This window comes from Thalassolituus sp. ST750PaO-4, from assembly GCF_020320405.1.
GTDB lineage: Bacteria > Pseudomonadota > Gammaproteobacteria > Pseudomonadales > Oceanobacteraceae > Venatoribacter > Venatoribacter alkanivorans.
Map to the genome: position 1 here is coordinate 492,139 of NZ_JABVCB010000005.1, position 115,343 is coordinate 607,481.

The 115,343-nt window shown below is 54.2% G+C and carries 105 protein-coding genes, 1 tRNA gene, 1 other RNA gene and 1 riboswitch (1 of these 108 running past the window's edge); of the genes, 55 read left to right on the forward strand and 52 right to left on the reverse strand.

The window, feature by feature from the left end; genetic code table 11:
* Positions 1 to 624 precede the first annotated feature (624 nt).
* Entirely contained in the window at positions 625 to 2,487 is a 1,863-nt protein-coding gene (locus HUF18_RS04675; protein WP_225691310.1) for a choice-of-anchor I family protein, read from the reverse strand.
* Positions 2,488 to 2,707: 220 nt separating this feature from the next.
* Between HUF18_RS04675 and HUF18_RS04680 the strand changes: the two genes are divergently transcribed.
* From HUF18_RS04680 to HUF18_RS04690, 3 genes are read left to right on the forward strand one after another with little or no spacing between them, the layout of a single operon-like run.
* On the forward strand, positions 2,708 to 3,172 hold the full coding sequence (locus HUF18_RS04680; protein ID WP_225691311.1) for a hypothetical protein: 465 nt from the start codon (positions 2,708 to 2,710) through the stop codon (positions 3,170 to 3,172).
* A 9-nt stretch (positions 3,173 to 3,181) separates the two neighbouring features.
* Positions 3,182 to 4,240, forward strand: coding sequence for a hypothetical protein (locus HUF18_RS04685; protein WP_225691312.1), 1,059 nt, complete (start codon positions 3,182 to 3,184; stop codon positions 4,238 to 4,240).
* 2 nt (positions 4,241 to 4,242) lie between these two features.
* Entirely contained in the window at positions 4,243 to 4,725 is a 483-nt protein-coding gene (locus HUF18_RS04690; protein WP_225691313.1) for a hypothetical protein, read from the forward strand.
* Between the two features lie 132 nt (positions 4,726 to 4,857).
* Here the strand turns inward: HUF18_RS04690 and dsbD are convergent, their stop codons facing one another.
* Positions 4,858 to 6,588, reverse strand: coding sequence for a protein-disulfide reductase DsbD (dsbD, locus tag HUF18_RS04695; protein ID WP_225691314.1), 1,731 nt, complete (start codon positions 6,586 to 6,588; stop codon positions 4,858 to 4,860).
* A gap of 144 nt (positions 6,589 to 6,732) precedes the next feature.
* On the opposite strand from dsbD, the gene HUF18_RS04700 reads away from it, so the two are divergent.
* From HUF18_RS04700 to HUF18_RS04725, 6 genes are read left to right on the forward strand one after another with little or no spacing between them, the layout of a single operon-like run.
* Positions 6,733 to 7,170 carry a TlpA disulfide reductase family protein gene (locus HUF18_RS04700; protein WP_225691315.1) on the forward strand — a complete coding sequence of 146 codons (438 nt, stop codon included), beginning with the start codon at positions 6,733 to 6,735 and terminating at the stop codon, positions 7,168 to 7,170.
* Positions 7,170 to 7,382 carry a DUF4266 domain-containing protein gene (locus HUF18_RS04705; protein WP_225691316.1) on the forward strand — a complete coding sequence of 71 codons (213 nt, stop codon included), beginning with the start codon at positions 7,170 to 7,172 and terminating at the stop codon, positions 7,380 to 7,382. The genes HUF18_RS04700 and HUF18_RS04705 overlap by 1 nt, the downstream gene beginning before the upstream one ends.
* A complete protein-coding gene (locus tag HUF18_RS04710; RefSeq protein ID WP_225691317.1) occupies positions 7,373 to 8,734 on the forward strand; it encodes a DUF3570 domain-containing protein in 1,362 nt (453 codons plus the stop codon). Before HUF18_RS04705 ends, HUF18_RS04710 begins: the two co-directional genes overlap by 10 nt.
* 21 nt (positions 8,735 to 8,755) lie before the next feature.
* Positions 8,756 to 9,640 (forward strand): FAD:protein FMN transferase, encoded by an 885-nt coding sequence (locus tag HUF18_RS04715; protein ID WP_225691318.1) that lies wholly within the window; start codon positions 8,756 to 8,758, stop codon positions 9,638 to 9,640.
* Positions 9,640 to 10,308 carry a response regulator gene (locus HUF18_RS04720; RefSeq protein ID WP_225691319.1) on the forward strand — a complete coding sequence of 223 codons (669 nt, stop codon included), beginning with the start codon at positions 9,640 to 9,642 and terminating at the stop codon, positions 10,306 to 10,308. Before HUF18_RS04715 ends, HUF18_RS04720 begins: the two co-directional genes overlap by 1 nt.
* On the forward strand, positions 10,305 to 11,684 hold the full coding sequence (locus tag HUF18_RS04725) for an ATP-binding protein (RefSeq protein ID WP_225691320.1): 1,380 nt from the start codon (positions 10,305 to 10,307) through the stop codon (positions 11,682 to 11,684). Before HUF18_RS04720 ends, HUF18_RS04725 begins: the two co-directional genes overlap by 4 nt.
* Positions 11,685 to 11,772: 88 nt before the next feature.
* Here the strand turns inward: HUF18_RS04725 and HUF18_RS04730 are convergent, their stop codons facing one another.
* Positions 11,773 to 12,495 carry a YebC/PmpR family DNA-binding transcriptional regulator gene (locus HUF18_RS04730; protein ID WP_145467257.1) on the reverse strand — a complete coding sequence of 241 codons (723 nt, stop codon included), beginning with the start codon at positions 12,493 to 12,495 and terminating at the stop codon, positions 11,773 to 11,775.
* Positions 12,496 to 12,797: 302 nt separating this feature from the next.
* On the opposite strand from HUF18_RS04730, the gene HUF18_RS04735 reads away from it, so the two are divergent.
* Both HUF18_RS04735 and HUF18_RS04740 read left to right on the forward strand, forming a co-directional pair.
* The gene (locus tag HUF18_RS04735; RefSeq protein ID WP_225691321.1) at positions 12,798 to 13,940 is read left to right on the forward strand and encodes a helix-turn-helix domain-containing protein; all 1,143 of its coding nucleotides are present in this window, start codon (positions 12,798 to 12,800) and stop codon (positions 13,938 to 13,940) included.
* On the forward strand, positions 13,937 to 14,437 hold the full coding sequence (locus HUF18_RS04740) for a DUF4411 family protein (RefSeq protein ID WP_225691322.1): 501 nt from the start codon (positions 13,937 to 13,939) through the stop codon (positions 14,435 to 14,437). The genes HUF18_RS04735 and HUF18_RS04740 overlap by 4 nt, the downstream gene beginning before the upstream one ends.
* A 98-nt stretch (positions 14,438 to 14,535) precedes the next feature.
* Here HUF18_RS04740 and HUF18_RS04745 read toward each other — a convergent pair whose 3' ends face one another.
* Positions 14,536 to 15,087: a gamma carbonic anhydrase family protein gene (locus HUF18_RS04745; RefSeq protein WP_225691323.1), complete on the reverse strand. Its 552-nt coding sequence runs from the start codon at positions 15,085 to 15,087 to the stop codon at positions 14,536 to 14,538.
* 122 nt (positions 15,088 to 15,209) lie between these two features.
* Between HUF18_RS04745 and prlC the strand changes: the two genes are divergently transcribed.
* The 5 genes from prlC (at position 15,210) to HUF18_RS04770 (ending at position 21,354) form a co-directional block, all read left to right on the forward strand.
* Positions 15,210 to 17,297, forward strand: coding sequence for an oligopeptidase A (prlC, locus tag HUF18_RS04750; RefSeq protein WP_225691324.1), 2,088 nt, complete (start codon positions 15,210 to 15,212; stop codon positions 17,295 to 17,297).
* Positions 17,297 to 17,608, forward strand: a complete 312-nt coding sequence (locus HUF18_RS04755; protein ID WP_225691325.1) for a YheV family putative zinc ribbon protein — start codon at positions 17,297 to 17,299, stop codon at positions 17,606 to 17,608. Before prlC ends, HUF18_RS04755 begins: the two co-directional genes overlap by 1 nt.
* 333 nt (positions 17,609 to 17,941) lie before the next feature.
* Positions 17,942 to 19,666 carry a hypothetical protein gene (locus HUF18_RS04760; protein WP_225691326.1) on the forward strand — a complete coding sequence of 575 codons (1,725 nt, stop codon included), beginning with the start codon at positions 17,942 to 17,944 and terminating at the stop codon, positions 19,664 to 19,666.
* Between the two features lie 32 nt (positions 19,667 to 19,698).
* The gene (locus HUF18_RS04765; RefSeq protein ID WP_145467245.1) at positions 19,699 to 20,304 is read left to right on the forward strand and encodes a penicillin-binding protein activator LpoB; all 606 of its coding nucleotides are present in this window, start codon (positions 19,699 to 19,701) and stop codon (positions 20,302 to 20,304) included.
* Positions 20,305 to 20,313: 9 nt separating this feature from the next.
* A complete protein-coding gene (locus tag HUF18_RS04770; protein WP_225691327.1) occupies positions 20,314 to 21,354 on the forward strand; it encodes an LPP20 family lipoprotein in 1,041 nt (346 codons plus the stop codon).
* Positions 21,355 to 21,545: 191 nt separating this feature from the next.
* Here the strand turns inward: HUF18_RS04770 and argH are convergent, their stop codons facing one another.
* Positions 21,546 to 22,946 carry an argininosuccinate lyase gene (argH, locus tag HUF18_RS04775; protein WP_225691328.1) on the reverse strand — a complete coding sequence of 467 codons (1,401 nt, stop codon included), beginning with the start codon at positions 22,944 to 22,946 and terminating at the stop codon, positions 21,546 to 21,548.
* 158 nt (positions 22,947 to 23,104) lie between these two features.
* On the opposite strand from argH, the gene HUF18_RS04780 reads away from it, so the two are divergent.
* From HUF18_RS04780 to HUF18_RS04805, 6 genes are all read left to right on the forward strand, one after another.
* Positions 23,105 to 24,208, forward strand: coding sequence for a sensor histidine kinase (locus tag HUF18_RS04780; protein WP_145467227.1), 1,104 nt, complete (start codon positions 23,105 to 23,107; stop codon positions 24,206 to 24,208).
* Entirely contained in the window at positions 24,205 to 24,960 is a 756-nt protein-coding gene (locus HUF18_RS04785) for a LytR/AlgR family response regulator transcription factor (RefSeq protein ID WP_145467225.1), read from the forward strand. Before HUF18_RS04780 ends, HUF18_RS04785 begins: the two co-directional genes overlap by 4 nt.
* 121 nt (positions 24,961 to 25,081) lie before the next feature.
* Positions 25,082 to 26,023, forward strand: coding sequence for a hydroxymethylbilane synthase (hemC, locus tag HUF18_RS04790; protein WP_225691329.1), 942 nt, complete (start codon positions 25,082 to 25,084; stop codon positions 26,021 to 26,023).
* A 5-nt stretch (positions 26,024 to 26,028) separates the two neighbouring features.
* Entirely contained in the window at positions 26,029 to 26,799 is a 771-nt protein-coding gene (locus tag HUF18_RS04795) for a uroporphyrinogen-III synthase (protein WP_225691330.1), read from the forward strand.
* An 83-nt stretch (positions 26,800 to 26,882) separates the two neighbouring features.
* Positions 26,883 to 28,028: a uroporphyrinogen-III C-methyltransferase gene (locus tag HUF18_RS04800; protein ID WP_225691331.1), complete on the forward strand. Its 1,146-nt coding sequence runs from the start codon at positions 26,883 to 26,885 to the stop codon at positions 28,026 to 28,028.
* Positions 28,025 to 29,215 (forward strand): heme biosynthesis HemY N-terminal domain-containing protein, encoded by a 1,191-nt coding sequence (locus HUF18_RS04805; protein ID WP_225691332.1) that lies wholly within the window; start codon positions 28,025 to 28,027, stop codon positions 29,213 to 29,215. Before HUF18_RS04800 ends, HUF18_RS04805 begins: the two co-directional genes overlap by 4 nt.
* A 47-nt stretch (positions 29,216 to 29,262) precedes the next feature.
* Here HUF18_RS04805 and HUF18_RS04810 read toward each other — a convergent pair whose 3' ends face one another.
* Both HUF18_RS04810 and HUF18_RS04815 read right to left on the reverse strand, forming a co-directional pair.
* Complete coding sequence (locus HUF18_RS04810) at positions 29,263 to 30,537, reverse strand: substrate-binding protein (RefSeq protein WP_225691333.1); 1,275 nt, start codon at positions 30,535 to 30,537, stop codon at positions 29,263 to 29,265.
* Between the two features lie 135 nt (positions 30,538 to 30,672).
* Complete coding sequence (locus tag HUF18_RS04815) at positions 30,673 to 31,530, reverse strand: MBL fold metallo-hydrolase (protein ID WP_225691334.1); 858 nt, start codon at positions 31,528 to 31,530, stop codon at positions 30,673 to 30,675.
* Between the two features lie 107 nt (positions 31,531 to 31,637).
* Here HUF18_RS04815 and HUF18_RS04820 point away from each other — a divergent pair, with 107 nt between their 5' ends.
* Positions 31,638 to 32,546 (forward strand): LysR family transcriptional regulator, encoded by a 909-nt coding sequence (locus tag HUF18_RS04820; protein ID WP_145467213.1) that lies wholly within the window; start codon positions 31,638 to 31,640, stop codon positions 32,544 to 32,546.
* Between the two features lie 21 nt (positions 32,547 to 32,567).
* Here the strand turns inward: HUF18_RS04820 and HUF18_RS04825 are convergent, their stop codons facing one another.
* From HUF18_RS04825 to ubiD, 3 genes are read right to left on the reverse strand one after another with little or no spacing between them, the layout of a single operon-like run.
* Entirely contained in the window at positions 32,568 to 33,395 is an 828-nt protein-coding gene (locus tag HUF18_RS04825; RefSeq protein WP_145467211.1) for a mechanosensitive ion channel family protein, read from the reverse strand.
* A 38-nt stretch (positions 33,396 to 33,433) separates the two neighbouring features.
* Positions 33,434 to 34,474 carry a 2Fe-2S iron-sulfur cluster-binding protein gene (locus HUF18_RS04830; RefSeq protein WP_225691335.1) on the reverse strand — a complete coding sequence of 347 codons (1,041 nt, stop codon included), beginning with the start codon at positions 34,472 to 34,474 and terminating at the stop codon, positions 33,434 to 33,436.
* The gene (ubiD, locus tag HUF18_RS04835; RefSeq protein WP_225691336.1) at positions 34,471 to 35,934 is read right to left on the reverse strand and encodes a 4-hydroxy-3-polyprenylbenzoate decarboxylase; all 1,464 of its coding nucleotides are present in this window, start codon (positions 35,932 to 35,934) and stop codon (positions 34,471 to 34,473) included. Before ubiD ends, HUF18_RS04830 begins: the two co-directional genes overlap by 4 nt.
* Positions 35,935 to 36,046: 112 nt before the next feature.
* On the opposite strand from ubiD, the gene HUF18_RS04840 reads away from it, so the two are divergent.
* From HUF18_RS04840 to HUF18_RS04850, 3 genes are all read left to right on the forward strand, one after another.
* Complete coding sequence (locus HUF18_RS04840; RefSeq protein ID WP_225691337.1) at positions 36,047 to 36,439, forward strand: DUF423 domain-containing protein; 393 nt, start codon at positions 36,047 to 36,049, stop codon at positions 36,437 to 36,439.
* Positions 36,440 to 36,457: 18 nt separating this feature from the next.
* A complete protein-coding gene (trmB, locus tag HUF18_RS04845) occupies positions 36,458 to 37,183 on the forward strand; it encodes a tRNA (guanosine(46)-N7)-methyltransferase TrmB (protein WP_225691338.1) in 726 nt (241 codons plus the stop codon).
* A 97-nt stretch (positions 37,184 to 37,280) separates the two neighbouring features.
* A complete protein-coding gene (locus HUF18_RS04850; RefSeq protein ID WP_225691339.1) occupies positions 37,281 to 37,574 on the forward strand; it encodes a PA4642 family protein in 294 nt (97 codons plus the stop codon).
* A gap of 11 nt (positions 37,575 to 37,585) precedes the next feature.
* Here the strand turns inward: HUF18_RS04850 and HUF18_RS04855 are convergent, their stop codons facing one another.
* Positions 37,586 to 38,107, reverse strand: coding sequence for a hypothetical protein (locus tag HUF18_RS04855; RefSeq protein ID WP_225691340.1), 522 nt, complete (start codon positions 38,105 to 38,107; stop codon positions 37,586 to 37,588).
* A gap of 180 nt (positions 38,108 to 38,287) precedes the next feature.
* On the reverse strand, positions 38,288 to 39,922 hold the full coding sequence (locus HUF18_RS04860; protein WP_225691341.1) for a hypothetical protein: 1,635 nt from the start codon (positions 39,920 to 39,922) through the stop codon (positions 38,288 to 38,290).
* Positions 39,923 to 40,131: 209 nt separating this feature from the next.
* Here HUF18_RS04860 and HUF18_RS04865 point away from each other — a divergent pair, with 209 nt between their 5' ends.
* From HUF18_RS04865 to HUF18_RS04880, 4 genes are all read left to right on the forward strand, one after another.
* Positions 40,132 to 40,986: a hypothetical protein gene (locus tag HUF18_RS04865; RefSeq protein ID WP_225691342.1), complete on the forward strand. Its 855-nt coding sequence runs from the start codon at positions 40,132 to 40,134 to the stop codon at positions 40,984 to 40,986.
* Between the two features lie 112 nt (positions 40,987 to 41,098).
* Positions 41,099 to 41,509 (forward strand): Cu(I)-responsive transcriptional regulator, encoded by a 411-nt coding sequence (gene cueR, locus HUF18_RS04870; protein ID WP_225691343.1) that lies wholly within the window; start codon positions 41,099 to 41,101, stop codon positions 41,507 to 41,509.
* 58 nt (positions 41,510 to 41,567) lie between these two features.
* A complete protein-coding gene (locus tag HUF18_RS04875) occupies positions 41,568 to 44,066 on the forward strand; it encodes a heavy metal translocating P-type ATPase (protein ID WP_225691344.1) in 2,499 nt (832 codons plus the stop codon).
* A 209-nt stretch (positions 44,067 to 44,275) separates the two neighbouring features.
* A complete protein-coding gene (locus tag HUF18_RS04880) occupies positions 44,276 to 45,115 on the forward strand; it encodes a hypothetical protein (RefSeq protein WP_225691345.1) in 840 nt (279 codons plus the stop codon).
* Positions 45,116 to 45,230: 115 nt separating this feature from the next.
* Here the strand turns inward: HUF18_RS04880 and HUF18_RS04885 are convergent, their stop codons facing one another.
* Positions 45,231 to 47,135, reverse strand: coding sequence for an ATP-binding cassette domain-containing protein (locus HUF18_RS04885; protein ID WP_225691346.1), 1,905 nt, complete (start codon positions 47,133 to 47,135; stop codon positions 45,231 to 45,233).
* A gap of 26 nt (positions 47,136 to 47,161) precedes the next feature.
* Between HUF18_RS04885 and HUF18_RS04890 the strand changes: the two genes are divergently transcribed.
* Positions 47,162 to 47,677, forward strand: a complete 516-nt coding sequence (locus HUF18_RS04890; RefSeq protein ID WP_225691347.1) for a TIGR02444 family protein — start codon at positions 47,162 to 47,164, stop codon at positions 47,675 to 47,677.
* 28 nt (positions 47,678 to 47,705) lie between these two features.
* On the opposite strand, the gene HUF18_RS04895 is transcribed toward HUF18_RS04890, so the two are convergent.
* Together HUF18_RS04895 and HUF18_RS04900 are read right to left on the reverse strand one after the other, a co-directional pair.
* Positions 47,706 to 48,806, reverse strand: coding sequence for a hypothetical protein (locus tag HUF18_RS04895; protein WP_225691348.1), 1,101 nt, complete (start codon positions 48,804 to 48,806; stop codon positions 47,706 to 47,708).
* Between the two features lie 78 nt (positions 48,807 to 48,884).
* Positions 48,885 to 49,634 carry a ParA family protein gene (locus HUF18_RS04900; protein WP_225691349.1) on the reverse strand — a complete coding sequence of 250 codons (750 nt, stop codon included), beginning with the start codon at positions 49,632 to 49,634 and terminating at the stop codon, positions 48,885 to 48,887.
* Positions 49,635 to 49,787: 153 nt separating this feature from the next.
* Between HUF18_RS04900 and HUF18_RS04905 the strand changes: the two genes are divergently transcribed.
* On the forward strand, positions 49,788 to 50,228 hold the full coding sequence (locus tag HUF18_RS04905) for a DUF4124 domain-containing protein (RefSeq protein WP_225691350.1): 441 nt from the start codon (positions 49,788 to 49,790) through the stop codon (positions 50,226 to 50,228).
* Positions 50,229 to 50,258: 30 nt separating this feature from the next.
* Here the strand turns inward: HUF18_RS04905 and HUF18_RS04910 are convergent, their stop codons facing one another.
* The 3 genes from HUF18_RS04910 to HUF18_RS04920 all read right to left on the reverse strand — a co-directional run bounded on the left by HUF18_RS04910 (position 50,259) and on the right by HUF18_RS04920 (position 52,496).
* Positions 50,259 to 51,227, reverse strand: a complete 969-nt coding sequence (locus HUF18_RS04910) for a WD40 repeat domain-containing protein (RefSeq protein ID WP_225691351.1) — start codon at positions 51,225 to 51,227, stop codon at positions 50,259 to 50,261.
* Between the two features lie 101 nt (positions 51,228 to 51,328).
* Positions 51,329 to 51,802 (reverse strand): sigma D regulator, encoded by a 474-nt coding sequence (gene rsd / locus HUF18_RS04915; RefSeq protein ID WP_225691352.1) that lies wholly within the window; start codon positions 51,800 to 51,802, stop codon positions 51,329 to 51,331.
* Positions 51,803 to 51,965: 163 nt separating this feature from the next.
* Positions 51,966 to 52,496 carry a disulfide bond formation protein B gene (locus HUF18_RS04920; RefSeq protein WP_145467177.1) on the reverse strand — a complete coding sequence of 177 codons (531 nt, stop codon included), beginning with the start codon at positions 52,494 to 52,496 and terminating at the stop codon, positions 51,966 to 51,968.
* Positions 52,497 to 52,661: 165 nt separating this feature from the next.
* Between HUF18_RS04920 and HUF18_RS04925 the strand changes: the two genes are divergently transcribed.
* Entirely contained in the window at positions 52,662 to 53,099 is a 438-nt protein-coding gene (locus HUF18_RS04925; protein ID WP_225691353.1) for a flagellar basal body-associated FliL family protein, read from the forward strand.
* A gap of 97 nt (positions 53,100 to 53,196) precedes the next feature.
* Here the strand turns inward: HUF18_RS04925 and gshA are convergent, their stop codons facing one another.
* From gshA to HUF18_RS04945, 4 genes are all read right to left on the reverse strand, one after another.
* Positions 53,197 to 54,765, reverse strand: a complete 1,569-nt coding sequence (gene gshA / locus HUF18_RS04930) for a glutamate--cysteine ligase (protein WP_225691354.1) — start codon at positions 54,763 to 54,765, stop codon at positions 53,197 to 53,199.
* Positions 54,766 to 54,926: 161 nt separating this feature from the next.
* On the reverse strand, positions 54,927 to 57,263 hold the full coding sequence (locus tag HUF18_RS04935) for a Tex family protein (protein WP_145467171.1): 2,337 nt from the start codon (positions 57,261 to 57,263) through the stop codon (positions 54,927 to 54,929).
* 88 nt (positions 57,264 to 57,351) lie between these two features.
* Complete coding sequence (locus HUF18_RS04940; protein ID WP_225691355.1) at positions 57,352 to 58,863, reverse strand: SPFH domain-containing protein; 1,512 nt, start codon at positions 58,861 to 58,863, stop codon at positions 57,352 to 57,354.
* Between the two features lie 159 nt (positions 58,864 to 59,022).
* A complete protein-coding gene (locus HUF18_RS04945) occupies positions 59,023 to 60,606 on the reverse strand; it encodes a hypothetical protein (protein ID WP_225691356.1) in 1,584 nt (527 codons plus the stop codon).
* A 276-nt stretch (positions 60,607 to 60,882) separates the two neighbouring features.
* Between HUF18_RS04945 and HUF18_RS04950 the strand changes: the two genes are divergently transcribed.
* On the forward strand, positions 60,883 to 62,025 hold the full coding sequence (locus HUF18_RS04950; RefSeq protein WP_225691357.1) for a helix-turn-helix transcriptional regulator: 1,143 nt from the start codon (positions 60,883 to 60,885) through the stop codon (positions 62,023 to 62,025).
* A 48-nt stretch (positions 62,026 to 62,073) separates the two neighbouring features.
* Here the strand turns inward: HUF18_RS04950 and HUF18_RS04955 are convergent, their stop codons facing one another.
* From HUF18_RS04955 to yrfG, 5 genes are all read right to left on the reverse strand, one after another.
* Complete coding sequence (locus HUF18_RS04955) at positions 62,074 to 62,940, reverse strand: hypothetical protein (protein WP_225691358.1); 867 nt, start codon at positions 62,938 to 62,940, stop codon at positions 62,074 to 62,076.
* 142 nt (positions 62,941 to 63,082) lie between these two features.
* Positions 63,083 to 64,621, reverse strand: coding sequence for a phosphoenolpyruvate carboxykinase (locus tag HUF18_RS04960; RefSeq protein ID WP_145467165.1), 1,539 nt, complete (start codon positions 64,619 to 64,621; stop codon positions 63,083 to 63,085).
* A gap of 210 nt (positions 64,622 to 64,831) precedes the next feature.
* Complete coding sequence (gene hslO, locus HUF18_RS04965; protein ID WP_225691359.1) at positions 64,832 to 65,689, reverse strand: Hsp33 family molecular chaperone HslO; 858 nt, start codon at positions 65,687 to 65,689, stop codon at positions 64,832 to 64,834.
* 1 nt (position 65,690) lies between these two features.
* Entirely contained in the window at positions 65,691 to 66,089 is a 399-nt protein-coding gene (gene hslR, locus HUF18_RS04970) for a ribosome-associated heat shock protein Hsp15 (protein ID WP_145467161.1), read from the reverse strand.
* 3 nt (positions 66,090 to 66,092) lie between these two features.
* Positions 66,093 to 66,749, reverse strand: coding sequence for a GMP/IMP nucleotidase (gene yrfG / locus HUF18_RS04975; RefSeq protein WP_225691360.1), 657 nt, complete (start codon positions 66,747 to 66,749; stop codon positions 66,093 to 66,095).
* Positions 66,750 to 66,793: 44 nt separating this feature from the next.
* Between yrfG and nudE the strand changes: the two genes are divergently transcribed.
* Complete coding sequence (gene nudE / locus HUF18_RS04980; protein WP_225691361.1) at positions 66,794 to 67,360, forward strand: ADP compounds hydrolase NudE; 567 nt, start codon at positions 66,794 to 66,796, stop codon at positions 67,358 to 67,360.
* Between the two features lie 7 nt (positions 67,361 to 67,367).
* Here nudE and HUF18_RS04985 read toward each other — a convergent pair whose 3' ends face one another.
* From HUF18_RS04985 to HUF18_RS05000, 4 genes are all read right to left on the reverse strand, one after another.
* Positions 67,368 to 69,812 carry a PAS domain-containing hybrid sensor histidine kinase/response regulator gene (locus HUF18_RS04985; RefSeq protein ID WP_225691362.1) on the reverse strand — a complete coding sequence of 815 codons (2,445 nt, stop codon included), beginning with the start codon at positions 69,810 to 69,812 and terminating at the stop codon, positions 67,368 to 67,370.
* A gap of 43 nt (positions 69,813 to 69,855) precedes the next feature.
* Positions 69,856 to 70,539 (reverse strand): LrgB family protein, encoded by a 684-nt coding sequence (locus tag HUF18_RS04990; protein ID WP_145467153.1) that lies wholly within the window; start codon positions 70,537 to 70,539, stop codon positions 69,856 to 69,858.
* Positions 70,536 to 70,874 carry a CidA/LrgA family protein gene (locus HUF18_RS04995; RefSeq protein ID WP_225691363.1) on the reverse strand — a complete coding sequence of 113 codons (339 nt, stop codon included), beginning with the start codon at positions 70,872 to 70,874 and terminating at the stop codon, positions 70,536 to 70,538. The genes HUF18_RS04990 and HUF18_RS04995 overlap by 4 nt, the downstream gene beginning before the upstream one ends.
* A gap of 19 nt (positions 70,875 to 70,893) precedes the next feature.
* Positions 70,894 to 70,978, reverse strand: a tRNA-Leu gene (locus HUF18_RS05000).
* A gap of 115 nt (positions 70,979 to 71,093) precedes the next feature.
* Between HUF18_RS05000 and HUF18_RS05005 the strand changes: the two genes are divergently transcribed.
* The 4 genes from HUF18_RS05005 (at position 71,094) to HUF18_RS05020 (ending at position 75,670) form a co-directional block, all read left to right on the forward strand.
* Positions 71,094 to 72,110, forward strand: coding sequence for an AI-2E family transporter (locus tag HUF18_RS05005; protein ID WP_225691364.1), 1,017 nt, complete (start codon positions 71,094 to 71,096; stop codon positions 72,108 to 72,110).
* Positions 72,111 to 72,201: 91 nt separating this feature from the next.
* On the forward strand, positions 72,202 to 72,900 hold the full coding sequence (locus HUF18_RS05010) for a response regulator (RefSeq protein ID WP_145467147.1): 699 nt from the start codon (positions 72,202 to 72,204) through the stop codon (positions 72,898 to 72,900).
* A 27-nt stretch (positions 72,901 to 72,927) separates the two neighbouring features.
* A complete protein-coding gene (locus HUF18_RS05015; protein ID WP_225691365.1) occupies positions 72,928 to 74,259 on the forward strand; it encodes a HAMP domain-containing sensor histidine kinase in 1,332 nt (443 codons plus the stop codon).
* Between the two features lie 148 nt (positions 74,260 to 74,407).
* The gene (locus tag HUF18_RS05020) at positions 74,408 to 75,670 is read left to right on the forward strand and encodes a malic enzyme-like NAD(P)-binding protein (protein WP_145467143.1); all 1,263 of its coding nucleotides are present in this window, start codon (positions 74,408 to 74,410) and stop codon (positions 75,668 to 75,670) included.
* Positions 75,671 to 75,744: 74 nt separating this feature from the next.
* Here HUF18_RS05020 and HUF18_RS05025 read toward each other — a convergent pair whose 3' ends face one another.
* Both HUF18_RS05025 and typA read right to left on the reverse strand, forming a co-directional pair.
* The gene (locus HUF18_RS05025; protein WP_225691366.1) at positions 75,745 to 76,575 is read right to left on the reverse strand and encodes a substrate-binding periplasmic protein; all 831 of its coding nucleotides are present in this window, start codon (positions 76,573 to 76,575) and stop codon (positions 75,745 to 75,747) included.
* Between the two features lie 90 nt (positions 76,576 to 76,665).
* Positions 76,666 to 78,477 carry a translational GTPase TypA gene (gene typA / locus HUF18_RS05030; RefSeq protein WP_145467138.1) on the reverse strand — a complete coding sequence of 604 codons (1,812 nt, stop codon included), beginning with the start codon at positions 78,475 to 78,477 and terminating at the stop codon, positions 76,666 to 76,668.
* Between the two features lie 428 nt (positions 78,478 to 78,905).
* Between typA and glnA the strand changes: the two genes are divergently transcribed.
* The 3 genes from glnA to HUF18_RS05045 all read left to right on the forward strand — a co-directional run bounded on the left by glnA (position 78,906) and on the right by HUF18_RS05045 (position 82,024).
* Positions 78,906 to 80,312, forward strand: a complete 1,407-nt coding sequence (gene glnA, locus HUF18_RS05035; protein ID WP_145467136.1) for a glutamate--ammonia ligase — start codon at positions 78,906 to 78,908, stop codon at positions 80,310 to 80,312.
* A 168-nt stretch (positions 80,313 to 80,480) separates the two neighbouring features.
* Positions 80,481 to 81,452, forward strand: coding sequence for an alpha/beta hydrolase (locus HUF18_RS05040; protein ID WP_186435805.1), 972 nt, complete (start codon positions 80,481 to 80,483; stop codon positions 81,450 to 81,452).
* Positions 81,453 to 81,553: 101 nt separating this feature from the next.
* Positions 81,554 to 82,024, forward strand: a complete 471-nt coding sequence (locus HUF18_RS05045; RefSeq protein ID WP_225691367.1) for an ester cyclase — start codon at positions 81,554 to 81,556, stop codon at positions 82,022 to 82,024.
* A gap of 1 nt (position 82,025) precedes the next feature.
* Here the strand turns inward: HUF18_RS05045 and HUF18_RS05050 are convergent, their stop codons facing one another.
* Together HUF18_RS05050 and HUF18_RS05055 are read right to left on the reverse strand one after the other, a co-directional pair.
* Complete coding sequence (locus HUF18_RS05050; RefSeq protein ID WP_225691368.1) at positions 82,026 to 82,304, reverse strand: CDGSH iron-sulfur domain-containing protein; 279 nt, start codon at positions 82,302 to 82,304, stop codon at positions 82,026 to 82,028.
* Entirely contained in the window at positions 82,297 to 82,776 is a 480-nt protein-coding gene (locus HUF18_RS05055; protein ID WP_225691369.1) for an EVE domain-containing protein, read from the reverse strand. The genes HUF18_RS05050 and HUF18_RS05055 overlap by 8 nt, the downstream gene beginning before the upstream one ends.
* Positions 82,777 to 82,920: 144 nt before the next feature.
* Here HUF18_RS05055 and HUF18_RS19595 point away from each other — a divergent pair, with 144 nt between their 5' ends.
* A complete protein-coding gene (locus tag HUF18_RS19595) occupies positions 82,921 to 83,046 on the forward strand; it encodes a hypothetical protein (protein ID WP_255449004.1) in 126 nt (41 codons plus the stop codon).
* A 16-nt stretch (positions 83,047 to 83,062) separates the two neighbouring features.
* Here HUF18_RS19595 and HUF18_RS05060 read toward each other — a convergent pair whose 3' ends face one another.
* The 4 genes from HUF18_RS05060 to HUF18_RS05075 form a co-directional block, all read right to left on the reverse strand.
* Positions 83,063 to 83,656 (reverse strand): 5-formyltetrahydrofolate cyclo-ligase, encoded by a 594-nt coding sequence (locus tag HUF18_RS05060; RefSeq protein ID WP_225691370.1) that lies wholly within the window; start codon positions 83,654 to 83,656, stop codon positions 83,063 to 83,065.
* Positions 83,657 to 83,680: 24 nt separating this feature from the next.
* Positions 83,681 to 83,860: non-coding RNA, 6S RNA (gene ssrS / locus HUF18_RS05065), on the reverse strand.
* A 65-nt stretch (positions 83,861 to 83,925) separates the two neighbouring features.
* Positions 83,926 to 84,240 carry a cell division protein ZapA gene (locus HUF18_RS05070; RefSeq protein ID WP_145467124.1) on the reverse strand — a complete coding sequence of 105 codons (315 nt, stop codon included), beginning with the start codon at positions 84,238 to 84,240 and terminating at the stop codon, positions 83,926 to 83,928.
* A complete protein-coding gene (locus HUF18_RS05075; RefSeq protein ID WP_186435802.1) occupies positions 84,233 to 84,445 on the reverse strand; it encodes a TIGR02449 family protein in 213 nt (70 codons plus the stop codon). Before HUF18_RS05075 ends, HUF18_RS05070 begins: the two co-directional genes overlap by 8 nt.
* 169 nt (positions 84,446 to 84,614) lie before the next feature.
* Here HUF18_RS05075 and HUF18_RS05080 point away from each other — a divergent pair, with 169 nt between their 5' ends.
* Genes HUF18_RS05080 through HUF18_RS05095 form a run of 4 tightly spaced genes read left to right on the forward strand, consistent with a single transcriptional unit; the run spans position 84,615 to position 88,971 of the window.
* A complete protein-coding gene (locus tag HUF18_RS05080) occupies positions 84,615 to 85,166 on the forward strand; it encodes a UPF0149 family protein (protein WP_186435801.1) in 552 nt (183 codons plus the stop codon).
* Positions 85,167 to 85,190: 24 nt separating this feature from the next.
* Entirely contained in the window at positions 85,191 to 86,504 is a 1,314-nt protein-coding gene (gene pepP / locus HUF18_RS05085) for a Xaa-Pro aminopeptidase (protein ID WP_222428495.1), read from the forward strand.
* An 8-nt stretch (positions 86,505 to 86,512) separates the two neighbouring features.
* Positions 86,513 to 87,766: a 2-octaprenyl-6-methoxyphenyl hydroxylase gene (gene ubiH / locus HUF18_RS05090; RefSeq protein WP_225691371.1), complete on the forward strand. Its 1,254-nt coding sequence runs from the start codon at positions 86,513 to 86,515 to the stop codon at positions 87,764 to 87,766.
* Complete coding sequence (locus HUF18_RS05095; protein ID WP_225691372.1) at positions 87,763 to 88,971, forward strand: UbiH/UbiF/VisC/COQ6 family ubiquinone biosynthesis hydroxylase; 1,209 nt, start codon at positions 87,763 to 87,765, stop codon at positions 88,969 to 88,971. The genes ubiH and HUF18_RS05095 overlap by 4 nt, the downstream gene beginning before the upstream one ends.
* Positions 88,972 to 89,039: 68 nt before the next feature.
* Here HUF18_RS05095 and htpX read toward each other — a convergent pair whose 3' ends face one another.
* A complete protein-coding gene (gene htpX / locus HUF18_RS05100) occupies positions 89,040 to 89,927 on the reverse strand; it encodes a protease HtpX (RefSeq protein WP_225691373.1) in 888 nt (295 codons plus the stop codon).
* Between the two features lie 261 nt (positions 89,928 to 90,188).
* Between htpX and HUF18_RS05105 the strand changes: the two genes are divergently transcribed.
* From HUF18_RS05105 to HUF18_RS05125, 5 genes are all read left to right on the forward strand, one after another.
* On the forward strand, positions 90,189 to 91,835 hold the full coding sequence (locus tag HUF18_RS05105; protein WP_225691374.1) for a hypothetical protein: 1,647 nt from the start codon (positions 90,189 to 90,191) through the stop codon (positions 91,833 to 91,835).
* Positions 91,836 to 91,911: 76 nt separating this feature from the next.
* A riboswitch (TPP riboswitch) is annotated at positions 91,912 to 92,039 on the forward strand.
* 101 nt (positions 92,040 to 92,140) lie between these two features.
* The gene (locus tag HUF18_RS05110; protein WP_225691375.1) at positions 92,141 to 94,255 is read left to right on the forward strand and encodes a TonB-dependent receptor; all 2,115 of its coding nucleotides are present in this window, start codon (positions 92,141 to 92,143) and stop codon (positions 94,253 to 94,255) included.
* A gap of 48 nt (positions 94,256 to 94,303) precedes the next feature.
* Positions 94,304 to 94,570: a YkoF family thiamine/hydroxymethylpyrimidine-binding protein gene (locus HUF18_RS05115; protein ID WP_145467106.1), complete on the forward strand. Its 267-nt coding sequence runs from the start codon at positions 94,304 to 94,306 to the stop codon at positions 94,568 to 94,570.
* Positions 94,571 to 94,596: 26 nt separating this feature from the next.
* Positions 94,597 to 95,298 (forward strand): nicotinamide riboside transporter PnuC, encoded by a 702-nt coding sequence (gene pnuC, locus HUF18_RS05120; RefSeq protein ID WP_225691376.1) that lies wholly within the window; start codon positions 94,597 to 94,599, stop codon positions 95,296 to 95,298.
* A 19-nt stretch (positions 95,299 to 95,317) separates the two neighbouring features.
* Positions 95,318 to 96,175 (forward strand): choline/ethanolamine kinase family protein, encoded by an 858-nt coding sequence (locus HUF18_RS05125; protein ID WP_225691377.1) that lies wholly within the window; start codon positions 95,318 to 95,320, stop codon positions 96,173 to 96,175.
* Positions 96,176 to 96,219: 44 nt separating this feature from the next.
* On the opposite strand, the gene HUF18_RS05130 is transcribed toward HUF18_RS05125, so the two are convergent.
* From HUF18_RS05130 to HUF18_RS05145, 4 genes are all read right to left on the reverse strand, one after another.
* Positions 96,220 to 97,878 (reverse strand): acetolactate synthase large subunit, encoded by a 1,659-nt coding sequence (locus HUF18_RS05130; RefSeq protein ID WP_225691378.1) that lies wholly within the window; start codon positions 97,876 to 97,878, stop codon positions 96,220 to 96,222.
* A 28-nt stretch (positions 97,879 to 97,906) separates the two neighbouring features.
* Positions 97,907 to 99,523, reverse strand: a complete 1,617-nt coding sequence (locus HUF18_RS05135) for an FAD-dependent oxidoreductase (protein WP_225691379.1) — start codon at positions 99,521 to 99,523, stop codon at positions 97,907 to 97,909.
* 235 nt (positions 99,524 to 99,758) lie between these two features.
* The gene (locus HUF18_RS05140) at positions 99,759 to 100,736 is read right to left on the reverse strand and encodes a homoserine kinase (RefSeq protein ID WP_225691380.1); all 978 of its coding nucleotides are present in this window, start codon (positions 100,734 to 100,736) and stop codon (positions 99,759 to 99,761) included.
* Between the two features lie 139 nt (positions 100,737 to 100,875).
* Positions 100,876 to 101,160, reverse strand: a complete 285-nt coding sequence (locus HUF18_RS05145; protein ID WP_145467093.1) for a DUF2782 domain-containing protein — start codon at positions 101,158 to 101,160, stop codon at positions 100,876 to 100,878.
* Positions 101,161 to 101,246: 86 nt separating this feature from the next.
* Between HUF18_RS05145 and polA the strand changes: the two genes are divergently transcribed.
* Positions 101,247 to 104,036: a DNA polymerase I gene (gene polA / locus HUF18_RS05150; protein ID WP_225691381.1), complete on the forward strand. Its 2,790-nt coding sequence runs from the start codon at positions 101,247 to 101,249 to the stop codon at positions 104,034 to 104,036.
* A 149-nt stretch (positions 104,037 to 104,185) separates the two neighbouring features.
* On the forward strand, positions 104,186 to 104,692 hold the full coding sequence (locus tag HUF18_RS05155) for an REP-associated tyrosine transposase (RefSeq protein ID WP_225691382.1): 507 nt from the start codon (positions 104,186 to 104,188) through the stop codon (positions 104,690 to 104,692).
* Between the two features lie 231 nt (positions 104,693 to 104,923).
* On the opposite strand, the gene HUF18_RS05160 is transcribed toward HUF18_RS05155, so the two are convergent.
* Positions 104,924 to 105,976, reverse strand: coding sequence for an SMP-30/gluconolactonase/LRE family protein (locus HUF18_RS05160; protein WP_225691383.1), 1,053 nt, complete (start codon positions 105,974 to 105,976; stop codon positions 104,924 to 104,926).
* A gap of 238 nt (positions 105,977 to 106,214) precedes the next feature.
* Between HUF18_RS05160 and gdhA the strand changes: the two genes are divergently transcribed.
* Complete coding sequence (gene gdhA, locus HUF18_RS05165; protein ID WP_225691384.1) at positions 106,215 to 107,558, forward strand: NADP-specific glutamate dehydrogenase; 1,344 nt, start codon at positions 106,215 to 106,217, stop codon at positions 107,556 to 107,558.
* Between the two features lie 115 nt (positions 107,559 to 107,673).
* Here gdhA and HUF18_RS05170 read toward each other — a convergent pair whose 3' ends face one another.
* From HUF18_RS05170 to HUF18_RS05200, 7 genes are all read right to left on the reverse strand, one after another.
* Positions 107,674 to 107,994, reverse strand: a complete 321-nt coding sequence (locus HUF18_RS05170) for a hypothetical protein (RefSeq protein WP_225691385.1) — start codon at positions 107,992 to 107,994, stop codon at positions 107,674 to 107,676.
* A 29-nt stretch (positions 107,995 to 108,023) separates the two neighbouring features.
* Entirely contained in the window at positions 108,024 to 111,515 is a 3,492-nt protein-coding gene (locus HUF18_RS05175; protein ID WP_225691386.1) for a class I SAM-dependent DNA methyltransferase, read from the reverse strand.
* 185 nt (positions 111,516 to 111,700) lie between these two features.
* Positions 111,701 to 112,471 carry an SDR family oxidoreductase gene (locus HUF18_RS05180; RefSeq protein WP_225691387.1) on the reverse strand — a complete coding sequence of 257 codons (771 nt, stop codon included), beginning with the start codon at positions 112,469 to 112,471 and terminating at the stop codon, positions 111,701 to 111,703.
* A 23-nt stretch (positions 112,472 to 112,494) separates the two neighbouring features.
* Complete coding sequence (locus tag HUF18_RS05185) at positions 112,495 to 113,187, reverse strand: histidine phosphatase family protein (RefSeq protein WP_145467081.1); 693 nt, start codon at positions 113,185 to 113,187, stop codon at positions 112,495 to 112,497.
* The gene (locus HUF18_RS05190) at positions 113,187 to 114,284 is read right to left on the reverse strand and encodes a phosphotransferase family protein (RefSeq protein WP_225691388.1); all 1,098 of its coding nucleotides are present in this window, start codon (positions 114,282 to 114,284) and stop codon (positions 113,187 to 113,189) included. The genes HUF18_RS05185 and HUF18_RS05190 overlap by 1 nt, the downstream gene beginning before the upstream one ends.
* Position 114,285: 1 nt before the next feature.
* Positions 114,286 to 115,122 carry an SDR family oxidoreductase gene (locus HUF18_RS05195; protein WP_145467077.1) on the reverse strand — a complete coding sequence of 279 codons (837 nt, stop codon included), beginning with the start codon at positions 115,120 to 115,122 and terminating at the stop codon, positions 114,286 to 114,288.
* Between the two features lie 139 nt (positions 115,123 to 115,261).
* Positions 115,262 to 115,343, reverse strand: the final stretch of a protein-coding gene (locus HUF18_RS05200) for an acyl-CoA dehydrogenase family protein (protein WP_225691389.1). 1,142 nt of this gene lie beyond the right edge of the window; the window shows 82 of its 1,224 coding nt (coding positions 1,143-1,224); the start codon falls outside the window, past its right edge — the gene reads right to left on this strand; the stop codon is at positions 115,262 to 115,264.

A 115,343-nucleotide genomic window follows, 5' to 3' on the forward strand; every position in this document is an offset into this window, starting at 1 on the left:
CTTATCCCCTTGCCGGCGGGCCGACCCCAGCTTCGCGCTTTCTGGGCCGTATTCCTTGAAACCTTGATATTTACTGGCCGCGCGGCTCATCGGCCATCCATGGCCGGAGCCACTTGTCCGCATCCCTGCGGACAGGCCAGACATCTCAGCGGTTTCTGCGGCGGCCCCAGAGGCGCAGAAAACCATCACCGCAATGCCGCTTTTCAGAGCAAACAGATGATCTGAAATTTCATGTCGTGAACGCTTCTTCCGTTGAAATACGGCTGAGCGGATTACTAAAACCGGCGATCGTACGGCGCCAGTCAACCAGGTGATTCTGCGGCCTTCAGAGCAAAACCCTGCCCCGGAACGATACAAATGCTTGGTGTTTTAAAGCGTCGTTCCGGGGCGAATTGTTTTGCGTGCCGCATAATCATTGCCGTTGGCTGGATGAAGCCGGACGCGCCGAAAAGAGAGGATCGTAAGGAGATACCTCTCCTTGCAGGGGGCCAGGGGCTTGCCCCGGAAAGGCGTGTCAGATTAAAAAACAGTAGCCGATGAATGTTGCGGTTTGGAGTGACACAATGTCACTCCAAACTGTGGGCCAGCAGTGGCGCCGGAGCGCGGTTTTTATTAATGCAGCCGTTACAGTGCAGTACTGCTGAAATTCAGCTGATACACACTGGTTGTTCCACTCACTTCATTACCCACGGCAATAAAATGCTTACCGGCACGGCTGAAGTAGTCGATAGACTCAGGGCCTAAATCGCCGGCGGCGCTGTTGTAGGTATCGTTATCGCATTCGCCATCGCCATTTACTTCGGTACAGACCGGTGCAGTAAAATCACGGTTATTCAGATAGCTCTGGAATACCGGGGCCTGCGGGTTGCTGATGTCATACACCATGATGCCGCCCTGACGCTCCAGACCCACGAACGCAAAAATGCGGCCGTTAATACTGGCCACTTCGATGGCTTCCGGCTCGGTGCCTTTGTCATCGCTGCGGTTGTCGGCGGTTTCTGCGGTTAAATTCACTTCGTTGTCGGCATTAAAATTATCCGGCTCAACGGCAAACACACGCTTGGCAATATCGTCGCCACTGTCGAATACCAGTTCCGCATTGCTGTTCCAGATGGAAAACGAACGCGCGCCGTAAGCGTATAGAGTGTCACCTGCGCCGATACTCTCACGGTCGTTAATCAATTTAAGACGCTTCAGCTGGTCGTTATCATCAAGCGCAGCTTTTAACGGATGGGCATCATCGACGATATCAAACAGATCGCCACCGCGGGCTTCGTCGACATGAGAAATACAGTCATCGCTTTCGTTGGCGTATTTCACAGCATCCGCGTCGACAGAACCAACAGAATAATCGTCGCCATCCCAGAGATGATTTGCTGCATCACAGTTCTGTTGCGTGGTGGAATAAATATATTCACGTCCGTCGCCTTCGTTGGCGGAGACAATATAGGTTTCGTTATTCAGTTCAAAGCTGGCAATGGTGTCCGGCATATACAGACCAGCCAGTTGCTCGTAGCTGGCAAACTGACCTGCCATACCGTCTTTATTGGAAGGGTCCAGTTGATTTCTGGATTCTGTATTCCACGACTTTTCTCCCAGCGCTTTAATGCTGTCTACGCGGGCATTGGCCACATCTATAATGGCCATGGCGTTATTTTCCTGCAGCGCAACCCAGGCTTTGCTGCCGTCGCTGTTCAGGGCCAGATATTCCGGTTCCAGATCCTGTGCCACGCTGGTACCGGCCGGGCCGGAAATACGCACGCCGGCGGGTAATTCAGCAGCCCGGCTGCCACCGTTATTAAAATCGGTAAACAGCACTTGCTGTACCACGGCTTTATCGGCGCTGAAGCCTTTATTTAAATCGACAATGGTGACCGACCCCTGAGGGTCATTTTTATAATCACCGCTTGGTTCGCCTTCGTTGGCGCTCAGAATATAACGGCCATCGGCTGACAGGGTGACCATATCCGGCAGGCTGCCGGCAGGGTAAGTTGCCAGCAGGCTCAGATCGTCAGAACGGTACAGCGCAATCAGACCGGCATCCTGTTTTACTTTGGCTTCAATGGCGACGGCGACCAAACCATTTTTGGCTGAGACGCTGTTGGCGGCACCAATTTCAATACCTGCGGCAGTGGCTGCAGAGGCCAGATTGATACTGCCTTTTTTCGTCGGTGCGCTGTTGGTTTGCGCCAGCGATAACACATCGATGGTCGCGTCTTTGGCGTTCACCACATAAAGCTGATCAGAACAGCTGTCATAGCTGACAATTTCTGCCGAGCTGGTGGCAAAGTCATTACCGGATTCATAGCTGTCGATCAGGGTCAGTTGCAGAGTCCCGGTTGCGCTGGACGCAGCGGCTTTTTCTACGCTGGCGCATTGAATACCCAGCTCAGCCAGTGGGCTTTTATTACTGTTTTTATTGTCATCGCCACCACAGGCGGCCAGCAGGGCCGTGCTTACCGCAACAGCCAGAAACTTTGGGTTCATAGTATCTCCGCTTAAAGTTGATTCATTTTATTGGCGCAGAGGATGGGACGGATTTATTACAGACATGTGACGATTTGATCAGAGAAATACATATCCGGGTAATCTGCTGCTGACAGGCCAGCGTAAAAAAATCAGGGCATTACAAGCCACAATCGTTCTGGTGTGACTGGATCGTCTTAAAATGAGACGGTATATTCGCGGAAAAATCCGGGGACATTTTATGAAGCCACTTATACCAGTGTTCGCCAGTCTGATATTGGCAGGCTGTGCCGATACTTATCCTGACATTACCAATAACAGCAGCGGTGTTCCTGACCCTGATCCCGCATCCAATGATACGTTTTTCAATGCGGATTATATGGACGATGGTGATACCGGAACCCTGGGGCCGGATGACCGGCAGGATTATTACCGCTTGGCAGGCAGTCGTTTTGAGTCCAGCTATAACGGTACGCTGACCATCAGCCTGACCAATATGAACGGTAATGCTGATCTGGAAGTATTTGACCATAACCTGAACCTGCTCAGCTGGTCGCGCACGGAAGGAACAGCTGATGAAGTGGTGACTCTCTGGTATGACGCCAGTCGTAATACCGATCCTGACAGCCGTGGTCTGCACATGGTTAAGGTCAGCTCGGTGGATGGTAATAATATGAACTACACCCTGCGTATCAGTTTTAATTAAGGAGTCGTCATGATCAGAATTTCTCTGGCAGTGGCGGCTCTGACCGCAACCTGTGCTGTTACGGCGCAAACGCAATACGGTGATTATCGCGATTTATCCTACACCTCTTATACTCTGCGCCAGACCGCCTGGTCGCCGGATCAGTACGTGGGGGATCTGAAAGATTTGGTGGAATTCGGTGATGCATTAGCCCATGTGGTGGAATTCCGCTCGCCGCGTAACAACGCATTCAGCTTTGATCTGGCAGCCGCTGTACGCACCAATGCCGATGGTGAAACCGAGCTGGAATCTTTTGTCGGTGCGGTAGAAGCCGGCGGTGTATTTTTCCGTCTGGAAAACAGCAGCGCTGAAGGTTATATCCACCCGCAAGACAGCGATACCCGGTTTAATGGCCAGTACATTATTGGTGAGCGTAAATTCGATGCCGAATATACCCAGTTAAATATCGGTACCGAGGTAGAAGGTAATATGGGCGCGCGCTGGGGGCTTGGTTATATCGAAGTCAGTCAACCGGCGCAAATCAGCCTGTATACCGCCCGTTCTGGCGGCGGCTATACCGACCGGGCCAACTATCCGGATGCATTGGTTGACCCGGAATACACCACGCGTCTGATTGGCCTGTGGTTTGATGTCGATAACCTGCAGGCAGCGATGCACGACCAAAGCGGCTTTGCCCTCAGCCTGTCTGAAAGTGGTGGCTGGCGTTACGGCCCGGGTCTGACCATGGATGTGACCGTTGGTCTTATGACCGGCCAAAGCAGTGCCAACCTTGAACGGGTTGTAAAAGATAATTACGGCCTGAATCTGGAATACGAAGAGCCGGTCGGCATGGGCTGGTCGATCAGTTATAAGCTGGAATACATCGTCGCTTACCGCATGCCGGGCAGTAATATCGGGGTGTCGTTCGGCGTTGAAGGTCGTGCACTGCAACAGTTCTTCACCACCGAAGATCTTACCGGGGCCGCCAACAGCGTGGATTCCAATTACGAAGCGGTTGGCCAGTTTGGTATCGGTGATAACACCGTATTCCACTACGGCCCCTTTGTACGACTGGCGTGGGAGATTTAAGTATGGCAACTCTGAAGCCCGTTATTTTACCGTTACTGGCCCTGACACTGGCTGGATGTATTGGCGAAAATGCCTCATTTGAACAGATTAAAGCAACGGCAACTGAACCGGCTAATCACAGCCAGAGCAGTGCTAACCGTTTTATAACTCCGGCGAGTGAAAACGGTACCGCCAGCAGTGGCGTGCTCGGGACGTTGGAAGCGGGAGAAGAAGATTACTACTACGTAGACGTAGATTACTTTGACAGTGGTGACCATGAGTTCCGTTTAACCGGGCTGACCGACGATCTGGATATGACAGTTACCGACTGGGACGGAATGGAATATAGCTCTGCAGGTTCCGGCACGGGTGATGAAGTTGTCACCTCGGTCAGCACCAACGGATTAGGATTTTTCAGCGATAAAAAACGCATCGTTGTAAAAATCAGCGGCAAGACACCAACCTCAACCAGCCGTTTCCGTTTGGAGATGCGTACTACCGACTAAAACCTGAGCTGTAGCCCAGGTATAAAAAACGCCGCTGTGATTTCCCGCAGCGGCGTTTTTTTAGTGTCACATTTTTCTATTAATAGTTAAAAAACAATTTTTCACTATTACTCTACTACTGTCATTTTTAGATTAAGGCCGTTTCAGCCAACTCAGTAATTCGCTCTGCGAAGGTAAACCCTGTAAAGCTGGCCCCATGCTTTCGCCGTGCTGAAAGCGCAGCAGTGCAGGCGGGCCGAAAACTTGCCAGTTGGCCAGAAGATTCAGTTGTTCGCGCCGGCTGGCGCTGATATCGAATTGCACTATGTCATAGCTTTTCAGAAAAGGCTGCAGGCTGCGTTCTTTCAACAGCTCATCCATTTCCCGGCAACTTGTGCACCAATCGGCGGCAATGTCGATGAGTACAGGCTGTACAGATGCTGAGATTATAGCCTCCAGTTGCGCTACAGATTCCACCCGTCGCACTTCTGCCACAGGTTCTCGGGTGGTCACTTCCAGCGCACCGGAGCGCAGTGGGTACATGAGCGAAGTATTTCCCAGGGCAGCTCCGCTGATCCACAGAATACCAAACAGTGCAGAGATAAGAGCCAGCGTTCGGGTAAAGCGTTCGCGTGAAGTATGTGGCGACTCCAGAAGACCCAGATAAACAGCGCAGCCCAATGCCAACATGCCTGCCAGCGCCAGTGTAGCAGGAGCAGGAATAATACGGCTCAGCAGGCCCAGGGCCACAGCAAGCAGACCGACACCAAAGGCCGATTTAATCACCAGCATCCAATTACCGGCCTTCGGCATTAGGCGCCCACCACTTAATCCTATGAGTAGCAACGGTGCGCCCATACCTATACCAAGGGCAAACAGGGCTCCGCCACCAGTGATAATGTCGCCTGTACTACTCAGATAAATTAATGCACCGGCTAATGGTGCTGACACACAGGGCGACACCACTAAGGCAGCAAAAAAACCCATCAGGAAGGTACTCAGAAGACGCCCGCCCTGTTGGCGGGACTGCATATCGTTCAGCCGGTTACGCATAGCGGTCGGCAGTTGTAACTCAAACAGCCCGAACATCGGCAGGGCGAGCACGACAAATAAAATAGCAGCCAATGAAATTACGATCGGCTTTTGAGTGAAGGCGGCCATATTTACACGGGCACCGAAAGCAGCGACCAGCATTCCGATCAAGGCATAGGAGCAGGCCATGCCCACCACATATGACAGAGCAAGAGTGAAACCGTTACGTGCAGACATCTGGTCAGTTCTTTGTCCGGCAATAATGCTCGACAGGATGGGAATCATAGGAAAAACGCAGGGCGTCAGTGACAAACCGATACCCAGTCCGAGGAAACTGAGCAAAATCCACCACAGGCTTGCTCCGCCCAAATCAGGGACGTCTGCACCGGTATCCGATACTTTTTCTGATCCGGGTATCGCCGCTTGCAGAGCCAGTGTCTGTGGCGGATAGCACAGACCATGTTCAGAGCAGCCCTGATAACTCAGGCTTACATCTGCTTTGCCAGCATCACGGATCCGTAGATCCAGTTGTTTATGGAAAACCTGCACTTCACCAAAGTTTTTATCTTGTTTGGTTTCGGCTTTTTGTAATGCGCTCAGACTGGCATCAACGGCCCCTTCACCGATAAGAGAAAGACGCTGCTTATACAGGTAATAGCCCGGTGCAATGCTGAAGTGCACAGCAAAGCCACTATCTGCAGCACGTACATCTGCGCGGAAGGCTTCAGCCACTGGTAAAAACTCATTGTCTTCATCACTCAGCGCCGACATGTCTGGCAGATCCAGAGCCATTAGTGTTTGGCTGACCAATAAAATCATCCAGGCCATCAATAGTTTTAAGTGGTTGTTCATGCTCGTTCCTGAGTGCTGACAAAGGGAATGTTGCCAGCATGAACACCAGTAATTAACGCCACCTTAAGCATATAAGTGGTTTTCTTAAGATTGCCTTAAGACTTGGCGGTTAGGGTGTAAGAAGTGAAAACCGGGGGGGAGTTTATGCAACGTATGTGGATAGCACTGGCAGCACTGTGCTTGTCAATAAATGCAATGGCAGGCGAACTTGATTTCGACCAGCTTAAAGGCAAGGTGGTGTATGTCGATTTTTGGGCCTCCTGGTGTGGGCCCTGCCGCAGTTCTTTCCCATGGATGGAGGATATGCATAAAAAATACGCCGCTCAGGGACTGGAGATTGTGGCGATCAACCTCGACCAGGAACCTGAACTGGCGCAGAAATTTCTGCAGGAATATCCGGCTACCTTCCGGATCGAATACGACAGCGAAGGTGAGATTGCTGAACAATTCAAGGTAGAGACTATGCCTACCAGTTTCCTGATCGACCGCAGTGGCAAAGCGCGAATCAAGCACAAAGGTTTTCATGTCAATAAAGTGCAGGGGTACGAGCAGGAAATTCAGCAACTTCTGGGAGAATCCTGATGCGTTGCAAATGCATTATTGCCGCCCTCGCATTACTCAGTCTGAGCGCCTGTAGCACCGTCAAGCCCTGGGAGCGTGATTTACTGGCCAAGCCACATATGGCACTGGATGCCGATCCGCTGCAAACCGCTTTTGATGATCATATTTATTTCAGTAAAGAAGCCAGTTCCGGCGGCCGTGGTTTTGGTGGTGGAGGTTGCGGATGCAATTAAAAGACAAACAATTGGGTAAGCGTCTTGCTCTGGCCACCGGTGCGCTGCTGGGTGGTGTGCAAGCCCAGGCTGGCGACAGCGACTGGCTGGTTTCATCAGCAGTGCTGGTGTACAGCGAATCTGATGATCGCGTGCAGGCCGTAGAGCCTGTGCTTAACCTGCGTCGCGATTTTAATGATGAAAGCAGTCTCAATCTGCGCGTGGTGTACGATGCGCTGACCGGTTCCTCGCCCAACGGTGCAATGGCGGCGAATATTGCACAGACCTTTACTTCAGCTTCTGCGGCCGCACGTTTGGCTGGAGCTGATGAAGACGAACAGAACCAATATGAAGGGCGTGGCAGTTATACCATTGCCCCCGGCGATCTGCCGCTCGACTCTTCGTTTGAGGATACACGCACTACCTTGTCATTGGGGTGGAGTAAGCCTTTGAACAGTGGCTATACCCTGAATTTGGGCGGTGCCTATTCCAGCGAAGGTGACTTCACTTCCATGAGTGTTAACGGTGCGATTGCCCGTGACTTCAATAATAAGGCCACGACCTTGTCGCTGGGTCTGAATCTGGAGTCCGATACCAGCACGCCAAATGGCGGTGTGCCAGCGGCGCTGAGTACCTATGCTCAGCGTTCGACCGCAGGTACGGAAGACACCAAACAGGTTGTTGATCTGATGCTGGGCGTCACGCAGGTGATTAACCGTCGCTGGCTGATGCAGTTCAACTTTGGCTTGAGCGAGTCATCTGGCTATCACAATGATCCGTATAAAATCCTTACCGTGGCCGATAGCGGCAACCTGATAACCGATCCGTACGACAATGAAAATTATCTCTACCTGATGGAAAGCCGCCCGGAAGACCGGCAGAAAATCAGCCTGTTCTGGCAAAACAAAGTAGCCGTCGGTGCAGATGATGCCATCGACGTTGGCTATCGCTACATGACCGACGATTGGGGGGTGAATTCGCATACACTGGACCTCACCTATCACTGGGCTCTGACGGAACATTTGTATCTGGAACCGCACTATCGTTATTACACTCAGACGGCCGCGAATTTTTGGCTGCCTTTTCTTGCGACGGGCGAAGATGTCACCGTCACAGGTTCAGATGTTACTGCCTTGGTGGATAGTGCTTCCTCTGACCCACGTCTGGCAGCCTTCAGCGCCAACACTCTGGGGCTGAAAGTAGGTGTTCCTCTGCGTAAGGATGAGGAAATGTCGCTGCGTCTGGAATACTATCAACAGCAGGACGAGAACAGTCTGAAAGACGTGGCCGCCGGTTCCAATCTGGATGGTCAGTCGCAGTTTGCTGAGCTGTCGGCAAGCTGGATTCAGCTGGGCTATACCTTCCGCTGGTAAATTCAGGAGCGCCTTAACGGCATGGATTTCCGCATACAGCTGACCCAACTGGATGGCTATTGCCGGGTGAACTTCCCGGCGATGGCCTGTATTTGTGAAATATTGCTGGATACCCGTGATCTTAACCTGGCGCTGAAACTTGGTATTTTGGCGCAGGCTGAAGCACAGCGTATTGAGCAACAGTTTTCCCGTTATCGCGATGACAATATTATCGCGCGTATCAATCAGGCGAATGGACATACCGTTAAGGTGGATGAGGAAACGGCGGGTCTGCTCGACTTTGCCAGTGAACTCTACGATCTGTCAGACGGCCGTTTTGATATTACTTCGGGCCTGTTACGTCGGGTGTGGCGCTTCGATGGCTCAGACCGGTTGCCACAGGAAAGCGATATTACAGCCTTGCTGCCGCACATCGGTTGGAGCAAGGTGCGTTGGCAGAATCCTGAATTACAGATGCCAGCCGGCATGGAAATCGATCTGGGTGGTATTGGTAAAGAGTACGCGGTTGATAAAGTTTTCAGCCTGCTGTCAGAACATTTCTCTGCTGCCATGCTGATCAACTTTGGTGGTGATCTGCGTGCGCGTGGTCCCCGTGAGGATGGCTCGGCGTGGCAGGTAGGGGTAGAAAAAATCAGCGCCAGTCAGCCTGAATTACTTTCACTGAATAATGGTGCGATAGCCACCAGTGGCGACAGCCAGCGTTATCTGCTGCATAACGGCGTGCGCTACAGTCATATTCTTGATCCGCGCAGCGGTTGGCCAGTAACGGATGCGCCCCGTGCGATTACCGTTTTGGCGCCGGACTGCATTCAGGCAGGTGTTTTTTCGACACTGGCTTTAATGATGGGCAAAGACGCAGAAGTCTTTCTTGAGGGGCAGAATGTACAGTTCTGGAGTATACGCTGATGCGATTATTGCTGGTGGAAGATGACCCTATGTTGGGTAAAAGCCTGCAACAAGCATTGCAGGCTCAGCAATATCTGGTGGACTGGGTGCAGACAGGTATTGCTGCTCTGTCAGCGTTACAGGCTGAGCATTTTGATTTGGCTCTAATGGATCTTGGCCTGCCAGGTCTTGATGGTGTTCGCGTTATAGAGGAAGTCCGTTCGCAGAAGATGCCCCTGCCAATTCTGATACTGACTGCCCGCGACAGCGTGCAGGATAAAATCCGTGGATTGGATGCCGGTGCTGACGATTACCTGCTTAAACCTTTTGACCTGAATGAGCTGTTTGCCCGCTTACGTGCGTTGGGGCGGCGTGGTGGCGTGGCAGTGGCCAATGAACTGCAGTACGGCGATATCGTGCTTGATCTGGCCAGTCATGATGTCCGTTATCAGGGGCAATTGGTCAGTCTTTCACGCCGCGAACTGCGCTTGTTGGAAGTTTTTCTTGGCCGCCCAGGTCAGGTATTCACTCGCCAGCAACTGGAGCAGGCCATGTATGGCTGGGGGGAAGAAGTTGAAAGTAATGCCCTTGAAGTACACATTCATCACCTGCGTAAAAAATTCTTTAACGACATTATCCTTACCGTTCGGGGAGTCGGTTACCGCCTTAATACCGGGATAGCGATGTGAAGCTGTCTATTCGTTCGACCCTCATGTCGTTACTGTTTCTGGTGTTGCTGCTGGCCATCGGTATCAACAGCCTGTTTTCACTTATGGTTGCTCGCCATGAAGTGAATGAAGTGTTTGATGCGGAGCTGGCGGTATCGGCCAAACTGATAAAAGGTCTGCTGAACGAAGACAGATTAGAAGATGATTTGCCGCGTATTCTGGCCGCACTTGGAGAAACTCTGGGCAGTGTTCAGGAGGCTCAGCCAGAGCTGGAAGCCTATGAGCGAACCCGACTGATTCAGATTTGGCGTCGCGATGGCAGCGCTCTGGTGTTCCGCTCGCCTGGTGCGCCGGAGTACGCTCTTGCACCTATGCGTAAAGGCTTTTATCACCACAAAGGTAAAAGTGGCGAATGGATGGTGTATGTCACAGACCTGCCGTCGGTTGATAGCTGGCTGATGGTTGGGGAATACCCCTTCGCCCGTACCGAAATCAGTGAAGAGCTGGCTGAAGTTATGATTATGTCTGGCCTGATAGCTCTGATCCTGTGTGCCCTGATTGCCCTCACCGCGATTGAATACGGCTTAAGCCCGCTACGGGAATTGGGCATTGTGCTGCGTGGTCGTTCGTTACGGAATCTGCAGCCGGTGTCGCTCAAACGCACACCGAAAGAATTGCTGTCTGTTGTTTATTCCCTGAATCAGATGTTCAATCGCTTACGTCAGGGGCTTGAGCGTGAGCGCCGCTTTGTCGCTGATGCCGCACACGAGCTGCGTACACCTCTGGCGGTGCTTAAGTTGCAGACTCAGCATTTGCAAAGCCTCGAATGCAGCAATATCAAAGATGAACTCAAGCAAATGAAAGAAGGGGTCGACCGCTCTGCCCGCGTGGTCGAGCAGTTGCTATTGTTGGCGCAAATTGATGAAAACGACAGTCCACTACAAGGCTGCACACAAGATTTGGCTGAACTGTGTCGTCTGACACTGGCGCGTATGCAGTGGCGGGCCGACGAAGTTGGCTGCGTACTCAGCTTTGATTGTGATGCTGATCTTCCGGCTTTTTTTCTTAACACCACAATGATTGAAATGGCACTGACCAATCTTCTGGAGAATGCCTTCCGTTATGGCTACGGAAAAAGTGTTGAGGTTAGCCTGACCCGGCAACAGGATCAGCTTAAAATTACAGTGCGTGACCATGGTGAAGGTGTCGCTGAAAGCGAGTTAAACCGCCTCAGCGAGCGCTTTTATCGTGCAGGAGTCACCAGCCATGGTGGTGCCGGTTTGGGTCTGTCGATCGTAGCTCGGATTATGGAAGTGCATGGTGGCAGTGTGCAGCTGATCAATTACCCTGGTTTTGGTCTGGAGGCTTGCTTGTTGCTGCCCATACCTCAGGATTAAATGCTTCATCATTAAATGCTTAATCTATAAAAACGCCGCTGTGGTTTCCCGCAGCGGCGTTTTTTTTCAGTGTTGTTAAAAGCCAGAATCAGCCTTCAAACACACCGTTATGGTAGATGTGCGCAACATCTTCCAGATCGTTCAGCAGACCAGCGAAACGCTCGAACTGAGCGATGTCATCGCCGGATACCGGATGCTCGGTCTGTGGCAGATAAGTAATCTCTTCCACTTCGAAATCGATTTCCGGGTTCATCTCGGTCAGCGCGGTTTTCGCCTTGAAGTAATCGGTTGGCGGTACCAGCACGGTGATCATGCCGTCTTCGCAGTCGATATCCGACACATCCACATCGGCCATCATCAGGGCTTCCAGTGCGGCTTCTTCGTCGTCACCGGCAAACACAAACATCGCGCGGTGGTCGAACATATGCGACACCGAACCCTGGCTGCCCAGCTTGGCTTTGCACTTGGAGAAGATGCCACGGATATCACCGAAGGTACGGTTGCCGTTATCGGTCAGGGCGCTGATCAGCACCATGCAGCCGCCGGGGCCGATGCCTTCGTACAACGCAGGCTGGAAGTCTTCACCGGCGCCGCCTTTGGCTTTGTCGATGGCCTTCTCGATCACGTGGCTTGGCACCTGATCTTTCTTGGCTTTATCGATCAGTCCGCGCAACGACAGGTTGGCAGACGGGTCGACACCACCGTTTTTGGCGCACATATAAATCTCGCGGCCATAACGGGAATACACTTTGGTTTTTGCTGCGGCCGTTTTGGCCATCGATTCTTTACGGTTCTGGTACGCGCGGCCCATAGGAATTGCTTCTTGTGGCTAATGAAAAAACGCACCGATTGTAACCGCTGGACGCGATGCTGTCTTCTGTGGGGTGAGGGGGAGTACTGATGATCCGGATATGGTATTGATAGACATTGACGGGGCGCAATGTGCCACGATCACGCAGCACAGGTGTGGGATAGGCGGTAGATATTGGGAGCGTAGTAGAATATAGCCGCTAAATTCAGGATTACCTGCGGAGAGGTTGTTTATTTTCTAAACCTTAGGCGTAGCGACGAGCAGCGCGGCCCCCTATAATTGGTGAATATCTAGAGAGTTTCATGATGGCTAGTACGGCGCAAATTAATCACAGGATGCTGACTTGGGCGCGTGAACGCTCCGGGATTGCTTTGCCTGAATTTGCGGCTAAGTGCGGGGTGACGGTAGATCGGCTCAGGGATTGGGAAGACGGCAAGCATCCTCTTACCTTCAATCAGGCGCAAAACTATGCACAGAAGGCGCACGTTCCCTTTGGATACTTGTTTCTTCGTCAACCCCCTGTTGACGAGTTACCTATTCCAGATCTGAGAACACTAGGGGATCGCGGCGTTGACCGCCCCAGTGCTGAATTGCTAGATCTGGTCAAAATGACAGTTCAACGCCAGCAATGGTACAGAGATTATCTCCTCGGTGAACTCGCAGCTCCTTGTGATGTTGTTGGCCGTGGGCGAGGTAAAGACAATGTACTGGATATTGTCAGTGACATGCGTCAGCAACTCAGTGTTGGTCTGCATCCGACTCGTGGCGATAGTGATGAGTACTACCGCAAACTGGTTGAGAAAATCGAGTCTTTGGGCGTATTGGTGATGCGAGAGTCTTTTCTTGGGCATTACACGCGGATGTTTCGAGTTGATGAGTTTCGTGGTTTCGCTATCGCTGATGAATATGCGCCCGTTATCTTTGTGAACCATGCTGATGCACCCGGACCAAGATTATTTACCCTGATTCATGAGCTCTGCCATATCTGGTTAGGAATCACTGGATTGTCCGATGGCAGTGAGGATGCTCACAGGGATAGTGAGAAGCTGTGTAATGCTGTTGCCGCAGAATTTTTAGTTCCAGAGGCAGAATTCCGCCCGCTGTGGAGAGCACTGGAAGACTGGAAGGCTAATCTACCGAGTCTCGAAGCGCATTTTCGTGTGAGTAAATGGGTGATAGCTCGTCGGGCGCTGACCTTGGGATATATTTCTGCTATCCAGTATCAGAATTTTATTTCTGAACAGATCGCTTTGTGGAAACAACGAGAAAAATCTGACCAAAAAATAAGTCATTACAGGGTGAAAAATGCGCAGATCAGCTCTAATTTTTCCAGAGCTGTTCTTTCTCAGGCTTTCAATGGACACCTTTTGCTGAGAGAAGCTGGTGAGTTACTCAATGTCAAACCAGCTAACATTCGGAAGTTTGCAAATGAGGTTGGCATTTGAATTACTTACTGGATTCGAATACATATATTCAAGCGAAAAACCAATATTACGGCATGGCGTTTTGCCCCGCGTATTGGGATTGGCTGGATGCTAAATTTGCTTCGGGTGAAGTTGGCAGTATTGCGTTTATCGGAAAAGAGCTCCGCGATGGAAAGGATGAGCTTGCAGATTGGGCGAAAAAACGCTCGCCGCATTTTATTAGCCATAGTGATGACGAAACCCAAGGCGTTTATGTAGAAATCGTCAACCACGTTATGGAACAGGACTACAATCCAGCAAATCGAGATCAGTTTTTAGCTAAAGGCGATCCTTGGCTTATTGCGAAAGCAAAGGTGCTTGGTGCTACTTTAGTTACGCATGAAGCGACTGTAGCCCCTGCAACAAAGAAGGTAAAAATACCTAACATTTGCAAAGAGTTTGGCGTTCGCTGCATTACGACATTTGATATGCTGCATGAGCTTCAACCTAAATTCACGCTTGAGGCCAGCGAGCGCTAATACAGCTCAGTCTCTTTTCAGAAGAGTATAAATATCCGCATATCTGTCACTTCAGAGCGTTGAGTGGAAGAATATGAAGATATTATTGTGCGTCCGCTTTACACCGGCTGATCGTACCCCTCCGCCAGATGCTTATCTTTCAGCCGCACATAATTGCCCGCACCATAAGTAAAAAAGCTGCGCTCTTTTTCGGTAATCGGCCGTGCCTGTTTGGCCGGGTTGCCAACGTATACATAACCGCTTTCCAGACGTTTGCCCGGTGTCACTACGGCGCCGGCGGCGACGATCACTTCGTCTTCGACGATGGCGCCGTCCATGATCATGGATTTCATGCCGATTAAGACGCGGTTGCCGATGGTGCAGCCGTGCAGCATGGCCTGATGGCCGATGGTCACATCGTCGCCGATAATCAGCGGGTAGCCGCCGGGGTTGTAGTCGGAGGCGTGGGTAATATGCAGTACGCTGCCATCCTGTACGCTGGTGCGCGCGCCGATACGGATATGGTGCATATCGCCGCGGATGACCGCTAACGGCCAGACCGAGCAGTCGTCGCCCATTTCCACATCGCCGATAATTACCGCACTGCGGTCCACGAATACGCGCTCGCCCAGTTTCGGGCTATGGCCCTGATAGCTTCTTACGTCTGACATTGTGTTCTGTTCCCGCGCTATGATCTTGAATTAAGGCCATTTGACCCAATTTATAAGGCATTGAGCAAGGGTTGCCCGTCAGGCACCTTCACCTACGCCCCTTTTCCGGAAGCGAAGCATCTATGACCACTTCTTCATCTGCCAGTGAAATGGCTGCGGCAGCGGCGACCAATCCGCTGTCAGTAAACCATCGCCTGCCGCCGTTTTCGGCTATTAAACCAGAACATATCAAACCTGCTATCGAACAAAGGTTGAACCAGAACCGCGAGCGTATCCGCGAGCTGCTGGCCACGGTCAGCGAGCCGACCTGGGATAACTTTATTGCGCCGATGGAAGCCTGGGACGATGAACTGAGCCAGGCCTGGTCGCCGGTTGGTCATTTAAACGGTGTGCTTAACAGCGACGAACTGCGCGATGCCTATAACGCCTGCCTGCCGCTGCTGAGCCAGTACAGTACCGAAATGGGGCAGAACAAAGCGCTGTGCGATGCCTATAAAAAGCTGCGCGCCTCGGCGCAGTTCGACAGCCTGAGCACTGCACAGAAAACAGCCGTCGAACATGCGCTGCGCGATTTCCATCTGGCCGGTGTCGATCTGCCGGACGATAAAAAAGCCCGCTATGGCGAAATCCGTCAGCGTTTGTCTGAGCTGACCTCTAAGTTCGGCGAGAACGTGCTGGATGCCACCAACCACTGGAGCAAGCTGATCAGCGATAAGTCTGAGCTGGCCGGTCTGCCCGACAGTGCTCTCGACCTGCTGGCGCAACAGGCTAAAGCGCATGAGCAGGAAGGTTATCGTTTAACGCTGGATTTCCCGTCCTATATGCCGGTGCTGACCTACGGTGAAAACCGCAGCCTGCGCGAAGAAATGTACACCGCCTATGTTACCCGCGCCTCCGATCAGGGCCCGGATGCCGGCAAGTTTGATAACAGCCAGCTGATGAATGAAATTCTGACCCTGCGTTACGAGCTGGCCAAACTGCTGGGTTTTGAGTCGTACGCCCATTATTCGGTCGAAACCAAAATGGCCGGCTCACCGGACGAAGTGCTGGAGTTTTTAAGCGATCTGGCGGCCAAAGCCAAACCCCAGGCGGAGCGCGAATTTGCCGAGCTGAAAGCCTTTGCCGCCGAGCAGGGCTGCGCTGATTTACAGCCGTGGGATGTGAGCTTTTACAGCGAGAAATTACGTCAGGCGCGTTACGCCATTTCGCAGGAAGATATCCGCCCGTACCTGCCGGTTGATACCGTGATTAACGGTATGTTTGAAGTGGTGTCGCGTCTGTATGGCCTAGGCTTCGAAGAGCAGAAAACCTTCGACAGTTATCATCCGGATGCACGCTTTTTCCACGTATTAAAAGACGGCGAACAGATTGCGGCGTTCTATCTGGATTTATACGCGCGGGCGAAAAAACGCGGCGGCGCCTGGATGGACGACTGTCGTATCCGTCGCCGTAATGCCGATGGCAGCATCCAGCTGCCGGTGGCTTATCTGGTGTGTAATTTCACGCCGCCGGTTGGTGATAAACCGGCACTGCTGACCCACGACGAACTGACCACGCTGTTCCATGAATTTGGTCATGGCCTGCACCATATGCTGACGCAGATTGATGTGGCGGCGGTGAGCGGCATTAATGGCGTGGCCTGGGATGCCGTCGAACTGCCGAGCCAGTTCCTGGAGAACTGGTGTTACGAGCCGGAGGCGTTGGCCTTTATTTCTGGTCACTATGAAACAGGCGAACCGCTGCCACAGGAACTGCTGGATAAACTGCTCGCCGCCAAACATTTCCAGAGCGCGATGATGACCATGCGTCAGCAGGAATTTGCCCTGTTCGATTTCCGCCTGCACCACGAATTCCGTGAGCAGCCGGTGGATGTGCAGCAGCTGCTGAACGAAGTCCGTGCTCAGGTAGCGGTGGTGCCGATTGCCGAATTTAACCGTTTCCAGCACAGCTTCAGCCATATTTTTGCCGGTGGTTATGCGGCCGGTTATTACTCCTATAAATGGGCCGAAGTACTGAGTGCCGATGCTTATTCGCGCTTTGAAGAAGAAGGCATTTTCAACCGTGCAACCGGCGAAAGTTTCTTGCAGGAAATTCTCAGTCAGGGCGGCTCGCGTGAAGCGGCGGTTCTGTTTGAAAACTTCCGTGGCCGTAAGCCGTCGGTTGAGCCTTTGCTGCGCCACAGCGGTATTGTGGTGGAGGAGGTTGCCTGATGTCTGAGTACAAACCCAAACGTCCGCGCCGCTTTATTGCCGGCGCTGTCTGCCCCAAGTGCAGCGAAATGGACAAGACCGTTATGTACAGTAACGATGACGGCGAAGAAGTGCGCGAGTGCATCAGCTGCGGTTTCAGCCAGACCACCACCGAGCAGGCGCAGGAAGATCAGCAGGCGCAGGAGCTGGTAACGCGGGTAACGCCCGATGGCAAACCGATTCTGGACGACGGCGAGCAACCGCTGAAAATTCTCGGCCTGTCACCTTCCGCTGTTAACACAGAGGCTGATTCTGGCGCTGACAAAAAGTGACCTTTTTATTGGTTGAGTCATCAGTAAAGAGCCAGTAGACTGACATTATTAACAGCACCCGCTGCCGGCTGTCTGACGCAAGGATGTGTCAGACGGCCGGATTCGTTTTATCTCCCCGCTTTTCTTATTATTCTCTGCTTTTCATCATTCGTTCAGATTCACACTTTATGCTTGCCGGCCCTGCTTTTATGGCGGCAATGTTTCCGCACCGTCCGGATGCCGGGGCTGTTTTTGAGCATGGTGTCGTTTTCGGGCTTGGGCTTTCAGGACAGGCGTTTTAGACTGTCGCTCCTCAAGCTAATTAACGAGCAACTTATTAAGCAAGGAGCTGCTGTGAAACCGGGTAAAACCCTTCGTTCAATTTCTGCGTTGCTGCCAGTGATTTTGCTGGCTGGTTGTGCAACCTATGGTGCCGGAGTGACCGGAGCTATTCAGGATGTACAAAAAGGCGATTACGCCGCCTCCGAAGCCAAATTTCAGAAAGCCCTGAACCCAAGCGGTAATGACCGTCTGCTTTATCATATGGAGCTGGCGGTGGTTAAACATCTGGAAGGCGATTTTACTGCCAGTAATGTGCTGCTCGATAAAGCGGAGCGCATCGCCGAAGACCTGGAAACAACCAGCATTACCGGTTCCGTGGTGACGCTGATGTCAAACCCGCGTCAGGGCCCTTACGGTGGTGCCGATTTCGAGAAAGTCTTTATTAACTATTACAAGGCACTGAACTATTTTGGTCTGGCGCAGCTGGCGGCCGACCGCAATGGTTATTACGAGGCGCTGGAAGGTGCGCGTATTGAATCCCGTCGTCTGATTATCCGCCTTAACGATCTGAACTCGCGTAAAGGCACCTACGCCGAGCAGAACGATAAAGATCAGCAAACCTTCACCAAACTGCTGAAAATTTTTGAGAAGCTGCAGGGCAATCTGGTGGATATGGATAAACTGCAATACCGCGATGACGCCATGGCGCATTACCTCACCGGTATCAGTTTTGAAATGAACGGCGAGTACGATGACGCCCGCATCAGTTACCAGAAAGCCGCGAAAAGCTATGAAGATGGCTTCAGCAAGCAGTTCCGCCTGGACTCAGAAATGACCGCGCAGGCCTGGTTCGACACCATCCGCATGATGCAGAAGGCCGGAGGTTACAACACTGAATGGCGCGCACTGGCAAAGAAAAAACTGAGCAAAGCGCGTCAGGCCGAGCTGAAAAACTGGACAGCTGACAAAGCTCAGATCATCGTGCTGGAGCACAAAGGTCTGGCGCCACAGCGTAAAGAAATGAGTCTGGAACTGTCGGTGAATCCGGCCCTGCAGGCGCTGGAAATCCGTCCGTATTTCTTTGGTAACGACAAAGCCCAGCTGGCCTGGTTCTATGTGCTGTACGCCGATAAAGATATTTTCGATGCAGTGGCGAACTACCTCGATGCCGCCGAAGTCGGATACTGGTTTAACAGCTTTACCAAGACAGTGCCTATTGGCCCGCTGTGGAATACCGCGCAGGATATGGGTCTGCTGAGTGCCATCGGCGATTCTATGCGCATTACCGTACCTTACTATTCACCGGTTAAAGCGCTGGGTGAGAGTACCCTGAGCGTTGATGGCGAGCGTAACCTGATGCTGAAATCCTCCAACCCGGCATTGATGGCGGTGCAGGAACAGATGGTTAACTCATCTACCGATATTCAGCTGGCGCTGGCGCGTTCATCATTGAAAGCCTTAACCGCACAATCGGTTGCTTCAGCTGGCGGCAGTGGCTCGCTGGGCAGTATTCTGTCGATGGCCGGTAAACTGACGGCACAACTGACCGATGCCGCTGAAACCCGCAACTGGCTTTTGTTGCCAAGCGATATCCGCATTCGCCGGGTTGTTGTTGAGCCGGGTGAACATACACTGGCGCTGGACTCCACGCTGAACGTGGGCCAGCGTCAGAGCGCGCAGGAACAGGTGAATCTGAAAGCCGGAGACATCCATCTGTGGCGCGTACGTACATTGCCTCCTCTGGCCGGTGCGGCCAAAGAAAGCGAAGTAAAACAACTGATTAAAGTATCTGAATAACTCATATTCATTGTCTGATAAGGAAGGACACCATGCTGACAAATATCACCAAACTGACTGCCTGCACTCTGCTGGGTGCCTCTGTGCTGCTGTCTGCCGGTTGCTCAACCAAAGTAACCCGTCTGGCGGCTAACGAAGAAGTGGCGCTGTCTGATCGCTGGAACGCCAAAGACTCCGAACTGGTGGCCAACGAAATGATCACCGACATGCTGTCTTTCCCATGGGCGCGTGACTTCGAGATGGACAACAACCGTCGTCCGACCGTGATCATCTCACGCATCAGCAACAAGTCGCACGAGCACATTGCCGTCGATACCTTCATCAACGACATCAAGCGTTCCATCATCCGTTCCGGCCGTGCCGGTTTCGTGGCCGGTGGCGATGAGCGTGATGCGGTACGTGATGAGCGTCGCGATCAGGAACTGAACGCCAAGAACGCCAAGGCTCAGGGCCAGGAAAAAGCCGCTGATTTCGCGCTGTCCGGCACCATCAACTCGCTGGTGGACCAGGTGGGCAAAGAACGTGTGACCTTCTATCAGGTAGACCTGAAACTGATCGACATGGAATCCAATATGGAAGTGTGGAACGGTCAGAAGAAGATCCAGAAACTGCAGCAGAAATCCTCTTTCGGATTCTAAGGACAGCCCGTGGCTAAGCGCTTACTGGTTGCGGCACTGGCACTGGGCACAGGCATCAGCCTGCTGTCCGGTTGTGTCGGCAACAGCACCAAACCGGCCAAAGACGCAGCCCGCAGCAGCAAAGCTCCGGCCTGGGTAACGCAGCCGCCGCAGATGCGCGGCATGGCCTACGGCATCGGTTCGATGGAAATCTACGGCAGTGCCACCGATGCGGTAAAACGCGCGGCGGAACTGGCGCGGATTGATCTGGTATCGCAGCTTAAAGTCACCGTCAGCGGTGACTTCAGCAGCGAAACCGTCGAGCTGAGCGGCAGCAACCGTGACAGCGAAGTACTGCGTACCGTGCGCAACTATGTGCGCAGTCAGGTGCCACCGGCCGAGCTGGACGAAGTGCAGATCAGCGAAACCCATACCGACGCCAAATACGCTTACGCCCTGGCCGAGCTGGATCGTAATGCCGCGGCCGCACGTCTGCGCCGCGATATGAACGATATCGAACAGGAACTGAGCGCCATCGGCGAACTGCAGCCAACCGGTAACCGCCTGCAACAGCTGCAGCCGTTATTGCCGGCACTGACCCTGTTCGCCAAGCGTGAGCGTCTGGGTGAGCGCCTGACGCTGATCAGCATGGAACGTAAGGCCCCGGCCTTAAGTCCTGAACTGAAAGCACTGCAGGACCGCATCTACGCCCAGATCGACCAGCTGCAGGTCAGCCTAGAGCTGCTTGATGACGGCGCGCAGACCATTGGTGGCGGCGTGCTCGAAGCGCTGACCTCGCAAGGGCTACGCATTCAGGACGGCAGCGACGCCGACCTGCGCTTCGATATCAGCGCCCAGCTGAGCGGTAAAGCCAAAGACGGCAGCCACTACGTGTTTGCCGACAGCCGCGTTACCATCCGCGATGGTGCCGGTCGTGTGCTGAGCTCGTTCAGCAAACAGGCAAAAGGCGTGTCCGGGCTGGAAGACGTGGCCCGGCAGAAAGCCGCCCGTGAAGTTGCCAAGCTGATTGGTGATGAACTGGCGGTAGCGCTGGTGGATAAAATCCGCTGATAGATGCAATTCGCTGATGGCTACAATCTGCTGATAGTGGCGATTGCTGCGCAATAAAAAAGAGCCTCGGTTGAGGCTCTTTTTTTGTCTGGTGTTTGGGTTGAATTGTGTTGGTAGCCAGCCATATGCCTGCAAAGGCATAAGATGAAGCATGACTGCCGCACTGAAAACGGCAGTCACCCAGAGGGGTATCAGCCGCGCTTGGCCAGCGCTGTTTTCGCCCGTGCCGCAGCGGCACGTACCTGATCCGGTGCGGTGCCACCAATATGGTTACGCGCCGCGACCGAGCCTTCCAGTGTCAGTACATCAAAGACGTCAGCGGTGATTTCAGTGGAGAACTGCTGCAGTTCTTCCAGCGTCATTTCGCTCAGGTCTTTGCCGGTTTTTACGCCGTAGCCAACCGCTTTACCGACGATTTCGTGGGCGTCACGGAACGGGATACCTTTGCGCACAACATAATCGGCGAGGTCGGTGGCGGTGGAGAAACCACGCATTGCGGCTTCGCGCATATCGTCTTTGCGGGCAATCAGGTTGGGCGCCATATCGGCGAAGGCACGCAGGCTGTCGCGCAGGGTGTCGACGGTGTCGAACAGCGGCTCTTTGTCTTCCTGATTGTCTTTGTTGTAGGCCAGCGGCTGCGATTTCATCAGCGTCAGCAGGCCAACCAGATGGCCGTATACGCGACCGGTTTTACCGCGTACCAGTTCCGGCACGTCGGGGTTTTTCTTCTGCGGCATGATGCTGGAGCCGGTGCAGAAACGGTCCGGCAGGTCGATAAAGCGGAACTGGGCAGAGGCCCACAGCACCAGCTCTTCGGAGAAGCGCGACATGTGCATCATGATCAGCGACGCGGCTGAGCAGAATTCGATAGCGAAGTCGCGGTCGGATACGGAATCCAGGCTGTTTTCGGTCGGCGCGTCAAAGCCCAGCAGTTCAGCGGTGTAATGACGGTCGATCGGGTAGGTGGTGCCGGCCAGTGCTGCAGCACCCAGCGGCAGCTGGTTCATACGCGCACGGCAGTCCTGCAGACGGGCGTAATCGCGCTCGAGCATGGCGTTCCAGGCCAGCAGGTGATGACCAAAAGTCACCGGCTGCGCAGTCTGCAGATGGGTGAAGCCCGGCATAATGGTGTTGGCTTCTTTTTCTGCCAGCTCCACCAGGCCCTGCTGCAGGCGGGTCAGCTCGGCGCTGATGACGTCGATTTCGTCACGCAGGTAAAGGCGGATATCGGTGGCCACCTGATCGTTACGGGAACGGCCGGTGTGCAGCTTCTTACCGGTGATGCCGATCTTTTTGGTCAGCGCCGCTTCGATGTTCATGTGCACGTCTTCCAGCGCGACTGACCATTCGAAGTCACCGCGCTCGATTTCGATACGCACTTCTTCCAGCCCGCGGATGATGTCATCGCGTTCCTGTGCTGTCAGTACGCCGACTTTGCACAGCATTTTGGCGTGGGCGACGGAGCCCTGAATGTCCTGACGGTACATGCGGCGGTCAAAGTCCACCGATGCGGTGTAGCGCGCAACAAAAGCGTCGGTCGGTTCGGAGAAGCGTCCGCCCCAGGAAGCATTGGTGGATGATTGATCAGACATGAGTACCTCAAACTGGTGCATGAATCGGAAATGGCGCGGATTATAACCATTGCGGCAGCGCTCTGTCCCTGTTTTGCCGCCATTCAGCGTTTGCAGGCTTGCCCTGTTGCAGTACTGGCGACAGACTTAGGCTCCGCGCCAGTTCAGGAATCATCACTTTGTCAGCCAGCCATTCAACATCCTCTTCTGCCCGTGGACAGCAGGCGCTGCTGGAAGCCTTTTTCCTGCCTGACCTGTGTAACACCCGTGCGGTGATTATTCTACTGGCGCTGAGCGAAGCGCTGGTGCTGGCGCTGACGCTGGTCGAGAGCGGTTTGCCGCAATTTTCCTGGCAGCGTTTTACCGTGGTGTCGTTCTTTGTGCAGTGGGTTTGTCTGCTGTCGGTGGCGATTCTGTGTCAGCTGCGGGTTTTGCTGGCGCGGTTAACGGCGATGTCGGCCTCGCTGGTGGCACTGCTGGTGATCGAGCTGGTAACGCTGGGGGTTAGTCTGATCGGCGAGTGGTTATGGCCCCTCGACCGTACTTACACCGACTGGCCCTGGGTACTGCGCAACCTGCTGATTGCCGGCGTCTTCGGCGCCATGGCGATGCGTTATTTTTATGTGCAGAGCCAGTGGCGGCTGAAAACCCAGGCCGAGCTGAAATCGCGGCTGGCGGCACTGCAGGCCAATATCCGCCCGCACTTCTTTTTTAACACCCTGAATACCGTGACTTCACTGATCAGCGTTGATCCGGATAAGGCCGAACACCTGTTGCTCGATCTGGCGCAGCTGTTCCGCGCGGTGCTGAATAACGATGACGCACAGATCCCGCTGGCGCAGGAAATCGAACTGGGTCGCCGTTATCTGGGTATTGAGCAGGTGCGGCTGGGCAATGAGCGCCTGCAGGTGAACTGGAAATTGCCGCAGCCGTTACCGGCGGCGCTGAAAGTACCGCAGTTGCTGCTGCAGCCATTGCTGGAAAACGCGGTTTACCATGGTATTCAGCCGAGTATCAGCGGTGGCTGGATTGAGGTTGAGCTGGCACAGGAAGGCCAGGCGGAAGATAACGGCGCCTGGTGGCTGACTATCCGCAACAGCAAACCTGAGGGCAGTGGTGAAGCGGGTAACCGTCTGGCGCATAATAATATCCGCGCGCGGCTGGCCGCACTGGATGAACAGGCGCGGCTGGAAGTTGACGATCTGGGCGGGGAATATATTGCCCGTCTGCGTTTGCCGCAGGCTGCGGCGGATGGTGTAACAACCGTTAAGGGAAGTGTATGACCTATCGTGTTCTGCTGGTGGATGATGAGCCTCTGGCGCGGGAGCGCATGAAGCGCTTGTTGCTGGAACACCACGATTTTGTCTGTGCCGGAGAAGCCGGGAACGGCGATGAAACGCTGGCATGGCTGCGTATGCATCGGGCCGATCTGGTGCTGCTCGATATTCAGATGCCCGGCCGCAACGGCCTGGATACCGCCGCCGCGATACAGGAATTGCCGCAACCACCGCTGGTGGTGTTCTGCACCGCTTATGACGAACACGCGCTGCAGGCCTTCGCCGTGAAAGCCATCGACTATCTGCTGAAGCCGGTGCGCAAAGAAGACTTATGCCGCGCGCTGCAGCGCGCCAGTGAATGGCTGGCACAGAGTGGCGCGCAGGCGGATAACGAAGCCACCGCGACCGCCGCCCGTCCCGCCGGCAGCCGCACCCATCTGAGCGCGCGTACGCACAATGGCCTGCAGCTGATTCCGCTGGAAGAGGTGTTTTATTTCTACGCCGATCAGAAATACGTCAACGTCCATCACGAAGGCGGCGAAACCCTGATCGACGATTCCCTGCGTCAGCTCGAAGACGAATTCCCCGGCCTGTTTGTGCGCGTACACCGCAGCGCACTGGTTGCGCTTAACCGCATCGAGCGTCTTGAAGCCCTGAACAGCGGCGGTCACAAGGTGTATTTACGCGGCCTGGCTGACGGCGTTCCGGTCAGTCGCCGGCATCTGCCGGATGTGCGGCGGGTGATGAAGGAGCTGTAACCAAGGCTCTGGTGTCGCTCCCGACCCAGATCATTACCCCCATTCATTCCCCGCTGGTATGATGCGGCATTACTTTCTGAATTCATTGTCAGGCCCGGCCTGACCCGCGTTAAGGAATGTCATGTCTGCCGTAACCACGCTCCGCATTGCTACCCGTAAAAGCCCGCTTGCCATGTGGCAGGCCGAACATATCAAGGCCCGTCTGGAAGCGCTGCATCCGGGGCTGGTGGTCGAGCTGGTGACCTTTACCACCCAGGGCGACAAAATTCTCGATGTGCCGCTGGCCAAGATCGGCGGCAAGGGCCTGTTCGTGAAAGAACTCGAAGTTGCGATGCTCGACGGCCGTGCCGATATCGCCGTGCACTCGATGAAAGACGTGCCGATGGAATTTCCCGAAGGTCTGGAGCTGGGCATTATCTGCGAGCGCGAAAACCCGCACGATGCCTTTGTCTCCAGCACCTATAAAAGCATTGATGAGCTGCCGCAGGGCGCGGTGGTCGGTACGTCCAGCCTGCGCCGTCAGTGTCAGATTCAGCAGCAGCGTCCGGACCTTATTATCAAAAGCCTGCGCGGTAACGTGCAGACCCGTCTGAGCAAGCTTGATGCCGGTGAGTTCGATGCCATCATCCTCGCCGCCGCTGGTCTGCTGCGTATGGAAATGCACGACCGCATTGCCTCCTTTATTCCAGCCGAACAATCGCTGCCAGCCGGTGGCCAGGGTGCCCTGGGCATCGAATGGCGGGCCAATGACAGCGCCATCCATGAGCTGTTAAAACCTCTGCACGATGATAAAACCGCCGCTTGTGTGCTGGCCGAGCGTGCTCTTAACCGTCGCCTGCAGGGTGGCTGTCAGGTGCCGATTGCCGCTTACGCCGAGCTGGATGGCGAGTCGCTCAGCCTGCGCGGTCTGGTCGGCAGTGTGGATGGCAAAACCATGCTGCGTACGGCGCAGAGCGGACTGGCCGCAGACGCCGAAGCCATGGGCATTGCGGCGGCTGAAGACCTGTTAGCACAGGGTGCCGGTGCTATCCTGTCCGCCGTTTACGGCCATGACGTGAAGTAATGACCGTGGCTGTCGCTGTCCCCATCGTTGTTACCCGCCCGGACGGTCAGGCGGGTGGGCTGATCGCTGAGCTGAGTGCCCGTGGTTTTCCGGTACGCCATCATCCGCTGATTGAAATTGTGCCGCTGGCCGACGATGAACAGGCGGTGGCCAGTGGTTTGCGCCAGCGTATTCTGGATATTGACCACTACACCGCGGTGATCGCCATCAGTATGAATGCCGCCGCTATTGGTCTGGATTGGCTCGACCGTTATTGGCCGCAGCCGCCACTGGGTATACATTGGTGTGCGGTTGGGCCAAGTACCGCCGAAGTACTGCAGCGGGAAGGTTTCAGTGTGCATTCACCCGTGACAACCTACGACAGCGAAGGTCTGCTGGAGCTGCCGGTGATGCAGAGCGATGTGATCGGTGGCCGTAAAGTGCTGCTCTGGCGTGGTGTCGGCGGGCGCGAAAAACTGGCGTCAGAGCTGGCTGCCCGTGGTGCCGAAGTCGATTACGCCGAACTGTACGAGCGCCGTGAAATTGCCTGGAGCGCACAGCAATGGGCCGGCACGCTGGCCGGTGAGCCGGTGCTGCTGCTGAGCAGCAATCAGGCGCTGGATATTGTTGAGCAACAGGTGCCCGACTTGGCTCAGCGCGTCAGTGCCATTATGTTGCCCGGTGAACGCGTTGCAGCAGCAGCCCGCAGCCGCGGTTACCGCGAAGTGCTGGTGGCGGCCAGTGCCCGTGATGAAGATATGCTGGCTTGCCTGCAAGTCTGGCGGGCAGCGCAGTAACAAATAACAGTGTCAGGGCCACGCCAAGGCCCGGCGCAGAATAAAAGAATATCAATTCAGCGATACAGCGAAGGATTCCGACAGTGACCACAGAACAAAAGGGAACGGATAATCAGTCTGCCGCAGACGCCCCGGTTGCCAAGCCAGTAAAGGCCAAAGCCGCTAAGGAAAAGGCTCCTGCAAGCAGCGCGCAGCGCAGCAGTCCGCACCCTCTGTCATGGATCAATCTGGTTCTGATGCTGGGTCTGTTTGCCCTTGCGGCCTATGCCGGCTGGCTGAGCTGGGCGCAGCAGCAGAATACCGCCGCAGAGCTGGCGGTACTGCGTGACCGGGTGGATCAGGCGCAGAACAACGCAGCCGCACTGAGCGCCAAAGAAGCCGAACTGCTGGCGCAGGCCAAAGCGCTGAATGAACAGTCGGCACAGCTGCAGGAACAGGTCGCACACAATACCGACCGTCTGGGCAAGCTGCCGGGCGCTGAGCGCCAGGACTGGCTGCTGGCGGAAGCCGAATATCTGCTGCGTATGGCCAATCAGCGCTTACAGCTGGAGCGCGACTGGGATGGTGCGCTGAGCATGTTGCAGGCGGCCGATAATGTCCTGACCGAAACCCGTAATCCACGTCTTAATCCGGTACGCGCCACCCTGGCAAAAGAAATGCTGGCGCTGCGTACGGCACCGGCCATCGACCTGACCGGCGCCGTACTGCGTGTACAGGCACTGCAGGAACAGATTACCCAGCTGCCGTGGATTCCTGATCGTCTGATTGCCGAACAGCCAGCCACCGAGGCCGAAGTGCCGGCGGCTGACGGCGACGAAACCTGGTACTGGCAGCTGTGGAACAGCGTCAGTACATCGCTGCAGGGCATGATCCGTATCCGTGAACGCAGCGCGCCGGTAGCCGCGCCGCTGACGCCGGATCAGCAGTATTATCTGCAGCAGAATATGCACCTGATGCTGGAACAGGCACAGGTAGCGCTGCTGCGTCAGCAGGCTGATCTTTATCAGCACAGCCTTAAGCGTGTTGGCGGCTGGCTGCAGGACTACCTGATTGTCGATGATGAACGTACCCGCGCGGTCAGCAATGCCCTGCAGGAGTTACAGCAGTGGAACGTTGCCCCGGCACTGCCGGACATCAGCCGCTCGCTGCAGCAACTGCAGACTCTGGTTGAACAACAGCGCCGTGGCACAGTAGCGCCTAAGGCCGTGGGCGCGGAGGATGCGGCATGAGGGTATGGCTGCTGTTTCTGGTTCTTACACTGGGGCTGGGGCTGATTGCCGGAACTCTGGTCAGCCTGGATGCCGGCTACGTACTGCTGAGCTGGAATAACTACACGCTGGAAACCAGTCTGTGGGTCTTTATCGGTCTGGTGATGATCGCCATGCTGCTGATGTACATGCTGCTGCGTTTCAGTCTGTTGCTGCTGGGCAGCGACTGGCGTTTTAACGAATGGCGCCGTCAGCGCCGTAACCAGCGTGCCCGCCGTCAGACCACACGCGGCCTGCTGAGTCTGGCACAGGGCCAGTGGCGCCGTGCCGAGCGTCTGCTGACCCTGACCGCCGACGACTCCGATACGCCGTTAATCAATTACCTGGCAGCGGCCCGCGCGGCTTACGAGCAGGGCAAAATGGAAGCCGCCGATGAATGGCTGAAAGCCGCCAGTCAGAGCACCAAAGGCGCCGAGCTGGCCGTCGGCCTGACCCAGGCCGAGTTGCTGAATTCGCGCGGCCAGAAAGAACAGGCGCTGGCGGTATTGCTGCGTTTGCGTCAGAAACACCCGAAACATGCCTATCTGCTGAAACTGCTGGTAAAAACCTACCTCGACCTGCAGGACTGGGTGGCATTACACGAGCTGCTGCCGCTGCTGCGCAAGGCCACCAAAATTCCGGCCGATAAGATCAAAGAGCTGGAAGAGAACGTTCACCTGCAATTGCTGGAACGGGCGGTGCGTGGTCATGGCCAGCGCCCGGGTCAGGGAGTGGCGGAGCTGAAGCGCCTGTTTCACGATATTCCCCGTCAGCTGCGTTATTCACTGCCGATCACCCGTCGCTATATTGAACTGCTGATCGAGCAGAACGAAGAAGCGCTGGCCGAGCATGAACTGCGCAATGCACTGAAATACGTCTGGCACGATGAGCTGATCAGCCTGTATGGCACACTGAAAGGCGAAGACGCCAGCCGCCAGCTGTTGTTTGCTGAACAGCAGTTACAGGAGCGGCCGAACGATCCACAACTGCTGCTGATTCTGGGGCGTCTGGCACTGCGTCTCAACGATCTCGACAAGGCGCAGGAATACCTGCAAACCGGCCTGCGTATCAAAGGCCTGCCGGAGCTGCATGCGGAAATGGGTAAGGTGTTGCTGGCCGAAGGGAATGAATCCCGTGCCTGTGAGCACTTCCAGCTGGCGCTGCGTTAACTGAGGACGATGCGGCCGGTCACTGACCGGCCGCTATTATTCTGGCGTTATTCCAGCGCCAGTTGTTTACCTGCGGCGCGGCGTTCCGCCTGCCATTCACTCAGGCTTTGCGCGGCTTCGTTGCCCGGCAGGCGGGCCAGAATCTCAAAGAAATCCTCGTGCAGATTGCTCTGCAGAATCTCGTTACGCGGACGGCTGCGTACCACATACACGCTTTGTACGTTCTGATGGTCAAAGGCGCGCCACTCCTGTTCATCCTTGAGGCTGCTGTAGCGGTGGCCTTCCAGCGCTTTGATCAGCTTGCCGGTGTTCAGTGAGCCGGCACGTTCCGCGGCAGCCTTAAACTGATAGACGATGTTGTAGGCCGATGCCGCAGAGCTTGACGGATAGGCGCCGTATTTAGTCACGAAGGCTTCAACAAAGGCTTTACCTTGCGGATAGTCGTAGCGGTAAGGCACCTGCCAGCACCAGGGCACAGCCCCGATAACGCCTTCCATAATGCCGGAACCGGCCGACTTGGCCATGCCCAGGGTCAGATTGGGCACGATAATGGTCATCTTGTCTTTCAGGCCCATCTGCTGAGCAGCATGCAGCGCCAGCGCCATATCATCACCAAACTGTACCAGCATCAGTACATCGGCACCGGAGTCGCGCGCGGCTTCCAGTGCGGTGCGCATATCACCATCACGCGGACGCGGATAAGTTACACGCACGCCGGGGTGAGCACTGGTATCGGTGGTTTTGGTGAAGGTGCGCAGTGACTCTTCGGTCGACCAGCCCCAGCTGTAATCGGCGGTCAGATAAAACAGCTTTTTGCCCTGCAGGCTGTCATTCAGATAAGACGCCAGTGCCTTGGCCGCCATGTGCGCATTATAGGTTTCGCGGAACATGTGTTTATGCCCTTCGGCACCGGTGGTTTCGTTGGCGTAGGTCAGGGTGCCGAAATAGAGCAGATCGTGTTTGGCAGCCTGTTTACCGGCAGCAATGGCCACCGCACTGGATGAACCGCCAAACAGCATGGATACATGCTGCGCGGCGAGGGCATCGACGTTTTCGACGGCTTTATCGGGTTTAGAGGCGGAGTTGGCGGTCAGCAGTTCAACCGGGCGGCCAAGGATACCGTTGCCGGCATTGAGTTCTTCGATGGCCAGTAAAGCGCCGCGCGCCTGAGCCAGGCCCTGTTCTTTATAGCGCCCGCTGGAGGGATAGTTGAGACCGAGTTTTACGCTGTCACCGGCGGGTGCGGCCTGAATGGCCTGTGGCATGGCAAATGGCAGTGCCAGCAGCAGGCAGATGGTGGTGCGGAAGAATGCAGCGGGCATAGGGCTCTCTCCTGAAAGTCAGCCCGCTATCATCCTCCCGCATGGCATAAATGACTTTTAACCATTGGTCGGATAGACGAACGTCTGCGACATGAACGGCCGCAATCTGTGCCTGCGGCCGTTCATGTATCATGGCTACCAGCTCATCTCGCTGGTCGCGACTTTAGCGCTGATCGTCAGGCCGTCATCTGCCGGAAGCTGAGGGTAGGCTTGTGTCATTGCTTTGATCAGGTCTGCCGAGGTGTGTGCTGTGGCCAGCTCTGCCTCAAAGCGCAGGATATAGTCACGGGTAAACTGAACGGCGGAGGCTCCTTCTGGTTCCGCGCCGTGAAAATGTCCGGGTACCACCCGTTCAGGCTGCAGGGCAAGCAATCCGTCCAGGGTTGAAAGCCACTGCTCACGGGCAGTCGGCGTCTGGCTGTCGGCCATCCATACGTGCAGACCACTGTGAATGGCCACGCCGCCCAGTGCGGTTTTCAACGATGGAATCCAGATAAAAGCGCTGGGGGTGTTCATTGCTTTTATCTCAATACTTTCGCCTTCCAGTGTCAGCTGGTTACTGGTCATTACCTTTGGCACCGTCAGCGTTTGCGGTGCCGCATCGGCAAGTATCGGGCCCCAGTAGGCGAGCTTGGCATCTTTGGTTTTAACAATATGATCCACCACGTGCTGGCTGGCCACGACTCTGGCCTGAGGGTAGGCCGCCAGAACAGGCTCAAGACCAAAATAGAAATCAGGATCACCGCCGCTGATAAAAATGGTCGTCAGAACTTTGCCACTGGCTTTGATCAGTCCGGCCAGTTTCTGGCCATTGTGCACATCAAACTGAGCATCGATCAGGATGGCTTCTTTTTCACCGCTTATCAGGGTCGAGGTGACCGGGAATACGGCCTGCTCGCCGGGATTGTAAACCTGAACGCTGAGTGCCCCCGCGTTTGTTATGTTGCTCAGCAGGGCGGTTGCCAGTGTCATAAAAGCTAAGAGTTTGTTCATGGTTGTTTCTCTGACTGGAAAGAGTGAATGGAGCCAGTCTATTGAATCAAATCAGTATCAAATACAGCATAATGGTGACTTCACTATTGCATAATCCGGACATATCTATGGATCGACTGACAGCGTTGCAGGTCTTTGTTGCGGTGGTTGAGCGGGGCAGCCTGAGTGCGGCTGCTGAACGGCTGGATATGTCCCGGGCCATGGTGTCACGCTATCTGGCCGAGCTGGAAGAATGGATGGGAGCGCGGCTGCTGCACCGCACAACCCGACGCCAGAGTCTGACGGCAACGGGGGAAGAAGCTCTGCAGCGCGCGCGTGGCATGCTGGCTTTGGGTGAAGAGATGGCGCAGCTCGCTAACCATGAGGGCGAGGCGCCACGCGGACAATTGCGGATCACCTGCAGCTATTCACTGGCGCATGCGGTGTTGATGGATGCCGTGCATGAGTATCTGGCTCGCTGGCCGGGAACCGCGATAGAGATTCTGCAGCTGGACCGCACCGTGAATCTGGTGGAAGAAGGGATTGATCTGGCGTTACGCATTACCAATGATCTGGACCCGAATCTGGTGGCGCGCAGGCTGGGTGTCTGCCGTTCTGTGGTGTGCGCCAGTCCGGCTTACCTGCAACAACAGGGGACTCCGCAACAGGTCGCGGATCTGTCCCGCCATAACTGTCTGACCTATACCTATTTTGGCAAAAGCCTGTGGCAGTTCCGGGGAGCGGAAGGGCCGGAATCGGTGGCGGTGAGTGGTAATCTGAGTGCCAACCAGTCAAATCTTCTGCTGCACAACACCCTGCTGGGCGGTGGTATCAGCCTGCAGCCTGTGTGGTCTGTGGCTGATTATCTTGAGCGTGGTGAGCTGGTGGCATTGCTCAGCGATTACGAGCCGGTACAGCTCGGCATTTACGCTGTGTATGCCACCCGTAAGCAGATGTCGCCGCTGCTGCGCAGTTTTCTCGATTTTCTGGTGACCAGGCTGAATGATGAGCGCTGGTCTGACCAGAAAGCCGGTTAACTGCGCCTGAAGAGGCAGGTATCAGGCGACGTCTTTATGCCAGTGTACATCCATCTGCGGGAACGGAATCTCAATGCCTTCGGCATCAAAGCGCAGCTTGATGCTTTCGGTCAGCTGGAAGCGTACATCCCAGTAGTCTTCGGCTTTTACCCAGGGGCGCACGATAAAGTTCACCGAGGAATCGGCCAGCTCGGACACGGCAATTTTATAGGCCGGATCTTTCAGCACTTTGTCATGGTCTTTGACCAGTTCTTCCAGAATGCTCTTCGCTTTTAACAGATCGGAGCCATAGCTGATGCCGATCACCATATCGATGCGGCGCGTCGCTTCTTCGGAGTAGTTGATCATGGTGTTGCCGAACACATTGCCGTTTGGCACGGTGACGACTTTGTTGTCCGGGGTTTTCAGACGGGTGCTGAAAATGGTGATTTTATCCACAGAGCCGGCCACGCCACCCACTTCAACATAATCACCCAGCTTGAACGGCCGGAACACAATCAGCATTACGCCGGCAGCAAAGTGTGACAAAGAATCCTTCAGCGCCAGGCCAACGGCCAGACCGGCGGCACCGAGCAGGGCAACCAGTGAGGTGGTGTCGAGCCCGAGTTGTGACAGGGCAAAAACAATAACCAGCAGCACCAGCGTGCTGTTCATCACCGTGGCCAGAAAGCTGATCAGAATCGGATCGAGGCGGGCGCGCTCAAGCGCTTTGGTGGTGGTACGGGTAACAAAGCCCGCCAGCATGCGGCCGATAATAAAAATCAGCAGCGCCAGTACTATCTGTGTACCCCAGGGCAGAATATAGGTTTCCCATAACTGCTGCGGATTAATGGTGAAGGTCCAGTTCATGTAAGCTCCTGATTGGCAGGTAAGGGGATAGTTGATCGTCAGTCGCGTGGTGCATAGGCAAAGACATCGGAGTGCATATTGGCACGGGTCAGGCCCAGCGGTGCCAGCTGATCGAGGGTGCCGTACACCATATTAGGTGAGCCGCAGGCGAACATCTGTACCTGGCTCAGATCGGCAAAGTCTTCGTGAATCACCTGATAAATCCAGCCGGCGCGGCCATGCCAGCCTTCGCTCTGCTGTTCGATAATCGGGTGGTAATGAAAGTTCGCATGCTGTTGTGCCCACTGCAGGGGCAGGTTGGCCAGATAGAAGCCCTCGGCTCCACGATTGGACCAATACAGGTGAATTTCCTGCTGTGGATTCAGCGCCAGCGCGCCTTCGATCAGGGCTTTAATCTGTGAGAAACCACTGCCGGCCGCCACCATGACCAGTGGCTGATCTTTGTGCTGCTGAATAAAGAGTTTGCTGATAAAGCAATCGCCCGCCGGCAGAGTGACGCGCGCTACGACGGCGTCGCGCAGGAAGTTAATAATGCGCAGGGCGTTGTCACTGCTGTTGGCGATGTGCAGCTCGATCTTACGCGGATCGGTATTGTTCATGCTGCCCGGTGCACAGGCGATGGAGAACGGCACCTGCTCTTCGTTACCCTGTTCGTCGCGCACGTGCAGCAGCAGGTACTGGCCGGGCCAGAAATCGGCGCTCTTGCCGGCCGGGGTAAGTAATTCTATGCGCCAGATATCATCGCCCAGCAGTTCCACGGCAGGAATCTGACAGGCCAGGCTGACCTGTGGCTTGTGGTTGGGGGCGTAAACATCGGCCATATATATCTCAACATCGGTCTGGGGTTGGGCGACGCAGCATAATACCTGATTGTCTTGCTCAAGTATGGTCTGACCCAGAGAGTTGCGAAAGCTGAACGCTCCGGCAAGCCTTTCGCCCTGGCAGATCTGGCAGATCGCATTTTCGCAGCTGACCGGCACGATCACGCCCTGTTGTAGCGCGGCCTCGGCGATGGTCTGATCCGGGGCACAGCGGATGCGCGCCCCGGATGGCCGGAAGGTGACGGTATGAAGCGTCATAACCCCAGCTGGTCCCAGATTTCATCGACTTTATTTTTAACGTCCTGATCCATCACGATCGGCGTGCCCCATTCACGGCTGGTTTCACCCGGCCATTTGTTGGTGGCATCCAGACCCATCTTCGAGCCCAGGCCCGATACCGGCGAGGCAAAGTCGAGGTAATCAATCGGTGTGTTTTCAATCAGCGTGGTGTCACGTGCCGGGTCCATACGGGTGGTGATGGCCCAGATCACGTCTTCCCAGTTGCGGGTGTTTACGTCGTCGTCGACCACAATCACAAACTTGGTGTACATAAACTGGCGCAGGAACGACCACACGCCCATCATCACGCGCTTGGCATGACCCGGGTATTGTTTCTTCATGCTCACCACCGCCATGCGGTAGGAACAGCCTTCCGGCGGCAGATAGAAATCGACGATTTCCGGAAACTGCTTCTGCAGAATCGGCACAAAGACTTCGTTCAGCGCCACTCCGAGAATGGCCGGCTCATCCGGCGGCCGGCCGGTGTAGGTGCTGTGGTAAATAGGGTCTTTACGGTGGGTAATGCGCTCGACGGTAAATACCGGGAACTCATCGACCTCGTTGTAATAGCCGGTGTGGTCACCGAATGGCCCCTCTGGTGCCATCTCGCCCGGATGAATTACCCCTTCGAGTACGATTTCAGCCGAGGCTGGCACCAGCAGATCGTTGCCGATACTTTTTACCAGCTCGGTTTTGCTGTCGCGCAGCAGGCCGGCAAAAGCGTATTCGCTCAGGGTGTCCGGCACCGGCGTGACGGCACCGAGAATGGTGGCCGGGTCGGCACCCAGCGCGACAGTTACCGGGAAAGGTTCGCCCGGATGGGCCTTCTGCCACTCAAGAAAATCCAGCGCGCCGCCGCGATGGCTGAGCCAGCGCATAATCACCTTGTTTTTAGCGATCACCTGCTGGCGATAAATACCTAAATTGTGGCGCTCTTTATGCGGCCCTTTGGTAATCACCAGCGGCCAGGTAATTAACGGACCGGCATCGCCGGGCCAGCAGTGCTGTACCGGAATTTTGCTCAGGTCGACGTCATCCCCCTCGAGTATCACATCCTGACAGGGCGCCTTGCGTACTTCTTTCGGCCCCATCGACAGCACTTTTTTGAAGATCGGCAGCTTTTCCCAGGCGTCTTTCATGCCCTTGGGTGGCTCGGGTTCTTTTAAGAACGCCAGCAGCTGACCGATATCACGCAGCGCTTCCACCGACTCTTCACCCATGCCCAGCGCCACCCGTTTCGGGGTACCGAACAGGTTGGCCAGAACCGGCATGTCATAACCTTTGGGATTTTCAAACAGCAGCGCCGGACCGCCGGCACGCAATACGCGGTCGGCGATTTCGGTCATTTCCAGATGCGGATCAACCGGATAACGGATGCGTTTCAGTTCGCCACGTTTTTCCAGCGATTTAATAAAGTCGCGCAGGTCGGTGTATTTCACAGGCACTTCCACAGGCTTTTCAACTGCCGGGCATCATACCAGAGATGCTCCGGATATGACCTGACCGCCCGGCTCCTTTATAATCGCCGGCCAAAACCGCAGGGGGTTTTTTATGCAGGCAAAAAATACACTGATCACCGCCGCCGTTGCAGGCTTCAGCGGCGTCGCACTGGGCGCGTTCGGAGCGCATGGTCTGAAGGGCGTACTGAGCGCTGATATGCTGACGGTGTACCAGACCGCGGTGCAGTATCACCTGATTCATGCTGTGGTTCTGCTGGCCTTATCGCTGTGGCTGCAGGTGCAGCCATCGCGCTGGTTGAGCTGGTCGGCGCGGCTGATGTTGCTGGGCCTGATTCTGTTCAGCGGCAGCCTGTATCTGCTGGCGCTGAGCGGTGTGCGGCCGCTGGGCATGATCACACCGCTGGGTGGCGTCAGCTGGCTGCTGGGCTGGTCGGCGCTGCTGGTGGCGGCCGTTAAGCTGAAAACCCCTTCACACTCTTTGTAATTATTCAGGCAGGTTAGCGTGAGCGAACATGATGAAAATCCGGCAGCTGCGGCTGCGGAAGGCGACAAACCGGTTTACCGCCGCGGTATCAAAAGCTTTGTTATCCGTGCCGGGCGTTTAACCAAAGGCCAGGAAGGCGCTCTCGAACGGCAATGGCCGGTAATGGGCCTCGAACTGGCGCAGGGCGCGATTAATCCGGTTGAGGTATTTGGCCGTGACGGCCACGTGGTGCTGGAAATCGGTTACGGCATGGGTCAGTCGCTGGTGCAGATGGCGGCGGCCGCGCCGGAAAAAGATTTTATCGGTGTGGAAGTGCATCTGCCGGGTGTTGGTTCACTGCTGTATCTGGCGGAAGAAGCCGGTATCAGCAACCTGCGCAGCTATAAAGAAGATGCGATCGAAGTGCTGAAACTGCTGCCGGATAACAGCATCGACACCGTGCAGCTGTTTTTCCCCGATCCGTGGCACAAGAAAAAACACCATAAACGCCGCATTGTGCAGGCCGAATTTGCCCAGACCGTCCGCCGTATTTTAAAGCCGGGCGGCGTATTCCATATGGCGACCGACTGGGAACCCTATATGGAGCATATGCTGGAAGTGATGGATGTGGCCGAAGGTTATGAAAACGTTGCCGGTAAGGGCAATTGCGTACCGCGTCCGGAGCACCGCCCGCTGACCAAGTTTGAAAACCGCGGTGAGAAGCTGGGGCATGGGGTGTGGGATATGATGTTCCGCAAAGTCTGATCGCTGGCTGCGTTAACGGCCTCGTAAACGCTTACCGAAAATAATCAATCCGCATTGTCATTGCGCAACCGGATAGCAGAATACTCAGGAGAAAATCATGCAGAAGAAAGATAAAGAAAAAGTATTTGGTGGTGAGTGGTCAGAAGCGCAGCTGCGTGAATTTCTGAGCGCCAACAGCTATGACGGCAGCGATGCTGATTACGTCGCGGCCATCCGCGCTTACCGTCATATGGTGCCGGAAGTGTTTGCCGAATACGTGGAACTGTTTAAAGCCGAAGGCCATAACCTGAATGCAAAAAATGCAGAAGGTGCGAGCATTCTGCAAACCATCGCGAGCCACAGCAAAGGCGAAGAATATGCTGCGGCACTGCGTGCGGCGGGTGCTGAATAAGTAATATAAGCTCAGCCTGGCTGCGGAATTTCCTGCAGTAACAGGCTGATGGCTTCGGTATTAAAACCGGTATCGCTGACGCCGGTTTCCTGCTTCAGCCGCTCGACAATTTTCTGTTCGATGGCCAGCTGTTCTTCCGGTGGCAGCTGTTCAAACTCTTCTTCGGTCAGCCCCATTTCTTTCAGCACGGCCGCGCGCATTTTTTCTGCATCGCTCATTGCCATATAGTCGCGGAACTCCTGTACGGCGCTGCTCTTGGTACCGGTTTCTGCTTCTGTCGCGGGTGACGCCTGTACGTTGGTAGCCTCTGGAACAGAAGAGGTTACGGCCGGTGGTGTTGAAGCCGACGATGCTGAAGATGATGGTGCTGAGACTGCAGCTGTGGCAGAAGATTGCGCCTGCTGCTGAACGCGCAACAGATCGGCAAATACCGTATTACTGTTCTTCCCTGTTTTGTTTTCAGGTTGCGACTGAGGGTTGTTATTGATGTTGTGACTGATGGCGGCGAGTGCCTCCGTGCGGTTAATGTTCATACCCTGCCTCCTTTTCTGATGGTTCTGTCAGAAAGCAGTATGTATGCCATGGCGCTGCAGGCTGCTGTTTGGTTCTGTACAGAGTGGTTAAGGGCTATCAGAGCGGCAGCGGCTGTCCGCGTAGCGGCGACGGTCAGCCGGTTTTATCTGCCCTATTGTCTCTGAACTAGCCCCTCTGAATTAGCCCTGCAAGTGACCGATCGCCTGATACAGTGCCAGCGGTTTCTGGCTTTGCTGCTGTTGCTCACGCATCTGTTTTAATTCTTCAATGGTGGCGCGCAGGGCGTTCAGTTTGTTGTCCATATCTTTGCTGCCGGCTTCGATTTCGTTGCGCAGGTTAAGCGGAATGGCCCGAACCGGGTCGGGAATATCGACATACACATGGGCGTCTTTACCACTGGGTTTGCGCTGTTCTTCGCTGTGGTAGCGGTTAATGGCATCGGCGGCCCACTGACGCATATTCATCCGGCGGGGCTGCAGATCATCGTAAAGGGGCGCATTTGGGCGGGGTGCACGTCCCTGAATGGCGTTACTGCCGGCGTTGCCGTTGTTATTGCTGCGGGTGTTGTTGTGAGTACTATTGCCGGCATGATGACCAGCGTCGGCCGTTCCCGGCAGAGGGCCGCTGGCCGCCAGTCTGACTCCCTGTTCCGGTTCAAAGCGCAGCTGCACCCGGGTTTGTTCATCGCGACTGTTCAGCAATTCGTTATCGAACTGAAAAAAACTCAGCGGCGACTGCAGATTGATGGTGCCCTGTTCGCTGCTCAGGGCGAGGTTGCCGCCGCTGATGGCGTATTGCGGCAGCTCAGGCGGAGTATTCAGATGCACTTCCTGCAGCAACAGCGCTTCGCCGTTTTCATTCAGTGCAACACCGGAGCGGGCAATCACTCCGCGCACCTGGCCGGCGTCGTTTTTCAGCTCGTAATCGGAGGCGGCAGAACCAAGATAGAGTGCGCCTAAGCCGGCTTCCGCAGCGGAGCGCAGGGTTGGCCCTTCGTCATCAAATTCCATCAGGCTGAGCTGGCTGAAGATGGCATCGTTTTCATCAATCCAGCCGTTGCCGTCGTCATCGTACTGCGCCAGATCGGCAAAACCATTGCCACTCTGCGGGCCGAACATCTCGCTGCCGTCATCGATGATGCCGTTGTTGTTTTTATCGAATACCAGATAACCGCTGCCGGCGGCGGTACGGGCGATGTTCTCGCTCTGGCCGTCGGCGTTCAGGTCGAAGCTGAAACTCTGGTCACTCAGTTCGACCGCACCGCCGTTCAGATTAATCATTAACGGGTCGATCAGGTTGAGCTGGCCCTGAAACAGGTTGGTCTGCTCGGCGCGGGTGTAACGGCTGAAATCCAGCGCCAGCATAAAATCAATCTGACGGCCGTCTTCGGTCTGTACCTGACCCAGTGCTTCAAAGACCAGCGACTCTTCGCGTTCAACCTGCAATACGCTCTGCACTTCGACCTGTACGCCAAGGCCTGCGCTGCCCGGCCGGGCATTTACCGCGCTGACGATCACATTCAGCTGAGTGGTCTGTTCGGTCAGCTGTTGTGCCAGATAGGCTGAGGACGATTGCTGCTGACTGCCATCGGCATGGGTCACACTGCTGCTGCGACTCACTGCCTGGCTGCTTTCGGTGCGTGTACTCAGTGACAACTGAATGCCGGCACTGGCACTGCTGCCGCTGGCGGGATTGCTGCCATCATTCTCGCCATCACCTGCCGTGACACTCACCGACATAGCGCTCAGGCGGGCGCTTAATAACAGATCTTTTTGCTGAGCACTGAGCTGAACCTGCGACTGAACAATCTTCATGGCCGTTTCCTTTTGGCGGGTTATGCACAGGATTTCGGCCGGGCTGTTGATAACATTAAGATGATTAACGTATTGATGAATAGCTGTTCATGAATTGTTGTTCTATAGCATATGGCTGCTGAAAATCTGCAGATTTCTAATGAAAACTTGGCTTGATCAGAGCTCATCGTTATTATCGTGAAAACAATAAATAACTAATGGAATAGATTGTGAAATACCTCTCCCTTGCTATCGTCTCTGTCTCATTACTGACCGCCTGTGGTGGCGCGGGTGATAGTTCTGATTCTTCCGGCGTAGAGCGCTTTAATCCGGCACCTTATATTGCAGCTTCAGAACAATTGAACGGTAGTGGTTACGCCGGAAGTTGGGTCGGAGTTGTGAATATTCGCCGTGAACGCACAAACATGGTGAACGTCGAGATCAGTAAAATTGCTGAATCAAGTCGTCTGGAAAGCCTGATTATCCGTAACAAAAGCGCGGAGGCCGGTGGTGGTTGGGAAATGGCAAACTGCGCTGGTGGTTTTGACCCTATGAACATTACCATCGGTAAGATCGTGACGGAGCATGGGGATACCGGACGCGAATTCTTAATTGAGACAACCCGTCACCTGACTTATAAAGCCAGCGGGTTCAGAACGGTGGGATTAAGCCCTGTTTCTTATTATCAGGAAAATGTCACGGTAGAACTGGATTTTTATAAAGTCAGCGATGATGCCGACAGCCTGGGTTCTGTCTCGCTCAACTGGTCAGATACCGAAGGTGACAGTACATCTGCTATTCACTGTGCTTTGATTGAAAACAAAACCGGAGGGTATCGTACGGTGGCCCTGAGTCATGAAAACGATCTGCAACTTTATGTGGCCGAAGCCGTAATACCACCTTCTGTAGAAGCCTATGTCGGACAGAATGGCCATACCGGTGAAATCGTTAACCGTTTTACTCTGGGTGAACAGAACGTTCAGTTTTCGGAAGAAGGCCCGGATGTCTGGCGTTATAACTACTCCGTGACTGCCAGTAATGGATTGGGTGCTTCCGGTCAGGTCGTGCTTGATCTGCTGCCCTGATATCTTGCTGCATTAAAAACCAGCGGAATTGCCCGCTGGTTTTCCCATCTTATTTCTTTCCTGCTTAGTTTTTTCTGTACCATGATGGCGGTATTAAGTAACCGGAGTCGTCATGAACATTGGTGAAGCGGCCGCTCAGGCCGGTGTATCGGCAAAGATGATCCGCCATTATGAAAGCAGTGGGCTGCTGCCTGAGGTAGCGCGTACAGCTGCGGGTTATCGTCAGTATTCGGCACAGGATGTTGAAATGCTGAGGTTTATCCGCCGTTCACGGCTGTTGGGGTTTTCACTGCCGCAAATCGGTGAGCTGCTGGCGCTATGGGCCGATCCGCAACGTTCCGCGCGTGAGGTTAAGGCACTGGCGGGGCAGCATCTGCAGGAAGTGGAACATAAAATTCAGGAGCTGCATGCCATGCGCAGCACCTTGCAGGAGATGGTGGCCGCCTGCTCCGGCGATGACCAGTCGCACTGCGCGATTCTTGCTCAGCTGGCGGCAGACGACGGCGTTCATTCAGACGCTTGACCTTACCACCATGGTAAGGTTCACACTGCAGTCATTGCTTTCCTGACAGGACAGAACGATGACTCAATCTACTGCTATTCCCATCTCTGATGATTCTGCTGCCGTGCTGCAATTGCCGGTGATCGGCATGAGCTGTGCCTCTTGTGTGCGCCGTGTCGAACAGGCCTTACTGGCGACGCCGGGTGTCAGCGCCGCCAGCGTCAATCTGGCCAGTGAAAAAGCCGAGGTGACTCTGGCGGCCGATGGGCAAACACAGGCGCTGCTGCAAACGGTCAAAGACTGTGGTTATGAAACCCGCACTGAGCAGTATCAGCTGTCGGTGATCGGTATGAGCTGCGCATCCTGTGTCGGCAAGGTCGAAAAAGCCCTGCTCAGTCTGCCCGGCGTGCTCAGTGCGCAGGTCAATCTGGCTGCAGAAACCGCCACGGTGGAAGTACTGGCCGGTAATCTGGATGCGGCAGCGTTAATCAAAGCGGTCCGCACCACAGGGTACGATGCCGCACCTCTGGCGGCCGAACGTGATGACGACAACGCCCGGCGCGAGCAGGAACAGCAGCAGTTACAGCGTGATTTCTGGCTGGCCGCGGGGCTGACATTGCCGGTGTTTATGCTGGAAATGGGCGCACACATTATTCCGGGCATGCAGCAATGGCTGGCAGAGACTCTGGGCCAGTCAATGAACTGGGGCATCCAGTTAGTGCTGACCACGCTGGTGTTGTTTGGCCCCGGCCGGCGTTTTCTCAGTAAGGGTCTGCCGGCGTTATGGCGTCGCGCACCGGATATGAACTCGCTGGTGGCGCTGGGCAGTTTATCGGCCTGGGGCTTTTCGCTGGTGGTGACCTTCGCCGGGCAATGGCTGCCGGAAGGTACGCGCCATGTGTATTTTGAGGCGGCGGCGGTGATCGTCACCCTGATTTTGCTGGGGCGCTTACTCGAAGCGCGCGCCAAAGGCCGTACCGGCGAAGCCATTCAGCACCTGCTGGGTCTGCAGGTAAAAACTGCACGGGTCAAACGCGGAACAGAGCTGGTGGATGTTGAACTGGCGGATATTCAGGTGGGCGATGTGCTGGTGGTGCGCCCCGGTGAACGTATTGCCACCGACGGCGAAGTGCTGGAAGGCGAATCCTATGTCGATGAATCCATGCTCACCGGTGAGCCGTTACCGGTGGCGAAAGCACCCGGAGATGAAGTTGTGGGCGGCACGGTGAATAAAAACGGCGCGCTGACGTTCCGTGCCGCAAAAGTGGGTGGCGATACCCTGTTGTCACAGATTATCCGCATGGTCGAACAGGCGCAGGGCGCAAAGCTGCCGATTCAGGCGCTGGTCGATAAAGTCACGGCGATCTTTGTACCGCTGGTGATGGCCATTGCCGCCCTGACCTTTGTGGTATGGCTGTTGTTCGGCCCGCAACCGGCGCTGAGTTTTGCCCTGATTAATGCCGTTGCCGTGCTGATTATTGCCTGCCCCTGCGCCATGGGGCTGGCGACGCCAACCTCCATTATGGTCGGCACCGGGCGGGCTGCGGCACTGGGTATTCTGTTCCGCCGTGGCGATGCGCTGCAGAGCCTGCGTGACAGTAAAATCGTCGCGCTGGATAAAACCGGTACGTTAACCAAAGGCCAGCCGGAGCTGACCAACCTGATCTGTCAGCCGGGTTTTGAAGAAGACAGTCTGCTGGCATTAGTCGCCGCCGCCGAACAGCATTCTGAACATCCGCTGGCTGAGGCTATTGTGCGCGCCGCCAGAGAGCGTTCGCTGACACTGAGTGAGCCGCAGGAATTCAGCGCGCTTCCCGGTCTGGGTATCCGTGCATTGGTCGATGGCAAGCGTGTTGAAATTGGTGCCGACCGGTTTATGCAGCAGCTCGGATTGGATTTAATGAGCGCGGAATTACGGCCTTTAGCCGCGCAGAGTGCGGCGCTGGCGGCGGCGGGTAAGAGCCCGCTGTACGCCGCCATCGACGGGCAATTAGCGGCAGTCATTGCCGTGGCTGATCCTGTTAAAGACACCACTCCTGCGGCGATTAATGCGCTGCATGCGCTGGGCTTAAAAGTGGCGATGATTACCGGCGATAACGAACGCACCGCGCAGGCGATTGCTGCGCAGCTCGGTATCGACGAGGTGGTTGCCGGAGTGATGCCGGAAGGCAAAGTAGAAGCGCTGAAAACTCTGCGCGCCCGTTACGGTGCACTGGCTTTTGTTGGTGATGGTATTAACGATGCGCCGGCACTGGCCGAAGCGGATGTCGGCTTAGCCATTGGCACGGGTACCGATATCGCCATTGAAGCGGCCGATGTGGTGCTGATGAATGGCGACCTGCGGGCGGTGCCGAATGCGCTGGCCATCAGTCAGGCGACACTGCGTAATATCCGCCAGAATCTGTTCTGGGCATTTGCCTATAACGCCCTGCTGATTCCACTGGCAGCCGGTGCGTTGTATCCGGCTTATGGTGTGTTGCTGTCGCCGATGCTGGCGGCGGGGGCAATGGCGATGTCGAGCGTGTTTGTGCTGAGTAATGCGCTGCGGCTGAAGCGTTTTAAAGCGGTGCTTGGCTGATACCAAGCACATTGCTTTTGAGTTTCAATACGAAAATGATTGCTGGAAGATGGTGTGGGAGTTTGTTGTGGTACGCCGGTTATTCGGATAATTGTTCGTGCCAGCAGGGCTTACTGCACCAGTATGCATGTGATGTTTGCTGAGCATTGGAGCGCATTGGTCCTGCATATATAATGTGCAGATTAATAATAACGATTGATGGATTATCCTTGGAAAAGCGAATTTTAATTTTGATCTTTGTAAGTCTTCTGAGTGCTTGTGGCGCTTCCGGCTCCTCCGAACCGAATCATTTTGAGTCATTTGATTTGTCTCCCTACGCTATGGCCTCTGATGCTCTCAGCTCGAATAAATTGACTGGACGTTGGGTGGGCGTGCTGAATTATCAGTACAAGCGCTACAACCCGGTAAATACGACTTTATTCCGGCCGGAAGAAAGGGAAAGTCAGCTCCGATCTTTGATTGTCCGTATAAAGCCTGGTAGTAGCTCGCAGTACGAAGCAGCCAGCTGTGGTGGTGGGTTTGGTGATATAACGATTTATGAGTCGGATATTGTTAGTGGTATTTTCGATGGCGAACTAACTGGGGCTAACAGAATAGTAACTGCAGCCAGCTTTACCCATACAGTTAAATTAAGCGCTTATGCCAGTTATCAGGAAGATGTGACTGTTAGTGGTGGATTCCGGAGGGTTAGTGATAGTACTGCCGGCTATGGATCATTATCGATGAATTGGTCCGACACAGAAGGCGAGAGCGTGTCTGATGTCTATTGCAGTATCATTGCGAATTTTGAAGGTGGCCTGCAGACTGTACTTGTGGGTAGTGATGATGGCAGTAGCTGGATGATTTCAACGAAGACCAACCCTAACAGCTATGATGCCTACATCAGCCAGCCTGCTACCGACAAAAAGATCGAAAACATAACGACCACAGGAGAACAGTGGTTCAGGTTTGTCGAGCAAACAGCAGAGCGGCAGCAGCTGACTTATAGTGTATCGGATACACATGGGTTAACGGTTACAGGTTTGCTTGAAACAACTCTGCTGCCATAGCTCCTTTGCTTTCAGGATTTTGTCTTATCGCAACTCATGGCGAGCCCCACCACTGATGGGTTAAACCCAATGATATAACGCTGAAACTAAAAAGGCCGGTAAGCGCTGCGTGCGCTTATTCCGCCTGCTCCAGCTGTTCGGTTAATTCCATCCATTCCATTTCAATGTCTTCCAGAGCACTTTTCAGTTTGCCCTGTTCCTGCAGCAACTGATTAAGCTCTGCTTTGCGTTCGGCATCGTACAGACCTGTGTCGGATAATTTTTCTTCGACCGCGCTGAGCTGGGTCTGGAATTTCTCCATCTGCTTTTCCGCTGCCTGCTGTTGCTTGCGCAGGGGAGCCAGACGCTGGCGTTTTTCGGCATCCAGACGTTTCTGCTCTTTGCGATCTGCCTGTGGCACGTTGGCCGCAGCGCTGGCTGCAGGTGTTACTGTGCCGTCGCTGCTGTCGGCAGGCATCTCTTCCCGCTGTTGCAGATAGTGATGGTAATCGTCGAGGTCGCCATCAAACTCCTGCACCTTGCCGTTATCGACCAGCCAGTATTCATCGACGGTTGCTTTTAATAAGTGACGGTCGTGGCTGACGATTAAAATCGCACCGGGGAAATTCTGCAGCGCCAGCGTTAAGGCTTCGCGCATTTCGATATCCAGATGGTTGGTCGGCTCGTCCAGAATCAGCAGGTTGGGCTTCATCCAGGCGACACAGGCCAGCGCCATGCGGGCTTTTTCGCCCCCGGAAAAGGGCTCAATCACTTCCAGTGCTTTATCACCATGAAAACCAAAACCGCCGAGGAAATTACGGATTTCCTGATCGGATGCTTTCGGTTTTAAACGCTGCAATATCAGCGCGCCGGAGGCTTTCACATCCAGAGATTCCAATTGGTGCTGAGCGTAGTAACCAATGCGCAGATGTTCGCCTTCGGAGCGTTCACCGCTGAGCATGGCAATTTCGTTGCACAGGGTTTTCAGCAGCGTTGATTTACCCGCGCCGTTAGGGCCGAGCAGACCAACGCGATGACCCGGTACAATCGACAGGCGCACATCGGGCAGAATGGTTTTGCCGGCATAACCCAGTGCGGCATGATCAATGGCCAGCAGTGGCGCTGACATTTTTTCGTAGCACGGAAATTCAAAGCGGAAAGGTGAATCCACATGCGCCGGCGCGATCAACTCCATGCGTTGCAATTCTTTTAAGCGGCTCTGTGCCTGTTTGGCTTTACTGGCCTTGGCGCGGAAGCGGGCAACGAACTGTTCGATCTCGGCCACACGCACCTGTTGTTTTTCAAACAGTGTTTGCTGCTGTGCGAGTTTTTCCGCACGGATACGCTCGTAAGCGCTGTAGTTGCCTGGATAGAGCGTCAGCGTCTGCTGATGCAGGTGAACAATATTGTTGGCAACACCGTCGATAAAATCGCGGTCATGGGAAATAAATAACAGTGTGCCGGGATAATTTTTCAGCCACTGCTCAAGCCACAGGGTTGCTTCGAGATCCAGGTGGTTGGTTGGTTCGTCGAGCAGCAGTAAATCGGACGGCATCATCAGCGCCTGCGCCAGATTCAGGCGGATACGCCAGCCACCGGAAAAGCTTTTAACCGGACGCTGCAATTCTTCTTTGCTGAAGCCCAGACCGTGCAGCAGTTGCTCGGCTTTTACCGGCACGCTGTAGCCCTGATGCTGATCCATCTGATCCAGCCAGTGGGTCAGATCGTTATCATTCTGGGCGTTGGCAATGCCGTGCTCGATGCGGCGGTAAATGGCATCGCCATCCATCGCGTAATCCAGCGCACTGCGCTCGCTGGCTTCCACTTCCTGCCTCATATGGGCAATGCGCCACTTTGGCGGAATGTACAGATCGCCACCGTCCACCTGCAGTTCACCGTTCAGCAGTGCAAATAAACTCGACTTACCGGCCCCGTTCGGACCGATCAGTGCCATTTTCTGCCCATCGTGAATACGCAGCTGACAGTCTTTGAGCAGAGTTTGCGTTCCGCGCTGCAGGGAAACCTGATTAAATTCGATCATAACTTGGCTAATTAAAGGTGACGGCAATGGCGGCGCAGTTTGCCACAGAAAGCGGTGATAACCCACTGTGGGAGTTCGCCCTGACATTTTATGCACGCCCCGGAGTACCGCAGACGTTGCTGAACCTGCAGAATGATGCCGGTATGGATGTGTTGCTGCTGCTGACGGCGTTGTGGCTGGGTAAGCAGCAATGTTTGTTACCAGACAGTTTGGCGGAAGCCGGTGACTACTTTCGTTGGCGTGAGCAGGTGATTCTGCCAATACGGCAGGCACGTTCACATTTAAATGCCGAACCGCTGCGTTCGCAGCAGGCTGTATTACGTAAGCAATTACTGCAAAGTGAATTACAGGCAGAGCAGGAAGCTATACGGCTGATATTCACCTGGCTGCAACAGCAGACACTGACAGAGCAGGCAGATTGCAGTGCAGTTAACCTGACGTTACTGCAGAACATCACGATGGCCGATAACGGTTCAGTGACGGCACAAAAAAAAGAGGCCCGTGGGCCTCTTTTACAACAGCTGTTATTACTGGCGAAGTAACTTCGCCAGGTAATGACAATGCAGCAGCTTAGTTATTACCAAACAGGCTGGACTTGTCGCTGTCTTCAGCCGGAGTTTCAGTAGCAGGAGTTTCGGCTACTGGTGCTGCCGGCGCTTCTGTTACAGGTGCTTCAACTTTTGCGTTTTCAACGACTGGTGTTTCAGCTGTCTGTTTCTCAACAACAGGAGTTGCAACAGCCGGTGCTTCAACCTTTGCAGCTTCAACGGCAACGTCTTTCACTTCTGCTTCAGCAGCGGCGACAGGAGCTGCTGGTTTAGCGGCTGGCTTTTTCGCAGCTGGTTTTTTCGCTGCAGGCTTGGCGGCCGCTTTCTTAACCGCTGGTTTGGCTGCTGCAGGTTTAGCAGCGGCTTTGGTTGCAGGTTTTGCAGCAGTTGCTTTCTTGGCGGCAGGTTTGGCAGCGGCTTTCTTAGCCGGAGCTTTTTTGGCAGCCGCTGGTTTTTCGGCAGCAGCAGGAGCAGCTGGCTGAGCAGCAACGGCTTTTTTCACGGCAGGCTTACGGGCAACGGCTTTCTTTTTGGCCGGTGCTTTGGTTGCCAGTTTAGCCTGAGCTTTTTCAAAATCAGCGATGACTTTGTCCAGTGCCGCGCGAGATTTTGTTTCCAGAGTCAGAGCTGCCATTGCAGCTTTGGCAGCAACTGCAGCTTCTTTTGCTGCAGCCGCTTCGGTTTTAGCTGCTTCAACACGGCTACGGGCGGTTTCCAGCTGGCGAACACCGGCAGGGGTTTTCTTGGCCTTTACTTTGTCGGCAACGGTTTTGCGTGCGGCATTGGCTTTGGCCAGTTTTTCATTGGCTTTGGCCTGAGTGGCAGTTGCTTTGGCAACGGCTTTCTCTGCATCGCTCAGCTCTTTGGCACGGGCAGTAGCCAGTTTGGCCTGCAGTGCTGCGATATCTTTTTCCAGTTGCTGTACTGCACTCAGAGCAGTTGCTTTAGCAACGACTTTTTTAACCGCCGCTTTTTTCGCTACCGGCTTCTTCGCTACAACTTTTTTGGCAACAGGTTTTTTTGCTACTGCTTTCTTAACAACAGCTTTAGCAACTGTTTTTACAGCGGCTTTTGCTTTGGGTTGAGCGGTTTTTTTTGCAGGTGCTTTTTTGCGGGCGGCCATGTGCAATTCCTCATTCGGGTTTGATCGTCGGGGCATTATACGAAATGAATTAAAATCATCTATTTATTTTAGGTGAATTTATTTGTCTTTTTCGCTCTGGAGACGAATATTTTCAATGGTATTAGTCAACCATTGCAGCAAAGGCTGCCATTCTTTTTCGTCTTTTGAATCCTGCTGATCGAAATCGATCAGACCTAATCCATGCTCACTGGCACGGACATAGAACTGAGTATCGCGCAGTGCGGCGATAAAAGGAATTTGCAGGCTGTTAAGGAAGCGTTCGAGCTTGGCATAAATCAGCGTGTTTTTACGCACCCGGTTAGCGACCACAGCGATGGGCTTCGGATTAATCCGATAAGCCCGGGAAAGGAGTACGTCACGGATAAAACCGGTGGCGGCACGGATGTCGATGGCGGAAGGAATCACCGGAATAACAATCAGGTCAGCCTGCTGAATAAGGTCGGATAATTCGTTACCGGCAAGGCCAGCAGGAGTATCGAGAATCACACGGCTGGTGTTGGCCGGAACACGCAGGCTCCAGACCCTGGTCGATGCACTGGGCACGTGGCGCTGAAAAGCCGGCACTCCACTGATTTTGGGCAGATGCTGATCACGTGCCTGTAACCAGTCCATGGATGATCCCTGCGGATCATAGTCAATCAGCGCCGTGACTTCACCCTGCCGGGAAAAGTAACTGGCCAGATTGGTTGCCATGGTGGTTTTGCCACAGCCGCCTTTGGCGTTCGCAATCATTATGCGAACAGGAGCCGCGCGACTGATAACCCGGACCGTTGCCGGAGCATCTTGTGGCGTTAGCGTTTCTGTCACTTAAATATCCCTGTTTCCCCTGGGCCTGATGTACTGAACTGAGTGTCAACAGACTCCGGGTATACCTATAATTATTACGGGCGCTTTTTGCCCAGCGCATTTGTAGCATAGGTTATAATCTCTGGCCGTGGAATGAATCACAAGGATGATCAAATGAAAAGTAAAATAGCTTTTATGCTGTTTATTCTGGGGCTGGCAGTTGCGGCGCCTTACTTTATTAAAGGCCCGGATGGCAAACCACTGATGTCGTTCGATGATAAGCAAGAGCTGCTGTCGACCGAAGATACACGGCAAACTTACTATAAGTGGCAGGATAAGGATGGTGTCTGGCACTTTGGTGACGACCTGCCCGAAGGCGTAGCGGTGCAGGCGGTGGAGATTGATACTGCAGCGAATGTGATTCAGAGCGTGAAACTGCCGGACAAAGACGGCGAAGCCGACAGCGGGAAAAAACCACAGCAGGAACCGGCAGCGCCACTGCCCGGGCTACCTATGACGGTAAATCCGGCGGATATTCCCAAACTGCTGGACGATGCCAAGGGCGTGCAGGCATTGGTGGATCAGCATAAAAAAGAGATTGATCAGGCGCGCTGAACGCCTGCTTCTGACGGGTACTGAATGACTCTAGCGCAGAAAATACAGCAGTCCGTTCGAGCCTGCGGCCAGCCATTCGTCGTTGTGAAAGGCAACGTCTTCGACCAGAACATTATTGCTTACCCAGGTATCACGCGGGCTCGCCCGCCAGATCTGGCTGCGTGTGCCATCAGCAGTGTTCCACAACTCGATCTGGCCGGAACTGTTACCGGTTAACAGTTGGCTGTTATTGGCGGAAAAGCGAGCGGCACTGTAATGACCACGGGTGCGGTCAATCTGTTGTAATAAACGCCCGGAAGCAACATCCCAGATTTTGCCGCTTTCATTTAATGCCGAAGTAAACAGCAGGCGTCCGTCGGCAGAAAGCTGAGCGGTTTTTACCTGATTATTGTGTTTGAGCTGATGCAGTAATTTACCGTTTTCCAGATTCCAGATACGGGCGTTCAGGTCGTCGCTGGCGCTGGCGGCGAGCAGGCTGTTATCGCTGACGCTGACATCGTAAACCGTACCATCATGCGCGAGACGCAAACGAATACCACCATTCTTAATATCAAACAGTGTGGCGGTGTAATCGGCCATCGCCAGCAGTGCGTAGCTGCCGTTACTGGTCAGGGCGATGTCCTGGATATCGCCGGGTGAATTCCAGAACCACACAGCCTCACCACTGTCGCGTGCCCAGAGAACGATGGTGCGGTTGTCGGTGGTGGCAACAAAGTTACCTTCCGGAGAAAACGCACTGCTGGTGATGCTGCTGTAGTCATCGGCTTTGTGATTCCAGTCAATCAGGCGCTCTGGCGGGCTGATACTCCACAGACTGGCACCATGATGCAGGCTGCCCACCATCAGTTCATTCCCGTTGGCTGAAAAACGCATGGAATAGGCACCCTGACGCGCAACTTCACGGATATCGGCGGGCGCTTTACCACCGTCGCAGGCGCTCAGGAGCAGGGTCAGAGAAAGAAGTAAGGCAGAAGATAAATGCCGCACACGCAGAATCATGGCAAACCCGTTGCAGATAAATTCTGTATCAGTGTAGTTCGTCTGGTGGGATTGTGCGGCTCCCGCCATGCGCGGGAACCAGAGAGCAAAAGCAGGAAGCGTTATTCGGTCACGAGTTCGCGATGAATGGTGTGCAGGCGTTCGATTAACTGGTCTTCCAGTTCAAAACGCTCTTCCAGAATTTCACCGATTGCTGATAAATCTTTTGGCAGCTGCGCCAGTTCTTCAAAGGTGCAGTGCTGGTCGTAGGTGTCATTAAAATCGACACAGCGTCCGGTCAGTTCGTCGAGTTTGGGAACCAGTGTGGAAGCCAGTTCCAGGCCGCCATCGTCATATTCTTTGGCTTCGTTGATCAGTTGCTCGTAAATTTCAAAATGACCGGCGGAGCAGTAATCCATCATGCTCTGGCAGAAGCGCTGAATGCCCGGCCCCAGCGGTTGTTCTGCTGACAGCGGTTTGCTGGCAGACAGATTGCAGAATAAAACGATCAGTTCCTGACGACCGCTGAGCCAGCTATCAATCAGTTTATGAACGCCGCCCCAGCGTTCCTGTGCAGTTTTGCAACCTTCCAGCATGTTCTTCTCCTTGGCGACCCTGCTTTGGTGTTCCGGGTCACAGCATTATTGTTCTGAGGGTATGCAGACACTATAGGCCGGTCAAAAAGGGCGAAGCAAGCAGCTTTTTTCTGTTTTCCGCCTTGTGAAATCAAGGTTTTCTGCTTGCTCTTCAGCGTTCTGCTCAGCGCTGACGTGGCCAGACGCGGAACAGGGCAAAAGCAGCGGCAAGGGCATAACCCAGGAACCAGAGACGCGTCCATTCCGGCATGCTCAGACCAACAAAGCTCCAGGATACATCGGCGCAGTTACCGTTACCGCGCAGCATTACACCGATAAGCTCGCTCAGCGGCAGTGTTTCGATCAGGTAATCGAATCCGGGACCACAGGCCGGAACATCTTCCGGTGGCAGATTCTGCAGCCAGACATGGTGATCGGCGACCCAGACACCACCGATGGCAGACAACAAAGTGAATATTAACGCGATACGCAACGCCCAGCTGGCCGGTTTGTCGCCCCGCTGGCGCGCGATAAATGCGGCCAGAAAACCCAGCCCGATGGCGAGTGTTGCCAGTCGCTGTACCATGCACAGCGGGCAGGGCTCAAGATAGAGTGCGTATTCAAAGTAGTAAGCGGCTGCGAGCAGGGCAGCGCAGGACAGAAAGCCGGCCAGATAGCCGTGATGTAATGACAGTGATTTCAGAAATGTTTTCATAAAAATTCCACGATCCGGCGCTTCTCGCCTAGTTTGGTTGAAGTCTAACACAGCCACAATCCGGAGGATCTGGTCTAAGATCAATAGGGCGGCAGCCGAGGCGACCGGGTCAGGTGCTGTTAAATCCGTATTAACGGGCTCAAATTAGTCAGGAGGAGTGGCGGTATGTTCCGCAGGTTTTGGAAGTTAATGTCAGCAACGGGACTGATGCTGGGGCTGCTGATGACAACGGCAGGTATAAGCCAGGTTGTTCAGGCAGAGGAGGAAACGGCGGTAGCAAATCAGACCAAGTATATTCATCTGGAACCGGCGTTTGTGGTGAATTATGGCAGCACCGGGCGGATGAAATATCTGCGTACCGAAATCGCGCTGAAGGTCTCCGGTAATGAAGCGGCAGCGGCTGTCAGTCAGCATAAACCTTATATCCGCAATAACCTGGTGATGCTGCTGAGTGCGCAGGAATCAGAAACCATGAACAGCTCGCAGGGGCGAGAGTCATTGCGTAAAGTTGCACTGGATGAAGTACGGGCGCTGATGGTGCAGCTGGAAGGTTCGCCACTGATCGACGATTTATATTTCAGTAATTTCGTCGTACAGAATTAAGAGCACAGAATTAAGGGTGCAGAATTAACGGTAGGGAATTCACCGTGAAAATTAAAAAGGGAGGCAATGCCTCCCTTTTTATTGCCTGCCGCTCCGCTCAGCGCTGCAGATAATGCGCTAAATATTCGGCAAATGGCATGTTGTCTGACTGCTCCAGTTCTTCCTGTGCCGCCAGCGAATCGCGCGCCATTTGCTGCCATTGCTGGTAGACCTGCGGGCCAAGGTTTTCGCTCAGGGTTTTGCGGTGACGTTCAGCCTGCTGCAGGGTCAGCTCGGCAAACTCCAGACTGCTTTCCTGTAATTGCAGCAATACCTGCGCAGACGGCGTCAGGCGGCTGTCGGCCAGCTTAAGGCGCTGTTGTCCGAGAGTGTCGATATGGAAAGTTTCACCGCTGGCGCGGTCCATCATGATGGCCAGCTCTTTCATCTCGTCGAGTATGGTCATGCCCCATTGCTGCAGGCTGATATCGCTGCCGCCCTGTTCCAGCATCAGGCCCGGACGACGGCCTTCCATCACGGTTTTTTGCTGGTTGCGTTTGATGCGCCAGTATTCGTCTTCGTCGATATCCGGGCTTGGCTGCAGCAGACACCAGGTCAGGAACAGATCCATAAACTGCATCTGCGGCACGTCGATACCCAGCGGCATAAAAGGGTTCACATCAGTGCAGCGCACTTCAATATATTCGACGCCGTATTTATCCAGCGCCTGCAGCGGTTTTTCACCATTGCGGGCAACGCGCTTGGGACGGATATCGCTGTAGTATTCATTTTCGATCTGCAGCAGATTGGTGTTCAGCTGCTTGTAGTGGCCGTGCTCGTCCTGCAGACCAATCTCTTCGTAGGCCTGAACCGGCGCGCTGATCGCTTTGCCAAGGGTTTTGATATAGCTGTCGACGGTGTTGTGGCACACCATCAGATCAGACTGGGCATTGTTCTGATAACCCAGATCGCTCATGCGCAACGATGTTGCATAAGGCGCATACAGGCTGTGCTCATTGAGGCGGTCGAGCTTGTGATCACGCCCGGCGAGGAAGCTGGCGCACACTGCTGGCGAGGCGCCGAACAGGTACATCAGCAGCCACGAATAGCGGCGGAAATTACGGATCAGCCCAAAATAACGCGCCGAGATATAACTCTGCGGGCTGTATTGATCGCCGCGTTCATCATTGGCCTGCAGCAGCGGCCAGATGTCCGCCGGCAGCGAGAAATTGTAGTGAATACCGGAAATGGTCTGCATGGTACGGCCATAACGGTGCCACAAACCATGACGGTAAACATGCTTGAGCTGGCCGAGGTTAGAACTGCCGTAATGGGCAATCGGAATGCTCATCTCACCCTGCAGAATACAGGGCATGGAGCTTGGCCAGATCAGCTCGCCGTCCAGCTGTTTGTACGCGTAGCGGTGAGCAATACTCAGATAGGCATGGGCCTCGTGAGCGCTTTCGAATACCGGCGTAATAAATTCCAGCAGAGCTTCGGAGTAGTCGGTGGTGATACTTGGGTGGGTCAGTGCCGAACCCAGCCCTTTCGGATGCGGTTTCTGGCTGATGATGCCCTGAGGTGAGCAGCGTAAGCCTTCTTTTTCGATACCACGCTGTAAACGTGCTAGCAGTGCCAGATGTTGCGGTTCGCTGAACAGATTCAGGGCTTGTTGATAATTAGCCAAAGTCGCCTCGGGGCAGAAACACAGATCGCCGGATTATAGGGGGAAATTGCCGGCGGACGATACCTCCCAACGGTAAGGCTGGTGGTATTCATTGTTGCCTGCAAGAGAATGCCTGGCTCCCGCAGCATCTCTGTGGGGAGCCAGTGTCATGCTGGTGAAGGTTATTTCTTTGCTTTGGCAAACGCGGCAGCCAGCGCACCGGCCATCGCGCCCTGAGCCTGGGCTTTATCACCAAAGCTGTTGCGGTTTGGCGCACCGTTCGCCCGCTGGCCATTGCGCTGCGGTTTTTCGCCGGGTGTGCGTTCGTTGGCGCGGTCATTGGCATCGTCGCTCATACGCATCGACAGGCCGATACGCTTACGCGCGACATCCACTTCCATCACTTTAACTTTGACGATATCGCCGGCTTTCACCACATCACGCGGGTCTTTGACGAAGGTGTCGGACAGTGCGGAAATGTGTACCAGACCATCCTGATGCACGCCGATATCGACGAAAGCACCGAAGGCGGCGACGTTGGTGATTACCCCTTCGAGTACCATGTTTGGCTTCAGATCTCTGATCTCTTCCACGCCTTCCTGATACTGGGCGAATTTGAATTCCGGACGCGGATCGCGGCCCGGTTTCTGCAGCTCATTGAGAATATCTTTAACGGTAATTTCACCGACTTTGTCGTCGGTAAACTGCGCGGCGTTAACCGACTTCAGCAGCGCGCCATCGCCGACCAGGCTGGCAACATCACGCGAGAACTGGTGCGCGATCTTCTCCACCACCGGGTAAGATTCCGGGTGCACGGCCGAGGCATCCAGCGGGTTGCTGCCGTTCATAATGCGCAGGAAACCGGCTGCCAGTTCGAAGGTTTTACCGCCCAGACGTGGCACGTTGAGCAGATCGGCGCGGCTGTTAAAGGCACCGTTGGCATCACGGAAGGCAACAATATTGTTCGCCAGAGTGCTGTTCAGGCCGGAAACACGTGTCAGCAGTGGCGCTGAGGCGGTGTTCAGATCAACACCGACCGAGTTCACACAGTCTTCGATCACCGCATCCAGCGTGCGTGCCAGCTGGCTCTGGTTTACATCGTGCTGATACTGGCCGACACCGATGGACTTTGGCTCGATTTTCACCAGCTCGGCCAGCGGGTCCTGCAGACGGCGGGCAATGGACACCGCACCGCGGATGGTTACGTCGAGATCCGGAAATTCTTTCGCCGCCAGCTCAGACGCGGAGTAAACGGAAGCACCAGCCTCGTTCACCATCACTTTCTGTACCTGAGTGGCTTTGAATTTCTTCAGCATATCGCCGACGAATTTATCGGTCTCGCGGCTGGCGGTACCGTTACCGATGGCGATCAGTTCAACATTGTGTTTGCTGATTAAGGCCATCAGCACGGCTTCGGACTCAGCGATACGGTTTTGTGGTGGTGTCGGGAAGATCGCACAGTGATCGACCACTTTACCGGTGGCATCGACCACCGCGACTTTCACCCCGGTACGCAGACCCGGATCGAGGCCGATGGTGGCTTTCGGCCCAGCCGGAGCGGCCAGCAGCAGGTCTTTCAGGTTATCGGCAAAGACTTTAATCGCCGCTTCTTCGGCGCTTTCGCGCAGGTTGCCCATCAGCTCGGTTTCGAGGTGAGTGAGCAGTTTGATGCGCCAGGTCCATTTCACCACTTCGGCCAGCCAGCGGTCGGCGGCACGGCCCTGTTGTTCGATATTAAAATGTGAGGCGATCATGCCTTCGCACGGGCTTGGCGTCAGTTTGTCGGAGGGATCACCGGTGACCAGCGAGAAGCTCAATATGCCTTCGTTACGGCCACGCAGAATGGCGAGTGCACGGTGGCTGGGCACACCTTTCAGCGCTTCATCATGTTCGAAATAATCAGCAAATTTGGCCCCCGCACCTTCCTGACCAGGAACAACACGCACCGACAGGGTAGCTTCCTGCTGCATAAAGGTACGCAGCTTGGCCAGCAGGTTGGCGTCTTCGGCGAAGCGCTCCATCAGAATGTACTTGGCACCGTCGAGGGCCGCTTTGGTATCGGCCACGCCCTGTTCAGCGTTGAGGAATCCGGCGGCTTCGGCTTCCGGGTCCAGCGCCGGGTTATCCAGCAGCGCTTCAGCCAGTGGCTGCAGACCGGCCTCGATGGCGATCTGGCCTTTGGTGCGGCGTTTGGTTTTGTAGGGCAGGTACAGGTCTTCGAGGCGGGTTTTGGTGTCGGCGCTTAAAATATCTCGCTTCAGCTCGTCGCTCAGTTTGCCCTGTTCTTCGATGCTTTTCAGGATTGAGGCGCGGCGGTCTTCCATCTCGCGCAGATAACGCAGACGCTCTTCCAGCGTACGCAGCTGAGTGTCATCCAGCGAGCCGGTGACTTCTTTACGGTATCGGGAAATAAAGGGCACCGTTGCACCTTCATCCAGCAGCGCGACAGCGGCTGCAACCTGTTGTGGGCGGATGCCCAGTTCTTCAGCAATACGGGAACCGATGGATTCGTGACTCATAACACTCTCAGGGGAAACGATAAAACCGGGGGGAGTATAACGGACTTGTGGGCCGGGCTCATGTGCTGAGCCCGGCAAAAAGTATGACTTACTTCTTGGCTTTGGTGATGTCGCGGTCGTAATTCAGACGTTTGGCGGCATCGAGGGTCAGCATCTGCATAAAAGCTTTGGTTTCGGCATCGGAGCCAACCGGTGCACCGCCGCTGCCATTGCCACCAAAGACGTTGGTTGGCACCTGACGTTTGGCAAAGGCTTCGGCCCAGAGTTTCTGGATTTCAACTTCGGCCTGCAGTTTCTGCGCGAGGGCGTTATCGGCCTGCAGAATCACTTTCTTCTGATAGGCTTCAGCGTCCGCCAGAGTGCGCTGGGTTTCGGCTTCGATGCGCGCTTTCTCCAGTTCGATTTGGGCGGTTTCTTTGGCAATTTCAGCCTGTTCTTTCAGCTTTTCGGCACCGGTAATGGCCAGCTGCTTTTCGGTTTCCGCTTCGGTGGTGTGCTGAATCTGCTCTACCTTGGCTTTGGCCTGACGTTCGGCCACTTCACGCTCACCTTTGGCGATGGCCAGCAGGCGCTGTTCTTCTTCCTGGATACGCTGCTCGCGGGCAATCGCACGGTCGGCGGATGCTTTCTGCTTCAGCTGCATACGTTCAACGAATTTCTTGTTAGGACGCATATCGGTGACGCGGGCATCCAGTACGGTAATGCCGAAGTTGGTGAACTTCTGCACTTTGCGTTTTGGAATGCCGTTTTCGTCGACTTGTTTCATAACCACAAATTCGATTTTGGTTTCGTCACCATAATCCTGTTGCTCTTCGCCCAGTGCGGCATTGGCAGAGGATTTTTGTTTACGGTTGCTGCGGCTGAGCTGCTCTTCCCGTTTGACGATGTAAATCCCGTTAGCCATCTGATTTTCAAATTCAGAGTTAAACCCTGAGCGGCCGCCGGAATAATATTCTTCGGCACCCATCAGCGATGCGGTGGACTGCAGCGTTTCTTTAAAGGCCGGAATCAGTGCGGTGCGCAGCAGATTTTCCGGAGAACGGTATTCGTGGGCGAGTTTCAGGAAGTGCTCCTGATCCTGCGGGATGGAAAAACGCACGGTGGCTTCGGCATCAGCATCCACCTGATCAAGGAACATAATGTTCAGTGGTGGCAGCAGTGCGCTGGCGAAGGCATCGTCACGCTCGGCTGTCAGTTCTTCACGTTTACCGACAACAGCCTGTACCGTCATCGATCGTTTCCAGGCGTTATAGCGGCCGAACAGGTAGGTGTTGTAGCCCACGTCTGAGACTACTTTTTCTTCACCGGTGATGGTGCGTACGTGGTACACAAAACCCGGCTCAGCGTAGAAAAACACCTGATTGAACATGCCAAACGCAAAAGAAATAACTGCAGCAATCACCAGCGACGGCGCAACCTGCTGGGGAATATCGTAAGTGATGGAATCAAGACGGCTGCTGATATCTTCAGCAGCCACGCCCTGAGATTCCAGCTCACTGCGCATACGCTCAACTTTCATGTGCTGGGCAGCACGGAAAAAACCCAATGCAATAATGGCGGCAATACAGAGTACGCCGGTAAGAATTCCCCAGAAGGCCATAACAGTTCCTTGTTGTCAGAGAGTTATCAGAAATTTTGGAAGACGGAGTCTAACGACGGATTCGTGCCGGCTCAATGTACAGACTGTGCAGTTGTGACGCCGGTCAAAGGCATAAAAAAAACGGGAGCCGAAGCTCCCGTTTTTTCAGTTATCTGGCAATCACAGTGTGTACCAGAGCTGGTAGTTGAAGCTGTCCGGGCCGCCATTATCCGGTGAGCAGGCCATCAGGGTGTAGCTGCCGTTTTCGGAGGTGATAATGCGCGATACCGGCCAGCAAATATCATCTTCACCACCTTCGCTCAGTACCAGTGAACCATGACGCTCGGTGAAGTTAATGGAGGCTGTGGTGTTGCCGAAGTCGGCCGGATCGTATTTGCAGATATCGTTGTTGCCAGCGTTGTCCAGTTTTGTACCACCGTCGTAAACCGCCAGACAGACGCCACTGACAGCATCGTAAATCCCATATAACGATTGACTAAAAAAGTTAGCGGCGAGACTGCTGTCAAAGTAAGGAATCAACAGCTGGGTTGTACCTTCCTCTGCGGCAGAGGTGGTTACCAGTGCACCACGGATGCCGGCGTTATTATTTTTCAGGGTCAGGGTATCGGCGAAAGTGGCGATGCCGTCTTCGTGAGTGCCGGAGTACGTCAGCGTATTTCCGGAGGCGGACCAGGTAAAGGTTCCGGAGTCGGTGTTGCCACTGCCGGCGATGCCATCGGTATAGCTCTGGTAGGAGCCGGTACCGCTCTCTTTGTCGAATGTAAGTTCACTGAAACTGCTGCTGCCAACCGTGACCAGCCGGTAGCTGTCGGCAATCAGGTTGTTGCTTAGTTCAGTAATGACGCGCTCCAGGTGAATAAATTCATCGGTGGTGCAGGTGGCATCGTAGGCGTACTCACTTGAGCGCAGCACGGTACAGCGATCGGCGAATTCACCATTACTGTAGATGGTCAGTACCCGCTCAGAAAACTCATAGGTGTAGGAGGCGCTGGAAACACGACAATTACGATTCACCGACGCTTCGGTTGGTGCACGGTAAAAGTCGTCGTCAGTGCAGTTTGAATAACTGACCGCAGTCATATTGCCATTACTTTCGTAGGTATATTTGTAGCGGATTTCACCGTTGTCATTACGCTCCAGCCAGGTGCCGGTCAGTTGCAGTCCGGCATTAATAGCGCTGAGGCTTTGTTCGAAGTGAGCCAGGGCATCTTCTTCGGAGATCAGCTCACGTTCGGATTCATAAGGAAAGGCGGCACTGAGTAACGCGCTGCTGAAATCGGCCGAGTCGGCGGCTAAATCCAGCGCGGAAATATCAGCTCCGCTGCCTTCCGGAAATGGCTGCAATGTAATGCCGTTTTGGGCATTACCGTCACTATCAAGGTTTTGCAGCAGCACCAGCGTATTTTTCACCCGCTGATCATTTACATCACTGGTATTAAATAAATCCAGTGGCGTCAGCGTGCCTGTACCTTCAGCAATGGTAATGCTGCCCAGTGTCAGCCCGGCAAAACTGAAGGTGGTGGTTTCACCCGGTTCATAGGAGAAAGCGCCCAGCGTATTGGTGATGCCCTGATGGCTGGGCGAACTGTAATTGAGCCCGGCTACGCCTGAATCAACGAACAGGGCGGTATTCACCGGTGTGCTGTTGTCGTCATCGTTGTCGCTGTCAGAGCCTCCACTGCTACCACCACAGGCAGTAAGCAGGCTACAGCTGGAGATAAAAACCAGTGGCAGTAATTTCATGGCTGAAGTCCTTATTTATTTGTAATCAATCTGAGCGGAAATCCGCATGCAGGCGTATGTCGATATCATTACCTGCACAGCCTGAGAGGGCATCCCCCATATGGGTTATGTGGGTGGACAGGAGGATGTGAGCAGGTATTCTGCTATTACTTATATGTATGAAATCTGTTGCTGATAGTTGGATGAATATATTCCGCTGCAGCAATGTCAGAAAATTTACCAGGGTTTAACCGGAATACGTTTGTTATCCGGACAAGCCTGTTATCCGGAGTTGTTATGCAGGATGATTTGCTGGATTTTGTCGGGGATATTTATGAAGCCTCGTACAAACCCAGGCACTGGGAGGTGGTGATGGAAAAACTCTGCCTTTTGACACAGTCAAGATCCAGTGTGCTGATCATCGAGAATCAGAACTCCGGCAGCCGGAAGATCATCAGCATACATGGTATCAGCCGCATTCTTGCGCTTGCTTATAATGCCGGACTTGGGCGTTACGATAATACGTTTTCTCTTATCAAAACTCCGGTAAATGATGTCACAATATTGCCGGCAGCAGAGTTAAAAAATAATAGCCCTTCATATTATCAGTTTATTCTGAAGCCTGCGGATATCGGCCATATCTCCGCTGTCAATCTGCATAAAGACAATGAAATCCGTGTTGGACTGGCGGTACACCGTTCATTTAATGCGCCCGCATATACAGACAAAGAAATCAGGATCATGCGGCTTATTTCTCCGCATATCTGTCGCTCCGTTTTAATTCAGCGGGAATTAGGCAATGCCCGTAGCGAAGCTCACAGTCTGATGTCGCTGGTATCCAAAATGCCTATGGGCATGTTGCTGATCGATAAATATGGAGAGGTAAAATTCTGCAACTCGGTTGCCGAATTTGTTATCAGTAAGCACAAAGGACTCTCTCTGGTCGACAATAAACTGCAGGCTCATAACCGCGAGAATCAGAAGCAACTGGAGTTTGCTCTGCAGAATGTACTGGATGTTCTGCACAGCGAAACCGAGCAGGATAAACCAACCGTTACCACCGTTTCTTTTTCCCACCCGCAATTTTCGTTTCCACTGGTTCTGTTTATTTCTGCTGCGGAAGAATCTGGCAGACACCCGATGCATAGCGGAGAAGAGCGCTATGCGACGGTATATATCAGCGACCCCGGAGGGAAAATGAACATCTCCGCCGGACAGCTGGCAGAAATATTTGCTCTGACCAATGCTGAAGCTCAGGTGGCGTTATGTCTGGTTAACGGACTTAAGCTGGCAGATATTGCAGAACATAATGGTACTGCACTGGAAACCGTACGCAGCCAGATGAAAGCGGTTTTTAACAAGCTTGGTGTCAACACGCAGCAGGATGTTATCCGGATTATTATTCAGACCATGATTCCGCTGAGCGGCAATCCGGAATAAGAAATGACAGCCATAAAAAACGGGAGCCGAAGCTCCCGTTCAGTGCGATTACATGCTTGCTACATTCTTAATAGATGCTTTAATCGGCGCTATATCCTGAGGCTCATAGCTGGTTGTTCCATCAGGCTTAGCCGAATATGTCATTGTGAAGTTGTAATTCAACAGAGTTCCTTTTCGGGAGGGGTATATTTCAGCAGTTAATGGCACCTGTCCCTGGTTTGTTTTTAAACTGAAGGTACTTGTCTTTCCAATTTTATCTTTAGACTCATCTTCGTTGTACTTATAAAAACCATAAACCCTTTTGAAGTTACCATATACGACGTTATCTTGGCTGTCGATTACCAACTCTTCTGCAAACGATTTAGAAAACGAGATTTCAGGTTGGATCTTTTCAATATTTTTAAATACTCTCGTCAGGGCGGCATTGTCCAATAACGGAGAATACGGAACAAATACTGGGTTTCTGGCTTCAAGAATATTTACGCCGTAATTAATATCGATGAGCGCAATTATCTTTCCATCTGCCCGACTGAACGTGACTGGGATTGTTATTTCTTGTACGGTTACATATTCATTGTTGGTGGATGAATAACGCTCACCATTTTGGAATAATAAACCGATCATGCACTGCGATTCTGTCATGCAGCGAGATTTTACTTCCATCCCTTTGATATCAGATATCCCTGATGAGTTACGATAATAGCCCTTGGCTTTGTATCCAGCAGCATTCGTGATGGCACTGCTGATATTGGAAAATACTTGAGCTTGAGATATGCCGGTATCACCCGAATCATAGGTTAGTTTTACTTGTGTGGGGGCGGAGCCTAAATCAACAGACTTCATTACAGGTGCTGCACACCCAAATAAAATAGCTGAAGTACAGATTATAGACGCAGGTAATAATTTGAATGACATTACTAGTTCCTTTCGATTGTCATTAGGGACGAAGGCATTATGCAGATTTAGTCTATGAGGTCAATTTGCTTATTGTCGATAAATTTCTGCAATAAAAAACGGGAGCCGAAGCTCCCGTTTTTTATTGGCCGCTAAGCAGGAATTAATCCAGCTGCGGGCCTGCAGCTACGATGGCATCAGAGACATCATATTTCTTGAAGTTTTCTACAAACTGGGCAGCCAGGTTGCGGGCAGCTTCGTCGTACTTGTCGGCATCGGCCCAGGTGTTGCGTGGGTTCAGCAGTTTGCTGTCAACGCCTTCCAGAGTCTTAGGAACCAGCAGGTTGAACACAGGCACAGTCTCGGTTTCAACGCCGCGCAGTTTGCCGTTCTGGATTGCAGAGATCACAGCACGGGTAGTCGGGATGCTGAAACGCTCACCGCCGGCACCGTTAGCACCGCCAGTCCAGCCGGTGTTAACCAGATAAACCTGAGAGTCGAATTCGGTAACGCGCTTGATCAGCAGTTCCGCGTATTCGCCAGCAGGACGCGGGAAGAATGGCGCGCCGAAGCAGGTAGAGAAAGTAGACTTCAGACCTTTGCTGCCGCCCATTTCGGTAGAACCAACCAGTGCGGTGTAACCGGACAGGAAGTGGTAAGCAGCCTGTTCTTTGGTCAGGATAGAAACAGGTGGCAGTACACCGGTCATATCACAGGTCAGGAAGATAACCGCTTTAGGTTCGCCGGCCATGTTTTCCAGAACGCGTTTTTCAACGTGCTCCAGTGGGTAGGCGCAACGGGTGTTTTCGGTTTTGGAAACGTCGGTGTAATCGGCAACACGGGTAACCGGGTCGATCACAACGTTTTCAACGATGGCGCCGAATTTGATGGCGTTCCAGATGATCGGCTCGTTTTTCTGAGACAGATCGATGGTTTTCGCGTAGCAGCCGCCTTCGATGTTGAATACGGTGCCTTTGCCCCAGCCGTGCTCGTCGTCACCAATCAGGAAACGCTCAGGGTCAGCAGACAGGGTGGTTTTACCGGTACCGGACAGACCGAAGAACAGACAGGTGTCGCCGTCATCGCCAACGTTGGCGGAGCAGTGCATTGGCAGCACGTCTTTTTCCGGCAGCAGGAAGTTCTGCACGCCGAACATGGCTTTCTTCATTTCACCGGCGTAACGCATACCGGCCAGCAGTACTTTGCGCTGGGCGAAGTTCAGGATAACCGCGCCGTCAGAGTTGGTGCCGTCACGCTCAGGAACACATTCGAAGCCTGGTACGTTCAGGATCTGCCACTCTTCTTTGTCAGAAGGGTTGTAGGTTTCCGGACGGATAAACAGGTTACGGCCAAACAGGTTCTGCCAGGCAGTCTGGGTGGTCATTTTAACCGGCAGGTAATGCTGCGGATCAGAACCCACGTGTACGTGTGACACGAAGCTGTCGTGCTGGGCCAGATACTCTTCCACGCGTTCCCACAGAGCATCGAACTTGTCGGCGTCGAATGGGCGGTTGATGTTGCCCCAGTCGATGGCGTCTTTGCTGCTTGGCTCTTCGACGATGAAGCGGTCCATCGGAGAACGGCCGGTACGGATACCGGTTTCAACAACCAGTGCGCCGTTGTCCTGCAGCAGGCCTTCGCCACGCAGGATTGCTTGTTCTACCAGTAACGGTGTCGATAAATCGGTGTAAACAGTGGTCATATATCGGTGCCCAAACGGGTCCTCATAATTAGCGCACGGCTTGTGGCCATACTCTGATGTTCTCTATACCGCCCTGAGGGTACACGGGCGAACCCAAAGTTGAAGGCGCGTGATTATGCCAGAAAATTGGTTAAACGCTAAGCCCTGTCTTTTGAGGTGAAATGGCTGTCCCGAAAAGTCCCCTTATGAGGACTCGGGTTATCGCCACTTTTAATGTGGATTCCGTTCCGGAAACAGCTCTTCTATTTGTGGCCGGTCGAAGACGTAGCTCTGTTGGCAGAATTCGCAGGTGATATCGATCTTGCCGTTTTCTTCAATCATGCTGTTCAGCTCGTCGTACCCCATCTGATGCAGGGCGTTGGCGATGCGCGGCTTGGAGCAGGTGCAGAAGAAGCTCAGCTCAGAGGCCGGGTAAATACGGGTCTGCTCTTCGTGGAACAGGCGGTGCAGTACGGTGGCGGCATCCAGTCCCAACAGTTCGTCGTTACGGATGGTGGAAGCCAGGTGGCTGACTCTGTCCCAGGCATCGGTATCGGTGACCTGACCGGCGGGCGTCGGCATTTTCTGCAGCATCAGCGCGGCGGCGGTCTGACCGTCACAGGCCAGCCAGAAGTGGCTGCCCAGCTGTTCGGACTGGGTGAAGTACTCTTCCAGCGCCTGGGCGATATTGCCGCCATTTATGCTGACAATGCCCTGATAACGCTGGCCCTGTTCCGGCTCGATGGTGATCACCAGCTGACCATCGTCAAAGCGCAGTTCGCTGTCGCCGGCGCTCTCATCGTAACGGGCGATGGCGCGCAGCTGGCCTTTCTCGTTGGTTTCGGCCTGCAGTAAAGTGACGTTGCCCGGCAGGCGCATCTGCAGGGTCAGGCGTCCGGCAAATTTCAGGCTGGCGCTGAGCAGGGCAGTAGCGGCCATCAGCTCACCGACGGCAACGGCAATGCGCGGCGGATACTGATGACGGCGCAGCACTTCGCGGTAGCTGTCCTGCAGGTGGGTAATCTCACCGCGGATGTCGGTGTTGTCGAAGCTGAAACGCTGCAGCGTGTCGCGGCTGGTATTGCTCATGTCAGTAATCCTGATTGTGCTCAAAGCGGCGCATATCGCGGCGCTCTTTCTTGTTGGGTTTGTGGTCGGGCACCTGCATGGAGGCCTTCATAATGCGCCGCCGTTCGGCTTCATCCATGCGCTGTTTAATACTTTCCGGGGTTTCTTCGTATAACGACCGGGCTTCCGGTGCGCCGCGGCGCTGATCGGACAGCGCGGTGATCAGCACTTCTTTCTGGTCGAAGCCCTGACGGATGCTGAGGCGGGCGCCCAGCTCGGCGGTTTTGCTGACCTTGCAGCGCTGGCCGTCGACATGCACCTTGCCGCCTTCAATGGCGGCCTTGGCCAGTGCGCGGGTTTTAAAAAAACGCGCGGCCCAGAGCCATTTGTCGAGACGGATCTTTTCTTTGTTGTCAGTCATATCTTAAAAATCCAGCTCATCAAAATGATGAATGCCGGGGAAGCGGCTGTCGGTATTGGGTTCTTTCTGGCTGTCGGGATGGAAAATCGCCAGCAGGAAAGCGATGCCCCAGCGGGCGGCGGATTCTAGCACAGGCTGGCTGTCGTCGATCAGCAGGGTGCGGGCCGGATCGAAGCCTTCATCACGCTGCAGGTGATCCCAAAATGCCTGACTTTCTTTCGGCTCGCGGTAATCGTGGGAGCTGATGACGCGGTCGACTAGCTGATCAAGGCCGGTTCGCTCCATTTTCAGGTTTACGCTGTCACGGTGGGCGTTGGTGACGATCACGGTGCGTTTGCCCAATTGCTTAAGGCGGGCGAGGAAATCCTGTACGTGCGGGCGGAAACCGATCTTATGCTGCACATCGCGCTTCAGTTCGGCGATGGGCAGGCCAGTGAGTTCGGTCCAGTAATCAAGGCAATACCAGTCGAGGGTGCCGCGCAGGCCGACAAAGCTTTTGTTCAGCTCAGCCAGGGCCTCTTCCTCGCTCAGGCCGTGCTGTTGGGCGTAGACCGCCGGCAGGTGGTCGAGCCAGAAATAATTGTCGAAATGCAGATCCAGCAGAGTGCCATCCATGTCCAGCAGCACGGTATCAATTTGTTGCCAGTTGGTCAGGCTCATAGGGTTATACTCGCAATCGGAATGTCTATTAAAACAGGGCTGTTATGCATAAAAAACCACAGATTTTGCAGCGTCATCTGGTGGCGCAGAGCCGTTTGTTCCGGGTGGAATCCTTCGATCTGCGCTTCAGTAACGGAGTTGAGCGGACCTATGAGCGTCTGATGCCCGGTGGAAGCGGCGCAGTGATGCTGGTCGCGCTGCTGGATAACGATACCATTGCCCTGATCCGGGAATATGGGGGCGGAATTGAAGATTACACCCTCACGTTGCCAAAAGGTGCGATTGATCTGGGCGAGAGTCTGCGCGAAGCCTGTAACCGCGAGCTGCAGGAAGAGATCGGTTATGGCGCGCGGGAGTTTATTCATCTGAAAAAACTCAGCCTGTCACCCAGCTATATGAGCGGCGGTATCGATGTGGTGGTGGCCCGCGATCTGTACGAATCGAAGCTCGAAGGCGACGAGCCGGAACCGCTGGAACTGGTGCCCTGGAAGCTGAACAACCTGCACGAACTGTACAGTCGCGAAGACTGCACCGAAGGCCGGGCGATCGCCGCGCTGGCGCTGGCGCAGGAATTTCTGGCCGGGCGTTTTGACGGTGAAGTGCTGACCTGAGCCTGCTTCAGGCTTGGGTTCTGGCGGGCAGGAAGTCGGCGATCACTTTGCCCAGGGTATCCAGCCTGATGGGCTTGCTGATAAAGCCGTTCATGCCGGCCGCCAGGCAACGCTCTTTATCTTCCAGCATGGCATTGGCGGTCAGGGCGATGATCGGGATATGGTTTTTATGGCTGCTGAGATCGCGGATGCGTTCGGTAGCGGTAATACCATCCATCACCGGCATGTTCACATCCATTAAAATCAGATCGTAATCGTTGCTCAGTACTTCGGTGATGGCCTGCTCGCCGTTGGATACCGTGGTATACACCAGGCCCAGCCGGCTCAGCATGCGTTCGGCAATTCTCTGGTTCACGCTGTTGTCTTCGGCCAGCAGCACACGGCCATGCAGGGTACGGTTCTGTTTTTCGGCCGGTTGTTTTTCTTTTTCCGGTGCGTGCCCTTCGTGCAACGGTAACTGCAGCACAAAGGTGCTGCCATGACCGATTTCTGAACTGAGTCCTATATCGCCATTCATCGCTTTCGCCAGGTGACGGCTGATGGTCAGTCCTAATCCGGTACCGCCATATTGACGGCTGGTGCTGGTATCGGCCTGTTTGAACGCGGAAAAAATCTGTTCTGTTTTGTCCTGTGCAATACCGATCCCGCTGTCGCGTACTTCGATATTCAGCAGATAGCGGAAGTCTTCCTGCTGTTGGCCGCTGACGCGGATTTCAATACGGCCTTTCTCGGTGAATTTCAGTGCATTGCTGAGCAGGTTGGTGATGATCTGGCGCACCCGTTTCGGGTCACCACGCCAGTTGGCGGGCAGACCTGAGTCATAGTAATACAGCAGCGATAATCCTTTGCGCCGTACCGGTTCGTTAAACAGCTGATAGATGTCGGTGATCAGACGGTTCAGGTCAAAATCAATCTGTTCAATCTCCAGATTGCCGGATTCAATTTTCGACAGGTCGAGAATATCGTTAATGATGTCGAGCAGGGCGTGGGATGAGTTATGAATAATATCCAGATAGTGGCGCTGGTCTTCTGACAGCGACGAGTCGAGCAGCAGCTCGCTGGCACCAAGAATGCCGTTCATTGGGGTACGGATTTCATGGCTCATATTGGCCAGGAAAATCGATTTACTGCGGTTGGCACTTTCTGCCTGCTCCAGCGCCTCGCGGATGCGTACGTTGGCGGTTTCCAGTGCCCGCTGGTTGGCCACCGCCTCGGTAATGTCGAGGCCGGCCAGCAGTACTTCCTGATGTTCACCACTGTTGATGCGGGTCAGGCGCCAGCTGATGGTTGATTCCTTGCCGCTGGCGGAAACCAGCGGAAATTCCGAGGCCCGGCTGCTGGCGTGACTGCCCAGTAGCTGTTGCCAGTCATGACTCAGGCGTGCGGCATGGGTTTTGGGCAGCAGATAACTCAGCGGCTGTTTGTACAGCTGCTTTTTGTCCATCTGCAGCAGATCCTGTACCGGCTGGTTGATGCGCTGAATATTGCCCTGCTGGTCGCACACCAGCAGCAGAGTCTGCATTGAATCAAAATAAGCCCGTACCCGCTGTTGCTCGGCGCGCAGCTTTTCTTCCATATGATGGCGTTTACTGATGTCGTCGCCGGTCAGCAATATGTAGTCGCGCCCGTTGAGGTGCCATGGCTGGGCATGCAGTGCCCAGCGTCCATGGTCGCCATGGCGATCAATCAGGGTGCACTCAAAGTCGACCAGCGTCCGGCTTTCCAGCGCCTGCTGCAGGTAACGGGCAATCTGTGGCTGTTCTTCCTCGGGCTGAATTGCCGATAAGCGCTGATCGTGATCATCGGCAAACAACTCAATAAAACGCGGGTTGGCATCCAGAATCAGCTGCTGAGCACTGAGACGCACCGCAATGCCACTCATATGTTCCCAGCTGAGGCTGTGCTGCAGACTCTGGCGGTCGAGCTGGTCACGCAATGGCCGGACCAGATGATGGAAACCAGCAAACAGAATAATGATAACGGCCAGATCGGTCAGTGCCGCACCAACCCAGCCCTGCAGATAATGCTGGCGCAGCTGAGATAGTGACTTACTGACAACCAGACCCTGACCGGGCTGTAGCGGCTGGAGGTACTGCAGATAGGTGTGCTGCTCGTCATGCATCCGTTGCAGGCCACTGATGCCTTGCGCGGCTTTTGTTACGGCGTCGTTGCTGATTCCGGGTTGTGGTGGCAGGCGGATGCTGAGTTTATTGTCATGCAATACGCCGGTCTGCACCGCCAGCCCCTGGCTGCGCAGGTAACCCAGCTCGGCTGCGCCTGGCAGGCTGTCGGAGTTGAGTTTCCATTGTTGCAGGAACCTGCCGGCCAGACGCTCTAACTCATCCTGCTGGTGTTTTACTTCGTGCAGATACAGCAGGAGGCTGGTAACAACTGTGATCATCAGCGTTGACGCCAGCGCGAGCATCCAGAGGTATTTTATGTGGCGGCCCATAGTGCGTCCTTTGCCGAAGTCCCTTAACAATAGATGCTTGTGGTCAGACAATCCAAGGCAATACCAGTGCATGCAGGGTGGCGGTCAGGGTCATGGCCATTGCCGCATAGGCCGATTGCTGTGGTCCTAATTCCAATGCACGACTGGTGCCAATGGCATGGGCGCAGATTCCCAGTGTCAGTCCAACGGCCTGCGGGTCATCCATGCGCAGCAGTTTTAACAGGGACGGAATCATCAGAGCCCCGAGAATTCCGGTGATGATGACAAAGGCTGAGGCCAGAGCGTTGATGCCGCCGACCTGTTCGCTGATGGCCAGTGCCACCGGAGTGGTAATGGATTTTGTGTAGATCGTGCGGGTGATGGCGTCATCACCAATCCAGAAGTGCGCCAGCAACACTGCACAGGCTACGGTTGTGCCGCTGCCCAGAGTTACCGCCAGAACAATGCGCAGCCATTGTTTACGCATGGTATGAATAAACTGATACAGCGGTACCGCCAGCATGACCACCACAGGCCCCAGCATCTGGTTCAGGTAATCACCGCCCCGCATATAGGTCTGATAAGAAACACCGCTTAACTCCAGACAGGTCACGACCAGTACAACGCCGGTCAGAATCGGTGGAATAAAGGCGTTGTTACCCAGGCGGCGGTAGAGTTGCTGGCCGGCAAGAAAAGACGCAATGGTAAGCGCGGCCCAGAATAACGGCAGACTGAACAGATGTGTCATGAGCCTGATTTACCTCCCTTGCGCATAATCAGCGCACTGAGCAGGGCGCCGGGAATCAGGCTGAGCGCAAGAATAACCAGCAGGGCGGGACCATGTTCGGCGAGCAGTTGCTTTTGGGTAATGATGCCAACACTGACGGGAATCAGGAATAAAGGCAGCAGGGGCGACAGCGTTTGGGTGATGCGCTGCAGATTATCCGGCGTTTTGCCGCGCAGTATCAGCGCCAGCAGTAACAGCAGCATACCAACAATGGATGCCGGAACAGGAAGATGCAGCAGTGTTTGTAACAGAGAACCCAGCAGCAGAAAGATCAGCAGGGTAAGGAGGCCGGACATACGTCTGCTCCTGAAAAGTTGGTGCGGAAGGAGAGACTCGAACTCTCACGCCGTGAAGCGCTGGAACCTAAATCCAGTGTGTCTACCAATTTCACCACTTCCGCGATTCAGGGCGCGGATATTATACAACTCGGATGCACTTGCCAAGAGGCCGGAGCCGCTGGCCCTGAAGGGGGGCGCTCGTGTATGGTGCCTTTTTTTGCATAACAGGGAATGGCTATGCCTTCAGATAATCGTTTGGCCAGTAATATTCTGCTGAGTGCGGCCGCGGTCGTGATCGTGATTGCAGGTATTAAAAGTGCCGCTGCCATGCTGGTACCTTTTTTACTGGCGGTATTTATTGCCATCCTCAGTGCGCCACTGCTGCGCTGGCTGACTAATCACCGAGTCCCCGGGGTTGTGGCGGTGTTGTTGCTGGTTATAGGTTTCCTGTTGCTTGGCACCGTACTGGCTTCTTTTGTCGGCGGTACACTGACGGCGTTTTATAAAGATATGCCGCTGTACGAGCAGAAACTGCAGGCGCTGACCAGTCATGGCGTGATCTGGTTGCGCAGCCTTGGCGTGGAAGTGGCTGATAATGTGATCCGCGAATATGTAAATCCCGGCGTAGTGATGAGAACCGTTGCCTCTGTGTTTAATGGCCTGGGCGGCGTGCTGACCAACACTTTCCTGATTCTGTTTACCGTGATCTTTATTCTGCTCGAAGCCTCCAGCTTTCCGGCCAAGGTTAAACGCGCCTTCGGTGAAGAAACCCAGGCCTTTGCCCACTTTGAACGTTTCTCTGAATCGGTGCAGCAATACCTGATGATTAAAACCGTGGTCAGTTTTGGTACCGGCCTGACTGTTGGTCTGCTGCTGGCGCTGATCGGTGTTGATTACTGGGCACTGTGGGCGCTGGTTGCTTTCCTGCTCAACTACATACCTAACATCGGTTCTATTATTGCGGCCGTTCCGGCGGTGCTGATTGCCTTAATTCAGATTGGCCCGGGAGCCGCGTTGCTCACCGCCGGGGTTTATGTGCTGGTCAATACGCTGTTCGGTAATGTGGTTGAACCGCGCCTGATGGGGCGCTCGCTGGGGCTGTCGACGCTGGTGGTTTTTCTGTCGTTGGTGTTCTGGGGCTGGATTCTCGGGCCGGTGGGAATGCTGCTGTCGATCCCTCTGACCATGGTGGTTAAGATCGCGCTGGAAACCCGGCCGCAGTCGCGCTGGATCGCCACCCTGCTTGATCACTGATCTGTTCAGGGCACGGTATGAGCAAAGAAGGGTAAAAACACTGCCGGCCACGGGGCTGGCAGCGCTAGACTGGGCGCAACGGAGGATGGTGATGAAATCGATTCTGCTGGTTGATGATGATTACGAACTGGGCGAACTGTTGCAGGAATACCTGTCGATGGAAGGTTTCGCCCTGACCGCTGTGCAGGACGGTGAAACCGGTCTGCAGCGGGCACTGAGCGGCGATTACGATCTGGTGCTGCTGGATGTGATGCTGCCGAAAATGAACGGCTTTGAAGTGCTGAAAAAACTGCGTACCGAGTCTTCCCTGCCGGTAATTATGCTGACCGCCCGTGGCGAAAGCGTGGATCGGGTGCTGGGTCTTGAGCATGGCGCCGATGATTATATTCCCAAGCCTTATCACCACCATGAACTGGTGGCTCGTATTAAGGCTCTTTTCCGCCGTATTGATCTGTCGGCTGAGCAGCCTGGCAAAGGTGCGGTCACCACGCTGAATGTGGGTGAGCTGCAGCTCAATACCACGCGCCGGGTAGTGACTCTGGATGGCGTCGAACTGGCCCTGACCGGTGCCGAATTCGGCGTACTGCATTGCATGATGGAGCACGTTGGTGAGCTGGTGGATAAAGATACGCTGTCGCTGGCGGCGCTGGGTCGTCCATTGATGGCCTACGATCGCTCTATCGATATGCACGTCAGCAACCTGCGCAAGAAACTGGGCCGCCGCAGCGATGATTCTGACTGGATCAAAACGGTGCGTTCGCGCGGCTATATGCTGGTCAGCCCGGAATAAACTCTCCCCTTTACCACAGGCCTGTGCATGCGCTGGTATCGCTCGCTGTTTTTCAAAATTTTCCTCTGGTTCTGGGGGGTGATCTTCCTTTCCATGTGGGCAGCGGTGCTGACCAACGAATGGATTGAAGACGATTATTTCCGCCCGGCCACTCAGCCTGAAGCCATGCATCTGGTGCATCTGATGGACCGTGAACGGCCGATTGTGGCTGAAGGCCGCAAGCTGTGGCGCAAGATGCGCCCGGGCTGGAATCTGGTGGCGGTGCCGGTGGATATGATCAGTCAGTTGCCCCACGATCTGGAAGAATTTGCCGATGAGGCGGATGAAACTGACCAGATTCTGTGGGGGCAGAATGACGGCTGGCTGATGATCGGGCCGTTGCAGCGCCAGGGCTATCTCTATATCGCCGTTGCCCGTAAAGAATGGCAGAGCGTGCTGAATAACGAAGACCGCTGGCTGGTACCGCTGGCGATTGTTGTTGTGGTTACTTTGCTGTGCTTTGTGCTGGTGTGGAGCCTGACGCGGCCAATTCGTCGGCTGCAGCGCACCGTACGCCAGCTGGCACAGGGTAATTTTGATGTCTCCGGCCTGCGCCGTGATCTGCACCGGCATGATGAAATCGGCATGCTGGCCAGCGAAGTGGTGGATATGGCCGATGCCCTGCAGCGTTTATTGCACAGTCATCAGCAGTTACTGCGTGATGTGTCGCACGAGTTACGTTCGCCATTAACCCGCCTGCAGATTGCCCTTGGTATTGCCCGCAAAAAAGATCAGCACCAGATTCTGGCAGCGGAGCATGACCGGATAGAACGCGCCGTCGGACAGGTCGATGGCCTGGTCGGACAGATTCTTGATCTGGCCCGGCTGCAGCAGACCGACAGCCAGCAGTTGCAGACCGGCCGCCTGGATCTGGGCAGTCAGTTGCAGATCTGGCTGCAGAATGCAGACGTTGAGATCGAAGAAAAACACCTGCAACTGATGGTCAAAGGGCCGGCCGCTTCCCTGACATGTGACTGGGACTGGATGCTGGTCGAGCGGGCTTTTGACAACCTGTTGCGTAATGCCATCCGTTTTGCGCCGCAGGGCTCAGAGTTGTCTGTCGGTGTAACAGTCCGTGCTGAGTATGCGGAATTGTGGGTGCAGGATCAGGGGCCGGGCGTACCTGAAGAAGAACTTCTGCGGATTTTCGATCCTTTTACGCAGGTCGATTCGGCCCGCGATCATGCAGCCGGTGGTTATGGCATCGGGCTGGCGCTGGTGAAGCGCATTGTTGAACTGCATGATGGCAGCGTTCGCGCCGAAAATTGTTCCCCCGGTTTGCGTGTGATCATGCAGCTGCCTGTGCAGCCACAAACCTGATCTGGCTCAGTTAAAAAAGAGGGAAGCGCCGGATTAGCTGGAAAAAGCAATAGGTTTTTGGTAGAAAGTACGACCCTTATGCCCCCTGTGTTCTGGACGATGTGGCACAGCTGGCTTTTAAATACAGTGAAGAGACTGGACAAGTACTATGTCACAAGATTTCAAGCAAGCAGCTCTGGATTACCATCAGTTCCCTAAGCCAGGCAAAATCAGTGTCGAACTGACCAAGCCTGCGCAGACTTCACAGGATCTGTCTCTGGCCTACAGCCCTGGTGTGGCAGAGCCGGTCAAGGAGATCGCTGCTGATCCTGAAAACGCCTATAAGTACACCGGTAAGGGTAACCTGGTTGCGGTTATCACTGATGGTACTGCGATTCTGGGTCTGGGTGATCTGGGCCCTCTGGCTTCCAAGCCGGTTATGGAAGGTAAGAGCCTGCTGTTCAAGCGCTTTGCCGGCGTAGACTCCATCGACATCGAAGTTGAGTCTGAAAGCCCACAGGCCTTTATCGACACCGTTCGCCGTATTGCTATTACCTTCGGTGGTATCAACCTGGAAGACATCAAAGCACCTGAGTGTTTTGAGATCGAACGCACCCTGATCGAACAGTGCGACATCCCGGTATTCCACGATGACCAGCATGGTACTGCGATCGTAACCGTTGCCGGTGCTCTGAACGCTCTGGAAATCGTTGGCAAGAAAGTCGAAGACGCCAAAATGTGCGTACTGGGTGCCGGCGCAGCTGCAATCTCCTGCACCAAGCTGCTGATCCTGGCAGGCATGAAGCCAGAAAACATCTTTATGTGTGACCGTAATGGTGTGATCCACTCCGGTCGTACCGATCTGAATCAGTACAAGCAGGCATTCGCTGTTGAGACTGACAAGCGCACCGTTGATGATGCCCTGAACGGCGCTGATATCTTCCTGGGTCTGTCTGGTCCTAACATGGTGACCGGCGAACAGATCAAAGCAATGGCAGAAAACCCAATCATCTTCGCCTGTGCTAACCCGGTTCCGGAAATCATGCCGGAAATCGTTAAGGAAGTTCGTCCTGATGCCATCATGGCAACCGGTCGTTCCGACTACCCTAACCAGGTAAACAACGTACTGGGCTTCCCATTCATCTTCCGTGGTGCTCTGGACGTACGCGCCAAGCGCATCAACGAAGAGATGAAGCTGGCTGCAGCCAAAGCTCTGGCTGGTCTGGCGAAAGAACCTGTAACTCAGGAAGTTCTGGATGCTTACGGTCTGGAGTCTCTGGAGTTTGGTCGTGAGTACATCATTCCTAAAGCCGTTGATACCCGTCTGCTGGGTGCTGTATCGGCTGCGGTTGCTCAGGCTGCGGTTGATACCGGTGTGGCACGTAAGCCATTCCCGGCTAACTACCCGCTGAAAACTCTGGCTGATATCTGATTGATCAGACCATAGTAAAAAACCCGGCTATGCCGGGTTTTTTTATGCCTGTCGTTTACGCCAATGCTGCAGTGTCAGCGAATCAGGTAGTCAGCCAGCAGGCGCTCGTAGCTCTGCAGGATTTTATCCTGCTCGCCGCTGTCGATCAGAATATCCATGCCGATATCAAAGGCATCGCGCAGTTGTTTGCTGTGGAAGGCGGCGTAGTAGTAGGTCGGGGTAAAGAGATCGTGGTACTGGTACGGTTGCTGGTAGACCGGGTTGTTCGGATAGTTGCGACGTAACTGACTGAGGTAATAACGGAAGATCGTCTGCTCGAGAATGATCACATCAGTCTCGCCATTAAACAGTGCCTCAACCTGTTTCTGCTGTTCGGCCAGTTCCCTATAAGCCGGACTGCGTGCAGCTTCTGCGGCAAAATTATCGGGCAGCAGCTGACTGGCCAGGTTAAAAGCAGTGATGCTGTAATTGCCCAGACTGCTGACATCGGTCAGGGATACCTTACGACTGCTCAGGCTGATGGCAATGTTATGGAATACGATCAGTGGCTGGCGGGAAAATAACGCGTTCGGCGACGCGGTTACGCTGGTGATGCAGGCAATATCCAGTTCGCCTTTATTAAAAGCGATAACGTTATTGGTGTTGTTGTCATAGCGTACGTCGATGGTTTTATTCTGCGTTTGCAGTGCCCGGCGCAGGATATCGAGCACAATGCCGCGGTCATTCTGACGGATCACATAAGGTGGGATCGAATTACCACAACCAACGCGTACCGAATCGGCACTCTGTGCACTGGCACTGAGCGGTGTCAGCAAACCGAGGGTAAGTACAGGCAGGCAGTGGGCAAATAAACGCAGAAATAACGACATACAACGGTGAATCCAGTCCGGCAACAGACTCAGCATAACCGGATTTATACGATTTGCACGTGGTGCCTGAGGATAAAACTGAAGGGAGGGGATGCCGGCTCTGGAGCAGAGCCGGCGGAACGGGCATCAGCCTTTTTTGGCGCGCTTACGTTCGTTTTCGGTCAGGAACTTCTTACGCAGACGGATGCTGGTTGGAGTTACTTCCACCAGTTCGTCGTCTTCGATAAATTCCAGAGCCTGTTCCAGCGTGTGCTTAACCGGCGGTGTCAGGTTGATGGCTTCATCGGTACCTGACGCACGCACGTTGGTCAGCTGCTTGGCCTTGGTAGGGTTAACCACCAGGTCGTTATCACGGCTGTGCAGACCAACGATCATGCCTTCGTACACTTCCAGACCCGGAGCAACGAACAGACGACCACGTTCCTGCAGGGTAAACAGGGCATAGCCCAGAATCTTACCCGGAACCATGGACACCAGTACGCCGTTGTGACGGGTAGAGGTCAGGCCGGTCTGCACCGGGCCGTAATGGTCGAAGATGTTGGTCAGGATGCCGGAACCGGAAGTCATGGTCATAAACAGACCACGGAAACCGATCAGACCACGGGCTGGCATGATGAACTCAAGACGCACACGGCCTTTGCCATCCGGCACCATGTTGGTCATCTCGGCGCGACGGTTGCCCATCTCTTCCATGATGGAACCCTGGTGCTCTTCTTCGATGTCGATCACAACCTGTTCGTAAGGCTCCTGGATCTCACCGTCGATTTCTTTCTGCACAACTTCCGGCTTGGAGATACCCATCTCGAAGCCTTCGCGGCGCATGGTTTCAATCAGAACGGACAGGTGCAGCTCACCACGGCCGGAAACTTTGAATTTTTCCGGAGTGTCGCCTGGCTCAACACGCAGAGCCACGTTGTGAATCAGTTCTTTTTCCAGACGGTCTTTGATATTACGGCTGGTTACGAACTTACCTTCACGGCCGGCAAACGGAGAATCGTTTACCTGGAAGGTCATGGATACGGTTGGCTCATCAACAGACAGCTGAGGTAAGGCTTCTACTTTAGAAGGATCACACAGGGTGTCAGAAATGCTCAGACCGTCGATACCGGAAATACAAACGATGTCACCGGCATTGGCTTCAGGGACAGCAACACGCTGCAGACCATGGAAACCTTTAACTTCCAGCACACGACCCTTACGGGTTTTGCCTTCGGCAGACACGATCTGTACATCGGTACCTGGCTTCAGTTTACCGCGGGCGATACGGCCAACACCGATAACGCCAACATAGCTGTCGTAATCCAGAGCGGAGATCTGCATCTGGAACGGGCCGTCAAGATCAACCGGTGGCGGGGTTACGTGGTCAACGATCATCTGGAACAGGGGTGACATGTCGTCAGCCATGTTGTCAGGATCCAGACCGGCGATACCGTTCAGGGCAGAGGCATATACAACAGGGAAGTCGAGCTGTTCTTCGGTTGCACCGAGACGGTCGAACAGGTCGAACATTTCGTCCATAACCCAGTCCGGACGCGCACCCGGGCGGTCGATTTTGTTGATAACCACGATCGGGCGCAGGCCACGTTCGAAGGCTTTCTGGGTAACGAAGCGGGTCTGTGGCATCGGACCGTCAACGGCGTCTACCAGCAGGCAGACGGAGTCAACCATCGACATAACCCGTTCCACTTCACCACCGAAGTCGGCGTGTCCTGGGGTGTCAACGATGTTGATGCGGTAGTCGTTCCATTTAATAGCGGTATTCTTCGCCAGAATGGTAATACCACGCTCTTTTTCCTGGTCGTTGGAGTCCATGACCCGCTCGCCGCCCTGATCTTTGCGGTCCAGGGTGCCGGACTGCTCGAGCAGTTTGTCGACCAGGGTAGTTTTGCCATGGTCAACGTGCGCGATGATGGCGATGTTTCTGAGGTTGTCGATCACAAGAATGGCCTTGGTGAAAGTTTGTACAAAAAATGAGGCGCGATTATACCTGAAACGGGTCGTCAGCGTGACATCAATTTCGCCGCTGCAAGCATATTCTGCGGACATTTCTGCCGGCATTAATCAGGGGATAAATGAAAGCGCTGTTTTTGTGCCGAATCCCATGTACTGCGGTGTTCAAGTGAACCTATAATGTGCAGGCTTGTACTGGCTAGCGTATTCACCTCACGCCATCGCGCTAAAATGGTGCATTTGGTTCAGGTTGTGATTTATTTTGGTGCAGTGAGTGCCTGTTTGTTGTTTTGCAGCCCTGATTTCATGCGGGCTACGCCATAAGATAAAATGGCACACTACTTGCTCCAATACTGAGCATGGCAAGCCGGGGCTAAACCCCGTATCAAGTTGAACCAGCATCTGGAGACAGTGAGATGTCAGAGAACACTCTGAATTTAATCAAAGAAAACGATGTAAAGTGGGTTGATCTGCGCTTTACCGATTTCAAAGGCAAAGAACAGCACGTTACTATTCCTGCGCGTTATGTAGACGAAGATTTCTTCGAAACCGGACAGATGTTCGACGGTTCTTCTATTGCTGGCTGGAAAGGCATTAACGAATCCGACATGATCCTGCGTCCGGATGACAGCACCAGCTTCCTGGACCCATTCACCGAAGACGCCACTCTGGTTCTGCGTTGCGACATCATCGAGCCTGCCACTATGCAGGGCTACGACCGCGACCCACGTTCTGTTGCACTGCGCGCTGAAGAGTACCTGAAGTCTACTGGTCTGGGTGATACTGCATTCTTCGGTCCAGAGCCAGAATTCTTCATGTTTGACGATGTTCGCTGGGGCTCTGACATGTCCGGCAGCTTCTGCAAAATCAACTCTTCCGAAGCAGCCTGGAACACTGAGACTGTGATGGAAGGCGGCAACCTGGGTCACCGTCCACGCGTTAAAGGCGGTTACTTCCCGGTTCCTCCGGTAGACAGCCACCACGATATCCGTGCGGCCATGTGTAACACTCTGGAAGCTATCGGTCTGGACGTTGAAGTTCACCACCACGAAGTGGCGAACGCCGGTCAGAACGAAATCGGTGTTAAGTTCAACACTCTGGTTAAGAAAGCTGACGAAGTGCAGATGCTGAAATACGTTATCCATAACGTTGCAGCAGCTTACGGCAAAACCGCTACTTTCATGCCTAAGCCAATCTGTGGTGATAACGGTTCCGGTATGCACGTTCACATGTCTTACTGGAAAGATGGCGTAAACCAGTTCGCTGGTGACGGCTATGCCGGCCTGTCTGAAACTGCCCTGTTCTACATCGGCGGTATCATCAAGCACGCTAAGTCCCTGAACGCGTTCACCAACCCAGGTACTAACTCTTACAAGCGTCTGATCCCAGGCTTCGAAGCTCCGGTAATGCTGGCTTACTCTGCCCGTAACCGTTCTGCTTCTATCCGTATTCCTTACGTTGCGTCTCCAAAAGGCAAGCGTATCGAAGCGCGTTTCCCGGATCCGATTGCTAACCCATACCTGGCTTTCGCAGCTCTGCTGATGGCTGGTCTGGACGGCGTTAAGAACAAGATCCACCCTGGCGATGCAGCTGACAAAGATCTGTACGATCTGCCAGCTGAAGAAGCAGCCAAGATTCCACAGGTTTGTGGCTCTCTGCGTGAAGCTCTGGACAGCCTGAAAGCTGACCACGAGTACCTGACTGCAGGCGGCGTATTCAGCAAGGATATGATCGAAGCTTACATCGACCTGAAGATGGAAGAAGTTTACCGCGTCGAGCACACCACTCACCCGGTTGAATACGATATGTACTACAGCGTGTAATACGCTTTAGCCAGATCGTAAAAAGGGCTCTTCGGAGCCCTTTTTTATTGCTGTTTTTCTGCTGGTTAAGCTGTTGCTGCGGCTTATTTAGTCTTTAACGGCAAGGGTGGCTAGGCATCGTTGCTGTCAGCGCCTAGTATGTCGGTGTTATTTTCCGGAGTGCTGAATGTGAGTCTGAGCTGGAGTAAGAACGGTCTGGTTTCTGCCCTTAAACCGATGGACTGGCAGTTTCGTGAGCCGGCCTCTGGTGCGCAAATGGATGCTTATCTGCAGATGTACCGGCTGGACTTTCCAGAGCTGAGTGGCGTGCGTCACTTTGCCGGGCTGATACAGGCGGCTGATTACCAGATAGCTGTGCAGGTATGGCGTCCACAGAACCCGCGCGGTACTGCCATCGTTGTTCATGGGTACTACGACCATGTTGGCCTGTACGGTTCGCTGATTGGCTTTTGCCTGCAGCAGGGGCTGAATGTGGTGACGTTCGATCTGCCCGGGCACGGACTTTCCAGCGGCGAGAGCGCATCCATCGGCAGTTTCCAGGAATACGACGAAGTGTTTAGCCTGATTCTGCAGCGTACCCGTGGCGGCCTTGGCGGCCCGTTGTATGTCTTCGGTCAGAGTACCGGTGGCGCCATCATTATTAATTATCTGCTCAAGCGCCAGCTGACCAAAGCGCAATCCCCCTTTGCCGGCATTACCCTGATGGCTCCTCTGGTACGCCCGAAAGGCTGGTACAGAGGACGTTTGGTGCATACCTTTGTCAGCCTGTTTCTGCGTCAGGTACGGCGCAAGTTTAATCCCAATTCGGCAGATACCGATTTTCTGCGCTTTATCGCTGAGGAGGACCCGTTGCAGCCACATCACCTCAGTGTGCGTTGGGTCGGAGCCCTGAAGCAATGGATACCCTATATTGAAGCATTACCCGCTTCTGAACTGGCGGTAACCATCGTGCAGGGTGATAACGATAATACCGTCGCCTGGCGTCATAATCTGAAACTGCTGGCGCAGAAGTTTCCCCGTCAGCGTCTGATGATGTTGCCCGGTGGTCAGCACCATCTGGTGAATGAGTCACCGCAGCACAGAGAGCAGATCTATCGTCAGCTGGCGGAATGGTTATTGTCCGATTCCAACCCGGTCTGATTTCCAACTTTTGCCATATTGACCCGAATTGTCCTAAGAGTATAACTATCCGCTGCGTAGTATCGCGCAAAAGGCCAATGGCTGTGATTCAGCAGGCAAGGATGTCTGCACTGCAGGAGAATGACATGGACGCGCGTCTGGATAGTAATAAAAAGCTGGTACACAATTTTGTTGAGCTGACCTGGAATCAGGGGCGCTTTAATCTGGCGCGTTCGCTGGTTGCCCGCGACTTCACCTACTATGCGAGCATGGTGAATATGCCGCTGGGTCTGGATGGTATGGAGACCCTGATTCAGACTATCCGCAACTCTATGGAAGACTTTTCCATCGGGGTTGAAGAGGTGGTGTGTGAAGGCAATCTGGTGGTTACCCAATCGACTTTCAGTGGCACGCTGGTACGCCCGCTGATGGGCTTCGAGCCTGTGGATAAGGTCATTGCCCTGCATGCGGCCACCTTCTGGCAGGTGCGCCACGGTATGATTCAGTCGGGCAACTCTTTGCTCGACACCGCAGACCTGTTTCATCAGGTGCGTAAAATCATGACACCCAATGCCGCGGCTGCGGCGTTCTGAGCTATTTACGGAAGTGGCTGAGTAAGTCCTGAGCCATTTCCCTGATTGCCTCCCGGATACTCATTTTATTGCGCGGATTATGACTGCCATCGCAGTAGGGCATGGCCTCACTGCGTCCGCAGCTGCACAACCACACCAGTTGCTTCTGATCGCTGTGCAGGCTCAGCGGTCGGGGGCAATTGTCGGCGGCAAAGGGTGCGCTGCTGCAGCGTCCGCACTGGCAAATCTGATAGCTCTGGTCTGCATTCAGGGTGACCACATGGGGCGTTATTTCATTCATGGAAATGTTCGTCGTCGGCGGCCAGATGCAGAATATGTGACCATTCTTCAGCGCTTACCGGCTGAACGGAAAGGCGAGAACGGTTGAGCAGAGCCATTTCCTGCAGCGCACTGTCTTTGCGCATATCTTTCAGCGTAATGGGGTGTTTGAGTGCGCGCAGGGCTTCGACTTCGATGGTGATCCAGCGCGGATTGGCCGCATCGGATTTTGCATCAAAATAATCGGAGGCCGGATCAAACTGTGACGGATCGGCAAGTCCGGTGCGGGTAACGCGGCAGACGCCGATAATTGCAGGCTCTTTACAGCTGGAATGGTAAAAAAACGCCAGATCTGAGACCTGGATCTCATCCCGCAGTATGTTCCGCGCTTGATAATTGCGCACGCCGTCCCATACTGTGCGCCTGCCTGGTGCGGCCTCAAGATGATAATAACTAAAAACGTCCGGCTCAGATTTCAGTAACCAGTGATTCATATTTTCTGACTATAAAGTGGTCCGAGTATTGCTCTCGCGAGAGGTGCCATTAACAAGCATCAGGCTGAGCGTGCAAGGGCAGCGTAGCATTCAATGATCACAGGTTCTAATCCGTAATACGGAATGCAGTAGGAACAAACAGTAATGAAAAAACCCGATATTCTGATTCTTCTCAGTGTCATTGTGCTGCTGGGGGCAGCGGTGACTGGTATGACCAGCGAGGTTAAGCGTCCGGCGTCACTGATGACGATGGAAAACAGCATTCGCTGAACAGAGCACGTCGGAATTATTCAGCGTGAGCCTGAAAACGATGCAGCCCTGCATTGGTGGCAATGGCTGTCAGCGGGATATCCCAGTCTTCAGCGGGTAGTGCCGCTGTCTTTTGTAATTCATAGGCACAGCCAATCAGCCGGGGTTTGTTTCCGGGCTGGCGGCTGAAGGCCAGTGTGCGGTCGTAAAAGCCGCCACCCATTCCCAGTCGGTTGCCACTCTCATCGAAGGCGACCAACGGCATACAGATCAGATTGATAAAACGTGCCGGCATCGCCCGGTGGCTGGCAAAGTCTGGCTCGCTGATACCAAAACGGTTTTTGATCATGCGGCTCTGGCGGTTAAAGGGCAGAAAGCTCAGGTGTCCTTTACGCAGCGGGTGCAGCACCGGCAGGTAGAGGGTTTTGCCACGGCGCTGTAAGTCGCGGATAAAGACCGAGGTATCAATCTCGCCATCATTGGTTAAATACACGGCAACATGACGCGAATACTGAAAGTGCGTCGACTGACGCAGAGAGTGCAGTAGCTGCTGTGCGGCCTGCTGACGCTGGCGGCGGTTAAGCGCGCGGCGTTGGCGGCGCATATGCCGGCGGAGTTCGGTTTTATTCATCGGAATTAAACGCAGAAATCGGAAGGGCTCCCCACTGTGCCGCTGTCGTAAATAAAGGCCTTGAACCCTGTGGTCCAAGGTGGCAGGCCAGACACTGAATCAGGCTTTCCGTCGGGCGGACATGCGCACATCAGCGAGTGAAACCTTCCATAAAAAAGTGCATCGGCTCAGGACTTTATCGACTGGCAAACACCCCAGGGAGCAGGCGCAGTATATCAGAGATCATTATGAAAAAATGAGGATTTTGTAATGAAAACTGCGTTACAGAATCACAGCTCCAGCTGCAGATCCTGCTCCAGAGCTTCGTCAATGGCGGCGTTCATCTTGTTCAGATCGCGCTTCATCTGCAGGTTTTCGGCTTCCAGCTCACGCAGCTGATGAGCGATGTTCAGTGCCGCAATAACCGCCACGCGATCAGTGCCCAGCACTTTACCGGCGGAGGAACCGGCGTTTTTTATTTCGGACATTTTCTCGTTGAGATAGCGCGCCGCATCGCGCAGTTTTTCTTCTGCGCCATCGGGACAGTTGATGCGGTACTCGCGGTCGAGAATCAGTAATTCCAGGGTTTTGGATGGGTTAGCCACTATTGCGCTCCAGCGTTTGCAGACGGGTAATCATTTCATTGACCTTGCGACGGGCAATTTCGTTCTGCTGCATCAGTTTTGCACGCTCGGCCTGCCAGCTCGCTTCCGCAGCGCGCATGGCTTTATTCTGCTCGCGCAGTTCCTGGTGCACGGTCAGCAGTTTTTCGATCTTACGCTGCAGGCTCTGGAGTTCAGGATTTTGCATTGCCATCATAGTGGTTAGTGAGAACAGGCTAACTATAAGAGGCCGCTGGCGGCGGGGTCAATCGACGGAAGGCGGCTTTGCTGCTTTATTCCCTTCCGCTTCCGGCATTTGCGGATTCTTTCGCGGCAGCAATGATAGAATGACCGCTTTCCCTCCCGTTGAGGACGTTATGACGATCGAATTTTCCGCAGCCGCTGATCTGTGGCTGGAATCACGCTGCTACCAGACTCCATCCGCCCTGCATGGCTGGCTGACCGGCTATCTTGCTTCCGGTGCGCGGCTGAAAGCGGCCGACTGGTTACTGGAAGCGCAGGAATATCTGGAGCTGGAAGAAACTCCGGAAGCACCGCTGCAGGCGTTTCTGCAGACTTTTTACGATGACGTGCTGCTTGGCCTGAGCGGCGAGTCGATGGAATTCAGTGTGCTGCTGCCAGCCGATGAAGATGCCGATATCGACGAGCAGGTTGAATGCCTGGCGCAGTGGAGTAAAGGCTTCCTCGATGGCTTTGGTGCATCGGGCCAGATTCAGGGCAAAGTGCCGGAAGACGTGCTGGAAGTGCTGCAGGATCTGGATGCCTTCTCGCAGGCGTCACTGGATGATCCACAGGACCCGCAGAACGAAATGCTGTATCTGGAACTGGCCGAGCATGCCCGCGTTGCTGCGCTGACCGTCTTTTACGGCATGAACAAAACCGCTCCTGCCCCTAAAACCCTGCACTGATCTCTACGCATTGACGAGGTGATGATGAAACTCGATGTCCGCGAATACGCCAAACGCCGCCGTCAGCTGATGGAGCTGATGAGCCCGAACAGCATTGCCATTCTGCCATCAGCGCCGGTCACGGTGCGTAACCGCGATGTGGAGCATCCCTTCCGTCAGGACAGTGACTTCTATTACCTGTCCGGCTTTGCCGAAGAGCATGCCGTATTGGTGCTGATTCCCGGCCGGGAACACGGTGAGTACGTGCTGTTCTGTCAGGAAAAAATCAAAGAGCAGGAAATCTGGACCGGCCGCCGTGTCGGCCCGGAAGCCGCGCCTGAGGTGCTGGGCTGTGATGATGCTTTCCCGATCAGTGATATTGACGACATCCTGCCCGGCCTGATCGAAGGCAAAGACCGCATCTACGCCAGCCTCGGTGTCAGCCCGAATTTTGATAACCAGCTGATGCAGTGGGTTAACCATATCAAAACTCAGGTGCGTAACGGCGCCACGCCGCCGCACGAGTTCAGTGCGCTGGATCATTTATTACACGATCAGCGTCTGATTAAATCCCCTGCAGAAATTAAGGTTATGCAGAAGGCCGCCGACATCAGCGCCGAAGCGCACACCCGTGCCATGCAGATGGTCAAGCCAGGGATGTTCGAGTTTGAGCTGGAAGCCGAGATTATGCGCACCTTTATGGCCGCTGGCAGCCGCTGGCCGGCGTATCCGTCGATTGTGGGTGCCGGTGATAACGCCTGCATTCTGCATTACACCCACAACAATATGGCGATTAAAGACGGCGACCTGATTCTGATCGATGCCGGTTGTGAGCTGGACTACTACGCCGCTGATATTACCCGCACCTTCCCGGCTAACGGTAAATTCAGCGCCGAGCAGAAGGCTATGTACCAGCTGGTGCTGGATGCGCAGTATGCCGCGATTGAGCAGATCAAAGCCGGTAATCACTGGAATCAGCCGCACGAAGCGGCGGTGCGGGTGCTGGTCGAAGGACTGGTACAGCATGGCCTGCTCAGCGGCGATGTTGACGAGCTGATTGAGAATCAGGAATACCGCCAGTTCTACATGCATAAAACCGGTCACTGGCTGGGCATGGATGTACACGATGTCGGCGAATACCGCATCGGTGGTGAGTGGCGCATTCTCGAAGAAGGCATGGTGATGACCGTTGAGCCGGGGCTGTATATCTCGCCGGACGATGAAACGGTGGACGCCAAATGGCGTGGCATCGGCATCCGCATCGAAGACGATGTGGTGGTGACCAAAAGCGGCTGCAAAGTCCTGACCGCTGCCGTTGTTAAAGAGATTGATGATATTGAAGCCCTGATGGCGGGCTGAGGAACAGCATGAGCAAGCACATCCCGCAGTCTGACATTGTGGTACTGGGCGCCGGCATGGTTGGCGCCAGTCTGGTGCATCTGTTAAAACCGGCGCTGGCGCGCGGGATGAGCCTGACCTTAATCGACCGTCAGGCGCTGAACTGGGATGGTGATATTGCCAGCCGTCCGCCCAGCTTTGATGGCCGGGCGACGGCGTTGTCATACGGAACACAGCAGATTCTCAGTCAGCTGGGTGTGTGGGATCTGATGGCTGGGCGCGCCTGTGCTATCGAGCATATTCAGGTCTCCGATCAGGGCCGCTTTGGCCAGACCCAGCTGCACGCCAGTGAACAGAATACCGAAGCTCTGGGTTATATCGTTGAAAACGCCGTGATTGGTCAGGGCCTTTTAAGTGGACTGGAACAGCCGGGCGTCAGTATCAAAGCCCCGGCTCAGGTGCAGGGCGTACAGATGAACGCTGACGGCGCGCTGCTGACCTTCGATAACGGCGAACAACTGCAGACCAGTCTGCTGGTGCTGGCCGATGGTGCGCGTTCGGCGCTGGCGCAGCAGCTGGGTATTCAGCATGAACGTCGTTCTTATGGCACCCATGCGCTGGTGACTCAGGTTGAGGTCGACCGTGAACACGGTCACTGGGCGTATGAGCGCTTCAGTGAAGACGGCCCGATTGCCTTTCTGCCGCTGAATAAAAAAGACTTCGCCGTGGTGTGGACGCTGGCCGACGACCAGATTGAACAGGTCAAAGCTTTGCCCGAAGCCGAATTCCTTGCCCGTCTGCAGCAACAGATCGGATATCGTCTGGGGCGTTTAATGCGTGTCGGCGAACGCGCCAGCTACCCGCTGGCACTGGTGCAGAGTAAAGAGCAGGTGCGGCGCTCGCTGGTGCTGCTCGGCAACGCTGCGCACAGTCTGCATCCGGTGGCCGGACAGGGCTTTAACCTCGCACTGCGCGATGCCGCCGTACTGGCCGAATACCTCAACCGCGCCTGGCAGCAGAATCAGCCGCTGGGCGATCTGGCGTTATTACAGGCTTACGAGCAACAGCAGCAGGCCGATCAGCGCAACACCATCATGGCCAGCGATCTGCTGCCACGCCTGTTTGGTTCAAAACTGCCGGGTATGGCGCTGCTGCGCGACGCCGGTCTGCTCGGCATGTCGGCCCTGCCAACCGCGCGCAAACTCTTTACCCGTCACGCTATGGGATTAGGACAACGGGCGGCGAAGCTTCCGGCCACGCCGCTTTCAGGAGAATCTGCATGAACTATGACGTAGTGATTGTTGGCGCCGGACTGGTGGGTCAGGCGATTGCCAGCGCGCTGGTGCAGGGTGCACAGCAAAAGCCTTTGCGCATTGCCCTGATTGATCCGGCGTTCCGCACACAGGCTCCGGCCAGTGGCAGCGAACTGGCTGATTATGATCTGCGCGTATCAGCGTTAACCGCCAAAACCCAGGCTTTCTTAACCCGTCTGGGCGCCTGGCAGAAGATTCCGCCGCAGCGTCTCAGCCCTTACACCGGCATGCACGTCTGGGATGCTGAAGGCACAGGTTCTGTGACCTTTGATGCCGCCGATCTGCATGCTCCCTGTCTGGGTCATATCGTCGAAAACCGGCAAACGCTGTGGGCGATCCAGCAGTGCCTGCAGGAAACGCAGGGTGTAGATGTACTGACGCAGAAAGTTCGCTACCTCGATAATCGTGATGCCGAAGGTTACACCCTGGTGGTTCTGGAAAACGATGACAGGCTGCTGGCAAGACTGGTGATCGGTGCCGATGGTGCGCTGTCACGGGTGCGTCAGTGGGCTGGTCTGCCAACCACCGAGTGGGATTATGGCCATCACGCCATTGTTGCCACAGTACGGCTTGAACACCCGCTGCAGGCGACCGCCTGGCAGCGTTTCCGTCCTGAAGGGCCACTGGCATTGCTGCCGCTGCAGGGTGATGACCATCTGGCGTCCATCGTCTGGTCGACTTCTCCGGCGGAAGCCGATGCGGTACTGGCGATGGATGAAGCCGGTTTTAACGCTGCGCTGACCCAGGCGTTTGAAGGGCGTTTGGGGCAGGTACTGGCCAGCTCGGCCAAAGCCCGCTTCCCGCTGCGTCAGCGCCATGCACGCGATTACTGGTGCGAAGGCGTGGTGCTGGCCGGTGATGCCGCGCATACCATTCATCCGCTGGCCGGACAGGGTGTGAACCTGGGCTTTAAAGATGCCGAAACTCTGGCCGAAGAAATCCTGCGCGCACACAGCAAAGGGCTGGATCTTGGTGGTGAGCTGGTGCTCAGCCGTTATCAGCGCCGCCGTCAGGCCGACAACCTCAGCACCATGGCGGCGATGGAAGGCTTTAAGCAGCTGTTCGCCGCCGATCAGCCATTGCTGCGTTTATTACGCAACGAAGGGATGCGTCTGTTCGATAAACTGTTGCCGGTTAAGCAGCACGTGATGATGAAAGCGATGGGGCTGGATTAATCGAGTTAGCCGGATAAAAAACGAGCCTCAATTGAGGCTCGTTTTCGTTGGTGCGTCAGCAGGCAGAATTAACGGCCGTACTGCTCACGCAACGCCTGGATACGACGTTCCAGCGGCGGGTGAGTGGAGAACAGGGCAGACATCTTGCCTTCGCCACCGATACCAAAGGCCACCAGTTCACCGTTCAGTTCACTTGGCTGATCGTAGGTTTGCTGCAGGGCAGCCAGCGCGCTGATCATAGCTGTCGGGCTGACCAGCTCGGCACCGGCCTGGTCGGCACGGAATTCACGGCGACGGCTGAACCAGGCAACAATGGTCGAAGCCAGAATGCCCAGTACGATCTCGGCGATAAAGGTCGTTACATAGAACGCGATGCCTGGACCGTCTTCATTCTTGAATACCGCACGGTCGACGAAGTTACCGATAATACGTGCGAAGAACATCACAAAGGCGTTCACCACGCCCTGAATCAGGGTCAGGGTAATCATATCGCCGTTGGCAACGTGACCGATTTCGTGGCCCAGTACCGCTTTAATCTGCTCTTTATCCATACGCTGCAGCAGGCCGGTCGATACCGCGACCAGGGCATTGTTACGGTTCCAGCCGGTGGCGAAGGCGTTAGGCGCTGCCGAACCGAAGATACCCACTTCCGGCATACCGATACCGGCTTTGTCAGCCAGTTCTTTAACAGTGCTCAGCAGCCACTGTTCACCGGCATTCTGTGGCTGATCGATGATCTGCACACCCATGCTGCGTTTTGCCATCCACTTGGACAGCAGCAGCGATATCACCGAGCCGACCATACCGAACACCAGACAGAACACCAGCAGGTTGCCGAGGTTCAGACCATTGCCGCTGCGTTCCAGGTAACTGCCCACGCCGAGCAGTGACAGGGTAACGCTCGCCACCAGTACAACGGCTAAGTTGGTGGCCAGAAACAGAATAATGCGCAACATGTGCGACTCCTTTAAGGGTTGTTCTCAGTTGTCCGCAGGCGCTCAACAGAACAGATTTGAGCACGGATTTATGACTGCAAGAATGGTGATTTTTCCGCAGTTTTCAAGCGGGATTATTGTCAGGAAGGGTAATTATGGCGGCTATTCCTTTGCACTGTTATTAAAAGCACTGCGCTTAAATGATAGTTGTCTTAATTAATGCTGTGGCTGGCCGATAAATGATCAATCTATTACTCATCATCACGGGTCAGGGATCAGACCATGGCAATTACACCACGCATCAGCGAAGTCGGCAGTTTCCAGTTTATCAGGCCTGGCCGGAACAGTGATGAGCCGCTGACGGATCAGCTGGCGCGTACCCCAGATAGCAGGCTGAAAGCGGCGACAAACAGCCCGTTACAGCACTCGTCGTCAGCCGATGATGGAACCTACCGTGAACCGGTCAACCGCACTCTGTGGCAAAGTGATCAGTCCTGGACCCGTTTTGCTGGCTCACTGAACGATACCGAAGTAATTAATGGCGTGAGCCCTGAGGGGCGGGAGCAGCTGGTATCTGCCTCCGACTCTCTGAACATCCCCAAGGATTTTCGTCCCGGAGCTGTGCTGACCGATCTGCTGGCTCGCGGCGTGGAAGCGTTCAGCAGCACCAGCGGGCGTTACGCTTATGCCGACGATGGAGTGCGGCCGGCGCTGAAGGAAGTCGGTAGTGTTCGTCTGAAATACGGTTATCAGGAGGAAAAATTCAGCCTGAAACTGACCACAAATTCGGGTAAGCAATTAACGCTGAATCTGACTCATCAGAGCGGCTGGGGGCAGAACGACGATGGCCGGGCACTGGAAGTGGATCAGTGGCTGGTGGACTTCAGCCTGGATGAATCGCTGAGCAAGGAAGAGCAGGAAGAAGCGCTGCAGCTGGCCTCATCACTGGATAAGCTGGCGCGGCGTTATCTGGCCAATGGCATGCTGGATCTGGAAAACCTTGGGCTGGATAAACTGCAGCAATTCTCGGCGGTATCACTCGATCTTAAAGGCGCAGGTAGTGAGAGCAGCGATCTGCTGCGCATTGAATACCGCAACGATGATGAGCAGCGCAGCCTGAATGTGTTGCTGCATGAAGACAAACTGAAGCTGGATCTGAGCAAAGCCGGTTGGGCGCAGTTGGGCACGGAAGCACAGCGGCAGGACAGCCTGAAAGAATATCTGACGCTGATCGAACAGAGCGGTGAACGCGGCAATGCCGATAAACAGCAGCTGGATTTAATGCTCGATGCCTTCGCCCTGCTGCATAAACCGGAGCAGCATCCGCAGGATCTGGCGCGGCAGGAACAGGAGCAGCCACCGCAAACGCCAACCGGAATCGACGTGGGTTTTGCCCGCAGCGGACTTACGGCGCTGAGTGGTCTGGCGGATTTCAGCTTTTCATTTCGGGCGCAGGTCAGCAAACCCAACCCTGATGCACAGCGCAATAATGAAAAGATCAGCTTTGGGCTTAATTTCGCGCAGGATACCAGAGGCGAAACCGGTGATGCCGGCAGCCTCGCCGTAGAGCAAACCCAGGCGTATCAGTTTAAGGCCAGCTTTTATGAGCCTTTGCCCTGGCTGGAGCTGGTGGATTTCAGCAAGCAGAATTACCAGTACATCGAGACCGAAGCCCGTGCCACCGAGGTTACCAGCCTGCGCTACGAAGATTTCACCCTGCAGCATGCTTCGCAGCAAAGTCAGAATGAATGGCACGAGCGGCGGCGAACCTACGTGCTGGGCAGCCTCGACAGTGATGTCAGTGAAGGCGATAAAAATCAGGACATAACCGACTTTACCAAAGCCGCGATTCTGGCTGAGCGCGAACAGCAACAGCAGTTGCTGGATGATCTGCTCGGCAGCCGCATACCGCAGCCGTGGCAGCGCTGATATTTCGCGCAGAAGTGGTTACTCCGTATTAGCCCAAAGCCGCCATTGGTTCCCCGGCGTGAATCCCTTATGATGCCCCTGTCCCAGGGGGTGGCCCGATTGTCTGAATCCGGCCTGAGATGCCATAGGTTTACCTGTGTAAACGGCAAACCCCTAGAACCTGATCCGGTTAGTACCGGCGTAGGAATGGGGGTGAGTACGCACTGTTCAGCGCGGCTCGCATCACGACCGGGAGGTTGGCGTTAAACGCAACCGGCCCCTACGCACTACCCGGGTCTTTCTTGTATTTTGAGGAATGACCCTGAATGAAAAAAACACCGCTTTCCCTGTTGGTTTTACTGGCACCACTGACCCCGCTGTCGGCTTTGGAGGCACTGGCGACTGATGACGTTACCCTCAGCACGCAAACCGTGCAGGCCGATTTCCGTAAAACCGATGTGCAGCAGATTCCCGAAGCCGTCACCTTAGTTGGCAGCGAACAGATTGAAGCCCGTTCGGCGCAGCATCTGGAACAGATTTTAAGTTTTGCTCCCAACGTTAATTTCGCCTCGGGAGCATCTCGTGGCCGCTATTACCAGATCCGTGGTATTGGCGAGCGCAGCCAGTTTGTCGATCCGGTGAATCCGTCTGTGGGCCTGGTTATCGACGGTATTGATATGACCGGTTTAGGTGCTGCCGCAACCCTGTTTGATGTGCAGCAGGTGGAAATTCTGCGCGGCCCGCAGGGCACCCGTTTTGGTGCTAACGCACTGGCCGGCATGATCAATATCCGCAGTAATGACCCGATGCAAAACAGCGAAGGTTATATCAGTGCCAAAGCCGGAAACTACAGCAGTTATGGTTTGGGGGCGGCGTTATCCGGTTCGCTGAGTGATAATCTGCAGGGACGTATTGCCGTACATGGTTTTGAATCCGATGGTTATATCGACAACGAATTTTTAAACCGTGACGACACCAACAATCAGGATGAAAAAATCGCCCGCGGTAAACTGCACTGGCAATTGTCTGAACGCAGTGAATTAAATCTGACCTATTTATACGCGGATATCGATAACGGTTACGATGCCTTCACGCTGGATAACAGCCGTACCACTTTATCTGATGAACCTGGTCGCGACAGTCAGGATACCAATGCGTTTGCGCTGGCTTATAATCGCGACCTGAATTCCGCAGTCCGCTTTGAAAGTGAAATTACCGGCAGCTGGAATAAAGCTGAATACAGTTACGATGAAGACTGGGTGTCAGATGCTTATCCGCCAAAATGGGGAACTGCATTTGACCAGTATCTGCGCACCTTCGACCGCAGTAGTGCTGATTTCCGCTTTTTATCTGCCCCGCAAGGTCGTTTATTCAGCGACACGACCGATTGGGTCGCCGGTATTTATTACATGAGCCGTGACGAAGAACTGGTACGTAACCGTACCGGCGATGCACAGTACCGCAGCGACCTGAACGTAAATTCTGTTTCTGTTTATAGCGAACTGAGCACGGCGTTTAACTCTGACTGGACACTGACCTATGGCGTGCGTGCGGAGCAGTGGAAAAATGATTTCTCTGCTAATGATGCTGTGCAGGATACAACGGATGAGACCCTGTTTGGTGGCAAGATAACGCTTGAAACCCTGCTTGCTCAGAATCATCTGGGTTATGTTTCTTTAGCTCGGGGATATAAGCCGGGTGGCATTAATACCGACCCGGATGTGTCGCCAGAGAACCGTACTTTTGATACCGAGTTTAACAACACTGCCGAGCTGGGACTTAAGTCTTCACTGGATAATGATGCGCTGAAAACCCGCCTCGCGGTATTTTATATTCAGCGTAAAAACCAGCAGGTTAAAAGCTCGTATTTTGATCAGTCCAGTGTCTCATTTATGGACTATCTGGCGAATGCTGCTGAAGGAAAAAATTACGGACTGGATCTGGAAAGCCAGTGGCAGCTGTCTGATGCATTGCTGTGGGATCTGAGCCTGGGTTATCTGCATGCCGAGTTCAGCGATTACAGTTATGAGCAGAATGTGTATGACGCAAGCTGGAATATTGTGGGCAGCACTACAGTGGATAAATCCGGTCGTGCACAGGCACATGCTCCGGAATACAGTCTGGCTACTGCGCTTACCTATGCGTTTGCTGAACACTTCTCTGTGCGTGTGGAGAGTGAAGCTAAAGATGAATTCTATTTCTCCGACAGCCATGATGAAAAAGCCCGCGCCTCGGTACTCTGGCATGCCCGGCTGAGCTATCAGCAGGGGCCGTTAGATCTTGCATTGGCCGGCCGTAACCTGACCAACCGTGAAACCGATATTCGTGGTTTCGGTGGATTTAACAACGATGCTAACGACCCGTCTCCGGATAATGTTGGTCGTTACGCGCAGCTGGGCGAGCCGCGCCTTGTGATGCTGGAAGCCAAATATTCATTCTGATAAATGCAGCCGGACGTCTGACGTCCGGCTTATTAACTGGAGATCCAAATGGAAATATCAGTAGAAATCAGCAAATACCCTCTGGCCGATGATTATATTCCGGCGATTAAATCGTTTATTGACCGTCTGAATCAGGTTGAAGGGTTAACCATCGTTACCAATACCATGAGTACTCAGGTATTCGGTGACTATGATCTGGTGATGGATACCTTAAAAGAAGAAATGCGCCTGAGCTGGGAGCAGTTCGGCAAGAGCATTTTTGTCTGCAAATTTATCGGTACCAATCTCGATCCGGCACTTAATCCACACGGCTGAACACCGACTTTAAGCAGGAATACATAATGGCGGATATCTGGAGCAATATCGAACAGGCGGCGCAGGCCATGAGCGGCTGGGAACTGGTCGCTGTTATTCTGGGTATTGCCTATTTAGTGCTGGCCATGAAGCAGAGCATCTGGTGCTGGTACGCGGCCTTTGGCAGTACGGCTATTTTTATCGGGTTGTTCTGGAATGTCAGCCTGCTGATGGAATCGGCGCTGAATGTATATTACCTGATTATGGCGGTCTATGGCTGGTGGCTGTGGCGGGCCAATAAAAGGGCAGATGATAAACATGAGAACTCACAGGCTGCGGCTGCTGAGCTACCAATACAGTCCTGGGTATTAAAACAACACCTGCTGGCGATTGGCAGTGTGATTGTTCTGAGTTGTATCAGCGGTTATCTGCTCAGCGAAAACACCTCGGCGGTATTGCCTTATCTTGATTCATTCACCACCTGGGGTGCGGTGATTACTACCTGGATGGTGGCAAAAAAAGTACTGGAAAACTGGCTCTACTGGATCGTTGTCGACAGTGTTGCGATCTTTTTATATATCGACCGTGAGCTGTATTTAACGGCGCTGCTGATGGCGGTGTACGTGGTGCTGGTCATTATTGGCTGGTTTAACTGGTTGCCACAATTTAAGGCACAACTTAAAGCACAACAGAACAGCGATGATAATACTGTGCTGACCACGCCGTCGGCGTGGAAAGTAGCCGAATAACAACAATAAGGCGATACCTATGCTGCAGCAGATTTTAGACGACTGGCCACACTGGCAATTGTGCAGCGAAGCGCCAACGCTGGATAATATCAGTCCATTACCCGGTGGACTTACCAATCATTGTTATTTGCTGCGTTTGCCGGAAGGCGATTATGTGTTGCGGGTAGAAGGGCGGAATTCCAGAGCGCTGGATATTAACCGCGCGGCCGAGCTGCAGGTACATCATCTGGTGGCGGCACAGGGGCTGACGCCGACCATTCGCTTCCGTTCACCAAGCGGCCATTACTGGATTCGCGATTATGTGCCGGGCACGCCATTAACCAATCCGCAGTTGGATCTGCCACTGTTGTTAATCATGGCGCAGCAATTACAACAACTGCATCAGTTGTACCCGCCTGCCGGAATACCAACGCTCAGCATCAGTGAAAAAGCCGGCCATTACTGGGACACCATTACTGCACATTTTGCCGTTATGGATCGCATGACGGCGGCAGCTGAAGAATTACTGGCGCTGCGTGGTCCGCTGCAAAGCCTGTTGAGCGGCGCTCCGGATAATCAGCGCTGTCTGTGCCATATGGACCCGACCGCCCCCAACTGGATACAGACAGCTGAGAACAAACTGGTATTGCTTGACTGGGAATACGCGGCTATCGGTCATCCGTTATGGGATCTGGCTGCTTTATTACAGGGCGTGGATTTATCGGCCGATGATGAACAGACCCTACTGCAGGCCTATGGTTTAAAACATTATCGTGGCTGGGAATTTGCCAAAACACAGATGAGCTATCTGGCCGCACTCTGGTACCGGGCGCAGGGACTGTGGAGTGATCGGGAATTAATTGCTTATTTAAATGGCCTTAAGGCGCTGGCAGAGTAATTAACGAATTAAACCCGGCAAAGGCCGGGTTTAATTTTGGCTGATTACGGTGCAATTTTACGCTTCAGTGCGCGGGTAACCGACAGTGGCAGATTCGGCAATGAGCGTAACACCCAGGGTAAAATCTTACGCTTCACACCGTTCAGGGCCTCCGGCACCATAGCCTCAATCAGGTGCGGGCCAGGATGAGCCTGTGCATATTCCAGAGCCTTGAGCAGATCTTCGGTTGTACTCACCCGTACCGCATGTACCCCCATTCCCTGAGCCAGCTGAGCGAAGTTCAGTACCGGGCCGGTAAGGTCAAGTTGCGCTTTCGCTTTAGGGCCGATTTCTTCCGCGCCAACTCGTTCCAGTTCGATATTCAGTACCGAATAGGAAGCGTTGTTGAAAATAATAGAGGTCACGTTCAGTTGCTCGCGCGCCATGGTCCACAGCGATTGAATGGTGTACATGGCGGTACCGTCACCGATCAGGGCAATGACCGGGCGATCCGGGCAGGCAATCGCAGCGCCAATGGCGTTCGGCAGCCCCTGGCCGATAGCACCGCCGGTTAGGGTGATCATGTCGTGGCGCGGGCAGCCGCTGGTCATGGCGTTGAGCATCAGGCCGGAGGTGTTGGATTCATCGACGATGATGGCGTTTTCCGGCAACAGATGACCAACGGCTTTACATACTTTCTCAGCAGTCAGACGACCACGCGGGCGAGCGGGGCGCTGCGCTGCCTGTAATGCAGGAGCGTTGTTTCCGGCCCCCAGCGCAGTAGCCAGTTTTTCCAGACTGGCGACGGCATCCTGTTCCGGGCTGGCCAGTGTGTGTACCTGACAGCCCTCCGGAGCCAGATAACTTTGCTTGCCCGGATAGGCAAAGAATGAAACCGGCGCTTTGGAATCGACCACAATCAGATGCTCAATATCCGCCAGCTGCACTCCAGCCAGTTCAGCCAGATAGGCGATGCGCTCTACGGCCGGCAGACCGGCGCCGCGTTCGATGCGGGTCGGGAAGGTTTCGGCCAGCAGACGTACACCGCTGTGGGCGGCAATTTTAGCCGCAGCAAGCAGTGCCGGTTCGCGCAGAGCCTGACCGCCAAGCAGGAACGCCGTTTTACCACCGGAGCGGATGGCGTTGCTGATAGCGCCGACGGTGGCATCGTCGGCGCAGGGGGCAACGGTTGGTGGCAGTGGTGCTGCTGGTATACCACCGTCGCCCCAGGATACATCGGCCGGCAGAATCAGGGTTGCAACCTGACGCGGAAAGCTTCTGGCGGCGGCGACGGCCTCTGCTGCGTCATTGCACAGTTCTGCTGTGCTTTGTGAGGTGCGGACAAACCCCGGCGATACGTTGCGCGCCACGGTTTCGATATCCGACTGCAGCTGGGCATCGTATTTCACATGATAAGTCGCGTGGTCGCCGACGATATTTACCACCGGTACTTTGCCTTTACGGGCGTTATGCAGGTTGGCCAGACCATTACCCAGGCCGCAACCCAGGTGCAGCAGAGTGGCGGCCGGTTTGTCGGCCATGCGGGCGTAGCCATCGGCAGCGCCGGTGGCGACTCCTTCAAACAGCGCCAGTACGGCTTTCATTTTGGGTTCGCTGTCGAGTGCTGCAACAAAGTGCATTTCACTGGTACCCGGGTTGGTAAAGCAGACTTCGACGCCGGCATCGACCAGCGTTTTCATCAGAGCTTGTGCGCCATTGGTCATAGTTATTCTCCTGGGGCGTTTCTGCCGACTATGCGTTGGCAATAATGGATTTTGCGGCTGCCCGTGCCGTCATAATGCAGCCGGGCAGAAAAGTACCTTCGAGCGAGCGTTTGCCGTTACTGCCGCCACCGCCGAAACCGGCGGCTTCTCCCACGCAATAAAGGCCGGTTACCGGTTGATTATTCTCACCCAGAACGCGGCTGGCTAAATCGGTGCGTAAACCGCCGAGGCTTTTACGTGTAACCAGTTGCATGCGGATGGCAATAAAAGGCCCGGAACCGGGTTTCTGTAAGGGGGCAGGCTTACAGGTGCGCAAACGATCGGGCCCCCATTGGCGGGCATGCAGAATGCGGCGGATCTGGTCATCATTTTCCAGTTTTTTGCCGCCAATAAAGTTTGCATCAAATTCATCAGCGGTGGCCTGCAGGGTGGCGGCATCAATATCCAGTGACTGGGTCAGCGCATTCATTTTTTCCGCCAGTCCGGCGAGCGTATTGGCGACGATAAAATCGGGACTTTCGTTCGCCATTTGCTTCACCAGGCGATGATTGCCGAGCAATGTTTCGAATAAAAACCGGAGAAATTGTTTATCGCGGATGCGCTGGTTATGTTCAGCGCCGGAAATGGCAAATTCTCTGGCGGCGATACGCCAGTTAAGTAAATGCCAGGTCCAGGGTTTTTCCTGTTCTGCAACCCGCTGACATAACCAGTGGGTATCGAAACCGGTGACCAGTGGCTCTGGTCCGATACGCTTACCTTTATGGTCCAGCCAGAGCGCTGATTTACAGGGAATCGTCGATAAGCCGTGACCGTTAAAATGCGGATAAGGATGAGCAAAACCCGCCGCGTAATTCCACATCTCACCGGCATTAACGATATGGCCGCCGAATTTAGCAGAGGCTTCCTGATGCATTTTTCCATCGGCAAAAGGATGGGCACCATTCAGCATTGTTGCCGGTATTGGCCGCTCTTTTGGCCAGTTAGCGCGGGTTTGTTCGTGACTGCCGTTTAGTCCGCCACTGGCCAGCACGACGGTATGAGCTGAAAAGGTAACGGTCTCACCGGATTCTTCATCAATGCCGGTTGCGCCACAGATGCTGTTATTACTGTCGTTGTTCAGTGCTGTGATTCTGTGGCGGTGCAGCAGTGTCAGAAGATTATTCTTATTGGCCCGCTGCAATGCTGCGCTAAGAATGCGGACCAGCTCGCGCGATGTACCATAAACAATGTGATAGCGGGGAACGCTGTTACCATCGCCATACATACCGCGCTCAACCCAATTGACCGCCGGCATGAATTTAACGCCTTCGTTTTTCAGCCAGTCGTATACTTCTGTGCAGGAATTTTCGACGTAATAATTTGCCCAGGCCAGCGAATGCTGGTCGTGCGTATTCAGTTCACCGAAGCGTATCCAGTCCCGCAGAGCGCGTTGCGGCGTATCAGGTATTCTCATCGCCGCCTGTAAGGATGTGCCTACCAGCGCCATGCCGCCAAATGCCCATAATGCCAGTCCGCCAAAACGCTCTGCTGAATCCCGGTCAACCAGAGTGACACGTTTGCCGGCGCGCAGTAATTCAAGCGCAGTAACGATACCGGCAATACCACCACCGACCACCAGTACTTCGGACGAAATATGCCTGGCCATATAACACACCTGTTCTGACGCTGAATTGATTACGTAACGATAAACCCCTGAAACTGTATTGGTATTGACCCGGGAGGACGGTGAAGTTGACTCTGGAAGCCGATCACCGGCAGACAATGACATATGGCGGATATTTAAGCGTTAAAGTACGCCGTAATGGGTATGTCTCAGATATACCTTAAGGGGGGAGCTTGCGATGGCATCGTGTTGCTGTGATTTAACCAGGATTCAGACATCAGCTGGACAGTAAATGTTGACAGTCGTCTGCACCACGCTGGCGCTTTAATTTATTCATAAACTCCGCCGGATCTTTCTGCAGCGCCATTTCCCCGGCCTGTTGCTGTTGAATGCGGCGGGTTAATAAGCGGCTCAGCCAGAAGCGCAGGGCTGCGCCTCTTAACACTAAATTCCAGTTGTTTTTTTCTGCATCGTTTAATGGCCGTACGCTTTCGTAGCCGTTTAATAAGGCTTCCGTACAACCGGCTTTCCAGTCGCCGTTAATATCGCAGCACCAGTCGTTGGCGATAATCGCCAGATCGTAGAGCAGCGCGCCATCGCAGGCGTTGTATAAATCGAGAATGGCGCCAACCTGGCCATCAGCGGTGAAGAGGGCGTTATCGTGAAACAGGTCGCCATGAATCCAGCCCTGCGGCAGGCTCAGCCACTGGCTGCGCTGTTGTGTCTGAAAGCGCAGTTCGTCTTCAAGCAGCCTCTGATCTTCACGGGTTAAGTCACTGCTCAGCTCCGGGCTGATCGCAAGCCACCAGTCAAAACCACGGCTGTCATTGCGGCGGTTATGCAGCGGCAGGGCAGCCAGATGCAGTTCCGCCAGTGCGCGGCCAATGGCTGCGCAGTGTTGCGGTTGCGGATCATGGATATGTTCGCCGGGCAGGCGCGGACAGATAATCGCCGGTTTGTCTTTCAGGCTGTGCAGCCATTCGCCATCACGTGCGGCCAGTGGCGCCGGAACCTGCAGTCCCTGTTGCCCCAGATGATGCGCCAGACGCACAAACTCACGCACTTCACTGCTGTTATGGTGCTCAAAGAGGGTGAGTACATACTCACTCTGCCGGCCTTGCTGCTGGCAGGTAACGAAGTAGTTGGTGTTCTCGATACCGGCGGTGATGCCTTTATATGAAACTAACGTACCCAATTCAAATCGGGCAAGAAAGGCTTCGGTGTCGCTCTGGCTCAGCGAGGTATAAACAGACATGGGAAGTATCCGGAGGTCAGCAGGCTGGTTGATTTTGGTCGTGTTGCGGGCCTGATTGCCGCAGGCACCACAGGCGGGGCCATACTGGCATTCATGCCCGTCAGGGGTAATCGCCCGACAGGCTTAAAATATGGGCTTATTACCAGCGGAAGATAACCCACTTCGGTACGCGCATCTGCGGGTTATCTTTGCGTACAAACTCGTTAGTTTCCTGCTCGGAAGGAATCAGGTAGTAGGCCGGGCCGACTTTAGGCACAACTTTGATCTCGCTGATTTCGCCGTTAATACGGAATTCGTAATAGGTATTATCGCCATCGTTGCGGATGGTGACGGTCTCGCCGACAGGCTCGGCCGCAAGGGCGCTGCCGCTGGCCAGCAGAGCCGGAACAAACAGGATTGTCGCCAGAAGTTGCTGAATCTTCATGGTAAACTGCGCCTCAATAATGATTCTTCTGGTGGCATTGTACGCCGCCCGCCACCGAAACCCCAGCCAAGGATTTGACCAATATCATGTCTAAGCCAGTGATTCTCGTCGATGGTTCGTCCTATCTGTTCCGCGCCTTCCATGCGATTCCGCTGCTGACCAATTCCAAAGGTTTGCACACCAATGCCATCAAGGGCGTGATCAGCATGATCAAACGTCTGCAGAAAGATTACACCGGCTCACAGCTGGTGGTGGTGTTTGATGCCAAAGGTAAGACCTTCCGTAACGATATTTATGCTGACTACAAAGCCCATCGTCCGCCGATGCCGGACGAGCTGCGTGAGCAGATTGAGCCTATTCATAACATTATCCGCGCGATGGGTTTACCGCTGCTGATTATCGAAGGGGTAGAGGCAGATGACGTGATTGGCACGCTGGCATCCCAGGCCATTGAGCATAATCAGGATGTGGTGATTTCCACCGGCGATAAAGATATGGCGCAGCTGGTCAACAGCCATGTGTCATTGATTAATACCATGACTGATACCTTTCTCGATGTGGATGGCGTTAAAGAAAAATTCGGCGTACCGCCCGAGCATATCATCGACTACCTCGCCTTAATGGGCGACAAAGTTGATAATATTCCCGGCGTGCCTAAAGTCGGTGAAAAAACGGCTGTCGGATTAGTCGCTGGCTTAGGCAGTCTGGAAACGATTTACGATAATCTCGATAAGGTTGCAACGCTGGAATTCCGCGGTGCAAAAACCATGGCCGCCCGTCTGGAAGAACATAAAGAGCAGGCGCTGTTATCGAAAGTGCTGGCCACCATTAAATGTGATGTCGATCTGGAATTCAGCCTGCCTGAAATTAAAAGCAGCGAGGCCGATAATGCTCAGCTGCTGGATTTATTCCGCGAGATGGAATTTAAAGCCTGGATTGCCGAACTGAGTCATTCGGCCGATGCTGTTCCGGCGTTTGAATTAACCGCCTCGGCCGGTTCTGTTTCCGGTCAGCAGCAGGCTGCCGAACAGGCCATGGCCTCAGCATTCAGTGGTGACACTCAGTACGATATTATTTTTACCCAGACAGAACTGGATACCTGGCTGGAGAAGCTTAAAAACGCAGAACTCTTTGCCTTCGATACCGAAACCACCTCGCTTAATTATAAAGAAGCCCGCATTGTCGGTGTCTCCTTTGCGGTGGAAGCCGGCAAGGCCGCCTATGTGCCGCTGGCACACGACGCGGAATGTATTCCGGAAGGTAAAACCCAGCTTAATCGCGAAGAGGTTTTAGCGCAGCTGCAGCCAATTCTGGAAAGCGAAACGCATAAAAAAGTCGGCCAGCATATGAAGTACGATATGCACGTACTGGCTAACCACGGTATTCAGCTGCGCGGTGTGCAGTTCGATACCATGCTGGAATCCTATATTCTTGATTCGGTTGCTACCCGTCACGATATGGACAGCCTGGCGCTGAAATATCTTGGCCATAAGAATATCAGCTTTGAAGAGATTGCCGGTAAGGGCACCAAGCAGCTGACCTTTAATCAGATTCATACCGATAAGGCCGGGCCTTATGCCGCCGAAGATGCCGATATTACCCTGCGTCTGCACCAGCGCTTATGGCCGGAATTACAGGCCGTACCAAGCCTGCAAAAAGTTTTTGAAGACATTGAAATGCCGGTTATGCCGGTACTGTGTGGTATGGAAGAAACCGGTGCATTAATTGATGCCGATTTACTGCACGAACAGAGCCAACAGATAGAGCAGCGCCTGCAACAGCTGGAGCAGGAAGCCCATAACGCCGCCGGTCAGGTATTTAATTTAAGCTCGCCAAAACAGCTGGGCGAAATCCTGTTTGAAAAACAGCAGCTTCCGGTCAAAAAGAAAACGCCCAAAGGTGCGCCATCCACCGCCGAAGAAGTGCTGCAGGAACTGGCCGACGATGGTTACGAGCTGCCTAAATTGCTGATGGAACATCGCGGTCTGGCGAAATTAAAAAGCACTTATACCGATAAGCTGCCATTAATGATTGCGCCGGAGTCTGGCCGCGTGCATACCTCTTACCATCAGGCGGTGGCGGCAACCGGACGTTTATCCTCTACCGACCCTAACCTGCAGAATATTCCGATCCGCTCGGAAGAAGGCCGGAAAATCCGTCAGGCTTTTATTGCACCAGCCGGTTATAAACTGGTCGCGGCGGATTACAGTCAGATTGAACTGCGCATTATGGCGCATCTTTCTGACGATCCGAGTCTACTTAAAGCCTTTGCCGATGGCCGCGACATTCACCGTGCAACCGCCGCTGAAGTGTTTGGTGAAACAGAAGAAAACGTCAGCGATAACCAGCGCCGTGCCGCTAAAGCCATTAACTTTGGTTTGATTTACGGCATGTCGGCTTTTGGTCTGGCGAAACAGATTGGCGTTGGCCGTGGCGAAGCACAGGATTATGTGAACCTGTATTTCCAGCGTTATCCGGGTGTGCGTGATTATATGGATAACACCCGCGAACACGCGAAAGAACAGGGTTATGTAGAAACCATTTTCGGTCGCCGTTTATACCTGCCGGAAATCCGCGCGAAAAATGCACCACGTCGCCAGCATGCCGAGCGTACCGCGATTAACGCGCCGATGCAGGGTTCCGCTGCCGATATTATCAAACGAGCCATGATTCGCGTTGCCGCCTGGTTGCCCGACAGTGGTTTTTATGCACGTATGCTGATGCAGGTGCACGATGAACTGATTCTTGAAGTGAAGGAAGATCAGGCGGAAGCCTTTGCGGCAGAACTTAAAAAGCAAATGGAACAGGCGGCAGAATTAAAAGTGCCGTTAGTAGTGGAAGCCGGAATTGGTGATAACTGGGAGCAGGCGCACTGATTTTTTTGTCTGGTGGGCAGTGCCCACCCTACAGTATATTCGGCATTCGGCATTCGGCATTCGGCATTCGGCATTCGGCATTCAATAAGGTAGGGTGGGCACTGCCCACCAACCTCAAGCATATAAAAAATTGATCAAAGGAAATGATCATGTCTTATTATCGGCGAGCCAAAGCCCCTGGGGGCACATTCTTTTTTACTATTGTAACGGCAAAAAGAAAGCCGTTATTGACTGCGCCTGATGTCCGGCAGGCATTACGTGAAAGCATCTCATCTGTTCGTCAGACTCAACCATTCGATATTGTTGCCTGGGTTCTCTTGCCCGATCATATGCATTGCATCTGGGCATTACCTGAGGGTGATTACGATTACTCGAGCCGGATAGGAAAGATAAAAAGGCTGACCAGCAAGCATTTAGGTTATAGCGGCGAAAGAGATTCTGGTCTGTGGCAACGAAGATTCTGGGAACATCAGATCAGAGATGAGAACGATTTGATTCGTCATGTTGAATATATTTTTATTAATCCCGTTAGGCATGGCTTATGTTCTGCTGCGGCTGAGTGGCCATATTCATCTTTCCATCGCTATGTGAAGCGGGGGATATATCCGCAAGATTGGGCGAGCAGTGAATGTTTAACAGATGATTCCGGAGAATGATTTTTTGGTGGGCAGTGCCCACCCTACGGGACTATGTGAAGCGGGGGATGTATCCACAAGATTGGGCGAGCAGTGAAAATTTAACAGGTGATTTCGGAGAATGATTTTTTGGTGGGCACTGCCCCCCCCCCTACGGAGCTGTGCATCGAAGAGCCGTCTCGTCCAAAGAAACCAGAACGCATTAGAGTGTCATAAAGTAGGGTGGGCAATGCCCACCAGATACAGCAATCTTCAGAAAGCCCACTTACCAATCCGGTCCATATGCAATGTACCCAGATACAGCCCGTCATCTTCCGGCTGAACTGAGGTCACTTCTCCAATAGCAACCGCTGCCTGGTCGTGCAGACTCTGCAATATTTCACCCTGGGCATTAATCTGCAGAATCAGGCCATAAGGCTTGGGTACAGGTGCTAATGATTTTGGCAATTTAGCCAGCTGATTTTTTACCCATGGGTTAGCGTGGAATTTATCCACCAGTTTCGGCCGCAGGCCGTACATCGCAACCCAGTAAGTGCCATCGGCGGCGCGGGCAATACCATCCGGCAGGCCGGGCAATTTATCCAGCAGGATTTCTTTCTGTCCGGCTTTAGGGCCGGTTAACCAGACCTTGCTGATCTGATAGGTAAAGGTTTCGTTAATCAGCACATAACTCTGATCGGCCGATACCGCCACGCCATTGGCAAAGGCAAAACCATCAGCCAGTAAGGTCAGCTGGTTATTCTCCGGATTAAGAGCAAATAAGCGTCCGGACGGGCGGCCATCAAGAATATCGAGCACGATATCTTTCAGTGCATAACGGTTACTGGCATCGGAGAAATAAATGGTGCCGTCGGCACCGATATCCACATCGTCGACAACGCCCAGTTTTTCATTGTTATAGCGGTCGGCCAGCACGCTGATTTTGGCGGTCGGGCTCATGCTCAGCAGGCCTTTTTCTGCGTCGGCGATAATCAGGTTCTGCTCGCTGTCAAAATGCAGCCCCAGTGGCCGGCCGCCGGTATTGGTCAGCGTTTCCCAGTTGTTGTACGGGCATTTGCGCAGAATGCTGCCGTCGAGTGTGCCTGTGTATAAGCAACCGAGTTTATCTTTGGCAATATCTTCGCCGCCGGCTTTGCCGGCCGGAAGTTTGGTTATCTGCGTGCTTTGCAGCATATCGTTAGGCGCGAGTATGCCGGCAAAATCCAGCGGACGGGATGCGTTAACCGCAACAGAGTCTATGGGTGAAGGCCAGAAAACAGCGCCGGCAAGCGCCAGTCCTGTAATCAACAGCAGTTTTTTCAGCATCGGAATGTCCTTTTTTATTTGATTATGTTGGCCACTAAGCAGGTTGCACAGGGGCAATATTGCCACAGCCAGCACAAGGGGGCTCAGGGCCGGACGGGTTGTAAGCATATTAATGTTAAAAATATTAAGAAAGCGGATGCTTTTTAAGCCATGTTTGGCAAAAATAGCGTCTTTGCACCATAGCAGGGCGTCATACGCGTTGATGGTGTGCCATTCAATGCGCGATGTGAGGCCTGTTATGCGTTATGAGTCAGTAAAAGAATTTCTCCATTTTGTTGCTCAGCGAAACCCTGGTCAGCCTGAATATCTGCAGGCCGTAGCTGAGGTGATGGAGAGTCTGTGGCCTTTTATTACCAGCCATCCGCATTACGCTGAACAGGGGCTGCTGGAGCGGCTGATTGAGGCTGAGCGCATTATCCAGTTCCGTGTGTCCTGGGTGGACGACAATGGCGATGTGCAGGTTAACCGTGGCTATCGCGTGCAGCACAGTGCTGCTATCGGGCCTTATAAAGGTGGTTTGCGTTTTCATTCGTCGGTGAACCAGTCGGTGCTGAAATTCCTGGCCTTTGAGCAGATGTTCAAAAATGCCCTCACAACCCTGCCAATGGGCGCCGGTAAAGGCGGCTCTGACTTTAATCCAAAGGGTAAAAGCCAGGGCGAGATCATGCGTTTCTGTCAGGCCTTTATCAGCGAACTATATCGCCATATCGGTTCTGATACCGATGTGCCGGCTGGGGATATTGGTGTTGGTGCGCGTGAAATCGGCTACATGGCTGGTATGCTGCGTAAGCTGACTAACCGTTCCGACTGTGTATTTACCGGCAAAGGCCTGAGTTTTGGCGGCTCCTTAATCCGTCCGCAGGCAACAGGTTATGGCACCGTTTATTTTGCTCAGGAAATGCTGCTGCATGCCGGACGTTCACTGGAAGGAATGCGTGTTGGTATTTCCGGTTCCGGCAATGTTGCGCAGTACGCCGTTGAAAAAGCCATGCAGCTGGGCGCGATCGTTGTCTGTGTATCCGACAGCAGCGGTACGGTCTACGACGAAGAAGGCTTTGACGCAGAAAAACTGGCACTGCTGATGAGCATTAAAAATGAGCGCTATGGCCGGGTGGAAGACTATGCCAAAGCCGCGGGTCTGCCTTATATGGCCGGCCGTACGCCATGGCATATTCCGGTGGATGTGGCGCTGCCATGCGCAACCCAGAATGAACTGAATGAAGACGATGCGCAGGCACTGGTTAAAAACGGCGTGCAGTGCATTGCCGAAGGCGCCAACATGCCCTGTACCGCCGAAGCCATCAGTGTGTTTGAACAGAATTCCGTGCTCTTTGCGCCGGGTAAGGCGAGTAACGCCGGTGGTGTGGCAACCTCAGGTCTGGAAATGAGCCAAAACGCCATGCGCCTGTGCTGGAGCAGCGAAGAAGTGGATGCCCGCTTGCTGGAAATTATGCAGGGCATTCACCGCGCCTGTCTGAAATACGGCTGCCGTGACGACGGTAGCGTAAGCTATGTCGATGGTGCGAACATCGCCGGTTTTGTGAAAGTGGCCGATGCCATGCTGGCGCAAGGTGTTATCTGAAGCTAAAAAATAACGGCGTCCTGTAACAGGCCGCCGTTATCGCCGTATTTTATCACCTCGTGCCCACGCTCCTAACGCCTCGTTCCCTCGCTCCTGCGTTGGAATGCGTACCCGGTTACTGATTGTCTTCTGATGATTTCTGCCGCGTGCGCCATTTCCGCAAGGTAGTAATAATTTGCTCAGGCAACATCAGCAACAACAAAAGCGGATAACCCAGCGCCGGAAAGAACAACAGCAGCAGTGGCAGGCAAAGGGCGATGATCAGCACCCACAGCAGCGCCGAGGTGAACAGGTAGGTAATGCCGATCTTTACCTCCAGCGTGATCAGCAGGCCCGCCAGCAGCAAAACAAACAATGCTGATGCGGCGGCGCTGACTATCCGCTGGCGGAATGATCGGGGCGGCGGTAACGGTTTCTTCTCTCTGGTCATGTTCACATCCTTGTGTTGTTTGCCCTGTGTTTCGGTCAGCCTTTCAGGCTGTACATGCCGTCGTGCTCCGACACTATGCCAAGTTCCAGCAGTGCTCCCAATACTGACTCTACCTGTTTCCCTGGTTTGCCTTTAAATTGCTGGGTGATGGCGGCAGCAGACAGGTCGCCAATCGCCAGAGCCGCACGCACGGCTGCTACCTGCTCGCGCATATTCTTTGGCCAGGCGGGTTTTTTCGCCGCTTTGGTTTTTTCCGCCGGGGTATCGCTTTCGTCTATCGCCAGATCGGCTTCGGTTTGCTGCGGTGCCGCGCCGCTGCTGGTTTGCTGATCCTGATTTGGGTTCTGATACTCAGGGCGCAGCCAGCGGATATGGCCGTTGGCTTCTTCGGCAGCGCGCTGGGCATTGAGTGCGACTAAGCGCTGCAATAATTCTTCTTCGGCGGCGGCCTGTGCTTCTGACTTATCCGGCAGCGGTGTGGTGGCGCCGGGCAGGCCGACTAATGTATCCGCCAGATCATCCCAGCCGTAGGCGGCGAATACCGCGCGGTCGAGTTCATCGTGAATTTCCCGCAGTACCGATACCAAGCCTTGTTGGTGAATCACTTTTTCTTTGTCTGTCAGCGTTTCTCCCGCACGAAGTTTTTCCAGCACGTTGTACATGCCGGTTAAGGTCAGCTCGGGGAATTGTTCCTGCTGCTGTTTGCGGTTGGCGTCGAGGCGCTCGGCCAACGTGCGGATGGTTTCCTGTTGCTCCGGGGTGGCGTCGGGGAAGGGGAAGGTTTCGAAACAGGTTGTTTTTACATAAACAGAATCGTTACCCACGCCTAAGCGACTACCCGTTGCCAGCGCCCATAGTGCGTGCAGGCGGCTGCTCAAAATACCAAGAATGCTGGCGTCTTCTAGCGCGATATTCACCAGTTTGTTGTCTGGCAGAATATCCATCGACAAAAACTGAAAAATCCGGTGTTTCATGGTTTCGACTGTGGCGATATAGCGGGTTAGACCGGTGGCCATTTGTCGCCAGTCTCTGCGTGCTTCACCAAAGATCCACCAGTTGTCACGGTAGGTTGCGCGCTTGTTCTGATCGCGCTCCGGTTTTACATGCTCCAGCAGGTGCTGATAAACCGCCGGATAACGGCTGCATAGGTCTTCTGCACTTAGCCCAAAGGCATCAATCACCATCACGCCACGGGGCGCCTGGGTTAAATCGCGGCCATTACGGTACTGGCGGATATGTTGCTCCAGCCCACTGATCTGACCCAGCCCTAAATGGTGCGCTTCTTCCGGGGTAACGATAAAACCTGCGCCGTGCAGTTTTACACCGGGTGAGCTGATATTCAGGCAGGCATTCAGTGCTTTAGCCGCAGCTACATTGGCTCCAACCCGCAAATCAGCGAATAAAACGCCCTGCTGCTCAGCAAGTTTTACTTCAATTTCATCCTGCGCATTATCGGCGGAGTTTTCTTCGCGTACCTGCAATAAACGACCTGGTGCCGTTAACGATGAGCCGGTGGTCATAGCAATACGCACCGCCGCCCCGTCGGCGGCATCCACCCAGGGATGGTCAGGAATGGCGAAGACTAAATTCAGCGGATTTTTCGCGTCCAGCTGCGCCTGTACCACGCGGCGGTTAAAGGTTTGTTTAATGGAATTGGTGGTAATAAAACCAAATTGCTTGGCAGTGCCAGCGCGCACGGTTTCGGCGGCGATATGCCACCAGTGCATCACAAAATCAGCGGATTCCGGCACTTCTTTCCAGGTATTACGCACGGCATCGACATAGCCATCGCCCAAAGCGCGGCGCATGGTGGAGGCACCAATAAACGGCGGATTACCAACAATATAATCGGCCTGTGGCCACTCGGCCTTGCGCGGGTTGAGATAGCGGTATTGTTCTACCTGCGCGCTTTCGTCCGGAATGGGTTCGCCGGTAATGGGGCTGGGTTTGTAGGTGATGCCATCCCAGCGGGTTTGCGGAATGCCGGCGTCGTTGGTGATTACTTGCTGTTGGTCGTAGGTGATTAAGGCATCGCGGTTTTCGATATTGTGAAAATCGCGCAGCACGGGTTCGGGCGGGTTTACTTTGCCGTGGGTGCGGAAGTGCCACTGCAGATAACCGATCCACAGCACCATTTCGGCAATGCGAGCGGCGCGCGGGTTAATTTCCAGGCCTAAAAACTGGTGCGGGTCTACCGTGACGCCTTCCAGTTCCAGCAGGCCCTGTGATTCGCCTAAGTCGTGCAACAGGTTGAGCACTTCGCCTTCGAGGCGTTTCATGTGTTCGAGTGTGACGTACAAAAAGTTGCCGCTGCCACAGGCCGGGTCGAGTATGCGGATATCGCACAGGTGTTTATGAAAAGCGCGCACTTCGGCGACGGCGTCGTTGTGTTTACCTTGCTGTTCGTAGGTTAAGGCGGCGGTTTGTACTTCCTGCCATTCGTCGCGCAGAGGTTCGATAACGGTGGGCAGTACCAGCCGTTCGACATAGGCGCGCGGGGTGTAATGCGCGCCTAATTTGTGGCGTTCACGCGGGTTTAACGCGCGTTCCAGCAGGGTGCCGAAAATGGCCGGTTCTACATAACGCCAGTCGGCTTTGGCGGCGTTTAACAGCAGTTCCATCTGGTCGCGGTTTAACGGAATGGCGTGGGCGCTGGCAAACAGGCCGCCGTTAAATTTCAGTACGGTGCTTTCCAGAATGGGCGAGAAGCCGCCGCTGTTCATGGTTTGCCACAGCTGCTCCAGCATGGGGGCAAATATGTCGGGTTTGTTGTGCAGGCGTTGCAGCAGGTCGGTAAAGCTGCGGTTGGGCAACAGGCCGACGTCTTCGGCAAACATGGTAAACAGAGCGCGCATCATAAAGTCGGCCACCAGTTGCGGCGCGTAGCCGCTGCCTTCCAGTGACTTGGCCAGTTTGGCTAACTGGTCGGCAATATCGCGGGTAACTTTGGCCGAATGACGGCTGGGGTCGAGGCTGAGCGGGTTTAACCAGACGGTGCGCAGGCGCTCCTGAATTTCGGCTTTGCGTAAATCGGTAAGGCCTATGCGGTGGCTGCGGGCGTCGGGGTAGGGCGTGTAGGTAGCGCCCGAGCGGCTGAACTCGGAGTAGAGCTCAATGCTGCGGCCAACGTCGGTGACAATAATAAAGGGTGGGCGGCCTTCGTCGGCTGGCAATGCGCGGGCGTATTGGTCGGCCTGGTTGTGGGCGCGCAGCATGGCTTTGTCCCAGCCGCTCGATTCCAGATTCAGCCCGCTTTGTTTGGCTTCCAGTACAAAACAGTCGCGTTTGTAGAGGTCGATAAAACCGTTATTTTCGGAGCCGTCGGGTTTTTTGATGATTACCCTGCGTTCAAATACATAGGCGTTATCGCGCGTATCGTCGCCAGCAGGATCGGCTTTGGGCAGCTGCAGCAGCTCACACAGTTCCATTAAAAACAGCTGGTAGTTTGCCCGCTCGGTGCCACCGCCTTGCTTCCAGCGGTTAATAAAAGCTTCTGTTTTTTCGTGGTCGATGGGCTTTACATCCATGCGGGTACTGCTCCTGAGCGTTTTATTAATCGGCGAAGCCTAACGCCTGCCTGAAAGGCTGGCAACCGGATCGTTCCCACGCGGGAGCGCGGGAACGAGGTGTGCGGGGTCATTCCCACGCAGGAGCGCGGGAACGAGGTGTGCGGGGGCATTCCCACGCCGGAGCGTGGGAATGAGGTGAGGTATTACACCAGCAGATAACCACCATCGACGTTAATGGCAGCACCGGTGGTGTAGCTGGAAGCATCAGAGGCCAGATACAGAACAGTGCCTGCCATTTCGTCCGGCATCGCAACACGCTTCATCGGAATATGCATCATCGCCATTTTCAGGATGGCGTCGTTGCTGGTCAGGGTGCTGGCGAATTTGGTATCGGTCAGTCCCGGCAGCAGGGCATTTACACGGATGCCCAGTTGTGCACATTCTTTGGCGAAGGTTTTGGTCATGGCAATAACGGATGCTTTGGTGATGGAGTAAATACCCTGCATATCACCCGGAATCACGCCGTTAACAGAAGCAACGTTAACGATGGAGCCACCGCCGTTTTTCTTCATTAATTTTGCGCCCATCGACGACATAAAGAAGTAACCACGGATATTCACATCAACGGTTTTCTGGAAAGCGTCCAGACCGGTATCCAGCACGTGGCCGAAGTATGGGTTGGCGGCCGCGTTGTTAATCAGAATATTCAGCTTGCCGTGACGCTCTTCAATAGCTTTGAAGCAGGCTTCAATCTGATCCATTTCACCGATATGGCAAGCCAGTGCTTCAGCGCTGCCGCCGGCTTCTTTAATTTCGTCAGCAACACGCTGGCAACCGTCGATTTTACGGCTGGAAACAATAACGTGTGCGCCGCTTGCGGCCAGCAGTTTGGCAATGCTTTCGCCGATACCACGGCTGGCGCCGGTAACCAGAGCAACACGGCCAGACAGGTTAAACAGTTCTTGTGGGTTCATAATGGACTCCCTTTTTATGCTTCTCAGCGATACGTCAGAAAATGTTTTCCGGCCTGAGCCAGATGTTGTTGTTCGTTAAACGATGCCAGGCTGACTTTACCCTTACTGTTATACAGCAATTGGGTAATGCCACCATTCAGCAGCGTCCAGTTCATATCAAAAGCTTTATCGTGGGTTAAACCAAGGCACTGCTGGGCAATGGCGGTAATAGGGCCGCCGGAGGTAAATACCACCACATGTTTACCCTCAGCCCGGGTCAGTAATTCCTCTAAGGCGGCTGTTACCCGTCCGGTAAATGCCGTCCAGGATTCCAGATAATCGCTGTCGTGATTGCCGCTGGTCCAGCGCTCAACCGCGTTGGCAAATAATTCCTGAAAGGCTTTACGTTTGTTGGGCTGAGCCAGAATCCAGGCGCCGAGCACCGCTTTATTTTTAAATTGTGGGTAAGCACAGGCGATCACATCGTCGGAATCAAATTCATTGAATCCGGCCATCTCGCTGACCGGGCCGAAGGTATGCCAGTGCTTCTGCGCACCCTGCATGGTTTCGCGATGGCGCTGCATCGCGCCATGCACAACCATGCCTGCCTCAATACCGCGCAGCGCCAGCGATTTACCGACTAATTCGCCCTGCAGGTGACCGGTATCGGACAACTGATCGTAATTCAGCTTACCGAAGCCGGCCTGACCGTGACGTACCAGATAAATACCGGCCATTATTTAAAACCAGCCTTACGGGCTTTTTTCATAATGCGGTTACAGCGCCAGTTCAGGTAATGAACAAATAACCAGAAATTTTTAAAGGCCGGGTTATCGGTTTGCTTATGGTGATAGCGGTAATAAATCTGCTGCACGATAACGGCCAGACGGAATAATCCGAACACTTCGTAAAATGGCCAGAGCTTCGCATCCAGTCTCATTTTTTCGCAGTAATAATCGACAATTTCCTGCCGTGTCAGCATGCCGGGTAAATGGCTTGGCTGACGGCGGATCGCACGCATTAAAAAGTCGTCGTCGGCCTGAACCCAATAAGCCAGAGCGCCGCCGAGATCCATTAACGGATCACCAAGGGTGGCCATTTCCCAGTCCAGCACGCCGATAATTTCGCCGGGGTTATCCGGATTAAGCACGACGTTATCCATACGGTAATCGTTATGAATAATGCAGGTTTTTACATCCGCCGGCATATTGGCCTTCAGCCATTGCATGGTTTTGTTAAAGCTGGGGACATTCCAGGTTTTGGATTTAACAAAACGGCTGCTCCAGCCTTCAACCTGACGCTGCACATAGCCTGCGCCTTTGCCCAGATCGTCCAGGCCATTGGCCTGATAATCGACCTGATGCAGGTCGATCAGTTTGTCGAATACCGAAATACAGAGTGCGCGCGCCTGTTCTTTGCTGAGGTTCATACCGCGTGGCAGATTGCCGCGCGGAATAATGCCGCGCATGCGTTCCATCACGTAGAAGTCGCTGCCCAGTACGCTGTCGTCTTCGCAGAAGGCGATCATTTTCGGTACGAAGGGGTACACAGGTTTAAGACGATCCATCACGCTGTATTCGCGTTTCATATCGTGCGCCCCGGCGGCTTTGTGGCCAGCCGGTGGGCGACGCAGAATAAGATCATTATTACTGTACTGGTCGGCGTATTTGAGGTGATAGGTCAGGTTCGATGCGCCACCGGAAAACTGCTTAACGGCAGGTAGTTCGTCACCATAGTCATGGCCCTGCGCTTTCAGCCAGTTGTGCACGGCCTGAATATCAAAGGCATCGCTGTCACGCAGTGCCCTGGCTTCATCGATAAACTGTTCACTCATATCAGGCGTCCTTTCCCTCTTTAAAGGCTTTGCGCTGATCTTCGCGCTTCTTCAGGCCCAGCGCCATTTTGTCCATCTCGCGACGGTAGAGGAATGGCAGGTATTGCTTGATGAAATAGGCGCGACGGCCAACCGGATGCGGATTGCAGATCATCTGCTTTTTCACCATCGCCTGGTAAGCCGCGTCGGCAATGTCTTCGGCATCCAGTGCGGAAGCGGCGAACACTTTATCGACAAACTTCAGCATATCCGGGTCGGAGGTTTTCATGCCGTGATTGAGGTTGGTGCGGAAGAAGCCCGGACACAGGGCGGTGGTGCCGATGCCGTAAGGCTTAAGCTCGAAATGCATGGTTTCGGAGATGGCAACCACGGCCGCTTTGGTGGCGTTGTAAGAGGCCATCGACGGCGCTTTCATCAGGCCGGCCAGTGAGGCAACGTTAATAAAATAACCGCTGCCCTGTTCTTTCATCATTGGCGTGAAGGTACGGCAACCAAGGGCGACGCCTTTCAGGTTTATGTCGATCACCCAATCCCACCAGGCCCATTCACCGGCTTCGATACGGTCACCGGTGGCTACCCCTGCGTTGTTAATCACAACGTCGATACCGCCCCAGCGTTTTTTCACTTCCTGTTCGAGCAGGGCCCACTGTTCCGGGACGGTGACGTTCAGTTCGTAGATCCAGCCTTTACCGCCGGCCTGTTCGACCATGTTCAGGGTTTCGGCTGCACCGCCCATATTGATATCTGCGATGCAGATGTCTGCGCCTGTTTTAGCAAACCGCAGAGCCAGTGCCCGGCCCAGTCCGCTGGCGGCGCCGGTGATCAGTACCTTTTTCATCCCGTATCCTCAAATGCAACAGCGGCTGAAGACGCCGCTGGAATGATTCTGATTGTGTTGTGTGCTTAATGGCCTGTTAAGGGGCGTTTGTGACATAAGTCTGGGAGTGCCGGCTGCTTACCGGCACTCCGGCAACGCCTCAGGCTTCTTTCATATATTTTTTGTATTTCATCATTTCGATCTTGGCGATCAGACCGCGGTGCACTTCGTCCGGACCATCG

Coding starts and splice junctions, on each gene's coding strand:
- HUF18_RS04675 (WP_225691310.1), bottom strand. CDS start 2,487: ATGAACCCAAAGTTTCTGGCTGTTGCGGTAAGCACGGCCCTGCTGGCC.
- HUF18_RS04680 (WP_225691311.1), top strand. CDS start 2,708: ATGAAGCCACTTATACCAGTGTTCGCCAGTCTGATATTGGCAGGCTGT.
- HUF18_RS04685 (WP_225691312.1), top strand. CDS start 3,182: ATGATCAGAATTTCTCTGGCAGTGGCGGCTCTGACCGCAACCTGTGCT.
- HUF18_RS04690 (WP_225691313.1), top strand. CDS start 4,243: ATGGCAACTCTGAAGCCCGTTATTTTACCGTTACTGGCCCTGACACTG.
- dsbD (WP_225691314.1), bottom strand. CDS start 6,588: ATGAACAACCACTTAAAACTATTGATGGCCTGGATGATTTTATTGGTC.
- HUF18_RS04700 (WP_225691315.1), top strand. CDS start 6,733: ATGCAACGTATGTGGATAGCACTGGCAGCACTGTGCTTGTCAATAAAT.
- HUF18_RS04705 (WP_225691316.1), top strand. CDS start 7,170: ATGCGTTGCAAATGCATTATTGCCGCCCTCGCATTACTCAGTCTGAGC.
- HUF18_RS04710 (WP_225691317.1), top strand. CDS start 7,373: ATGCAATTAAAAGACAAACAATTGGGTAAGCGTCTTGCTCTGGCCACC.
- HUF18_RS04715 (WP_225691318.1), top strand. CDS start 8,756: ATGGATTTCCGCATACAGCTGACCCAACTGGATGGCTATTGCCGGGTG.
- HUF18_RS04720 (WP_225691319.1), top strand. CDS start 9,640: ATGCGATTATTGCTGGTGGAAGATGACCCTATGTTGGGTAAAAGCCTG.
- HUF18_RS04730 (WP_145467257.1), bottom strand. CDS start 12,495: ATGGGCCGCGCGTACCAGAACCGTAAAGAATCGATGGCCAAAACGGCC.
- HUF18_RS04735 (WP_225691321.1), top strand. CDS start 12,798: ATGATGGCTAGTACGGCGCAAATTAATCACAGGATGCTGACTTGGGCG.
- HUF18_RS04745 (WP_225691323.1), bottom strand. CDS start 15,087: ATGTCAGACGTAAGAAGCTATCAGGGCCATAGCCCGAAACTGGGCGAG.
- prlC (WP_225691324.1), top strand. CDS start 15,210: ATGACCACTTCTTCATCTGCCAGTGAAATGGCTGCGGCAGCGGCGACC.
- HUF18_RS04755 (WP_225691325.1), top strand. CDS start 17,297: ATGTCTGAGTACAAACCCAAACGTCCGCGCCGCTTTATTGCCGGCGCT.
- HUF18_RS04765 (WP_145467245.1), top strand. CDS start 19,699: ATGCTGACAAATATCACCAAACTGACTGCCTGCACTCTGCTGGGTGCC.
- argH (WP_225691328.1), bottom strand. CDS start 22,946: ATGTCTGATCAATCATCCACCAATGCTTCCTGGGGCGGACGCTTCTCC.
- HUF18_RS04785 (WP_145467225.1), top strand. CDS start 24,205: ATGACCTATCGTGTTCTGCTGGTGGATGATGAGCCTCTGGCGCGGGAG.
- hemC (WP_225691329.1), top strand. CDS start 25,082: ATGTCTGCCGTAACCACGCTCCGCATTGCTACCCGTAAAAGCCCGCTT.
- HUF18_RS04805 (WP_225691332.1), top strand. CDS start 28,025: ATGAGGGTATGGCTGCTGTTTCTGGTTCTTACACTGGGGCTGGGGCTG.
- HUF18_RS04810 (WP_225691333.1), bottom strand. CDS start 30,537: ATGCCCGCTGCATTCTTCCGCACCACCATCTGCCTGCTGCTGGCACTG.
- HUF18_RS04815 (WP_225691334.1), bottom strand. CDS start 31,530: ATGAACAAACTCTTAGCTTTTATGACACTGGCAACCGCCCTGCTGAGC.
- HUF18_RS04820 (WP_145467213.1), top strand. CDS start 31,638: ATGGATCGACTGACAGCGTTGCAGGTCTTTGTTGCGGTGGTTGAGCGG.
- HUF18_RS04825 (WP_145467211.1), bottom strand. CDS start 33,395: ATGAACTGGACCTTCACCATTAATCCGCAGCAGTTATGGGAAACCTAT.
- HUF18_RS04830 (WP_225691335.1), bottom strand. CDS start 34,474: ATGACGCTTCATACCGTCACCTTCCGGCCATCCGGGGCGCGCATCCGC.
- HUF18_RS04840 (WP_225691337.1), top strand. CDS start 36,047: ATGCAGGCAAAAAATACACTGATCACCGCCGCCGTTGCAGGCTTCAGC.
- HUF18_RS04850 (WP_225691339.1), top strand. CDS start 37,281: ATGCAGAAGAAAGATAAAGAAAAAGTATTTGGTGGTGAGTGGTCAGAA.
- HUF18_RS04855 (WP_225691340.1), bottom strand. CDS start 38,107: ATGAACATTAACCGCACGGAGGCACTCGCCGCCATCAGTCACAACATC.
- HUF18_RS04860 (WP_225691341.1), bottom strand. CDS start 39,922: ATGAAGATTGTTCAGTCGCAGGTTCAGCTCAGTGCTCAGCAAAAAGAT.
- cueR (WP_225691343.1), top strand. CDS start 41,099: ATGAACATTGGTGAAGCGGCCGCTCAGGCCGGTGTATCGGCAAAGATG.
- HUF18_RS04875 (WP_225691344.1), top strand. CDS start 41,568: ATGACTCAATCTACTGCTATTCCCATCTCTGATGATTCTGCTGCCGTG.
- HUF18_RS04885 (WP_225691346.1), bottom strand. CDS start 47,135: ATGATCGAATTTAATCAGGTTTCCCTGCAGCGCGGAACGCAAACTCTG.
- HUF18_RS04890 (WP_225691347.1), top strand. CDS start 47,162: ATGGCGGCGCAGTTTGCCACAGAAAGCGGTGATAACCCACTGTGGGAG.
- HUF18_RS04895 (WP_225691348.1), bottom strand. CDS start 48,806: ATGGCCGCCCGCAAAAAAGCACCTGCAAAAAAAACCGCTCAACCCAAA.
- HUF18_RS04905 (WP_225691350.1), top strand. CDS start 49,788: ATGAAAAGTAAAATAGCTTTTATGCTGTTTATTCTGGGGCTGGCAGTT.
- HUF18_RS04910 (WP_225691351.1), bottom strand. CDS start 51,227: ATGATTCTGCGTGTGCGGCATTTATCTTCTGCCTTACTTCTTTCTCTG.
- rsd (WP_225691352.1), bottom strand. CDS start 51,802: ATGCTGGAAGGTTGCAAAACTGCACAGGAACGCTGGGGCGGCGTTCAT.
- HUF18_RS04920 (WP_145467177.1), bottom strand. CDS start 52,496: ATGAAAACATTTCTGAAATCACTGTCATTACATCACGGCTATCTGGCC.
- HUF18_RS04925 (WP_225691353.1), top strand. CDS start 52,662: ATGTTCCGCAGGTTTTGGAAGTTAATGTCAGCAACGGGACTGATGCTG.
- HUF18_RS04935 (WP_145467171.1), bottom strand. CDS start 57,263: ATGAGTCACGAATCCATCGGTTCCCGTATTGCTGAAGAACTGGGCATC.
- HUF18_RS04940 (WP_225691355.1), bottom strand. CDS start 58,863: ATGGCCTTCTGGGGAATTCTTACCGGCGTACTCTGTATTGCCGCCATT.
- HUF18_RS04945 (WP_225691356.1), bottom strand. CDS start 60,606: ATGAAATTACTGCCACTGGTTTTTATCTCCAGCTGTAGCCTGCTTACT.
- HUF18_RS04950 (WP_225691357.1), top strand. CDS start 60,883: ATGCAGGATGATTTGCTGGATTTTGTCGGGGATATTTATGAAGCCTCG.
- HUF18_RS04955 (WP_225691358.1), bottom strand. CDS start 62,940: ATGTCATTCAAATTATTACCTGCGTCTATAATCTGTACTTCAGCTATT.
- HUF18_RS04960 (WP_145467165.1), bottom strand. CDS start 64,621: ATGACCACTGTTTACACCGATTTATCGACACCGTTACTGGTAGAACAA.
- hslO (WP_225691359.1), bottom strand. CDS start 65,689: ATGAGCAATACCAGCCGCGACACGCTGCAGCGTTTCAGCTTCGACAAC.
- hslR (WP_145467161.1), bottom strand. CDS start 66,089: ATGACTGACAACAAAGAAAAGATCCGTCTCGACAAATGGCTCTGGGCC.
- yrfG (WP_225691360.1), bottom strand. CDS start 66,749: ATGAGCCTGACCAACTGGCAACAAATTGATACCGTGCTGCTGGACATG.
- nudE (WP_225691361.1), top strand. CDS start 66,794: ATGCATAAAAAACCACAGATTTTGCAGCGTCATCTGGTGGCGCAGAGC.
- HUF18_RS04985 (WP_225691362.1), bottom strand. CDS start 69,812: ATGGGCCGCCACATAAAATACCTCTGGATGCTCGCGCTGGCGTCAACG.
- HUF18_RS04990 (WP_145467153.1), bottom strand. CDS start 70,539: ATGACACATCTGTTCAGTCTGCCGTTATTCTGGGCCGCGCTTACCATT.
- HUF18_RS04995 (WP_225691363.1), bottom strand. CDS start 70,874: ATGTCCGGCCTCCTTACCCTGCTGATCTTTCTGCTGCTGGGTTCTCTG.
- HUF18_RS05005 (WP_225691364.1), top strand. CDS start 71,094: ATGCCTTCAGATAATCGTTTGGCCAGTAATATTCTGCTGAGTGCGGCC.
- HUF18_RS05010 (WP_145467147.1), top strand. CDS start 72,202: ATGAAATCGATTCTGCTGGTTGATGATGATTACGAACTGGGCGAACTG.
- HUF18_RS05015 (WP_225691365.1), top strand. CDS start 72,928: ATGCGCTGGTATCGCTCGCTGTTTTTCAAAATTTTCCTCTGGTTCTGG.
- HUF18_RS05020 (WP_145467143.1), top strand. CDS start 74,408: ATGTCACAAGATTTCAAGCAAGCAGCTCTGGATTACCATCAGTTCCCT.
- HUF18_RS05025 (WP_225691366.1), bottom strand. CDS start 76,575: ATGCTGAGTCTGTTGCCGGACTGGATTCACCGTTGTATGTCGTTATTT.
- glnA (WP_145467136.1), top strand. CDS start 78,906: ATGTCAGAGAACACTCTGAATTTAATCAAAGAAAACGATGTAAAGTGG.
- HUF18_RS05045 (WP_225691367.1), top strand. CDS start 81,554: ATGTCTGCACTGCAGGAGAATGACATGGACGCGCGTCTGGATAGTAAT.
- HUF18_RS05050 (WP_225691368.1), bottom strand. CDS start 82,304: ATGAATGAAATAACGCCCCATGTGGTCACCCTGAATGCAGACCAGAGC.
- HUF18_RS05055 (WP_225691369.1), bottom strand. CDS start 82,776: ATGAATCACTGGTTACTGAAATCTGAGCCGGACGTTTTTAGTTATTAT.
- HUF18_RS19595 (WP_255449004.1), top strand. CDS start 82,921: ATGAAAAAACCCGATATTCTGATTCTTCTCAGTGTCATTGTGCTGCTG.
- HUF18_RS05060 (WP_225691370.1), bottom strand. CDS start 83,656: ATGAATAAAACCGAACTCCGCCGGCATATGCGCCGCCAACGCCGCGCG.
- HUF18_RS05075 (WP_186435802.1), bottom strand. CDS start 84,445: ATGCAAAATCCTGAACTCCAGAGCCTGCAGCGTAAGATCGAAAAACTG.
- HUF18_RS05080 (WP_186435801.1), top strand. CDS start 84,615: ATGACGATCGAATTTTCCGCAGCCGCTGATCTGTGGCTGGAATCACGC.
- pepP (WP_222428495.1), top strand. CDS start 85,191: ATGAAACTCGATGTCCGCGAATACGCCAAACGCCGCCGTCAGCTGATG.
- ubiH (WP_225691371.1), top strand. CDS start 86,513: ATGAGCAAGCACATCCCGCAGTCTGACATTGTGGTACTGGGCGCCGGC.
- HUF18_RS05095 (WP_225691372.1), top strand. CDS start 87,763: ATGAACTATGACGTAGTGATTGTTGGCGCCGGACTGGTGGGTCAGGCG.
- htpX (WP_225691373.1), bottom strand. CDS start 89,927: ATGTTGCGCATTATTCTGTTTCTGGCCACCAACTTAGCCGTTGTACTG.
- HUF18_RS05105 (WP_225691374.1), top strand. CDS start 90,189: ATGGCAATTACACCACGCATCAGCGAAGTCGGCAGTTTCCAGTTTATC.
- HUF18_RS05110 (WP_225691375.1), top strand. CDS start 92,141: ATGAAAAAAACACCGCTTTCCCTGTTGGTTTTACTGGCACCACTGACC.
- HUF18_RS05115 (WP_145467106.1), top strand. CDS start 94,304: ATGGAAATATCAGTAGAAATCAGCAAATACCCTCTGGCCGATGATTAT.
- pnuC (WP_225691376.1), top strand. CDS start 94,597: ATGGCGGATATCTGGAGCAATATCGAACAGGCGGCGCAGGCCATGAGC.
- HUF18_RS05125 (WP_225691377.1), top strand. CDS start 95,318: ATGCTGCAGCAGATTTTAGACGACTGGCCACACTGGCAATTGTGCAGC.
- HUF18_RS05130 (WP_225691378.1), bottom strand. CDS start 97,878: ATGACCAATGGCGCACAAGCTCTGATGAAAACGCTGGTCGATGCCGGC.
- HUF18_RS05135 (WP_225691379.1), bottom strand. CDS start 99,523: ATGGCCAGGCATATTTCGTCCGAAGTACTGGTGGTCGGTGGTGGTATT.
- HUF18_RS05140 (WP_225691380.1), bottom strand. CDS start 100,736: ATGTCTGTTTATACCTCGCTGAGCCAGAGCGACACCGAAGCCTTTCTT.
- HUF18_RS05145 (WP_145467093.1), bottom strand. CDS start 101,160: ATGAAGATTCAGCAACTTCTGGCGACAATCCTGTTTGTTCCGGCTCTG.
- polA (WP_225691381.1), top strand. CDS start 101,247: ATGTCTAAGCCAGTGATTCTCGTCGATGGTTCGTCCTATCTGTTCCGC.
- HUF18_RS05155 (WP_225691382.1), top strand. CDS start 104,186: ATGTCTTATTATCGGCGAGCCAAAGCCCCTGGGGGCACATTCTTTTTT.
- HUF18_RS05160 (WP_225691383.1), bottom strand. CDS start 105,976: ATGCTGAAAAAACTGCTGTTGATTACAGGACTGGCGCTTGCCGGCGCT.
- gdhA (WP_225691384.1), top strand. CDS start 106,215: ATGCGTTATGAGTCAGTAAAAGAATTTCTCCATTTTGTTGCTCAGCGA.
- HUF18_RS05175 (WP_225691386.1), bottom strand. CDS start 111,515: ATGGATGTAAAGCCCATCGACCACGAAAAAACAGAAGCTTTTATTAAC.
- HUF18_RS05180 (WP_225691387.1), bottom strand. CDS start 112,471: ATGAACCCACAAGAACTGTTTAACCTGTCTGGCCGTGTTGCTCTGGTT.
- HUF18_RS05185 (WP_145467081.1), bottom strand. CDS start 113,187: ATGGCCGGTATTTATCTGGTACGTCACGGTCAGGCCGGCTTCGGTAAG.
- HUF18_RS05190 (WP_225691388.1), bottom strand. CDS start 114,284: ATGAGTGAACAGTTTATCGATGAAGCCAGGGCACTGCGTGACAGCGAT.
- HUF18_RS05195 (WP_145467077.1), bottom strand. CDS start 115,122: ATGAAAAAGGTACTGATCACCGGCGCCGCCAGCGGACTGGGCCGGGCA.